108 protein-coding genes, 2 pseudogenes and 1 riboswitch (2 of these 111 only partly in view) are annotated in these 111,469 nt (G+C 72.8%); of the genes and pseudogenes, 46 read left to right on the forward strand and 64 right to left on the reverse strand.

The genetic code is table 11. From position 1 onward, the window contains the following. Positions 1-695, reverse strand: partial view of an apolipoprotein N-acyltransferase gene (lnt, locus tag BMZ82_RS02710; RefSeq protein WP_093771250.1) — the beginning only. Its footprint begins 904 nt before the window's first position; the window shows 695 of its 1,599 coding nt (coding positions 1-695); it begins with the start codon at positions 693-695; its stop codon lies beyond the left edge, outside the window. Between the two features lie 74 nt (positions 696-769). Further along, the gene (locus BMZ82_RS02715) at positions 770-1,261 is read right to left on the reverse strand and encodes a nuclear transport factor 2 family protein (RefSeq protein WP_093771826.1); all 492 of its coding nucleotides are present in this window, start codon (positions 1,259-1,261) and stop codon (positions 770-772) included. A 160-nt stretch (positions 1,262-1,421) separates the two neighbouring features. Between BMZ82_RS02715 and BMZ82_RS02720 the strand changes: the two genes are divergently transcribed. Then, positions 1,422-2,051: a DUF4291 domain-containing protein gene (locus BMZ82_RS02720; protein ID WP_093771828.1), complete on the forward strand. Its 630-nt coding sequence runs from the start codon at positions 1,422-1,424 to the stop codon at positions 2,049-2,051. A 71-nt stretch (positions 2,052-2,122) separates the two neighbouring features. Here BMZ82_RS02720 and BMZ82_RS02725 read toward each other — a convergent pair whose 3' ends face one another. Next, complete coding sequence (locus BMZ82_RS02725) at positions 2,123-2,302, reverse strand: hypothetical protein (protein WP_093771251.1); 180 nt, start codon at positions 2,300-2,302, stop codon at positions 2,123-2,125. 115 nt (positions 2,303-2,417) lie between these two features. Then, positions 2,418-3,293, reverse strand: coding sequence for an undecaprenyl-diphosphate phosphatase (locus tag BMZ82_RS02730; RefSeq protein WP_093771253.1), 876 nt, complete (start codon positions 3,291-3,293; stop codon positions 2,418-2,420). Positions 3,294-3,960: 667 nt separating this feature from the next. Between BMZ82_RS02730 and BMZ82_RS02735 the strand changes: the two genes are divergently transcribed. The 4 genes from BMZ82_RS02735 (at position 3,961) to BMZ82_RS02750 (ending at position 7,616) form a co-directional block, all read left to right on the forward strand. Beyond that, complete coding sequence (locus BMZ82_RS02735) at positions 3,961-5,181, forward strand: Gfo/Idh/MocA family protein (RefSeq protein ID WP_093771255.1); 1,221 nt, start codon at positions 3,961-3,963, stop codon at positions 5,179-5,181. Then, entirely contained in the window at positions 5,178-6,107 is a 930-nt protein-coding gene (locus BMZ82_RS02740; protein ID WP_093771256.1) for a DUF6807 domain-containing protein, read from the forward strand. Before BMZ82_RS02735 ends, BMZ82_RS02740 begins: the two co-directional genes overlap by 4 nt. Continuing rightward, positions 6,101-6,823, forward strand: a complete 723-nt coding sequence (locus BMZ82_RS02745; RefSeq protein WP_371270967.1) for a cupin domain-containing protein — start codon at positions 6,101-6,103, stop codon at positions 6,821-6,823. The genes BMZ82_RS02740 and BMZ82_RS02745 overlap by 7 nt, the downstream gene beginning before the upstream one ends. 82 nt (positions 6,824-6,905) lie before the next feature. Then, the gene (locus tag BMZ82_RS02750) at positions 6,906-7,616 is read left to right on the forward strand and encodes a hypothetical protein (protein WP_256251723.1); all 711 of its coding nucleotides are present in this window, start codon (positions 6,906-6,908) and stop codon (positions 7,614-7,616) included. Here the strand turns inward: BMZ82_RS02750 and BMZ82_RS02755 are convergent. Beyond that, positions 7,613-8,104: a winged helix-turn-helix transcriptional regulator gene (locus tag BMZ82_RS02755; protein WP_093771258.1), complete on the reverse strand. Its 492-nt coding sequence runs from the start codon at positions 8,102-8,104 to the stop codon at positions 7,613-7,615. The genes BMZ82_RS02750 and BMZ82_RS02755 overlap by 4 nt on opposite strands. A 144-nt stretch (positions 8,105-8,248) precedes the next feature. Between BMZ82_RS02755 and BMZ82_RS02760 the strand changes: the two genes are divergently transcribed. Beyond that, complete coding sequence (locus BMZ82_RS02760) at positions 8,249-9,427, forward strand: thiolase family protein (RefSeq protein WP_093771260.1); 1,179 nt, start codon at positions 8,249-8,251, stop codon at positions 9,425-9,427. 11 nt (positions 9,428-9,438) lie between these two features. Here the strand turns inward: BMZ82_RS02760 and BMZ82_RS02765 are convergent, their stop codons facing one another. Beyond that, positions 9,439-10,236, reverse strand: a complete 798-nt coding sequence (locus tag BMZ82_RS02765) for a TVP38/TMEM64 family protein (RefSeq protein WP_093771262.1) — start codon at positions 10,234-10,236, stop codon at positions 9,439-9,441. Between the two features lie 394 nt (positions 10,237-10,630). Between BMZ82_RS02765 and tuf the strand changes: the two genes are divergently transcribed. After that, positions 10,631-11,800 (forward strand): elongation factor Tu, encoded by a 1,170-nt coding sequence (gene tuf / locus BMZ82_RS02770; protein WP_093771264.1) that lies wholly within the window; start codon positions 10,631-10,633, stop codon positions 11,798-11,800. Positions 11,801-11,912: 112 nt separating this feature from the next. After that, positions 11,913-12,704, forward strand: coding sequence for a spermidine synthase (locus BMZ82_RS02775; RefSeq protein WP_093771836.1), 792 nt, complete (start codon positions 11,913-11,915; stop codon positions 12,702-12,704). Positions 12,705-12,720: 16 nt separating this feature from the next. Here BMZ82_RS02775 and BMZ82_RS02780 read toward each other — a convergent pair whose 3' ends face one another. Both BMZ82_RS02780 and BMZ82_RS02785 read right to left on the reverse strand, forming a co-directional pair. After that, positions 12,721-14,043: an MFS transporter gene (locus tag BMZ82_RS02780; RefSeq protein ID WP_093771834.1), complete on the reverse strand. Its 1,323-nt coding sequence runs from the start codon at positions 14,041-14,043 to the stop codon at positions 12,721-12,723. Positions 14,044-14,134: 91 nt separating this feature from the next. Further along, positions 14,135-15,247: a DUF8017 domain-containing protein gene (locus BMZ82_RS02785; RefSeq protein ID WP_093771266.1), complete on the reverse strand. Its 1,113-nt coding sequence runs from the start codon at positions 15,245-15,247 to the stop codon at positions 14,135-14,137. A 98-nt stretch (positions 15,248-15,345) separates the two neighbouring features. Between BMZ82_RS02785 and BMZ82_RS02790 the strand changes: the two genes are divergently transcribed. Beyond that, a complete protein-coding gene (locus tag BMZ82_RS02790; protein WP_093771267.1) occupies positions 15,346-15,783 on the forward strand; it encodes a DUF4442 domain-containing protein in 438 nt (145 codons plus the stop codon). Between the two features lie 9 nt (positions 15,784-15,792). Here BMZ82_RS02790 and galU read toward each other — a convergent pair whose 3' ends face one another. Then, positions 15,793-16,725: a UTP--glucose-1-phosphate uridylyltransferase GalU gene (gene galU / locus BMZ82_RS02795; protein WP_371270972.1), complete on the reverse strand. Its 933-nt coding sequence runs from the start codon at positions 16,723-16,725 to the stop codon at positions 15,793-15,795. Positions 16,726-17,200: 475 nt separating this feature from the next. Between galU and BMZ82_RS02800 the strand changes: the two genes are divergently transcribed. Both BMZ82_RS02800 and BMZ82_RS02805 read left to right on the forward strand, forming a co-directional pair. After that, on the forward strand, positions 17,201-19,195 hold the full coding sequence (locus tag BMZ82_RS02800; protein WP_093771838.1) for an RICIN domain-containing protein: 1,995 nt from the start codon (positions 17,201-17,203) through the stop codon (positions 19,193-19,195). A 205-nt stretch (positions 19,196-19,400) separates the two neighbouring features. Beyond that, the gene (locus BMZ82_RS02805; protein WP_093771271.1) at positions 19,401-20,051 is read left to right on the forward strand and encodes a DedA family protein; all 651 of its coding nucleotides are present in this window, start codon (positions 19,401-19,403) and stop codon (positions 20,049-20,051) included. A 48-nt stretch (positions 20,052-20,099) separates the two neighbouring features. Here the strand turns inward: BMZ82_RS02805 and BMZ82_RS02810 are convergent, their stop codons facing one another. Continuing rightward, positions 20,100-20,633, reverse strand: coding sequence for a gamma carbonic anhydrase family protein (locus tag BMZ82_RS02810; RefSeq protein ID WP_093771840.1), 534 nt, complete (start codon positions 20,631-20,633; stop codon positions 20,100-20,102). 160 nt (positions 20,634-20,793) lie between these two features. Between BMZ82_RS02810 and BMZ82_RS02815 the strand changes: the two genes are divergently transcribed. Then, a complete protein-coding gene (locus tag BMZ82_RS02815) occupies positions 20,794-21,558 on the forward strand; it encodes an acyltransferase (protein ID WP_093771272.1) in 765 nt (254 codons plus the stop codon). A gap of 10 nt (positions 21,559-21,568) precedes the next feature. On the opposite strand, the gene BMZ82_RS02820 is transcribed toward BMZ82_RS02815, so the two are convergent. Then, positions 21,569-22,426, reverse strand: coding sequence for a DMT family transporter (locus BMZ82_RS02820; RefSeq protein ID WP_093771274.1), 858 nt, complete (start codon positions 22,424-22,426; stop codon positions 21,569-21,571). A 132-nt stretch (positions 22,427-22,558) separates the two neighbouring features. Here BMZ82_RS02820 and BMZ82_RS02825 point away from each other — a divergent pair, with 132 nt between their 5' ends. Next, positions 22,559-23,134 carry an XRE family transcriptional regulator gene (locus BMZ82_RS02825; protein ID WP_093771276.1) on the forward strand — a complete coding sequence of 192 codons (576 nt, stop codon included), beginning with the start codon at positions 22,559-22,561 and terminating at the stop codon, positions 23,132-23,134. Positions 23,135-23,153: 19 nt separating this feature from the next. Here BMZ82_RS02825 and BMZ82_RS02830 read toward each other — a convergent pair whose 3' ends face one another. Continuing rightward, positions 23,154-24,287 (reverse strand): cation diffusion facilitator family transporter, encoded by a 1,134-nt coding sequence (locus tag BMZ82_RS02830; RefSeq protein ID WP_093771278.1) that lies wholly within the window; start codon positions 24,285-24,287, stop codon positions 23,154-23,156. Positions 24,288-24,348: 61 nt separating this feature from the next. On the opposite strand from BMZ82_RS02830, the gene BMZ82_RS02835 reads away from it, so the two are divergent. Beyond that, positions 24,349-24,708: an ArsR/SmtB family transcription factor gene (locus BMZ82_RS02835; protein ID WP_177244354.1), complete on the forward strand. Its 360-nt coding sequence runs from the start codon at positions 24,349-24,351 to the stop codon at positions 24,706-24,708. Between the two features lie 15 nt (positions 24,709-24,723). Here the strand turns inward: BMZ82_RS02835 and BMZ82_RS02840 are convergent, their stop codons facing one another. Both BMZ82_RS02840 and BMZ82_RS02845 read right to left on the reverse strand, forming a co-directional pair. Beyond that, positions 24,724-25,935 carry a 4-hydroxybenzoate 3-monooxygenase gene (locus BMZ82_RS02840; RefSeq protein WP_093771282.1) on the reverse strand — a complete coding sequence of 404 codons (1,212 nt, stop codon included), beginning with the start codon at positions 25,933-25,935 and terminating at the stop codon, positions 24,724-24,726. 31 nt (positions 25,936-25,966) lie between these two features. Next, positions 25,967-26,383, reverse strand: coding sequence for a CoA-binding protein (locus tag BMZ82_RS02845; protein WP_093771284.1), 417 nt, complete (start codon positions 26,381-26,383; stop codon positions 25,967-25,969). Between the two features lie 113 nt (positions 26,384-26,496). Between BMZ82_RS02845 and BMZ82_RS02850 the strand changes: the two genes are divergently transcribed. Together BMZ82_RS02850 and BMZ82_RS02855 are read left to right on the forward strand one after the other, a co-directional pair. After that, the gene (locus BMZ82_RS02850; protein ID WP_177244355.1) at positions 26,497-27,249 is read left to right on the forward strand and encodes a hypothetical protein; all 753 of its coding nucleotides are present in this window, start codon (positions 26,497-26,499) and stop codon (positions 27,247-27,249) included. Continuing rightward, the gene (locus BMZ82_RS02855) at positions 27,246-27,800 is read left to right on the forward strand and encodes a SixA phosphatase family protein (protein WP_093771286.1); all 555 of its coding nucleotides are present in this window, start codon (positions 27,246-27,248) and stop codon (positions 27,798-27,800) included. The genes BMZ82_RS02850 and BMZ82_RS02855 overlap by 4 nt, the downstream gene beginning before the upstream one ends. Here BMZ82_RS02855 and BMZ82_RS02860 read toward each other — a convergent pair. Beyond that, positions 27,797-29,749, reverse strand: a complete 1,953-nt coding sequence (locus BMZ82_RS02860) for an APC family permease (RefSeq protein WP_093771288.1) — start codon at positions 29,747-29,749, stop codon at positions 27,797-27,799. The genes BMZ82_RS02855 and BMZ82_RS02860 overlap by 4 nt on opposite strands. A gap of 54 nt (positions 29,750-29,803) precedes the next feature. Between BMZ82_RS02860 and BMZ82_RS02865 the strand changes: the two genes are divergently transcribed. The 3 genes from BMZ82_RS02865 to BMZ82_RS02875 all read left to right on the forward strand — a co-directional run bounded on the left by BMZ82_RS02865 (position 29,804) and on the right by BMZ82_RS02875 (position 34,669). Beyond that, on the forward strand, positions 29,804-30,424 hold the full coding sequence (locus BMZ82_RS02865) for a YigZ family protein (RefSeq protein WP_093771290.1): 621 nt from the start codon (positions 29,804-29,806) through the stop codon (positions 30,422-30,424). A gap of 94 nt (positions 30,425-30,518) precedes the next feature. Next, positions 30,519-31,682, forward strand: a complete 1,164-nt coding sequence (locus tag BMZ82_RS02870; protein ID WP_093771292.1) for an exonuclease SbcCD subunit D — start codon at positions 30,519-30,521, stop codon at positions 31,680-31,682. After that, on the forward strand, positions 31,679-34,669 hold the full coding sequence (locus BMZ82_RS02875; protein WP_093771294.1) for an AAA family ATPase: 2,991 nt from the start codon (positions 31,679-31,681) through the stop codon (positions 34,667-34,669). The genes BMZ82_RS02870 and BMZ82_RS02875 overlap by 4 nt, the downstream gene beginning before the upstream one ends. A 15-nt stretch (positions 34,670-34,684) precedes the next feature. On the opposite strand, the gene BMZ82_RS02880 is transcribed toward BMZ82_RS02875, so the two are convergent. Continuing rightward, positions 34,685-35,131, reverse strand: coding sequence for an Lrp/AsnC family transcriptional regulator (locus tag BMZ82_RS02880; RefSeq protein WP_093771844.1), 447 nt, complete (start codon positions 35,129-35,131; stop codon positions 34,685-34,687). Positions 35,132-35,253: 122 nt separating this feature from the next. Here BMZ82_RS02880 and BMZ82_RS02885 point away from each other — a divergent pair, with 122 nt between their 5' ends. Continuing rightward, positions 35,254-35,733, forward strand: a complete 480-nt coding sequence (locus BMZ82_RS02885; RefSeq protein WP_093771296.1) for a rhodanese-like domain-containing protein — start codon at positions 35,254-35,256, stop codon at positions 35,731-35,733. A gap of 16 nt (positions 35,734-35,749) precedes the next feature. Here BMZ82_RS02885 and BMZ82_RS02890 read toward each other — a convergent pair whose 3' ends face one another. After that, entirely contained in the window at positions 35,750-37,477 is a 1,728-nt protein-coding gene (locus BMZ82_RS02890; protein ID WP_093771298.1) for a DUF885 domain-containing protein, read from the reverse strand. Between the two features lie 33 nt (positions 37,478-37,510). Beyond that, a complete protein-coding gene (locus BMZ82_RS02895; protein ID WP_093771300.1) occupies positions 37,511-38,002 on the reverse strand; it encodes an Lrp/AsnC family transcriptional regulator in 492 nt (163 codons plus the stop codon). Between the two features lie 60 nt (positions 38,003-38,062). On the opposite strand from BMZ82_RS02895, the gene BMZ82_RS02900 reads away from it, so the two are divergent. Next, complete coding sequence (locus BMZ82_RS02900; protein WP_093771846.1) at positions 38,063-39,247, forward strand: trans-sulfuration enzyme family protein; 1,185 nt, start codon at positions 38,063-38,065, stop codon at positions 39,245-39,247. Between the two features lie 75 nt (positions 39,248-39,322). Here the strand turns inward: BMZ82_RS02900 and BMZ82_RS02905 are convergent, their stop codons facing one another. The 3 genes from BMZ82_RS02905 to BMZ82_RS02915 form a co-directional block, all read right to left on the reverse strand. Continuing rightward, positions 39,323-40,711 (reverse strand): GNAT family N-acetyltransferase, encoded by a 1,389-nt coding sequence (locus tag BMZ82_RS02905; RefSeq protein WP_093771302.1) that lies wholly within the window; start codon positions 40,709-40,711, stop codon positions 39,323-39,325. A gap of 258 nt (positions 40,712-40,969) precedes the next feature. After that, the gene (locus BMZ82_RS02910; protein ID WP_093771848.1) at positions 40,970-42,601 is read right to left on the reverse strand and encodes an alkaline phosphatase D family protein; all 1,632 of its coding nucleotides are present in this window, start codon (positions 42,599-42,601) and stop codon (positions 40,970-40,972) included. Between the two features lie 80 nt (positions 42,602-42,681). Continuing rightward, the gene (locus tag BMZ82_RS02915) at positions 42,682-44,142 is read right to left on the reverse strand and encodes a MocR-like pyridoxine biosynthesis transcription factor PdxR (protein ID WP_093771304.1); all 1,461 of its coding nucleotides are present in this window, start codon (positions 44,140-44,142) and stop codon (positions 42,682-42,684) included. Positions 44,143-44,189: 47 nt separating this feature from the next. Between BMZ82_RS02915 and BMZ82_RS02920 the strand changes: the two are divergent. Then, positions 44,190-45,026: pseudogene (locus tag BMZ82_RS02920) on the forward strand (DMT family transporter); the annotation flags it as partial. Between the two features lie 45 nt (positions 45,027-45,071). Here the strand turns inward: BMZ82_RS02920 and BMZ82_RS02925 are convergent. Further along, positions 45,072-45,920, reverse strand: a complete 849-nt coding sequence (locus BMZ82_RS02925) for an alpha/beta fold hydrolase (protein WP_093771306.1) — start codon at positions 45,918-45,920, stop codon at positions 45,072-45,074. A gap of 195 nt (positions 45,921-46,115) precedes the next feature. Then, on the reverse strand, positions 46,116-46,769 hold the full coding sequence (locus BMZ82_RS02930) for an NADPH-dependent F420 reductase (protein WP_093771850.1): 654 nt from the start codon (positions 46,767-46,769) through the stop codon (positions 46,116-46,118). Between the two features lie 284 nt (positions 46,770-47,053). On the opposite strand from BMZ82_RS02930, the gene BMZ82_RS02935 reads away from it, so the two are divergent. Then, complete coding sequence (locus BMZ82_RS02935; RefSeq protein ID WP_093771308.1) at positions 47,054-47,827, forward strand: GntR family transcriptional regulator; 774 nt, start codon at positions 47,054-47,056, stop codon at positions 47,825-47,827. A 285-nt stretch (positions 47,828-48,112) separates the two neighbouring features. Here BMZ82_RS02935 and BMZ82_RS02940 read toward each other — a convergent pair whose 3' ends face one another. The 3 genes from BMZ82_RS02940 to BMZ82_RS02950 form a co-directional block, all read right to left on the reverse strand. Further along, positions 48,113-49,270 (reverse strand): ROK family transcriptional regulator, encoded by a 1,158-nt coding sequence (locus BMZ82_RS02940; RefSeq protein ID WP_093771310.1) that lies wholly within the window; start codon positions 49,268-49,270, stop codon positions 48,113-48,115. A gap of 140 nt (positions 49,271-49,410) precedes the next feature. Next, entirely contained in the window at positions 49,411-50,073 is a 663-nt protein-coding gene (locus BMZ82_RS02945; protein WP_093771312.1) for a response regulator, read from the reverse strand. Between the two features lie 14 nt (positions 50,074-50,087). Then, positions 50,088-51,248, reverse strand: coding sequence for a sensor histidine kinase (locus BMZ82_RS02950; protein WP_093771852.1), 1,161 nt, complete (start codon positions 51,246-51,248; stop codon positions 50,088-50,090). A gap of 109 nt (positions 51,249-51,357) precedes the next feature. Here BMZ82_RS02950 and BMZ82_RS02955 point away from each other — a divergent pair, with 109 nt between their 5' ends. The 3 genes from BMZ82_RS02955 to BMZ82_RS02965 are packed head-to-tail and all read left to right on the forward strand — an operon-like array spanning position 51,358 to position 53,354. Next, positions 51,358-52,287: an ABC transporter ATP-binding protein gene (locus BMZ82_RS02955; RefSeq protein WP_093771854.1), complete on the forward strand. Its 930-nt coding sequence runs from the start codon at positions 51,358-51,360 to the stop codon at positions 52,285-52,287. Next, complete coding sequence (locus BMZ82_RS02960) at positions 52,284-53,027, forward strand: ABC transporter permease (RefSeq protein ID WP_093771314.1); 744 nt, start codon at positions 52,284-52,286, stop codon at positions 53,025-53,027. The genes BMZ82_RS02955 and BMZ82_RS02960 overlap by 4 nt, the downstream gene beginning before the upstream one ends. A 57-nt stretch (positions 53,028-53,084) precedes the next feature. After that, positions 53,085-53,354, forward strand: coding sequence for a hypothetical protein (locus BMZ82_RS02965; protein WP_177244356.1), 270 nt, complete (start codon positions 53,085-53,087; stop codon positions 53,352-53,354). Between the two features lie 41 nt (positions 53,355-53,395). On the opposite strand, the gene mug is transcribed toward BMZ82_RS02965, so the two are convergent. The 11 genes from mug to BMZ82_RS03020 all read right to left on the reverse strand — a co-directional run bounded on the left by mug (position 53,396) and on the right by BMZ82_RS03020 (position 66,184). Next, positions 53,396-53,950 carry a G/U mismatch-specific DNA glycosylase gene (mug, locus tag BMZ82_RS02970; protein WP_093771316.1) on the reverse strand — a complete coding sequence of 185 codons (555 nt, stop codon included), beginning with the start codon at positions 53,948-53,950 and terminating at the stop codon, positions 53,396-53,398. Continuing rightward, on the reverse strand, positions 53,947-55,389 hold the full coding sequence (purB, locus tag BMZ82_RS02975) for an adenylosuccinate lyase (RefSeq protein ID WP_093771856.1): 1,443 nt from the start codon (positions 55,387-55,389) through the stop codon (positions 53,947-53,949). Before purB ends, mug begins: the two co-directional genes overlap by 4 nt. 93 nt (positions 55,390-55,482) lie before the next feature. Continuing rightward, positions 55,483-56,106: a class I SAM-dependent methyltransferase gene (locus BMZ82_RS02980; protein ID WP_143098813.1), complete on the reverse strand. Its 624-nt coding sequence runs from the start codon at positions 56,104-56,106 to the stop codon at positions 55,483-55,485. 69 nt (positions 56,107-56,175) lie between these two features. Next, the gene (locus tag BMZ82_RS02985) at positions 56,176-57,192 is read right to left on the reverse strand and encodes an aminotransferase class I/II-fold pyridoxal phosphate-dependent enzyme (RefSeq protein WP_093771320.1); all 1,017 of its coding nucleotides are present in this window, start codon (positions 57,190-57,192) and stop codon (positions 56,176-56,178) included. Continuing rightward, on the reverse strand, positions 57,189-58,496 hold the full coding sequence (locus BMZ82_RS02990; protein WP_256251724.1) for a radical SAM family protein: 1,308 nt from the start codon (positions 58,494-58,496) through the stop codon (positions 57,189-57,191). The genes BMZ82_RS02985 and BMZ82_RS02990 overlap by 4 nt, the downstream gene beginning before the upstream one ends. Before the next feature lie 235 nt (positions 58,497-58,731). Continuing rightward, positions 58,732-59,568 carry an SGNH/GDSL hydrolase family protein gene (locus BMZ82_RS02995; RefSeq protein WP_093771324.1) on the reverse strand — a complete coding sequence of 279 codons (837 nt, stop codon included), beginning with the start codon at positions 59,566-59,568 and terminating at the stop codon, positions 58,732-58,734. A gap of 89 nt (positions 59,569-59,657) precedes the next feature. Further along, positions 59,658-60,671, reverse strand: coding sequence for a hemolysin family protein (locus tag BMZ82_RS03000; protein ID WP_093771326.1), 1,014 nt, complete (start codon positions 60,669-60,671; stop codon positions 59,658-59,660). Further along, a complete protein-coding gene (locus BMZ82_RS03005) occupies positions 60,668-62,014 on the reverse strand; it encodes a hemolysin family protein (RefSeq protein ID WP_093771328.1) in 1,347 nt (448 codons plus the stop codon). Before BMZ82_RS03005 ends, BMZ82_RS03000 begins: the two co-directional genes overlap by 4 nt. Before the next feature lie 213 nt (positions 62,015-62,227). Then, positions 62,228-62,653, reverse strand: coding sequence for a GNAT family N-acetyltransferase (locus tag BMZ82_RS03010; RefSeq protein ID WP_093771330.1), 426 nt, complete (start codon positions 62,651-62,653; stop codon positions 62,228-62,230). A gap of 122 nt (positions 62,654-62,775) precedes the next feature. Next, a complete protein-coding gene (locus BMZ82_RS03015) occupies positions 62,776-65,343 on the reverse strand; it encodes an ABC transporter permease (protein ID WP_093771332.1) in 2,568 nt (855 codons plus the stop codon). A gap of 4 nt (positions 65,344-65,347) precedes the next feature. Further along, a complete protein-coding gene (locus BMZ82_RS03020; protein WP_093771334.1) occupies positions 65,348-66,184 on the reverse strand; it encodes an ABC transporter ATP-binding protein in 837 nt (278 codons plus the stop codon). 145 nt (positions 66,185-66,329) lie between these two features. Between BMZ82_RS03020 and BMZ82_RS03025 the strand changes: the two are divergent. Both BMZ82_RS03025 and BMZ82_RS03030 read left to right on the forward strand, forming a co-directional pair. After that, positions 66,330-66,560: pseudogene (locus BMZ82_RS03025) on the forward strand (toxin-antitoxin system HicB family antitoxin); the annotation flags it as partial. Positions 66,561-66,651: 91 nt separating this feature from the next. Next, the gene (locus BMZ82_RS03030; protein ID WP_093771336.1) at positions 66,652-67,026 is read left to right on the forward strand and encodes a fic family toxin-antitoxin system, toxin component; all 375 of its coding nucleotides are present in this window, start codon (positions 66,652-66,654) and stop codon (positions 67,024-67,026) included. Between the two features lie 63 nt (positions 67,027-67,089). Here the strand turns inward: BMZ82_RS03030 and BMZ82_RS03035 are convergent, their stop codons facing one another. Beyond that, complete coding sequence (locus BMZ82_RS03035; protein ID WP_093771338.1) at positions 67,090-67,776, reverse strand: esterase/lipase family protein; 687 nt, start codon at positions 67,774-67,776, stop codon at positions 67,090-67,092. A gap of 114 nt (positions 67,777-67,890) precedes the next feature. Here BMZ82_RS03035 and BMZ82_RS03040 point away from each other — a divergent pair, with 114 nt between their 5' ends. Continuing rightward, complete coding sequence (locus BMZ82_RS03040; RefSeq protein ID WP_371270989.1) at positions 67,891-70,170, forward strand: LuxR C-terminal-related transcriptional regulator; 2,280 nt, start codon at positions 67,891-67,893, stop codon at positions 70,168-70,170. On the opposite strand, the gene bioD is transcribed toward BMZ82_RS03040, so the two are convergent. The 3 genes from bioD to bioB are packed head-to-tail and all read right to left on the reverse strand — an operon-like array spanning position 70,167 to position 73,397. Further along, positions 70,167-70,889, reverse strand: coding sequence for a dethiobiotin synthase (gene bioD / locus BMZ82_RS03045; protein WP_093771860.1), 723 nt, complete (start codon positions 70,887-70,889; stop codon positions 70,167-70,169). The two genes, BMZ82_RS03040 and bioD, sit on opposite strands and share 4 nt — an antisense overlap. 2 nt (positions 70,890-70,891) lie before the next feature. Continuing rightward, positions 70,892-72,187: an adenosylmethionine--8-amino-7-oxononanoate transaminase gene (locus BMZ82_RS03050; RefSeq protein ID WP_177244357.1), complete on the reverse strand. Its 1,296-nt coding sequence runs from the start codon at positions 72,185-72,187 to the stop codon at positions 70,892-70,894. Next, positions 72,180-73,397: a biotin synthase BioB gene (gene bioB / locus BMZ82_RS03055; protein ID WP_093771340.1), complete on the reverse strand. Its 1,218-nt coding sequence runs from the start codon at positions 73,395-73,397 to the stop codon at positions 72,180-72,182. Before bioB ends, BMZ82_RS03050 begins: the two co-directional genes overlap by 8 nt. Before the next feature lie 155 nt (positions 73,398-73,552). Between bioB and BMZ82_RS03060 the strand changes: the two genes are divergently transcribed. Beyond that, positions 73,553-74,680 carry an 8-amino-7-oxononanoate synthase gene (locus tag BMZ82_RS03060; protein WP_093771342.1) on the forward strand — a complete coding sequence of 376 codons (1,128 nt, stop codon included), beginning with the start codon at positions 73,553-73,555 and terminating at the stop codon, positions 74,678-74,680. A 37-nt stretch (positions 74,681-74,717) separates the two neighbouring features. Here the strand turns inward: BMZ82_RS03060 and BMZ82_RS03065 are convergent, their stop codons facing one another. After that, positions 74,718-74,951: a DUF397 domain-containing protein gene (locus BMZ82_RS03065; RefSeq protein WP_093771344.1), complete on the reverse strand. Its 234-nt coding sequence runs from the start codon at positions 74,949-74,951 to the stop codon at positions 74,718-74,720. Positions 74,952-74,960: 9 nt separating this feature from the next. Then, positions 74,961-75,821, reverse strand: coding sequence for a helix-turn-helix domain-containing protein (locus BMZ82_RS03070; RefSeq protein ID WP_093771346.1), 861 nt, complete (start codon positions 75,819-75,821; stop codon positions 74,961-74,963). Between the two features lie 248 nt (positions 75,822-76,069). Between BMZ82_RS03070 and BMZ82_RS03075 the strand changes: the two genes are divergently transcribed. Next, positions 76,070-76,591, forward strand: coding sequence for an ATP-binding protein (locus tag BMZ82_RS03075; RefSeq protein ID WP_093771348.1), 522 nt, complete (start codon positions 76,070-76,072; stop codon positions 76,589-76,591). A 45-nt stretch (positions 76,592-76,636) separates the two neighbouring features. Here BMZ82_RS03075 and BMZ82_RS03080 read toward each other — a convergent pair whose 3' ends face one another. The 3 genes from BMZ82_RS03080 to BMZ82_RS03090 all read right to left on the reverse strand — a co-directional run bounded on the left by BMZ82_RS03080 (position 76,637) and on the right by BMZ82_RS03090 (position 78,638). Further along, positions 76,637-77,110, reverse strand: coding sequence for a C40 family peptidase (locus tag BMZ82_RS03080; protein WP_093771350.1), 474 nt, complete (start codon positions 77,108-77,110; stop codon positions 76,637-76,639). Positions 77,111-77,113: 3 nt separating this feature from the next. Continuing rightward, a riboswitch (cyclic di-AMP (ydaO/yuaA leader) is annotated at positions 77,114-77,296 on the reverse strand. Between the two features lie 390 nt (positions 77,297-77,686). Then, positions 77,687-77,992 (reverse strand): hypothetical protein, encoded by a 306-nt coding sequence (locus BMZ82_RS03085; RefSeq protein ID WP_093771352.1) that lies wholly within the window; start codon positions 77,990-77,992, stop codon positions 77,687-77,689. A 7-nt stretch (positions 77,993-77,999) separates the two neighbouring features. Next, complete coding sequence (locus BMZ82_RS03090) at positions 78,000-78,638, reverse strand: ATP-dependent Clp protease proteolytic subunit (protein WP_093771354.1); 639 nt, start codon at positions 78,636-78,638, stop codon at positions 78,000-78,002. A gap of 64 nt (positions 78,639-78,702) precedes the next feature. Between BMZ82_RS03090 and BMZ82_RS03095 the strand changes: the two genes are divergently transcribed. The 8 genes from BMZ82_RS03095 (at position 78,703) to BMZ82_RS03130 (ending at position 86,488) form a co-directional block, all read left to right on the forward strand. Continuing rightward, positions 78,703-78,981, forward strand: a complete 279-nt coding sequence (locus tag BMZ82_RS03095) for a type II toxin-antitoxin system Phd/YefM family antitoxin (RefSeq protein WP_093771356.1) — start codon at positions 78,703-78,705, stop codon at positions 78,979-78,981. 1,250 nt (positions 78,982-80,231) lie between these two features. Continuing rightward, positions 80,232-80,534 (forward strand): urease subunit gamma, encoded by a 303-nt coding sequence (locus BMZ82_RS03100; protein ID WP_010988499.1) that lies wholly within the window; start codon positions 80,232-80,234, stop codon positions 80,532-80,534. A gap of 10 nt (positions 80,535-80,544) precedes the next feature. Further along, entirely contained in the window at positions 80,545-80,856 is a 312-nt protein-coding gene (locus BMZ82_RS03105) for an urease subunit beta (protein WP_093771358.1), read from the forward strand. Next, positions 80,849-82,570 carry an urease subunit alpha gene (locus tag BMZ82_RS03110; RefSeq protein WP_093771360.1) on the forward strand — a complete coding sequence of 574 codons (1,722 nt, stop codon included), beginning with the start codon at positions 80,849-80,851 and terminating at the stop codon, positions 82,568-82,570. The genes BMZ82_RS03105 and BMZ82_RS03110 overlap by 8 nt, the downstream gene beginning before the upstream one ends. After that, positions 82,570-83,244 carry an urease accessory protein UreF gene (locus BMZ82_RS03115; RefSeq protein ID WP_093771362.1) on the forward strand — a complete coding sequence of 225 codons (675 nt, stop codon included), beginning with the start codon at positions 82,570-82,572 and terminating at the stop codon, positions 83,242-83,244. Before BMZ82_RS03110 ends, BMZ82_RS03115 begins: the two co-directional genes overlap by 1 nt. Positions 83,245-83,319: 75 nt before the next feature. Then, complete coding sequence (gene ureG, locus BMZ82_RS03120) at positions 83,320-83,997, forward strand: urease accessory protein UreG (RefSeq protein ID WP_093771364.1); 678 nt, start codon at positions 83,320-83,322, stop codon at positions 83,995-83,997. A 1-nt stretch (position 83,998) separates the two neighbouring features. Next, positions 83,999-84,766 carry an urease accessory protein UreD gene (locus tag BMZ82_RS03125; RefSeq protein WP_093771366.1) on the forward strand — a complete coding sequence of 256 codons (768 nt, stop codon included), beginning with the start codon at positions 83,999-84,001 and terminating at the stop codon, positions 84,764-84,766. A gap of 120 nt (positions 84,767-84,886) precedes the next feature. Then, entirely contained in the window at positions 84,887-86,488 is a 1,602-nt protein-coding gene (locus BMZ82_RS03130) for an alpha/beta hydrolase (protein ID WP_093771368.1), read from the forward strand. A 115-nt stretch (positions 86,489-86,603) separates the two neighbouring features. Here BMZ82_RS03130 and BMZ82_RS03135 read toward each other — a convergent pair whose 3' ends face one another. The 6 genes from BMZ82_RS03135 to BMZ82_RS03160 form a co-directional block, all read right to left on the reverse strand. Beyond that, positions 86,604-87,338, reverse strand: a complete 735-nt coding sequence (locus BMZ82_RS03135; protein WP_093771370.1) for a lysophospholipid acyltransferase family protein — start codon at positions 87,336-87,338, stop codon at positions 86,604-86,606. 161 nt (positions 87,339-87,499) lie between these two features. Continuing rightward, complete coding sequence (locus BMZ82_RS03140; RefSeq protein ID WP_093771372.1) at positions 87,500-88,804, reverse strand: PP2C family protein-serine/threonine phosphatase; 1,305 nt, start codon at positions 88,802-88,804, stop codon at positions 87,500-87,502. An 81-nt stretch (positions 88,805-88,885) separates the two neighbouring features. After that, positions 88,886-91,336, reverse strand: a complete 2,451-nt coding sequence (locus BMZ82_RS03145) for a SpoIIE family protein phosphatase (RefSeq protein ID WP_093771374.1) — start codon at positions 91,334-91,336, stop codon at positions 88,886-88,888. Positions 91,337-91,422: 86 nt separating this feature from the next. Further along, the gene (rocD, locus tag BMZ82_RS03150) at positions 91,423-92,709 is read right to left on the reverse strand and encodes an ornithine--oxo-acid transaminase (protein ID WP_256251727.1); all 1,287 of its coding nucleotides are present in this window, start codon (positions 92,707-92,709) and stop codon (positions 91,423-91,425) included. Further along, complete coding sequence (gene ddaH, locus BMZ82_RS03155) at positions 92,706-93,503, reverse strand: dimethylargininase (protein ID WP_093771866.1); 798 nt, start codon at positions 93,501-93,503, stop codon at positions 92,706-92,708. The genes rocD and ddaH overlap by 4 nt, the downstream gene beginning before the upstream one ends. Positions 93,504-93,733: 230 nt before the next feature. Beyond that, positions 93,734-94,219 carry an Lrp/AsnC family transcriptional regulator gene (locus BMZ82_RS03160; protein ID WP_093771376.1) on the reverse strand — a complete coding sequence of 162 codons (486 nt, stop codon included), beginning with the start codon at positions 94,217-94,219 and terminating at the stop codon, positions 93,734-93,736. Between the two features lie 78 nt (positions 94,220-94,297). On the opposite strand from BMZ82_RS03160, the gene BMZ82_RS03165 reads away from it, so the two are divergent. From BMZ82_RS03165 to BMZ82_RS03180, 4 genes are read left to right on the forward strand one after another with little or no spacing between them, the layout of a single operon-like run. Next, positions 94,298-95,047, forward strand: coding sequence for a LytR/AlgR family response regulator transcription factor (locus tag BMZ82_RS03165; protein WP_093771378.1), 750 nt, complete (start codon positions 94,298-94,300; stop codon positions 95,045-95,047). 2 nt (positions 95,048-95,049) lie between these two features. Beyond that, on the forward strand, positions 95,050-95,409 hold the full coding sequence (locus tag BMZ82_RS03170; RefSeq protein WP_093771380.1) for a hypothetical protein: 360 nt from the start codon (positions 95,050-95,052) through the stop codon (positions 95,407-95,409). 13 nt (positions 95,410-95,422) lie between these two features. After that, positions 95,423-97,153, forward strand: coding sequence for a sodium/solute symporter (locus BMZ82_RS03175; RefSeq protein ID WP_093771382.1), 1,731 nt, complete (start codon positions 95,423-95,425; stop codon positions 97,151-97,153). Then, positions 97,150-98,355, forward strand: coding sequence for a sensor histidine kinase (locus BMZ82_RS03180; RefSeq protein WP_093771384.1), 1,206 nt, complete (start codon positions 97,150-97,152; stop codon positions 98,353-98,355). Before BMZ82_RS03175 ends, BMZ82_RS03180 begins: the two co-directional genes overlap by 4 nt. A gap of 42 nt (positions 98,356-98,397) precedes the next feature. Here the strand turns inward: BMZ82_RS03180 and BMZ82_RS39180 are convergent, their stop codons facing one another. Together BMZ82_RS39180 and BMZ82_RS03185 are read right to left on the reverse strand one after the other, a co-directional pair. Further along, entirely contained in the window at positions 98,398-98,568 is a 171-nt protein-coding gene (locus BMZ82_RS39180; RefSeq protein WP_107487630.1) for a hypothetical protein, read from the reverse strand. A gap of 61 nt (positions 98,569-98,629) precedes the next feature. Then, a complete protein-coding gene (locus BMZ82_RS03185; protein WP_093771386.1) occupies positions 98,630-99,580 on the reverse strand; it encodes a cytochrome c oxidase assembly protein in 951 nt (316 codons plus the stop codon). 182 nt (positions 99,581-99,762) lie between these two features. Here BMZ82_RS03185 and BMZ82_RS03190 point away from each other — a divergent pair, with 182 nt between their 5' ends. Next, on the forward strand, positions 99,763-100,401 hold the full coding sequence (locus BMZ82_RS03190; RefSeq protein WP_093771388.1) for an HAD family hydrolase: 639 nt from the start codon (positions 99,763-99,765) through the stop codon (positions 100,399-100,401). Between the two features lie 306 nt (positions 100,402-100,707). Here BMZ82_RS03190 and BMZ82_RS41495 read toward each other — a convergent pair whose 3' ends face one another. From BMZ82_RS41495 to BMZ82_RS03210, 5 genes are all read right to left on the reverse strand, one after another. Next, positions 100,708-100,905, reverse strand: a complete 198-nt coding sequence (locus BMZ82_RS41495; RefSeq protein WP_256251728.1) for a hypothetical protein — start codon at positions 100,903-100,905, stop codon at positions 100,708-100,710. 45 nt (positions 100,906-100,950) lie between these two features. Next, complete coding sequence (locus tag BMZ82_RS03195) at positions 100,951-102,099, reverse strand: hypothetical protein (protein ID WP_256251729.1); 1,149 nt, start codon at positions 102,097-102,099, stop codon at positions 100,951-100,953. 194 nt (positions 102,100-102,293) lie between these two features. After that, positions 102,294-103,319: a 6-phosphofructokinase gene (locus BMZ82_RS03200; protein WP_093771390.1), complete on the reverse strand. Its 1,026-nt coding sequence runs from the start codon at positions 103,317-103,319 to the stop codon at positions 102,294-102,296. Between the two features lie 214 nt (positions 103,320-103,533). Then, a complete protein-coding gene (locus tag BMZ82_RS03205) occupies positions 103,534-104,262 on the reverse strand; it encodes a type 1 glutamine amidotransferase (RefSeq protein WP_093771392.1) in 729 nt (242 codons plus the stop codon). Between the two features lie 17 nt (positions 104,263-104,279). Next, on the reverse strand, positions 104,280-105,518 hold the full coding sequence (locus BMZ82_RS03210) for a MurT ligase domain-containing protein (protein WP_093771394.1): 1,239 nt from the start codon (positions 105,516-105,518) through the stop codon (positions 104,280-104,282). 158 nt (positions 105,519-105,676) lie between these two features. Between BMZ82_RS03210 and def the strand changes: the two genes are divergently transcribed. Further along, positions 105,677-106,231, forward strand: a complete 555-nt coding sequence (gene def / locus BMZ82_RS03215) for a peptide deformylase (protein ID WP_093771396.1) — start codon at positions 105,677-105,679, stop codon at positions 106,229-106,231. A gap of 79 nt (positions 106,232-106,310) precedes the next feature. On the opposite strand, the gene BMZ82_RS03220 is transcribed toward def, so the two are convergent. Beyond that, positions 106,311-106,952: a TetR/AcrR family transcriptional regulator gene (locus BMZ82_RS03220; RefSeq protein ID WP_093771398.1), complete on the reverse strand. Its 642-nt coding sequence runs from the start codon at positions 106,950-106,952 to the stop codon at positions 106,311-106,313. A gap of 180 nt (positions 106,953-107,132) precedes the next feature. Between BMZ82_RS03220 and BMZ82_RS03225 the strand changes: the two genes are divergently transcribed. Continuing rightward, on the forward strand, positions 107,133-108,362 hold the full coding sequence (locus BMZ82_RS03225; RefSeq protein WP_093771400.1) for an acyl-CoA dehydrogenase family protein: 1,230 nt from the start codon (positions 107,133-107,135) through the stop codon (positions 108,360-108,362). A gap of 83 nt (positions 108,363-108,445) precedes the next feature. On the opposite strand, the gene BMZ82_RS03230 is transcribed toward BMZ82_RS03225, so the two are convergent. From BMZ82_RS03230 to BMZ82_RS03245, 4 genes are all read right to left on the reverse strand, one after another. Beyond that, positions 108,446-108,682 carry a DUF6213 family protein gene (locus BMZ82_RS03230; RefSeq protein ID WP_093771402.1) on the reverse strand — a complete coding sequence of 79 codons (237 nt, stop codon included), beginning with the start codon at positions 108,680-108,682 and terminating at the stop codon, positions 108,446-108,448. Between the two features lie 25 nt (positions 108,683-108,707). After that, positions 108,708-110,093: an NADP-dependent succinic semialdehyde dehydrogenase gene (locus BMZ82_RS03235; protein ID WP_093771404.1), complete on the reverse strand. Its 1,386-nt coding sequence runs from the start codon at positions 110,091-110,093 to the stop codon at positions 108,708-108,710. A 76-nt stretch (positions 110,094-110,169) separates the two neighbouring features. Next, entirely contained in the window at positions 110,170-110,643 is a 474-nt protein-coding gene (locus BMZ82_RS03240; RefSeq protein WP_093771406.1) for an NUDIX hydrolase, read from the reverse strand. Further along, on the reverse strand, positions 110,640-111,469 hold the 3' portion of the coding sequence (locus BMZ82_RS03245; protein ID WP_093771408.1) for an ATP-dependent DNA ligase. It continues 709 nt past the right edge of the window; 830 of the gene's 1,539 nt are visible here — the last part of the coding sequence; the start codon falls outside the window, past its right edge — the gene reads right to left on this strand; it ends in the stop codon at positions 110,640-110,642. Before BMZ82_RS03245 ends, BMZ82_RS03240 begins: the two co-directional genes overlap by 4 nt.

Here is a 111,469-nt window from a genome sequence, read left to right on the forward strand (position 1 = left end):
ATCCGGGCCTGCCCGTCGGCGTCGGGGCGCGGCGCCCACACCCACGCGGCCGAGGCGGTGGCCGCGGTCGCGACGAGACCGGCGACGGCCGGCACCCGCGCCTGCGGTACGGACACGACGACGGCGACCGCGACGTTCACCGCGACCACCAGGAAGCTGAGCAGCCACACACCGCCGACGGAGGCCAGCCGCAACGCGGGCTCTACCTGCCACTGACTGGCCCCGAGCATCCCCCACGGCCCGCCGAGCCCCTGCCAGGACCGGACGAGCTCCACCATCAGCCACCCCGAGGGCAGCACGAGCAGCGCGGCGAACACCCGTCCACGCGACGGAGCAATGTCTATTTGCATGTCCGTGCCCATGGCGAGGAAGCGGCGCACCAGCCAGGCCCACGGTGCCCACAGCGCGCCCAGCAGTGCGGCCAGGATGATCGTGAACACGTGCAGACTCGGCAGCAGCCAGTGGTGCATGGCCAGCATGAAGCCGAACCCGCCGCTCCAGCCGTCGTACGCCGCCCGCCGTCCCGTCGGCGCGCGGCGGACCAGCAGGATCCAGGGGACGAGCGCGACATAGGCCCACCACCACAGCGCCGGCGCCGGGAACGCGAGCACGGGCAGCGCGCCCGCGAGAGCCGCGACGGCCGAACGCCGCCAGGGGGAGGTGAGCCAGTGGCCGAGCGTCTGCCGGATCTCCATGAGGCGCCTCCCTACCCGGTCGGGTACCTCCAGTGTGCGCGCGGCCGACGATCTACGACAGGGCGTGTTTCGGCTCAACCGGGCAGCCGCCGCCACTTCTCCCGTACGACCACCTCGCGCACCCGCCAGCCGTCGCAAGTCCGCAGCAGACCGAAGGAGTACCGGCCGCCGCAGACAAAGTCGGGTGCCCCACCCGAGACCTCGTCCCTGTCTCCGTCTCTCTCGCTGTCGCCGTCGGTGGTGAACCGCATCGGATTGATGTAGTCGGCCTCTACCTGGGCCGTGTCGCCGGTGTCCTGTTCCAGCGTCCCGAAGCGCACCCGGCGGTTGACGATGAGGTGCTGCCGCATCGCGAACAGCCGCAGGCTCTCCGCGAGCCACGAGGCGACGTTCCCCGCGTCCCCCTCGATCCCGCCGGCCGAACGGTAGTCCGCCCGCCCGTCAGAGGTGAACAATTCCCGGTACGCCGTCCAGTCACCGTCGTCGACCGCCACCGCGTAGTCGGTGATCAAACCGTCGACGGCGAACCGGTCCAGCACGGCGGCGAGTTCCACACGCTGCGTCATGGCCTGAGTGTTGGGCATGAGAGCTGCTCAGCCAAGGTCTTTACGGCATCGGTCGAGGATCGATACACAAATTTCGGTGGCCCCGCAAGGCCCAGACGGCCAGGCTGCTCCTGTGAACACCCCGAACACCCCGAACAACTATTTGAACGACGTGAACGACATGGACGACGTGAACGACGTGAACGGTGGACCCGTTGATCCGGAGCCCAAATTCCGCATCCGAGCCCACTACACCGAGTCCACACTCACCGTCTACCAGGCGTACCGCCCGGAGATCGGCGATGCGGCGGCCCGCACCGGCCGTTTCCCGTCGGCGTGGAGCCGCGAACGCATGACGTGGATCAAGCCGAGCTTCCTGTGGATGATGTACCGCTGCGGCTGGGGCACGAAGGAGGGCCAGGAGACCGTCCTCGCCGTCGAGATCACCCGGGAGGGCTTCGAGTGGGCCCTGCGCAACGCATGCCTGTCGCACCACGTCCCGGACCTGCACGGCGACCAGGCCGACTGGAAACGGCAGTTGAAACGATCCCCCGCACGCGTCCAGTGGGACCCGGAACGCAACCTCCACCTCAGCCCCCTGCCCCACCGCTCCCTACAGTTGGGCCTCACAGGCGAGGCGACCGTGCGGTACGCGGACGAATGGATCGTCGGCATCGAGGACGTGACTCCGTTGGCGGGGGAGATTCACGCACGGGTGCGTGCGGGCGAACTCACCCGTGCGGCGGCGCTGTTGCCCGAGGAGCGGCCGTATGCGGTGGCGGAGGAGGCGCTGCGGCATCTGCGGGGGTGACTCGGGGATGTGGGGGCGGGGGCGAGGGTTCGACGCGGCGGCTCGGCGCGCGGGCTCGTTTTTTCGGGGGCTCAGGCCGCCGTGACCACGTCGGTGCGTATCGCCGCGGCCCACTCCACCACCAACAGCTCGTACTCCGCCCGCTCCTGGGTCGACAGCGAGCCGTTCGCGCGCAGCCAGAGCGCCCTGATCCGCTCGTTCAACTCGGCAGCGGACCGCACGGAACCAGAGATCACAGAGTTGGGGGACATGCGGCAAGCCTAGGCGGAAGCACTGACACTGCGCTACCGGACGGCTACGCGCGCCGATATGGGGTTGGTCACGGTTGATCAATCAACCGTGACCGGTTCCGGCTCCGGGGCGGGATCAGCCCGCCGACTCGGCCGCGTGTGGGCTGAGCGAGCCCGTCGCGACGAGGGCGATGATGACGATGCCGAGGACGACCCGGTAGTAGACGAACGGCATGAACGACTTGGTGCTGATGAACTTCATGAACCAGGCGATGACCGCGTATCCGGTCACGAAGGCGATGACCGTCGCGAACATCGTCGGCCCCCATGCCACGTGGCCGCCCTCGACGGCGTCCTTCAACTCGAAGACTCCGGAGGCGAGTACGGCGGGAATGGCCAGCAGGAAGGAGTAACGGGCCGCGGCCTCGCGCTTGTAGCCCATGAACAGGCCGCCGCTGATCGTGGCACCCGAGCGGGAGACGCCGGGGATGAGGGCGCAGGCCTGGCAGAGGCCGAAGATCAGGCCGTCCTTGACGCCCAGGTTCTCCAGCGTCTTGCGCTGCTTGGGCGCGCGGTGCTTCCCGCCCGATTCGTCGCGGGCCGCGAGCCGGTCGGCGATGCCGATCACGATGCCGACGACGACGAGCATGGTGGCCGTGATCCGCAGGTCGCGGAACGGCCCCTCGATCTGGTCCTTCAGCGTCACGCCCAGCACGCCGATCGGGATCGAGCCGACGATCACCAGCCAGCCCATCTGGGCGTCGTGGTCCTTGCGCATCTCCTTGTTGAACAGCGACCGGCTCCACGCCGAGATGATCCGGGCGATGTCCTTGCGGAAGTAGATCAGCACCGCCGCCTCCGTGCCGATCTGCGTGATCGCCGTGAAGGCGGCCCCGGGGTCCTTCCAGCCGGAGAACGCCGCGGTCAGCCGCAGATGCGCGCTGGAGGAGACGGGGAGGAACTCGGTCAGCCCCTGGACGAGTCCGAGGATGAGGGATTCAAACCAAGACATGAGGTTACGGAGTCCAAGTGCCGATCGGAGAGGCGACCGCGACGGCAGGCCCGCCGCGCGCGGTGATCAGGTGATCAGGTGTGTGCCGAGGGAAGCGTAGCGGTCCGGGGTGACGCCCTCGCCACAGGGGTTTGGCAGCCCGCGCACCATTCCCTCACACCGACTCCGTCATGCCCGCTGGCCCGCACCGGCTCCGTCATACCCGCTCGCTCGCACAGGCTCCCTCATGCCCGCTCCCTCACACCGGCTCCGTCACACCCGCTCCGTCACGCAGGCTCAGTCACACCCGCTCCCTCACACCGCTCCGGTTCGGGTACCAGGCAGCGGGCTACCGGGTAGCGGGTGGCCCCGGCAGCGGGCGGCCCGGGCAGGGAGTACCGCCTCCCCGCCGTTCCCGAGTGACACACCATTCCCGCCCGACCGCACCCTTCCCACTCCCGGGCCCGGCCCCTCCGGCCCGAACACCCCCAACGGACACCCGCCGCACGACTCCCGCCCCTCCCGCCGGACAGGCCCCGCACTCGCATGGTTGACCGGTCGCCCGGCCGCCGCATACGTTGCTGCCGATGAGAAAGCGCTTGCTGTGTGTACGGGGCGGGTGCTTTCCCCTCGGTTTTTGGTCCGTCCGGTCGTTCGGCCGTCCGTCGGAGGAGTGCTGATCCCGCCCATGTCCCCATCCAGTCGGCCGGCCGCTCCGCTGCGCGCTTCGCTCGCCGGGCGTCGTATCCGGGCCGCCATCGTCGGTACCGGCGCCATCGGTCGTGGCTCTCATCTGCCCGCCCTCAGGCAGCTCGCCGCCGAGGGGGAGGCCGAGGTGGTGGCGGCCGTTGACATCGATGCCTCCGCCGTCGAGAGGTTCTGCGCGGAAGGCGGTGTTCCGCACGGGTACACCGATCTGGCGCGGATGCTGGCGGAGCAGCGCCCCGACCTGGTGACCATCTGCACCCCGCCGACGCTGCACCGCGAGCAGAGCGTGGCCGCGCTGCGGGCCGGCGCCTGGGTGTGGTGCGAGAAGCCGCCGGTGCCGACCCTCGCCGACTACGACGCCGTACAGGCGGAGGAGGGGGAGGAAGGGGCGGAGAGCGGGCCGTACTCCTCGATCGTCTTTCAGCACCGTTTCGGTTCCGGGTCGCGGCATGTGCGGCGGCTGCTCGCCGAGCAGGCACTCGGGCGGCCGCTCGTCGCGCACTGCCAGACCACCTGGTACCGCGACGCCGCCTACTACGCCGTGCCCTGGCGCGGTCGCTGGCAGACCGAGGGCGGCGGCCCCGCCATGGGCCACGGGATTCACCAGATGGACCTTCTGCTGGACCTCCTCGGACCGTGGAGCGAGGTGCGGGCCATGGCCGCCCGGCTCGTGCACGACGTGGAGACGGAGGACGTCTCCACCGCCCTGGTCCGCTTCGAGAGCGGGGCCATGGCCACGGTCGTCAACAGCGTGTTGAGCCCCGACGAGGTCAGCCGTATTCGGATCGACTGCGAGCGCGCCACCGTCGAACTCACCCACCTCTACGGCCACTCCAACGCCAACTGGCGCATCACCCCCGCCCCGGACGTCCCGGGCGAGCAGGCGGCGGCCTGGCAGGACTTCGGCGCGGACGTCCCGAGCTCGCACCTGGCGCAGTTGCGCGAGCTGGTCGCGAGCATGCGGGCCGGCCGGCGGCCGCGCAGCAGCGGTGCGGACGGGCGCACCAGCCTGGAGCTGATCACCGCGCTGTACAAGTCGGCGTTCACGGACACGACCGTGCGGCGGGGCGAGGTCGGGCCCGGCGACCCGTACTACACGGCCCTGCACGGCGGAGCCCCCGGCTGGGCACCCGCCCCAGCCACCGCCATGGGTACAGCCACCGGTACGGCTACGGTGAACGTGGAGGAGGTGCCCGCATGACCGGTGACCTGCGTCTCGTCCATGCCCTTGGCGACCGCATCACGGTGACCGACCCGGTCACCGGCGTCGAGCTGCTCGCCTACGTCTACCGGCCCGAGGCGGCCTGGGAGGCGCCGAAGCCGTATCTCCACCCGCTGCGGACGCTCAAGGGCGACCTCGTCACCGACTACCGGCCCAACGACCACCGCTGGCACAAGGGGCTGTCGCTGACCGCCTCCCACCTCTCGGGCGCCAATCTGTGGGGCGGGAACTCGTACGTCCACGGCGAGGGATATCTCGAACTTCCCGAGCGGGTCGGGTCGATGGCGCACGTCGGCTTCGACGAGGTGTCCGTCGACGGCGGGCGGGTCGTCATCGCCGAGCGGCTGACCTGGCATCCGTACGGCGGTGAGCTGTGGGCGCAGGAGGCGCGCCGGATCGAGGTGCACGACGTCGACCCGGACTCCGGTTCGTGGGCGCTGACCTGGACCAGCGCCGTCACCAACCGCCGCGACGAGCCGCTGCGTTTCGGCAGTCCGACCACCGCGGGGCGCGAACTGGCCGGCTACACGGGCCTGTTCTGGCGCGGTCCGCGCGCCTTCCGGGACGGCCGGATCATCGGACCCGACGGCGAGGGCCCCGGGCTGATGGCCTCGCAGAGCGCCTGGCTCGCGCTGTCCGGCGAGCACGACGGCACCGACGGACACGCCACCGTCGTCTTCGCGCACGCCCCCGAGAACGACCACTCCGGTGCCCAAGGGGCCCACCCCGCGCACTGGTTCGTCCGCAACGAGCCCTTCGCGGGCATCGCCCCCTCCTGGGCCTTCTTCGACGAGCTCGAACTCGCTCCCGGCGACACGCTCACCCGCCGCTACCGCGTGGTCGTGGCCGACGGCGCGTGGGAGCGGGAGGAGATCGCCGGGTACCTGGAGACGCACCCGTGGTGAACGCGTCCGACGCGTACCGGGGGCTGCCCGGCGGGGTCGCCGTCTCGCGTCTGTGCGTGTACGACTGGCCGGCCGCCGACGGTCCGCACGGTGGAACTCCCCATCTGCACCTGGCCTGTTCGGAGGGGTACGTCGTCACGGGCGGGCGCGGCGCGGTGCAGACCCTGACGACGTCCGGGTACGAGGTCACGCCCCTCGCGCCCGGCACGGTCGCCTGGTTCACGCCGGGCACCATCCACCGGCTGGTCAACGAGGACGACCTGCGCATCACCGTACTGATGCAGAACAGCGGGCTGCCGGAGGCGGGCGACGCCGTACTGACCCTGCCCCCGGAGTACCTCACCGACCCCGAGACGTACGCCGCCGCGACCGCGATCCCGGCCGACGCCCCGGAGGCGGAACAGGCCAGGATCGCGCGCGCCCGGCGCGACCTCGCGCTGACGGGCTACCGGGCGCTGCGCGAGGCCCCCGAGGGGCTGGCCGCCTTCCACCGCGCCGCCGCCGCGCTCGTACGGCACCGGCTGCCCGAGTGGCGTGAGCGCTGGCTGCGCGGGGCGCGGGCGGCGGCGCAGGCCACGGGGGAGCAGCTCGACCGGCTCGCGGACGGCGACGTCTCCCACCTCGCCGAGGCCGCCGTACGGGCCGAACAGCCGTCGGAATACGGGAAGTTCGGGATGTGCGGGCGGTTGGACGTGTATGCGTGGCCGTCGGCGTAGATTCACCGATATCGCTGCGGCCTTTCCCGCCGGAATGATCCAATCGACCCGATGTCGGGAACGGTGAACGGGGAGTGTGCACGTGCGGCGGATCAAGGTGACGGCAGCGGTGTTCTGCGCGGCGGCACTGATGGCCGGATGCGGGGGCGGCGGGGGCACCGGGAGTGATGCCGATGCGAAGGCCTCCGCGGCTGCGGATACGGCGGGGTCGGCCTCGGCGGCTCCTGCCCGGCCGCTCGGCGAGGCCCAGTTGAAGTCGGCCGCGCTGACCGGCGGTGATGTGGACGGGTTCCAGATCACCGACTTCCCCGTGAAGCCCGACGGCGACTCCGTGGCCCGGCCCGCGGACTGCCAGCCGCTGGAGGACATGCGCACCGGCGCGCCCGACCCGGGCCCCAAGGCGTTCACCGGCCTGCTCGCCTACGCCGGCGCGGGCCCCACGGCCGGTTCGGCCACCACCATCGGCCTCATGGCCTACGACGGGTCGTCCGCCGCCCAGGGCGTCCTCGGCGGACTGCGCACCGCACTGAAGACGTGCACCGCCTACGAGGGCGGCGTCCCCGCCCGCACCACCGCCAAGTCCGCCACCGCGCCCGATGTCGGCGACGACGCCGTCGCCTACTCGCTACAGACCGAGCGGGACAGCCCGGACGCGTTCGTCGTCGTGCGCAGCGGTGCCACGGTCGTCCTGTTCTTCACCGCGACCGGCACCCGCACCGGCTCCGGGGCGGCGGTGCCGGAGGCGCTGGTCTCCGCGCAGATCCGGAAGCTGGAGGCTCAGGGGTCCCTCTAGGCGGCCGAGGGGCCCGCCGCCGGGCCTGTCACCGTCCACCCCGGTGCCTGCGGGTGGGCGGTCATGTCCTCGTGCCGGACCTCCTCGCCGCAGGTCGAGCAGGTGATCGCCGGGATCAGTTCGTTGCCGCAGATGTGCTCGATCACCATGGGGCGGTCGTCATCCTCACGGAGGTGGCGGTCGCCCCATGCCATGAGCGTCATCAGGACCGGTTCCAGTTCGAGCCCCGCCTGCGTGGCCCGGTACTCGAAGCGCTGCGGGCGCTCGCTGTAGGCGCGTCTGGTCAGGATCCCGGCGTCGACGAGGCGGCGCAGCCGGGTGGCCAGGATGTCGCGCGGGGCGCCGATGTTGCGCACCAACTGGTCGAAGCGGCCGTTGCCCAGACACACCTCCCGCAGGACGAGCAGGGAGTACTTCTCGCCGACGAGGGCGAGTGCGTCGGCGATCGAGCAGGGGCGCGGGTCTTTGGAGTCCTTGGTGGCGGCCATGCGAGCCAGTCTAGGGGAGCGTTGGAAAAACAAACCCAGATGAGTTGGATTTTCCAACCCTCTGGGTTAGAGTGAGTTTGAAATTCCTACTCACTTCCCAGTGCTCACTACTCGCTACTCACCAGTAGTCGCGGAGGCCCGTCCATGCGTGACGCCGTCATCGTCGAAGCCGTACGCACCCCGATCGGCAAGGGCAGGCCGAGCGGGTCGCTCGCCCATGTGCACCCCGTCGAACTCCTCGCCCACACCCTGCGCACCCTCGTCGAGCGCTCCGGTGTCGATCCCGCGCTGATCGACGACGTCATCGGCGGCACCGTCGACCAGGTCGGCGAGCAGGCCATGAACACCACCCGGTACGCGCTGCTCTCGGCGGGCTTCCCGGAGACGGTCCCCGCGACCACCGTCGACCGGCAGTGCGGCTCCTCCCAGCAGGCGGTGCACTTCGCCGCCCAGGGCGTCATGGCGGGCGCTTACGACGTCGTCGTCGCGTGCGGTGTCGAGTCGATGAGCCGGGTGCCGATGTGGTCCAACGTGCCGCCCGGCAAGGACCCCTTCGGCCCCGGCGTCGCCGCCCGCTACCCCGAGGGCCTCGTTCCGCAGGGCATCAGCTCCGAGCTGATCGCCGCCAAGTGGTCGATCACGCGGGAGCAGATGGACGCCTTCGCCGTCGCCTCGCACCGCAAGGCCGCCGCGGCCTGGGAACAGGGCCTGTTCGACGCCGAGGTGGCGCCCCTGGACGGAGTCTCGCGGGACGAGTGCGTACGGCCCGGGAGCACCCCCGAGATCCTCGCCGGTCTCCGGCCCGCCTACTACGATCCGGCCTTCGCCGAGCGCTTCCCGCAGATCGAGTGGAACGTCACCGCGGGCAACGCGAGCCCCGTCAACGACGGCGCGTCGGCCGTGCTGATCACCTCCGGTGAGACCGCCGCCCGGCTCGGGCTGCGCCCGCTGGCCCGGCTGCACAGCTTCGCCGTCACCGGCTCGGATCCGCTGCTGATGCTGACCGGTGTGATCCCGGCGACCGAGAAGGTGCTGCGCCGGGCCGGGCTGCGGCTCGACGACATCGACCTCTTCGAGGTCAACGAGGCCTTCGCGAGCGTCGTCCTGGCCTGGCGGCAGGAGACCGGGGCCGATCCCGCCAAGGTCAACGTGCACGGCGGCGCGATCGCGCTCGGGCATCCGCTGGGCGCGAGCGGCACCCGGCTGACGACGACGCTCGTCCACGCGATGCGCGAACGGGGTGCCCGGTACGCCCTCCAGACCATGTGCGAGGCGGGCGGGCTGGCCAACGCGATGGTGTTGGAGACCCTGGAGGCCGGGTGACGCCGTCGGCCTCAGGCGCGGCGCAGGTGGTGGCGCTTGCGCCAGGCCACCGCCGCGCCGCCGACCGCCGGCAGGGCGATGCAGGCCATGGCGATCAGGAAGGCCGGCGAGGTCGGGGAGGAGGCACGGGCCCCGGCGACGACGTACGCGGCGGTGTTCGGGATCGAGCCCAGCGCGGTCGCGACCAGGAAGGACACCCAGCCCATGCGGGAGACGGCGGCGCAGTAGTTCGCGGCCCAGAACGGCACCCCCGGGAACAGCCGGGCGGCCAGCATCGAGCGCATGCCGTGCCGGCTCAACTGGCCGTCCGCCGCCTTGAGCAGCCGGCCGCGCAGCAGGGGTCGTAGCGCGTCCTGCCCGAGGAGGCGGCCGAGGCCGAAGGCGATCCCGGCCCCCAGCACCGTGCCAGCCAGCGACGCGGTGGTGCCCCACTGGGTGCCGAACAGCGCGCCCGCGGCCAGGTTCAGCAGCGGTCTCGGCACGAACGCCACGGTGCACAGGCCGTACGCCACCGCGAAGACCGCGGCCGCCGAGACGCCGCCCAACTGCGGTGGCCAGCCGTCCGCGAGGAGCTTCTGCGGCTCGAAGAGCAGCACGCTCGACGCGGCCGCCGCGAGCAGCACGACCAGCAGCGCGAACCGGGACCAGGGCGACAGGAGCACGCTCGTGCAGCGCGCGGCGAGGCCGCCGGGTGCGGCGACGGACGTGGTGACCGGCACCGGAGCGAGTGCGGGGACGGCGAGCTCCGTGGCGGTGGCCCGGGGTGAGGCCGTGGCGGTGCCCCCAGAGTGGGTGGTGGCATCGAGCATGCCCGCGACAGTAACGGACGGACACGTGTGATCGCCGTATGGTCTGCACAGGACCGCCACAGGCGCGGCCACGATCGGCCCGCCGGACACCCCTCCCCGATCCCCTCCCCGATCCGCTCCTCGATCCGGTCCTCGACGGGGCGAAAACCATTCGACGCCGGACGAACCGTCGGAGATGATCGGCCCATGTTCCGGTACGCCTTCCCGCACGCAGCGTCCGCAGTCGCGGATGCGCCGAAGGCTGCCGTCCCGCTCCTCGTGGCCGCCGTCGGCGGCGCCCGAAGCTGACCCTCTCCGGATCGTCCGGCGGACCCCGCAGGGGGAGGGTCGGCCGGCTTCTCGGGGTCCCCGCTTCCTGACGGAACTCCCTCCGGACACGCTTCGAGGTACAGCCATGCCCAAGACCGCTTACGTGCGGACCAAGCCGCACCTGAACATCGGCACCATGGGTCACGTGGACCACGGCAAGACCACCCTGACCGCCGCCATCACCAAGGTCCTCGCCGACCGCGGCACCGGCACGTTCGTGCCGTTCGACCGGATCGACCGCGCCCCCGAGGAGGCCGCGCGCGGCATCACCATCAACATCGCGCACGTCGAGTACGAGACCGACACCCGGCACTACGCGCACGTCGACATGCCGGGCCACGCCGACTTCATCAAGAACATGGTCACTGGCGCATCGCAGCTCGACGGGGCGATCCTCGTCGTCTCCGCGCTCGACGGGATCATGCCGCAGACCGCCGAACACGTCCTGCTCGCCCGGCAGGTGGGGGTCGACCACATCGTCGTCGCCCTCAACAAGGCCGACGCGGGTGACGAGGAGCTGCTCGACCTCGTCGAGCTGGAGGTCCGCGACCTGCTCACCGAGCACGGCTACGGCGGCGACTCCGCGCCCGTCGTACGGGTCTCCGGGCTGAAGGCCCTGGCCGGCGAGGAGCGGTGGACGGCGTCGATCGACGCGCTGCTCGACGCGGTCGACACGTACGTGCCGATGCCCGAGCGGTATGTGGACGCGCCGTTCCTGCTGTCCGTCGAGAACGTGCTCACCATCACCGGGCGGGGGACCGTCGTCACCGGCGCGGTGGAGCGGGGCACGGTCCGCGTCGGCGAGCGGGTCGACGTGCTCGGCGCGGGCGTGGAGAGCGTCGTGACCGGCCTGGAGACGTTCGGCAGGCCCATGGCGGAGGCCCAGGCCGGGGACAGCGTCGCGCTGCTGCTGCGCGGTGTGCCGCGTGACGCGGTGCGGCGGGGGCACGTGGTGGTGGCGCCGGGGAGCGTGGTGCCCCGGCGGCGGTTCTCGGCGCAGGTGTATGTGCTGTCGGCGCGGGAGGGCGGCCGTACGACGCCGGTCTCGACCGGGTACCGGCCGCAGTTCTACATCCGTACCGCGGACGTCGTCGGGGACGTGGACCTCGGCGAGGTCGCCGTGGCGCGGCCAGGGGAGCGGGTCGTCATGACCGTCGAGCTGGGGCGCGAGGTGCCGTTGGAGCCCGGTCTCGGGTTCGCGATTCGTGAGGGCGGGCGGACCGTGGGGGCGGGGACCGTGACCGCCGTGCTGTGACGGCGGGGCCGTCCGCGTCCCCGGCGCCCTTTCGCGATGCGAAAATGGGCCGGTGAACGACGACGAGCCCATACCTGTCACCCGAGACGTCGACCACGGCACCGCCAAGCTGATGCCCGACGTCGACCGGGCCCGGGCCTGGCTGCTGACCGTCGACGGGGCGCCGCAGTCGTACGTCGACCTGGACGACCCGACGTACCTGGAGTTCGAGTACACGCGGCGTCTCGGGCACGTCCTGGACACCGTCGCCGAGCCGGGCCGTCCGCTGGACGTGCTGCATCTCGGCGGCGGTGCCCTCACCCTGCCCCGGTACCTGGCGGCGACCCGGCCGGACTCCCGGCAGGACGTCGTCGAGTTCGACCGAGGTCTGCTGGACCTGGTCGCCGAGCACCTGCCCGTGCCGGCCGCGGCGGGCGTCGCGCTGCACGCCGCCGACGCGCGGGCCTGGCTGGAGGCGGCCCCGGACGGCTCCGCCGACGCGCTCGTCGCCGACGTCTTCGGCGGCTCCCGCGTCCCCGCCCACCTCACGTCCCTCACCTACGCTCAGCAGGCCGGACGGGTCCTGCGCGGCGACGGCGTCTATCTGGCGAACCTCGCCGACGGGGCGCCCTTCGGCTTCCTGCGGTCCCAACTCGCCAACCTGGCCGAGGTGTTCGAGGAACTGGTGCTCATCGCCGAACCGGCGGTCCTGCGCGGCCGCCGGTTCGGCAACGCCGTGCTCGTCGCCGCGCACCACCCGCTCGACGTGACCGCCCTGGCCCGCCGCACCGCCGCCGACGCGTTCCCGGCCCGCGTGGAGTACGGCTCCGGCCTGCGCCGTTTCATCGGCGACGCGCGCCCGGTACGGGACGAGGACGCCGTACCGTCGCCCGTACCACCCGAGGGCGCGTTCGGCATCGGCTGAACGGTGGAACGGGCCGTCAGGTCGCGTACGTCTGCTCCTGATCCGCGTCCCCCGTCGGCGTGCCGCGCGGCACCGGCTGCGTACGCCGGGTCAGGTTCCGTACCTCCGGTACGCACAGGACCGCCGCCGTCACCGCCACGACGAGCCCGGCGCAGCCCCACAGGGACGGCGCGCGGCCGAAGACGCCCTCCGCCGGGCCCGCCAGCGCCGTCGCCAGTGGCACCAGGGCGACCGAGCCGAACCAGTCGTAGGCGGAGACCCGCGACAGCTTGTCCTCGCTGATCTCCTGATGCAGCGTGGTCATCCAGGACACGCCGAACACCTCCACGGTGACGCCGGTCAGGAACATCACCGCGCACAGCACGCCGAGCGGCACCGGCAGCGCCAGTGCGGCGGAGGGGAGGGCCAGCGGGAAGACGCAGAGGGTGCCGGCGAGGAGCGGGCGGCGTGGTTTCCAACGGGTCATCAGGAGCGCCCCGGCCACCGTGCCCGCGCCGAAGAGGCCCAGGGCGAGGCCCCAGGGGGCCGCCCCGCCGAGGTGGTCCCGGGCGACCAGTGGCCCGTAGACCGCCTGGGCGGCGCCGACGACCGCGTTGGCGATTGAGAACTGCAGCACGATGCCCCACAGCCACGGCCGGCTGCTGAACTCCCGCCAGCCCTCCCGGAGATCGGCCAGCAGACCGCCGCCCGGCTCGCGCCGCGGAATGTGCCGTACGTCGAGGAACGCGCGCAGCGAGCCGGCGACCGCGAACGCGACGGCGTCCGCGGCGAGCACCCAGCCCGGGCCGATCACCGCGACCATCGCGCCGCCGAGGGCCGCGCCGCCGAGGCCCGCCCCCTGTATCGCCATCCGGAACACCGCGAACGCCCGCCCGGCCTGCTCGCCCCGCACCGAGGACAGCAGCATGCCCTCGGCCGCGGGGGAGAAGAACGCCTGGCCGGTGCCGCCGAGCGCGGTGAGCAGCATCATCTGCCACAGCCGCGGCTCGCCCAGCAGGACGAGAGCGGCGAACGCGCCCTGCGACAGGAAGTTGAGGGCGTTGGCCGCGACCATCACCCGGTGCCGCGGCAGCCGGTCGGCCACCGCCCCGCCGATCAGCAGGAACAGCACCAGCGGCAGCGTGCGCGCCGCCGCCACCAGACCCACGTCGCCGCCGTCGCCGCCCGACTCCAGGACGGCGAACGCGGCGGCGATGAGCGCACCATGACTGCCGAGGCTCGTCACGAACGCGGCGGCGGTCAGCAGGCTGTAGTTGCGGCCCGCCCAGGCAGGTCTGCGCGGACGGCGACGACGACGGCGACGGGGACCGACCGCCGTCTCGGCGGGTGCGGCTGTTATTTCGGCTTTGCTGGGCTCGGTGGGTGGGGTCACCGGCCGACTATCCCCGCCGCGCCTCCGACGTGCCAAACGGATTAGCCGTCGTCCGCGGCTAGTTCTCCGTCGGCGTCCCGTTCAGCCGTACGGTGCTGAGGATCTGCATGATCGTGGCCTTCGGGACCTCGTCCTTCACGCCCTTCGCGCCGTACCAGTTCCACGACACGTAGTCGCCGTTGGAGTTCTTGAAGCCGAACGTGATCGCTTTGCCGTCGCTGTCGCACTTGCCCTTCTGGGGCGTGTTCGTCGACTGCGCCCAGGCGTAACTGCCCTGGATGCCGGAGGCGGTGGTGAAGGCGGTGGCCTTCTTGTCGAAGGTGATGCTCTTCTTGTCCGGCTCGGTGTAGCCGCCGAAGACCCACCAGGCGGGCGTGTTGATCGCGATCTCGTCGGTGGTCTTGGCCCCGTCGGCGCCCTTGGTGCCGACCTTGGCCAGCGCCGTGTCGTCGGTCTTGCCGTCCTTGTCGGAGTCGGTGGAGCACCACTTCGACTTGAAGTCGGCCGTGCCCGACTGAAGGATCCGGTCGTAGCCGTCGGGCTTCGTCTTGTCCTCCCACTCGAAGCCCTGGCTGAGCCCCGGCGACTGGACCTCCCAGTCGGCCGGCACGTCGAAGGCGATGCCCCACTTGGGGTTGACGACGACCTTCCAGCCGGCGACGGTCGGCTTCTGGGTCTCGGTGCCGCGCGGGTTGTCGTCCGTGCCGGACGAGGAGGAGCCGGAGGCCGACGAGTCGGAAGCCGAAGGGGAGGCGGACGTGGAGGCCTTGGGGCTCGCGCTGGCCTTGCTCACGTCGGACGGGCCGTCATCGTCGCCGCTCAGCACCAGGAACCCGGTGACACCGGCGGTCACCACGACGGCCGAGGCCGCGACGATCGCGACCAGTTTCGTCCGGTTGCCGCCGCCACCGCCCCCGTTGCCGCCGCCGGGCGGAGGCGTGGGCCCGCCCACGGGCGACGGGGCGCCCCACTGCGGGGGCTGCCCCGGTGGCTGCGCGGGCGGCTGGGCATAGGGGTTGGGCTGCTGCTGGTAGCCGGGCTGCTGATACGGATTCGGCTGTTGCTGTCCCGGCTGTTGGTACCCCGGCTGCTGGTATCCGGGCTGCTGGTACGGATTGTTCTGCGCCTGCGGGTTCTGCTCTCCCCCGGGCGGCTGCTGTCCTGGCCACATGGCCAGAAACCCTAATGCCGTCGGGGACACGGTCACCACACCGGTCTGGCCAGCCGAAGCTACTCACGGGTAACATCGTGGTCGTGAGCGCAGACCAGATGTCCATCGGCGAGCTGCTCGCCGCCACCGTGCCCATGGCCCGGACCCTGCACCTCGAGTTCCTCGAGGCCGGTCCGGAGCGGGCCGTGGTCGCCCTGCCGGACCAGGGCGAGTTCCACAACCACGTCGGCGGGCCGCACGCCGGCGCGATGTTCACGCTCGGCGAGTCCGCCAGCGGCGCGATCGTCCTCGCCGCGTTCGGCGACCAGCTTTCCCGCGCCGTGCCGCTCGCCGTCGGCGCCGAGATCGCCTACCGCAAGCTGGCCATGGGCGCGGTCACGGCCACCGCGACGCTGGGCCGCCCGGCCGCCGAGGTCGTCGCCCAACTCGACGCGGGGGAGCGCCCCGAGTTCCCGGTCGCGATCGAGATCCGCCGCGCCGACGGCGCCGTCACCGGCGAGATGACCGTGATCTGGACCCTGCGCCCCAACGGCTGAACGACGCGGTCAGGCCGCCAGTCGCTCCCGCTGTGCGTCGTCGCCGTTCTCCAGGCTCGCCACGAACTCCTTGAGCCAGGACACGAACTCCGGGCCCAGGTCGGCGCGTTCGCAGGCCAGGCGGACGACCGTGCGCAGGTAGTCGGCCTTGTCGCCGGTGTCGTAGCGGCGGCCGGAGAAGACGACGCCGTGGACCGTGCCGCCCGCGGCGAGTTCCTGGAGGGCGTCGGTGAGCTGGATCTCGCCGCCGCGACCCGGCGCGGTGCGCTCCAGGACGTCGAAGACGGCCGGGTCGAGGACATAGCGCCCGATGACCGCGTACCGGCTCGGCGCGTCCTCGCGCGCGGGCTTCTCCACCAGCCCGGTGACGCGCACGACCCCGTCCTCGCCGGACGGCTTAACGGCCGCGCAGCCGTAGAGGTGGACCTGCTCCGGCGGGACCTCCATCAGCGCGACCACGCTGCCGTCGTACCGGTCGCGGACGTCGAGCATCTGGCTCAGCAGCGTCTCGCGCGGGTCGATGAGGTCGTCGCCGAGGAGCACGGCGAACGGCTGGTCGCCGACGTGGTGGCGGGCGCACAGCACCGCGTGCCCGAGGCCGAGCGGGTCGCCCTGCCGGATGTGGTGGATGTCGGCGAGCCGGGCCGGGTCGCGCACCGCGTCCAGCCGCACGGTGTCGCCCTTGGCGGCGAGCGCCTGCTCCAGCTCGAAGGCGTGGTCGAAGTGGTCCTCGATGGCCCGCTTGTGCCGACCGGTGACCATCAGGACGTCGTCCAGACCGGCGGCGGCCGCCTCTTCCACGACGTACTGGATGGCCGGCTTGTCGACGACCGGCAGCATCTCCTTCGGGGTCGCCTTGGTGGCCGGCAGGAAGCGGGTGCCGAGGCCGGCGGCCGGGACGACTGCTTTGCGGACGGTGCGTGCGGAGTGGGAGGCGCTCATGCGGATCATGCTGGCCCACCGGGATGGGAGTACGCCGGGAGTCACCTCTGAGATTCCTGTGGGGGCCGTTCCGGCGCGGCAGGGCGCTGCGTGACACGGTACCCGCGCGGCAGCGCACGGCACCGCGCAGTACACCGCGCAGTACCTCGCGGTGGGGAGTGTCGGGGCCGGAAATTGGAGATTTCGTGTGCCATCCGGCTTTTCTTGCACACAAGTTGAATCCTGCCTTCCGCTGCCTTTCGAATGCGGGTGCGGATACCGTCCGGTAACTCGCGTCAAATCTCTGTGTCTTGAATTTGATTCACTCGAACTCCTTGTTTCCTATGAGTCACGTGTGCGAAGGTGAGCCTCCCCTTACAAATGGGCTGGATCAGGTCAACATGCCTGGTCAGGCCCAAGGTACGCACCAATCAGGCACCTGCTTTCCGACGACGTGCTTTCCGTGCCGTTCGTCGACTTGGAAGGAAAGGGTTCCGTGCATTCCCCCAACCCCCCACGCCCGCCCTACCCCCCTCGCCCCGGATGGACCCCCGGGGATTCCGACCCCCAACTCGCCGCCCGGCTGGCCGACTCCGACGAACGGTCCCGCGCGGTCGCCCTGCTCTTCGCCCGCCACTGGCAGGCGGCCCACGACTACGCGACGGTCTGCCTGGCCGGCACCGAGGACACGGGGCGGCTCGTGGCCGCCGCCGCGTTCCACGAAGTGCTCGGCCGACTGGCGGACGGGCGCACCGGCGGCGGCGCCCTGCGCCCCCAACTCCTCGTCGCCGTACGGGAGACGGTCCGGAAATGGGCCGGTGCTGACGGAGTTTCAGCCGTGCTGCCGGAGCTGCGGAAAACCACCGGCGGCCGCGGCCTGCGCGCGGCGCGGCCGGTGACGCCCGAAAGGCGGCAACTCGCCGAGCGCGCTTTCCAGTTGCTCCCGACCGCCTCCCAATGCCTCTTGTGGCACACGGAGGTGGAGGCGGAACTCATATCCGTACCGGCTGGTCTGTCAGGTGTGGACGGCGTCACCGCGACGGCGGTCCTGGAACAGGCGCGGGAACAATTCCGGGCGGGCGTTGTACGCGCCCACCGGGAACTCGCGCCGACGAGCGAATGCCGTTTCCACTCCCGTCTCCTCGACGTTCCGCTGCGCCGCGGCGGAACCCTGCTGCCCGATGTCCGGGAGCATCTCGCGCACTGCCGGTTCTGCCGGCACGCCGCCGAACAGCTCAGCCACTTCGACGGCGGACTGGACGTGCTGCTCGCCGAGACCGTGCTCGGCTGGGGCGCCCGCCGCTACCTCGAGTCGCGCCCCGGACGCCTGGCAGCCGCCGACGCACCGGCCCGGCCCGACGCGGCACGTCAGCCCGGTGGGGCGCGTCAGTCCGTGGGGGTCGGCCGGCATCGCACCGCCGTCGCGGGCGTGCTCGACCTGCCGGTCAGACGGCCCAAGGCCGTGCTCGTGGGCGTGGGCCTGACCTCCCTCGCGCTGGTCGCGACCGTCTTCGTGGCCACGGGCTGGTCCGACGGCGGCGGTGCCCCCGCACCCGGCGCCACCTGGGGCGCGCCGGTCGGCGGGCCCAACACCCCCGGCGTCGACGGACGCGGCGTCCCGGGCGGCTCCGCCGACACCCCGCCCGCCGGTTTCCCGACGTCCGCCTCCGCCTCCGGGCCCGCTTCGAGGGCCGGCTCCGGGGCCGATTCCGGTTCCGGTTCCGCCGGTGTCGCCCAGGGCAGCCTGCGCAGCCCGGACACCGGGTACTGCCTCGACGCCGCCGGCGGGCGGACCGAGGCCGGAGTGGGCATCGTCCTGGCGGCGTGCTCGTCGGCCGCGTCCCAGCAGTGGTCGTACCAGGAGGACGGGGAGCTGCACAGCGCCGCCGCCCCGACGCTCTGCCTGACCGCCGACCCCGGCCGCCGTACGACCGCCCTGGCCTCGTGCCTGGTGCACGCCGGTGAGACGTTCTTCGACCTGACCGTCCGCGGTGAACTCCTGCTGCGCCAGGACGGCGACCTGGTCGTCGCACGCCGAGCGGACGGATCGAGGACGGTCGTCGTCGCCACGCGGGACGGGTCCGCAGAGCAGCGGTGGGTGTTCGACAGGGCCGCGGCGACGGCCGGGCCACCCGGCCCGGAGGTACGACAGGCCCCCCAGCCGCCCGCCCCGGGCGCTCAGGGAAACCCGCCCGCCCCGGGTGTCCCGGGAAGCGCGGACCGCCCGGCGCCCCCGGCAGCGCCCGGCGCGCCGCCCCGCGCCCGCGACGCGGCCCCGGCGCCGGGCGAACCCGCCCCGTCCGCACCGGAGTTCAGGACGCGGTCCGCCCAGGTGGACTGCTGCGACTCCGCGCCCGCCTCGCCCGCCCCGGCCGGACCGGCGGTCTCCGCCGTCCTCCAGGACGCCGTCAAGGCCTCGGCCGAGGTGCCGCGCGTAGTCGGCGCACTCGGTGAGACCGTCGCGAACGCGACCAAGCCCCTCGGCACCTGAGCCGCCAACTGAAGGACCGCACGACCGCACGACCGAAGGAGGGGCCGCCCGAGGGGAGCGGCCCCTCCTTCTCGTTCCGTCGCCCCTTGCCGTTCGTCCCCTCGTTGTCTCGTTCTGATCCGGGTCGGGTTCGGCCGACCCGGTAGGCTTCCCCGATACGCAGGGCTGCCAAGGGACGGCAGACGTCAAACGGGAGGAACCCGCGGTGCACGTGCAGGAGTGGCTCGACACGGTGCCCGCGGCCGCCGTCTACGCCGTGGTCGGCCTGGTCATCGGGCTCGAGAGCCTCGGCATCCCGCTGCCGGGCGAGATCATCCTGGTCTCGGCCGCGCTGCTGTCCTCCCAGCACGGCGGCATCAACCCCGTCGTCCTCGGCGCGTGCGCCACCGCGGGCGCGGTGATCGGCGACTCCATCGGCTACGCCATCGGCCGCAGGGGCGGACGCCCGCTGCTGGCCTGGCTCGGCGCGAAGTTCCCCAGGCACTTCAGCGAGGGGCACATCGCCACCGCCGAGCGGTCCTTCGAGAAGTGGGGCATGTGGGCCGTCTTCTTCGGCCGCTTCGTCGCCCTGCTGCGCATCTTCGCCGGCCCGCTCGCGGGCGTCCTGCACATGCCGTACTGGAAGTTCCTCACCGCCAACATCCTCGGCGGCATCGTGTGGGCGGGCGGCACGACGGCCGTCATCTACTACGTGGGCGTCGTCGCGGAGGCCTGGCTGAAGCGTTTCTCGTGGCTGGGCCTGGTCCTCGCGGTGCTGATCGGCGTGGCGTCGATGCTGATCATCAAGCGCAAGGCCAAGCAGGCGCAGGGTGCTTCACGGGAGGCCGAGGCGGAGACGGTGGCGGCTGCCGAGTAGTTCCCCGGGCCCCGCCCGTGCCCTCCCCGCGCCCTGGGGGTGTCGCACTCACCCCTGGTCGTGGATCTCCCGGTGGGCCTTCGCCAGATCCGTGTACAACGTCCCGTTCAGCGTGAGCCCTTGGCGCTCCTCCTCCGTCAACTCCCGCCGCACCTTCGCCGGTACCCCCGCCACCAGCGACCCCGGCGGCACCTCCATCCCCTGGGGGACGAGCGCCTGCGCGGCGACCAGTGAACCCGCCCCGATCACCGCCCCGTTGAGCACGGTCGCGCCCATCCCGATGAGGCAGTCGTCCCCGACCGTCGCCCCGTGCACGACGGCGTTGTGGCCGACGGACACCCGCTCGCCGATGGTGACGGGGAACCCGGGGTCGGCATGCAGCGTCACGTTGTCCTGCACGTTGGCGTCGCGCCGGACGGTGATCCGCTCGACGTCACCGCGCACGACCGCGCCGTACCAGACGCTCGCGCCCGCCTCCAGCGTCACGTCCCCGATCACCGACGCCGTCGGCGCCACGAACGCCTCCGGGGCGACCTTGGGTTCCCTGCCGCCGATGCCCACGATCAGCGCTTTGTGCGTCATCACCGTCTCCTCGTGTCCGTCCCGACCGACCGACCGTCCGTCCCGACCGTCCGTCCCGACCGTCCGGCCGGCCTTCTCCGGCACCGTACCGCCACCCGGTAGGGCGAAGATCACAGGGCCGCGGGCGCTGGCCGTCTCGCGTGCTGAGTACGGTGAGCGGGTGCCGAAGCGCAAGAACACGTTCTCATCCTGGCGGCGTCGCCTGGGGCAGCGGGCCGTCCATGCGGCCTGGGCCTGGGTGCAGCGCACCGGCTCCGTCACCGCCGAGCACCCGGGACGCCTCCGGTTCGGCTCGATCGGCACCGGCACCCGGCTCGCCTTCCCGCTCGGCACGGTCTTCGGGGAGCCGTGGATCCATCTCGGCGCGCACTGCATCGTCGGCGAGCAGGTCACCCTGACCGCCGGACTGATGCCCGACCTCGACCTCGGCCCCGACCCGATCCTGCGCCTCGGCGACGGCGTGGTCCTCGGCCGGGGCAGCCATGTCATCGCCGACACGACGGTCACCATCGGCAGCGACTGCTACTTCGGCCCGTACGTCTACGTGACGTCCACGAACCACTCCTACGACGATCCGCACGAGCCCATCGGCAAGCAGTGGCCCCGCATGGAGCCCGTGGAGATCGGCCCGGGGTGCTGGATCGGCACCGGGGCCGTGATCCTGCCGGGGGCGCGGATCGGGCGGAACGTCGTGGTCGCGGCCGGGGCCGTGGTGCGCGGCGTGGTGCCCGACCACGCCGTCGTCGCGGGCGCGCCCGCCAAGGTCGTACGACGCTGGACGCCCGCCGACGGCTGGCAGCCGCCGCTGCGCACGCCCGCGCCGGTGCCGATACCGGACGGGGTCACCTCGGACCAGTTGGTCGCGATGTCGGGGCTGGACGAGGAGACGGTCGAGCGGCTGGCCCGGCTGGAGCCGGAGGGCTGAGCGCGGGGGATCAGCCCGTCGCCAGCAGCAGTGTGCCCACCAGCGCCAGTCCCGCGCCCGCCGCCTGGACGCCGCGCAGCCGCTCCCGCAGGAAACCGCGCGCCGCGAGCGCCGTCACCACCGGGTAGAGCGAGGCGAGGACGGCGGCCACCGTGACCGGGCCGTGCTGGGCGGCGACGGCGTAGGTGCCGTTCGCGGCGACGTCGGCCAACCCGACGAACCCGAACGCCGGCAGCGCGGCCCATGTCAGCCCGCCCCCGGGGAGCGCGGGCGTCCCGCGCCGGACGGCGACGCACAGCGCCGCGCCGGCCGTGGCCACGCTGGCGACCCGCTGCACGAACAGGGCGAGGAACAGGCCCGTGACGGTCGTGGACGCCTCGCTGATCAGCACGAACACCGTGCCGAAGCCGAGCGCCGCGACCAGCGTGAGCAGCACCGCCCGCCGCTGCACGGCGGCGCCCCGCATCTGCGGACCGCCCGCCAGGACGACCCCGACGATCGCGACCGCGATGCCCACGACCTGCATGAGCCCCGGACGTTCGCCGAGGACCAGCCCGACGGAGACCGGCACGGCCACGCTCAGTGTCGCCAGCGGGGAGACGACGCCCATCGGGCCGAGCGCCAGCGCCTTGTAGAAGGAGAGCAGGGCGACCGGGCCGGCCAGCCCGGCGGCGACCGCGAACCACAGCCGGGGACCGGCCTCGCTCCAGCCGCCGGTGGCGACCACGATCGCGCCGAGGACGGCCGCCGCGATCGACTGTGAGACCACGACCACCGTGAGCGCCGGCGTCCGCCGGGTCAGCAGCCCGCCGCCGAAGTCGGCCAGGCCCCACAGAAGGCTGGTGGCCAGGGCGAAGAGAGCGGTCACGGGGTCCTCGCAGTCCAGGTTCTTCGCAGTCCAGGTTCGGTACAGTTCGGTGCACGATCAGGTGCACTCCACCGTAGTACAGGAGAGTGGATCCTGACATCCAAAATATTGAACTCGCGAAGTGGACGGAACGTGTCGGACCTCGAACTTCTGACCCAGTCCCTGGCGCGCAACGTCAAGCACTGGCGTGCGGTGCGCGGCTTCACGCTGGACGTGCTCGCCGCCCGGGCGGGCGTCAGCCGCGGGATGCTCATCCAGATCGAGCAGGCCCGCACCAACCCGAGCATCGGCACGGTCGTCAAGATCGGTGACGCGCTCGGCGTCAGCGTCACTACCCTCCTCGACTACGAGCAGGGCCCGAAGGTCCGCATCGTCCCCGCCGAGCAGGCGGTACGGCTGTGGCACACCGACAAGGGCAGCTACAGCCGGCTCCTCGCGGGCACGGAGGCGCCGGGCCCGCTGGAGATGTGGGACTGGTGCCTGATGCCCGGCGAGGGCAGCGGCTCGGACCCGCACCCGGCGGGCACGGTCGAGATCGCGCACATCACCGCCGGTGAACTCACCCTCACCGTCGACGGCGCCGAGTACCGCGTCCCGGCCGGCGCGAGCGTCACGTTCGAGGCCAACGCCGCGCACCGGTACGCGAATCGGGGCGAGGTCCCGCTGCGGATGGTGCTGACCGCGTCGGTACCGCCGCCCGCCCGCTGAGCCACCGCCACCCCGCCGCCTAGGCCGCCGTGTGATGGGCCAGCGGCAGATGCGGGTCGCTCTCGCCCGGTGCCGGCGCCGGGTCCGCGTGGACCAGGGCGGCCGTCAGGCGGGGTACGGCGTGCAGCAGGGCGTGTTCGGCGTCCACGGTGATCCCGTGCGCCTGACGCACCGTCACCTCGCCGTCCACGACGACCGCCACCTCGGCCCGCAGCCGGTGCCCGATCCAGCGCAGCCGCAACTCGCCCACCCCGCGCACCCCTTCGACCTCCCGCAGCGCCCGCTCGGCCCGGTCGACCAGGGCCGGGTCGACGGCGTCCAGCACCCGCCGGAACACCTCCCGCGCCGCGTCCCGCAGCACCAGCACGATCGCCGCCGTGATCGCCAACCCGACGACCGGGTCCGCGAGTTGCCACCCCAGCGCCGAGCCGCCCGCGCCCAGCAGCACCGCCAGCGAGGTGAACCCGTCCGTGCGCGCGTGCAGCCCGTCCGCGACCAGCGCCGCCGAGCCGATCGAACGGCCGACCCGGATCCGGTACCGCGCGACCCACTCGTTGCCCGCGAAACCCGCCAGCGCGGCCACCGCGACCGCGCCGAGGTGTTCGACGGGGCGCGGGTCGAGCAGCCGCTCGACGGCCGTCCACCCCGCGAAGAGCGCCGACGCGGCGATCGTCAGCACGATCGCGATGCCCGCCAGGTCCTCCGCCCGCCCGTAGCCGTAGGTGAAGCGGCGCGTGGCCGCCCGGCGGCCCAGCGCGAACGCGATCCCCAGAGGTACGGCCGTCAGCGCGTCCGCCGCGTTGTGCACCGTGTCGCCGAGCAGCGCCACCGACCCGGACAGCACGACCACGACCGCCTGCGCGACGGCCGTCACGCCCAGCACCGCCAGCGAGACCCACAGCGCGCGCATGCCCCGGGCCGAGGACTCCAGCGCCGAATCCAGCTTGTCGGCGGTCTCGTGCGAGTGCGGGGTGAGGAGATGGGAGAGGCGGTGCCGCAGCTTCCCGGGGGTGCGCGCCTGGGCGTGGGCATGGGCGTGGGGCTGCGCATGGGTGTGGGCATGGGTGTGGGCGTGAGCGTGGGGATGCGGGTGCTCGCGGCCGTGGTCGTGCGGGTCGCCGTGCTGGTGGCCGTGCTCGTGCTGCTCGCTCACATCGGTCCCTTCCGGTGCGCCGGGGTGGACGCGGGTCCGTCCACAGAGCCATTATGTGCGTATGAGCGCACGCATGCACCTGTCACCTGCACACCATGCGCATCCGCGCACACCCGGCGAGGAGCAGTTCGCCCTCGCCGCCGAGCTTCTCGCCCTGCTCGGCGACCGCACCCGGCTCGCCCTGCTGCACGCGCTCGCCGCCGGCGAGGCCGATGTGACGACGCTGACGGAAGCCTGCGGGGCGGCCCGGCCGGCGGTCAGCCAGCATCTGGCGCGGCTGCGGCTGGCCGGGCTCGTGCACACCCGCAAGGAGGGCCGCCGGGTGGTCTACTCGCTCGCCGACGGTCATCTGCGCCGCCTGGTGGACGAGGCGCTGAACGTGGCCGACCACCGGCTCGGGGACGAGCCGCCGCACGACTAGCCGGGGTGGGCCGGGTCAGTAGTGCTCGGCCATGCCGAGGTACTGCTCGGCGAAGGAGGCCGCTGCCGTGGGCGAGGTGAACAGGCGGCGCAGTCGGGCGAAGGTCGTGCCCCCGCGGAACGGGTCCCCGGCGGCCGTGCCGTGGTAGACGTCCGACAGCCACTGCGAGAACTCCTGGTAGTCCCACACCCGGCGCAGACACGCCTCCGAGTAGCCGTCGAGGCCGGCGCCGTCACCGCCGTCCAGGTAGTCGACCAGCGCGTCGCCCAGCAGGAACGCGTCGTGCAGGGCGAGGTTCATGCCCTTCGCCGCGATGGGCGCGACGAGGTGGGCCGAGTCCCCGGCCAGGAAGAGCCGCCCGTACGTCATCGGCTCGACCACGTAGTCGTGCATGTCCAGGACGCGCTTCTCGATCAGCGGCCCCTCGGTGAGCGGCGGGGCGTCCGCGCCGCCCGCGAGGCGTTCGTGCAGCTCGGCCCAGATCCGGTCGTCGGGCCAGTTCTCCGGGTCGTCGCCGGGCGGGCACTGGAGGTAGTACCGGGTGACCTCGGGGCTGCGGGCCATGTGCCCGGCGAAGCCGTTCGGGTGGACGCCGAACAGGACGCAGTCGGAGGACGGCGGGGCCTCGGCGAGCAGCGCCAGCCAGCCGATGCCGTAGTCGTGCCGCGCGATGCGCGCCCGCTCCGGCGCCAGCGCGGCCCGGCTGACCCCGCGCGCGCCGTCCGCCCCGACGACGAAGTCGCAGGTGAGCACCTGCCGTTCGGCCGTCTCCGGGTCGGTGTACGACACCGAAGGCAGCGCCGTGTCGAGGTCGTGCAGCTCGACGTCGCGCACCGAGAAACGGGCGTCGCCGCCGCGTACGTCCACGTACTCGCGCACCAAGTCCGTCACCAGCAACGGCTGTGGGTACACCCAGTGGTGATGGCCCGTCAGGTCGGTGTAGGAGAAGCGGTACCGCTCGCCCGCGAAGCGGAACTCGCAGGCCGAATGCCGCTCGGCGCGCTCCAACAGGCCGTCCGCCAGGCCCCGTTGCCGCAGTCCGCGGACGGCCCACTCCTCGATGACGCCGGCGCGTGGCCGCCGCTCGATGAACTCACGGCTCTCCGTCTCCAGGACGACGCAGTCGACGGACGCGGCCCGCAGGATGTTGCCGACCGTGAGGCCCGCGGGACCCGCGCCCACGACGACGACCGGGACGTGCGGGCGGGAAGGTGAGTTGGTGGTCACCCGAACAGTATGAGCGGCCCCGTGACCCGCCTCAGGAGTTCCGGCCCAGCCGGGGGATCTCGATCGCCGGGCAACGGTCCATGACCATCTCCAGGCCCGCGGCGCGCGTACGGTCGTAGGCCGCCTCGTCGACGACGTCCAACTGGAACCACACCGCCTTCGCACCCTTGGCGACCGCCTCGTCGGCGACCGCGCCCGCGAGGTCGCTGTTCACGAAGACGTCGACGACGTCCACCTCGAAGGGGATGTCGGCGAGAGAGGCGTACCCCTGCTCCCCGTGCACGGGCTCCGCCTTCGGGTGGACGGGGACGACCCGCTTGCCGAACCGCCGCAGCACCTCCGCGACGCCGTACGCCGCGCGCCCGCGGTTCGTCGACAGGCCCACCACGGCCCAGGTGTCACCGAGTCCGGTGAGGATCTTGCGGATCGTTGCCTCGTCGCCGTACACCGGCGGCCTCCTTGACGTGGGACAGGACTGTCCTCCAGTGCAACAGAGCGCGTCGGACGGTGATTCCGGGCGGCTTGCCTGCGCATCGCGCGTCGGCCGCCTACGCTCGGCTCGTGCTGCGCATCATCGACGCCCGAACCGGCGAACCCGTCGTCGCCGCCCCCGTCCGGCGGGGCCTGACCCGTGTCGAGGTACATGCCTCGGGATACGGTCCCGGCTCGCTCCGGGTCCTGCTCGTCGCCGACCTCCTCTTCCGCGCGCTGGAACTCGGCGGCACGCCCGTCTGGGCCGTGCTCACCGGCGAACGAGAACAGGCGGAACTGCGGGCGGCCGCCACCGCCCTCGGCATGCACCCCTTCGAGGACGGCCGCGACCTCGGCTCCGGCGCCGGACTGGGCGAGGCGCAGATCCTGCACGTGGTGGGCGAGGACGGCCCGGCCCCCGACGGGGTACGGGTCGCCGTCGCACCGGCGCGGGGGGCCGTGCCCGGGGGAGCGCCGGGCGCGGACGCCGTGCCGGCCGTCGACCCCGCCGTCCTGCGCCTCGCCCTCCTCGCCACGCCCCGCACCGAGCCCGTCCGGCTCGACGCGGCCGTCCTGGGCGAGGCCCACGACACGCTCGCCCGCTGGCGGCGGGCCGTCGCCGACTGGGCGCGGTCGCCCTCGCGGCCGGTGCCCGAAGAGCTGCGCGGGCGGCTGCGCGCCGCCTGGGAGGACGACCTGGACATGCCGGCGGTGCTCGGGGTCCTGCGGTCGGTGGCCGACGCCGGGCCCGAGCTGCCGGACGGCGCCCGCTTCGAGACCTACGCCTACGCCGACCGCCTCCTCGGCCTGGAACTCACCCGCGACCTGGGAGCCCCGGCGTGACCGGGCCCGGCGGCGGGGGAGCGCCGCGCCGGCTGGTGGTGCTGCGGCACGCCAAGTCGGCCTGGCCGGACGGCGTCCCCGACCACGACCGGCCGCTCGCCCCGCGCGGCCACCGGGACGCCCCGGCCGCCGGCCGCGCCCTCGCCGCGGCCGACTGCCTCCCCGACCTCGCCCTGTGCTCCACGGCAGTCCGAGCCCGCAGCACTTTGGAACTGGCCGCCGCCCAGTGGGCAGGCCCGCCGCCGGTGCGCTTCGACCGGCGGCTCTACGGGGCCGACGTACCCGAGCTGCTGGAGGTCGTCCACGAGACGCCCGCCGAGGTCGGGACACTGCTGCTGGTCGGGCACAACCCCGGCCTGGAGGAACTGGTCCTCGACCTGGCGGGAGACGGCCTCGACGACACCCTGGACGAGGTGCGGCTGAAGTTCCCGACCTCGGCGATCGCCGTCCTGACCTGGCAGGGCCCCGACTGGCGCACACTGACCCCGGGCACGGCCCTGCTGACGTCGATGACCGTACCGAGAGGCGCGAAACCGCCCGCCGGCGGCTAGCCGACGTGCACGCGCGGGCGCTGCGCCGGGTCCGGTTCCGCGCGGCGCAGTACCTCGCGGGTGACCGGGGCGACCTCGCCGTCGCCGAAGACGAGGAAGCGGGCGAGCTGGCTCACGGGGCTGCCCTCGGTCCAACTGAAGTAGGCGTGCGGGACCTGTCCGGTGCGGTCGCGCAGTGCCAGCAGGACGGCGGCGATGCTGTTTGGGACGGTCGGACCCGAGATGCGCAGCCGCCGCACCCCGTGCTTCTTGTCGCCGCGCACGGCGATGTCCGCCGTGAAGTCGGAGGAGTCCCGCAGGAACACCTCCAGGAAGAGCACCGGGCCGCCGCCGGGGATCGGGGTGTGCTCGCGCTGCTCCCCCTCCTTGGCGCGGTACGCGCGCGTGGTGTGTTCCTGCGGCTCGTTCGCGATGAGCTGGAGGGGGCCGCGGCGCGCGGCCTCGTCGACGAACCGGGCCGCCGTGTCGTCGAACGTCACCTCCGCCGCGCGCAGCTCGAAGGCCCGGTGCACCCGTGAACCGAACGACGTGACCAGGATGGCGAAGATGAAGATCCCCGCGATCCTGATGCCGTCCGGCCGCTCGATGACGTTCGCGACGAGCGTGTAGGCGAACACGGCCGTGATCGCGCCGAAGCCGAGCGTGGCCCGGCGGTGCCGGCGCCGGTGCACGGCGACCGTGGACGCGAACGCCGCCGACAGCATCAGCACCAGCACCCCGGTCGCGTAGGCCCCGCTCTGGGCGTCGACGTTCGCGTGGAACCACAGGGTGATGAGGACGGCCGTCGTCATGAACACCAGGACGAGCGGACGCACCGCGCGGGCCCACTCCGGGGCCATGCCGTAGCGGGGCAGATAGCGCGGGACGAGGTTCAGCAGCCCGGCGAGCGCGGAGGCTCCCGCGAACCAGAGGATAGCGATCGTCGAGGCGTCGTAGACCGTGCCGAAGACCTGCCCCAGGTGCTCGTGCGCCAGATACGCGAGCGCCCGGCCGTTCGCCGGGCCGCCGCTGTCGAAGTCCTTCTGAGGGATGAGGATCGTCGTCGCCAGGCTGGACAGCAGCAGGAAGCAGCTCATGATCAGCGCGGCCGTGGTGAGCAGCCTGCGGGTGTCCCTGATCCGCCCGCGCGGCTCCGCGTACGTGTCCCCGGCATCGCCCTTGACCTGCGGCATCACCGCCACGCCCGTCTCGAAGCCGGACATGCCGAGCGCCAGCTTCGGGAACACCACCAGGGCCACGCCGACCATGACCCACGGCGAGGAGTGCTCGGCGCGCAGCGCGGTCGTCCAGTCGGTGATCCGCACGGGGTGGCTCAGGATCTCCTCGGCGGACACGGCGAGCACGACGAGGTTGAGCGCCAGATAGACCGCCACCAGGGGCACCGCGATGCCGATGGCCTCCCGGAAGCCCTTCAGGAACACCGCGCCGAGCGCGCCGACCAGCACCAGGGTGATCCACTCGTTGCCGCCGTGCATCCACTCCGGGGCGAACGGGTTCTCCACCACGTGCGCGGCGGCGTCCGCGGCCGACAGCGTGATCGTGATCATGAAGTCGGTGGCCGCGAACCCCAGCAGCACCAGCACCAGGATCTTCCCCGACCACCACGACAGCAGCCGCTCCAGCATGGCGATCGACCCCTCGCCGTGCGGGCTCTCGTGCGCCACCCGCCGGTACACCGGCAGCGCGCCCAGCAGCGTCAGGGCGATCAGCACGAGCGTGGCGAGCGGCGACAGCAGCCCGGCCGCGAGCGCGGCGATGCCCGGCTGGTAGCCGAGCGTCGAGAAGTAGTCCACGCCGGTCAGGCACATCACCCGCCACCACCGGTGGCCCTCCTGCGCCGGGGCCGGGGCGGCGTGCGGGCCGGGATGCCGGGCGGTCTGCTCGCTCAGCCCCTCCAGCAGCCAGGCCCGCCACCGCCCCGACCGCGCACCCGCGCTCTGCTCCGTCATCGGAGCTTGACTACCCCCTGCGGCGGCCCTCGCACCACCGCATAGGCTGACCGGATGCAGGACGAGTACCGCACGGTCGCCCACGCGCGCGTGCACGAGACCGAGGTCAACCGCTCCCGCTTCCTGTGCGCCCTCGCCCCGGCGGCCACCGAGCGGGAGGCCCAGGACTTCATCGCGGCCGTCCGCAAGGAGCACGCCGACGCCTCCCACCACTGCTGGGCGTACGTCATCGGCGCCGACGCCTCCGTCCAGAAGGCGAGCGACGACGGCGAACCCGGCGGCACCGCGGGCGTCCCGATGCTCCAGATGCTGCTGCGCCGCGACATGCGGTACGTCGTCGCCGTCGTCACCCGCTACTACGGCGGCGTCAAACTCGGCGCAGGCGGCCTCATCCGGGCGTACGGCGGCGCGGTCGGCGAGGCCCTCGACACCGCCGGCACCCTCACCCGCCGCCGCTTCCGGCTGGCCACGCTCACCGTGGACCACCAGCGCGCGGGCAAGGTGCAGAACGACCTGCACTCGACCGGCCGCGAGGTACGGGACGTCCACTACGGCGACGCGGTCACCATCGAGATCGCCCTCCCGGACGCCGACGTCGACGCCTTCCGCGCCTGGCTCGCGGACGCCACGGCCGGCACGGCGGGCTTCGAACCGGGCGGCGAGGCGTACGGGTGAAATGTCGGCAACATCCGTTTACGGTGGTCGTCGTGACGGTGCGATACGGGCGTAACCGCCCGGGCTGTCGGACCCGGCCGTTAGTCTCGGGATCATGAGGCTTCTGCACACTTCCGACTGGCATCTCGGCCGGGCGTTCCACCGGGTGAACATGCTCGGCGCCCAGGCCGAGTACATCGGTCACCTCGTCACGGCCGTGCGCGAGCACGAGGTCGACGCGGTGCTCGTGTCGGGAGACGTGTACGACCGCGCGGTGCCCCCGCTCGCCGCGGTGGAGCTCTTCGACGACGCCCTGCACCGGCTCGCCGACCTCGGCGTGCCCACGGTGATGATCTCCGGCAACCACGACTCGGCCCGCCGCCTCGGCGTCGGCGCGGGCCTCATCGGGCGCGCCGGCATCCACCTGCGGACGGACCCGGCGGCGGCCGGCACACCGGTGCTCCTCCAGGACGCCTACGGCGATGTCGCCTTCTACGGCCTGCCCTATCTCGAACCCGCCCTGGTGAAGGACGAGTTCGGCGTCGCGCGGGCCGGACACGAAGCGGTCCTCGCCGCCGCCATGGACCGCGTCCGCGCCGACCTCGCCACCCGCGCGCGGGGCACGCGTTCCGTCGTCCTCGCGCATGCCTTCGTCACCGGCGGCGAACCCAGCGACAGCGAGCGGGACATCACCGTCGGCGGCGTCGCCTCGGTGCCCGCCGGGGTCTTCGACGGCGTCGACTACACGGCGCTCGGGCACCTGCACGGCTGCCAGACGATCACCGAGCGGGTCCGCTACTCCGGCTCCCCGCTGCCGTACTCCTTCTCGGAGAGCGCGCACCGCAAGACCATGTGGCTCGTCGACCTCGGCCCCGGCGGCGAGGTCACCGCCGAGCGGATCGACTGCCCGGTGCCGCGCGCGCTGGCCCGGGTCCGGGGCACCCTGGCGGAGCTGCTCGCCGACCCCGCGCTCGCCCGGCACGAGGAGGCGTGGGTCGAGGCGACGCTCACCGACGCCGTCCGCCCGGCCGACCCGATGGCCCGGCTCACCGAGCGCTTCCCGCACACCCTCAGCCTCGTCTTCGCCCCCGAGCGCGCCCCCGACGACCCGGACGTGTCGTACGCCCGGCGGCTCGCCGACCGCAGCGACCAGGAGATCGCCGAGGACTTCGTGGCCCATGTGCGCGGGGCGGGGCCCGACACCCGCGAGCAGGGCGTGCTGCGCGACGCCTTCGACGCGGTCCGCGCGGACGACGTCGTGCGGGAGGTCGCGCGGTGAGGCTGCACCGGCTCGACGTGACGGCCTTCGGCCCCTTCGGCGGCGCGCAGAGCGTCGACTTCGACGAGCTGTCCGCCGCCGGGCTCTTCCTGCTGCACGGGCCGACCGGTGCCGGCAAGACCTCGATCCTGGACGCCGTCTGCTACGCGCTGTACGGCTCCGTGCCCGGCGCCCGGCAGAGCGGCCAGGGCCTGACCCTGCGCAGCGACCACGCCGCGCCCGGCACCCGCACCGAGGTCACCCTCGAACTCACCGTCGCAGGCCGCCGGTTGGAGATCACCCGGCAGCCGCCCTGGCAGCGGCCCAAGAAGGGCAACAGGCCCGGCACCACGGTCGACAAGGCGCAGAGCTGGCTGCGCGAGTACGACGCGGTGGCCGCCGGCTGGCGGGATCTCAGCCGCTCCCACCAGGAGATCGGCGAGGAGATCACCCAACTGCTCGGCATGAGCCGCGAGCAGTTCTGCCAGGTCGTGCTGTTGCCCCAGGGCGACTTCGCGCGCTTCCTGCGCGCCGACGCCGAAGCGCGCGGCCGGCTGCTGGGCCGGCTGTTCGACACCCAGCGGTTCGCCGACGTCGAGAAGCGGCTCGCCGAGCGCCGCCGCACCACCGAGGCACGCGTGCGTGAGGGCGACGCGGCGCTGCTCGCCGACGCGCACCGGATGCAGCAGGTCGCCGGGGACGCCATGGCGCTGCCCGAGCTCGCCCCGGGCGAACCGGGCCTCGCCGAGGCGGTGCTGACCGCCGCCGCCGTCGCCCGCAGTACCGCCCGCGAGCTGCTGACGACCGCCCACTGCGGCCGCCGCGCCGCCGAGTCCGCCCAGGCCGCCGCCGAACGTGCTCTGGAAGATGTACGGGAACGGGCCCGGTTGCAGCGCCGGTTCACCGAGGCGCGGGAGCGGGCCGCACTGCTTCAGGAGCGGGCCGGCGCCCATCGGGAGGCGCAGGCGCGGATGGAGCGGGCGCGGAAGGCGGAGGCGGTGGCGCCGGCACTGGAGCTGCGCGAGGCCGCCGACGCCGAGCACTCCAGGGCGTCCGCCCGCGCGGCACACGCGCGTGCCCTGCTCCCGGAGCGGTTCGCGGACGCCGGGGCCGCCGGGCTCGCCGCCGCCGCCCGCAAGGCCGCCGAGGAGCTGGGCGGGCTGGAGTCGGCCCGCCGGGGCGAGCGGCGGCTCGCCGACCTCGTCGCCGAGCGGGCGGACCTGGACCGGCAGGAGCGGGACGACGAGGACGTCCTGACCGAGACCGAGACCTGGCTCGCGGGCTGGGACACCGTCCGCGCGGGCCTCCACGCCCGCATCGAGTCCGCCCAGGAGGCCGCCACCCGCGCCGAACAGGCCGACGGCCGACGCGAACCCGCGCAACGCCGCCTGACGGCAGCCCGGCGGCGCGACGAGCTGGCCCGCGACCTCGCGGCGGCCCAGCGCACCGCCCTCACCTCCGCCGAGCAGGCACAGACGGCCCGCACCCACTGGCTCGACCTCAAGGAACAGCGCCTGAACGGCATCGCAGCCGAACTGGCCGCCACCCTCGCCGCGGGTGAGCCCTGCGCCGTCTGCGGCGCCACCGAGCACCCCGCGCCCGCCCGCAAGGTCGCCGGGCACGTCGACCGCGAGGCCGAGGAGCAGGCCCTCACCGCCTACCAGCGCGCCGAGGAACGCCACACCGGGGACGAGCGCAAGCTCGGCCAGGTCCGGGAGACCCTTGCCGCCGCCACCGCCGAGGCGGGCGACACCCCCACCGAGCGGCTCGCCGCCGACGCCCAGGAGCTGGAGCAGGCCTACGCCCGGCACCGGCGGGACGCCTCCGCGCTGCACCCCGCGCGCGAGGAGCTGCGCCAGGCCGAGCAGGAGCACGAACGCCGTACGGCCGCGCAGCGCGAGACCGCGGTGCGGGCCGCTTCCCGGGTCGGCCACCGCGAGCGTTTGGAGCGCGAACGGACCGTACTGGAGGAGGAGTTGACGCAGGCCCGAGGGACGGCCGAGAGCGTCGCCGCGCGGGCCGCGCAACTGGAGCGGCAGGCGGCACGGCTCACCGACGCGGCCGACACCGCGCGCGCCGCAGAGGAGAGCGCCGAGCGCCTCAAAGCGGCCGACGGACGCCTCGACGAGGCCGCGTTCCGGGCCGGCTTCGACACCCCGAGGGCCGCCGCCGACGCCCTCCTCGACGACACCGCCCACCGCGAACTGCAACGGCGGCTGGACGCCTGGCAGTCCGAGGAGGCCGCCGTACGGTCCGTCCTCGCCGAACCCGACACGGCCGCCTCCGCCCAGCAGCCGCCCGCCGACCTCACCGCCGCGGAACGGTGGGCGGCCGACGCGGCCGAACGCCTGCGCGCCGCCGCCTCCGCCCAGGACGCCGCCGCCCGCCGCTGCACGGAACTCGACCAGCTCTCCGCGCGCGCGGCCGATGGTGTACGACGGCTCGCCCCGCTGCGCGAGGAGTACGACCGGGTGGCCCGCCTGGCCGGTCTCACCGCGGGCACCTCCGCCGACAACGAGCGCAAGATGCGCCTGGAGGCGTACGTCCTGGCGGCCCGTCTCGAACAGGTGGCCGCCGCCGCGACCGTCCGGCTGCAACGGATGTCGTCCGGCCGCTACACCCTCGTCCACTCCGACGACCGGGCCGGTCGCGGGCGCAGCGGGCTCGGGCTGCACGTCGTCGACGCCTGGACCGGGCGCGAGCGGGACACGGCCACGCTGTCCGGCGGCGAGACCTTCTTCGCCTCGCTCGCCCTCGCCCTCGGCCTCGCGGACGTCGTCACCGACGAGGCGGGCGGGGTCCGGCTCGACACCCTCTTCATCGACGAGGGGTTCGGCAGCCTCGACGACCAGACCCTCGACGAGGTCCTCGACGTCCTCGACTCCCTGCGGGAACGCGACCGCAGCGTCGGCATCGTCAGCCACGTCGCCGACCTGCGACGGCGCATCCACGCGCAGTTGGAGGTCGTGAAGGGCCGGTCGGGCTCGACCGTGCGCCAGCGGGCCTGAGAAGACCTGTCGGGCCTAGCGGCCCAGTGGGCGCCGGGGCAGGGGTGAGGAGTACACGACGCTCGTGGTGACCGAGCCCAGCGTGCCGATCTTGCCCGACACCTCCTCCAGATGGCGCATCGAACGGGCGGCGACCTTGATCACGAAGCAGTCGTCGCCCGTCACGTGGTGCGCCTCCAGGATCTCGGGCGTGACGGCCACCAGGTCGTGGAACGGCTTGTAGTTGCCGTGGGGATAGCGCAGCCGCACGAACGCCAGGATCGGCAGCCCCAGCCGGTCGGGGTCCACCACGGCGGCGTACCCCTGGATGACGCCCGCCTCCTCCAGCCGGCGCACCCGCTCGGTCACGGCGCTCGCCGACATCGACACGGCCCGCGCCAGATCGGCGAAGCTGGCCCGGCCCTCGCGCTGGAGGACCTCGAGGATGCGCCAGTCGGTGGCGTCCGGGGAATACACGGTCATGACCGAGGAATAGCAGGGGAATCCCCGGCAGGGCAAGGTCCGGGCCGTGGAACGTCCCTTCAAGAAGATGATCAACGGCCGTAGATTTCCTGGTGTCGGACACCACCGGAGAAAGGCCCCCGATGAACGCCACGACCAGCGTGAACCCCGTCCTGCGCGTCGCCCCCGCCGCCCCCGCCGAGGCCGCCGCCTACTTCCGCGCGAGCCTCGTCCTCCACGCCGACGTCTCCGACGTGGCCTCGGTGCTCGCCGCCGGCGGCGACCCGGGCTTCGTCGTCCTGGACTCCCGCTCCACCGCCTCCTGGGACCAGGGCCACATCCCCGGCGCCGTCCACCTGCCCACCGCGTTCATCGCCGAGCAGGCCGAGCAGTTCCTCGACAAGGACGTGCCGGTGGTGACGTACTGCTGGGGCCCCGGCTGCAACGGCGCTGCCCGCGCCGCCCTCGCGCTCGCCGAACTCGGCTACCGGGTCAAGGAGATGCTCGGCGGCTTCGAGTACTGGGTGCGCGAGGGCTTCGCGTTCGAGACCTGGGAGGGCGGCGAGCGGCGCGCCGCCGACCCGCTGACCGCGCCCGTGGACGCGGCCAACTGCGGCTGCTGACGCGCCGCCCGCGGGATCAGAGCCGTGCCAGCTCGTCCACCAGGTCGTCCAGGCCCAGCGAACCCTGCGAAAGGGCCGCCATGTGCCAGGACTTGAGGTCGAAGGCGTCGCCGTGGCGCTCGCGGGCCTTCTCCCGGCCCAGCAGCCAGGCCCGTTCGCCGAGCTTGTAGCCGATCGCCTGGCCGGGAATGCTCAGGTAACGGGTCAGCTCGCTCTCGACGTAGTCCGCCGGGCGGCTGCTGTGCGCGCCGAAGAACTCCTGGGCCAGCTCCGGGGTCCAGCGCTCGCCCGGGTGGAACGGGGAGTGCGCCGGGATCTCCAGCTCCACGTGCATGCCGATGTCGACGATGACCCGGACCGCCCGCATCATCTGCGCGTCCAGGTAGCCGAGCCGCTGCTCCGCGTCCGTGAGGAAGCCGAGCTCGTCCATCAGCCGCTCCGCGTACAGCGCCCAGCCCTCGACGTTGGCGCTGACCGTGCCGACGGAGGCCTGGTAGCGGGAGAGGCTCGCCGCGACGTGCGCCCACTGCGCGAGCTGGAGGTGATGGCCGGGCACACCCTCGTGGTACCAGGTGGAGACCAGGTCGTAGACCGGGAAGCGGGTCTGCCCCATCGTCGGCAGCCAGGTGCGGCCCGGCCGCGAGAAGTCCTCCGACGGGGCCGTGTAGTACGGGGCGGCGGCGCTGCCGGGCGGGGCGATCCGCGACTCCACCTTCCGTACCCGCTCGGCGAGTTCGAAGTGGGTGCCGTCGAGCGCGTCGATCGCCTGGTCCATCAGGCCCTGGAGCCAGTCGCGGATCTCGTCGACGCCGTCGATGTGCCGGCCGTGCTCGTCGAGGTGGGCCAGCGCCACCCAGGGGGTGTCCGCGCCCGGCAGGATCTTCTCGGCCTCCTCCGTCATCTCGGCGAGCAGCCGGTGGTACTCCGCCCAGCCGTACGCGTACGCCTCGTCGAGGTCGAGATCGGTGCCGTTGTAGTAGCGCGTCCAGCGGGCGTACCGCTCCCGGCCGACCGTGTCCGGTGCGCCCTCGGCCGTCGGCGCGTACACGTCGCGCATCCAGTCCCGCAGCTCCACGACCGCCGCGGTCGCCGCGCGGGCCGCCGCGTCCAGCTCGGCGCGCAGTGACTCGGGCAGGGCCTCGGACAGCTCGGCGGGCAGCGACTCGGTTCCGGTGGCCACGAAGTCCTCGAACCAGCCGCGGCCCGTGCCGTCCGGGTCCGACCACTCGGTGAGCTGGGCGACGAACGTGGCGGTCGGGCGCGGCCCGGCGTACAGCTTGCGCTCCAGGCCCAGCGTGAGGGACTCCCGGTAGCCCGCGAGGGCCGCGGGCACCGCGCGCAGCCGCGCGGCGACCGCCGTCCAGTCCTCGGCGGTCCGCGTGGGCGTCAGGGTGAACGCCTCGCGGATGTGGTGCGCGGCCGTGCCCATGTTGCCGACCGAGCGCAGACCCTCGTCGGCCTCGTGCACGGCGAGTTCAGCGGTCAGGCGCTCGCGCAGCAGGCGTGCGCACCGGCGCTCGATGTCACTGTCCGCGCCGGTCCTTCGCTCCGCCTCGTCGAGCTTGGCCAGGGTGTCCCGCGCGAGCCGCGCGAGCGCCTCCTGTCCCTTGGGCGAGAGGTCGGGCAGACGGCTCGAACTCTCCCGCACACCGAGGTAGGTGCCGGTCAGCGGGTCGAGGGCGATGAGATCGTCGACGTACGCGTCGGCGACCTCGCGGGGCAGCGGGCTGTTGGTCTGTGACATGCGCCCCATCCTCGTACGCCGCGCCGCCGCACGTCACGAGGGTTGTCCCGAAACCGCCGTCGGCAGCAGCGGTCCGCACTCCCACTGCTGGAAGATCAGCCGCGTCTCGACGCGGGCCACCTCCCGATGCGCCGTGAACTCGTCGAGCACCAGCCGTTGCAGATCCGCCATGTCCGCGACGGCGACATGGACGAGATAGTCGTCGGGCCCGGTGAGGTGAAAGACCGTCAGCGCCTCCGGCAGCGCCCGTATCCGTTCCACGAACGGCCCCACCAACTCCCGCCGATGCGGCCTGACCTGCACGGACAGCAGCGCCTGCAAGCCCCGCCCCAGCTTGGCCGGATCGAGCCGCAGCCGCTGCCCGAGGATCACGCCCGAGCGGCGCAGCCGCGTCACCCGGTCCAGGCACGTCGACGGCGCGACGCCGATCTGCGCCGCGAGGTCCCGGTAGGTGGTCCGGGCGTCGTTCTGCAGCAGCCGCAGCAACTGGAGATCGACCGCGTCCAGTACGACTGATTCGGCCATACGCCGAACGTAACACGGTGTTCGAATAATCTGAGCCGTTCGATGTTCACCCTGCGGTCCATGGACTCAACCGCTGCGAGCACACACGCGTACGACGATGTACGTACCTCCGGAGCGCCCCGCGCACTGGCCACCGAGGCCGTGCACGCCGGCCGGGACGACCTGGCCCGGCAGGGCCTGCACGCCCCGCCGATCGACCTGTCGACCACCTACCCCTCGTACGACAGCCGCGCCGAGGCCGCCCGCATCGACGCCTTCGCCGCGACCGGCGCGGAGCCGGACGGCCCGCCCGTCTACGGCCGGCTGGGCAACCCGACGGTCGCCCGCTTCGAGACGGCCCTCGCCCGCCTGGAGGGCACCGAGAGCGCCGTCGCCTTCGCCAGCGGCATGGCGGCGCTGAGCGCGGTGCTGCTCGCCCGCGCCTCGATCGGACTGCGGCACGTCGTCGCCGTACGCCCCCTCTACGGCTGTAGCGACCATCTGCTGACGGCCGGGCTGCTCGGCTCGGAGGTCACCTGGACCGACCCGGCAGGCATCGCCGACGCGCTGCGCCCCGACACCGGGCTGGTGATGGTCGAGTCGCCGGCCAACCCCACCCTCGCCGAGGTCGACCTGCGGGCCGTCGCCCATGCCTGCGGCTCGGTGCCGCTGCTCGCCGACAACACCTTCGCCACGCCCGTGCTCCAGCGCCCCGCCGAGCAGGGCGCGCGGCTCGTCCTGCACAGCGCCACCAAGTACCTGGGCGGGCACGGGGACGTTCTGGCGGGCGTGGTCGGCTGCGACGAGGAGTTCGCCGGGCGGCTGCGGCAGATACGGTTCGCCACCGGCGGCGTACTGCATCCGCTGGCCGGCTATCTGCTGCTGCGCGGCCTGTCGACGCTTCCGGTGCGGGTACGGGCCGCCTCGACGACCGCCGCCGAACTCGCCAGGCGACTGGCCGCCGACCCGCGCGTCACCCGCGTCCACTACCCGCGCATCGGCGGCGCGATGATCGCCTTCGAGGTGGCCGGCGACCCGCACGAGGTGATCGCGGGCGTCCGCCTGATCACCCCGGCGGTGAGCCTCGGCAGCGTCGACACGCTCATCCAGCACCCGGCGTCCATCAGTCACCGCATCGTGGACGAGCGGGAGCGCAGGGGCGCGGGCGTGAGCGACCGGCTGCTGCGCCTGTCGGTGGGGCTGGAGGACGTCGAGGATCTGTGGGGGGATCTGGCGGGGGCGTTGGGGGCGTCCGTCAGCGTGTGAGGCGTAAAGGAAGGGCCCGACGGTTGGCCGCCGGGCCCTTCACGCGTTCTGCATGCGTTCCGCATCCGTTGTGCGTCAGTCGCGCGTGACGCGCTCCACGTACCGCTGGGACGGCTCGCGCGTCGCGCTCTTCTCCAGGCGGGCGGTGATCACGAGCGTCCCCTCCTCGATCTGGTAGTCGAGGGGCAGGCCGAGGCCGCGCATGGCGGCGACCATGCCGGTGTTGGAGGACTGCGTCACGGCGTACACGCTGTCGCAGCCCGCGTCGACGGCCATCGCGACCAGCCGGCCGAGGAGTTCGGTGCCGACGCCGCGGCGCTGCCACTGGTCCTCGATCAGCAGCGCGACCTCCGTCTCGTCGCCGTCCCACAGCAGGTGGCCGAGGCCGACGACGCGGCCGGACGGCGTCTGCACGGCCAGGGTGCGGCCGAAGCGGGGGCTGAGCAGGTGGCCGAGGTAGCGGTCGGCGTCGGCGACGGGCCCGTGGTAGCGGATCCCGAGCGTGCGCGCCGAGCACCGCTCGTGCATCGCCTTCGCCGCCTCCAGGTCACCGGTGTCGGCCCGGCGCACGGTGATGTCGTCGCCCTCGGGCAGCGTCAGCACGTCCTGGCCGCGCGGCACCCGCGGCCCGAGCCGGGCGTCGAGCTCCACCAGGGCACGCGCGCGTGCGAACTCGGTCGGGGTGAACGGCAGATACGGCCGCTCCACCGTGATCACTCCGCCCGCCACGGCCCGCAGCCGCAGCACGGTGTCCTCCAGCACGCCCTCCACGGGCACGCCCTCCGGCCCCCGGCCGCTGCCGCCGGCCGTGGCGGGCAGCGAGCGGATCGTGCACCGGCCGAGCAACTGCCGCAGTGCGAGGGGGAGTTCAGCCGCGTCGAGGGCGGTGCGGGTGGCCAGGCCCAGGACCCGGGTCGGCGCGTCCACCAGATCGTGGGCGTCGGCCCGCTCGATCCAGGTGCCCGAGCCGCCCGCCAGCGCGAGGGCACGGGTGATCTCGGCCGCCGCGAGGGATCCGGGGGCGCGCAGCAGGAACTCGTCCACCGTGTCCTCGCCCAGCGGGTGCGTCTGGAGGCTCAGGATGTCCACCCGGTGGCCGGCGAGCGCCACGCACAGCGCGGCCAGCGACCCCGGGGCGTCCTTCACCGTCGTCCGCATCCGCCACAGGGTGGACTCCTCGGCGACCTCGGAGGGGAACTCGGACGGCCCGGCCTGCGACTCCTCGGAGCGCGGCCGGGCGTCCGTATCGGTATCGGTGTCGGTGTCGCCGGTCGGCGGCGCGTGACCGTGGCGGCGTGCCCACCATGTGTGGAACCCGGCCGTGGCGACGAGTACGGCGGCGGAGACGCTCAGCAGCGCGGGACCGCCGGGGCCGTGCCCCACGAGGTTCGCCACGCCGTCGGCCACCGTGACGGCCGTGAAGAGCGCGGCGAGTTCCACCACGTCCCGCCGCCAGTGGTGCACAGGGCGCCCGCGCTTCGCGCGCATCACATCAGACGTGTCTCGAGTCATACGGCCACTGTGAAGGAACGGTGTTGCGTGATCACGAACGCACTGTGACCGACGGGTAAAGGTTCCTAATGCCCGTTTTGTTAATTCTTGTACGACCACACGGTGCGCAGGGCTGTCACGACCGCACCGCGCACCGGGGGATGACGCCGGTACGCGGCACGTATGTCGAGGGTACGGGACGCCGGACGGCCGTCTGGATCCGCCGGCCGGCTACTGCCCGACCCGGCCCGGCTGCAACACCTGTGTGAACAGCACGGTGCCGTCCTGCTCGCGCAACCGGACCGTCAACTCGCCGCTGTCGCCGTCGATGTCGACCTCGCCGAAGAACTGGTAGCCCTCCGCGGGCGACACGTTCGCGGCGGTCGGCGCCTTCACGAACACCCGCTCGGGACCGAAGGTGTTGTCGAGCGCGCTGGCCGGGAACGCGCCCGCGTTGAGCGGACCGGAGACGAACTCCCAGAACGGCTCGAAGTCGGTGAACGCGGCCCGCGCGGGCTGGTAGTGCTGCGCCGAGGTGTGGTGCACGTCGGCCGTCAGCCACACCGTGCCGGTGATCCGCCGGTGCTTGATGTACCGCAGCAGCTCGGCGATCTGCAGCTCACGGCCGAGCGGCGCGCCCGGGTCGCCCTGCGCCACGGCCTCGATGTTCGCCCTCCCCTCGGTGGCGTCCGGCACGACGAGCCCGAGCGGCATGTCGGCGGCGAGCACCTTCCACACCGCACGCGAGCGCGACAACTCCCGCTTGAGCCACTCCAGTTGCTCGGCGCCGAGGATGCCCTGCGGGTCCACGGTCTGGTCGTCGGGCGAGTTGGCGTCGCGGTACGTCCGCATGTCCAGGACGAACACGTCGAGCAGCGGACCGTGCCGTACGACCCGGTGGACGCGGCCCTCCCTGGCCCCCGGACGCAGGCTGGAGACCGGGAAGTACTCGCTGAACGCCCGCCGGGCGCGCCCCGCGAGCACATCCACGCTCTTCTCCGTGTCACGGGCGTCGGAGTCGGCGATCACCTCGCCCGGGTACCAGTTGTTGCGGACCTCGTGGTCGTCCCACTGGATGATCGACGGCACCTGCGCGTTGAACCGGCGCAGATTCTGATCCAGCAGGTTGTAGCGGAAGTTGCCGCGGAACTCGGCGAGGGTCTCGGCGACCTTCGCCTTCTCCTCGGTGGTGACGTTCCGGTAGAGGCTGCCGTCGGGCAGCGCCTGGGTCGCCGCCACGGGGCCGTCGGCGTAGATGTTGTCGCCGCTGCACAGGAAGAAGTCGGGGTCGAGCTTCGCCATCGCGTCGTAGATGCGGTAGCCGCCGAGGTCCGGGTTGATGCCCCAGCCCTGGCCCGCGAGATCCCCGGACCACAGGAAACGCACCCCGCGCCGACGCCCGAGGGGCACGGTGCGGAAGGTGCCGGTCACCGGCTCGCCGGTGCGGCGCGGGTCGTCCGGGTCGGCGAGCAGCACCCGGTAGTGGATCTGCTCACCGGCGGGCAGCCCGTGCAGCCGGGTCGTGCCGGTGAAGTCCGTACCGGCGCCGAGCAGCGGACCGTGCCAGCGGTGTGCGCCGCGGAACGACTCGGTCGCCGCGGTCTCGACGACCATCCGCGCCGGCCGGTCGGACCGCACCCACACCAGCCCGGAGTCGGAGGCCACGTCCCCGGCCTGCACCCCCCACCCCGCCCGGGGCCGCCCGGACAGCGCGAAGGCGGGCGGCGCGCCGACCGCGGCGGGCAGGGCCAGGGCCGCGGACGCGGCGAGCGAGCCGCGCAGGACGCCGCGGCGCCCGGGAAGGGGACGGAGTGGAGTGACATGAGGGGGCCTCCAGGGACGGGAACCGGCCGGTGTGCACAGCCACACCTACTGGTCCGCCGCAGCGCTCACGGAAACCACAAGTGAACAACTGCCCGCACCCACACGGGCTCCGACCCGCCTCACCGCCCGGCAGCCTCCCTCATCAGCCGCACCCCGTCCCGAATCCGCACGGGCGACACCTGCGCATACCCGAGCACGAGACACACGCCCTCCACGCGGTTCCCATCGCCTCCGGCACACGCGTGTGCATACGCGGCGAGCGCACACACCTCGATTCCGGCGGCGGCCATCCGTTCCAGAAACCGCCCCTGAGGCCCGTACCGCCGCGGCAGTTCGGCGATGACGTGCAGCCCGGCCGCGATCCCCGACACCCGCGCGCCGGGGAAGTGCTCCTGGAGCGCGTCCACGAGGGCGTCGCGGCGCTCCCGGTAGGCGCGCTGGCAGCGGCGCAGTTGGCGGTCGTGGTCGCCGCGCTCCACGAACCGGGCGAACAGTGCCTGATCGAGGGTGGGATGGCCGAGGTCCATCGTCCGTTTGCGCTCGACGACCTCCTCGGCCAGCGCCTCGGGGACGAGTAGCCAGCCCAGCCGCAGTCCCGGCGCGAGGGACTTGCTGACCGACCCGGTGTAGGCGACGCGCTCCGGGTCGAGGCCCTGGAGCGCGCCCACGGGGGCACGGTCGTAGCGGAAGTCGCCGTCGTAGTCGTCCTCCAGGATGAAGCCGTCCACCGCCCGCGCCCAGTCGAGCAGCTCGGCACGCCGCCGCGCGGAGTACACGATCCCGGTGGGGAACTGGTGGGCCGGCGTCGTCGCCAGGGCCCGTACACCGGACGCCCGGAGCGCTCCCATGGCCGGCCCCTCGTCGTCGAGCGGGAGCGGTACGGCGGTGACGCCCGCCGCCGCGTACAGGGAGCTGTGCTGCGGGCTGCCGGGGTCCTCGACGCCGACGGCGGCCATCCCGCGCGCGTGCAGCGCGAGGCCGAGCAGCGCCGTGGCCTGGGCCACGCCGGAGACGACCAGCAGGCGCTCCGGGTCGGCGACCACGCCCCGGCGACGGGCCAGGAGTCCGGCGAGCGCGGTGCGCAGCCGGGGCAGCCCGCGCGGGTCGGGATAGCCGAGCTCGTGGTGGGGCAGCTCGGCGAGCACACCCCGCTGCGCGGCCGCCCAGGCCGCGCGCGGGAACAGCGACAGGTCCGGTGTTCCCGGCACGAAGTCGGCCCGCGCGCCCGGGAAGCGCGGAGCGAGGTCACGCGCGCGTGGCAGGGCCGCCCGGACGGCGCCGCCCACCCAGGTACCGGCACCCCGGCCGCTGCGCAGATAGCCCTCGGCCGTCAACTGCTCGTACGCCTCCGTGACCAGCCCGCGCGACACCCCGAGGTCGGCGGCGAGGTCCCGGCTCGACGGCAGCCGGGTGCCCTGCGCGAGCCGCCCCGAGCGCACCGCGTCCCGCAGCGCCGCCTGAAGCGCACGGCCACGCGCGCGTGCCGGGGCGGCAGCGGCCGACAGGAGCACCTCCCAGGCCGCCGAGGGGTCGGACGGCCCGTCAGGACCGGTACCCCGATTGGTCCCCGATGACGTCATGGAAGTGGACCTTAGACCGGGCCGCCGTCGTTCCTAGGGTCACGTCCATGAACACCGCCACCGCGCGCGGGTGCCTGCTCGCCGCGCTCGCCTGCGTCCTCGTCGGAGCGTCCTTCACCGCCAACAGCGTCCTCGGCGCCTACCCCCACGCGGGCGGCCAGGCCCTGCGCTACGGCCTCGCCTTCCTGCTCCTCGTACCCCTGACCGGCGCGGATGCCCGGGTCCGGCTGCGCGCGCTCACCGCCCGCCATTGGGTGCGCCTCGCGCTGCTCGCGGCCGTCGGGATGGTCGGCTTCAACCTGGCCGTGCTGGCCGCGGAGCGCTCCGCGGAACCCGCCGTCCCCGGTGTCTTCGTCGGCTGCGCGCCCGTCGTCGTGGCCGTCGTCCTTCCGCTCCTGGCGGGACGGCGGCCCCGGCTCCCGGTCCTGTGCGGGGCGTCGCTGGTCGCGATCGGCGCGTTCGCGGTGCAGGGGTGGGGGCGTACGGACGGCGCGGGCATCGCCTGCTCGGTCGGCGCGCTGGCCGGGGAGGTCGGCTTCGCGGTGCTGGCCGGGCCCGTCCTGCGGCCGCTGGGCCCGCGGCTGCTGTCGGCCACCGTGTGCGGGCTCGCCGCGGTCGAATCGGCCGCGCTCGGCCTGTGGGCCGACGGCGGCGGGTGGCTGCGGCGGCCGGACGGCGGGGAGGCCGCCGCGCTGCTGTGGCAGGCGACGGTCGTCACCGTCGTCGGCTTCGTGTGCTGGTACATGGCCATGCAGCGGATCGGAGCGGAGCGCGTCGCGCTCTTCTCCGGCCTCATCCCCGTCGCCGCGGCCTGCACCGCCCCGCTCGTCGGAACGGGCTCCTACGGCCCCGCCCAGGCCGTCGGCAGCGCCCTTGTCGGGGCCGGGGTCGTCCTGGGGGCGGGGGTGTCGAGCCGTGCCGTCAGGGGCTCAGTGGCTGCCGTCGAGGATCACGCGGGCGACGAGCGCCGGGTCGTCGTTCATCGGGCAGTGGCCGCAGCCGGGCAGCCGTACCAGGCGCGCGGCCGGGATGGCCTGCTTGGCGCGCAGGCCCTGGCGGCGCACGAGCAGCCAGTCGCGGGTGCCCCAGGCGACCGTGACCGGGATGCCGGGGAGGTCGTCGGTGAACCGGACGGTGGTGCCGGCCCGCAGGGTCTGGTCGAACCCGGTGGCCTGGGCCAGGGCCAGCGTCTCGGCGACCACGGCCTCGGGTGAACGGCGGCTCGGACGGGCGTAGATGGTGCTGGTGAGGGCCGTACGGCCGGCCGCCGTGCTCGCCATCCGCTCGACGAGAGGCAGCGGCAGCCGGCGGGAGACCTGCCGCATCGTCATCAGGACGCCGAACGCGTAGCGCCGTTCGGCCTCCGACCAGAACCCGGCCGGGGACAGCGCGGTGACGGTCCGTACGAGCTTCTCCCGGCCGAGTTCCAGGGCGAGCAGACCGCCGAGGGAGTTGCCGGCCACGTGCGGGCGGTCCAGGCCCAGCGCCTCGCAGAAGGCGCCGAACACGCCGGCCGTCGTGGGCAGGTCGTAGGCGAGCCCGTCCGGCAGGGCCGGGGAGACGCCGAAGCCGGGCAGGTCCACGGCGATCACGTCGCGCTCGGCGGCCAGGATGTCCAGCACCGGGTCCCAGGCCTGCCGGTGGTGACCGATGCCGTGCAGCAGGAGCAGCGGCTCGCCCGCGCCCACGCGCGCGTAGGAGACGGTGACGGGCAGCGGGCCACTGGGGGAGGGGACCGTGAAGGAGGCGGTGGCGGTTGCGGTGGCTGTGGCGGACATGGGCAGCTCCTCGTCTGGACTGGCCGGGGACGTCCTGGACGCGACGTGTGAGACGCGGCGCTGAGGCGTGACGACGGGGGTGGGACGACTGGGGCGTGACGACTGGGGTGGGATGACTGGGGTGGGACGGGCGTCTCGGGCGACGCGACGCCTTAGACAGCTTGTCAGCAATTGCTACTGGCGGGTAGTCCCAAGTCAACGCGTCCTGCGCAGCTCCAGGTTGAAGTCCGCGTGGCCGAAGGCGCGCATGAGGTCGAGCCACAGCGGCAGCCACATCTCCACGCCGCGCGCCGCCCGGATGCCGCCCAGGTCGAGCACCCGGTCCGCCGGCCAGCCGAAGTCGCCTAGCAGCGCCGTGACGTGCTCCTTGGCGTCCGCGTCGTCCCCGCACACGAACACCTGGTGCCCGCCCGGCACGCGCGCGGGATCCACCATCACCTGGCAGTTGACGGTGTTGAGGGACTTCACCACGCGCGCGTGCGGAAACGCCCGCTGGATCTGCTCGCCCACGCTGTCCGACTCCACGGGCGACAGCCGCGCCTCCCCGCCCTCGAACGCCAGCGGGTTGGAGACGTCCAGGACGACCTTCCCGTCCAGGCGGGACGCCCCGGCGGCCTCCAGCGCGGCCAGCGAGGCCCGCCCGGCCACCGCGTTCACGACCACCTCGGCGACCTCGGCCGCCTCCGCGAACGTACCGGCGCTCGCCGCCGCGCCCGCGCCCCGCGCCCATTCCAGCGCCGCCGGATTGTCCTTCGTGCGCGAACCCAGGACCACCGTGTGCCCCAACTCCACCAGCTTTCCGCCCAGTGTGCGACCGACCTCGCCCGTACCCAGCACCGCGTACCGCACTGCGACCTCCCGTTCGTCGGACCAGACCATCCGTCACGTTAATTCCCGACCGCCCCGGGAGCCCGCCTTTCACGACGGGGACATTGCCGGAGTGTCACGAAAACCCGCCGGTGCGAACGCCCCGTAAACGCTTTCCCTCCGGAATGCCCTCGCCCCCGGCAGGGTTCGACAATTGGTCTTGACCAGGGGTGGGGGCCGCCTTATGGTCGCAGAGAAGTGCAACAACCTTTAATAAACAAGGGCGCGAAAAACGCCGCCGGACCACGGCGATTGCGGAGGACAGGGTGGGGACCACGCAACTGGAATCGGTACCGGAACCGAAGTACTGGCATCTCAAGACCGTGCTCAGTGAGGCACTCGACTCCGAATTCACGGTGGGCGAGATCCTGCCCAACGAGCGTGACCTGGCGGCCCGTTTCGGCGTCGCCCGCGCGACGCTCCGGCAGGCACTGGAGCAGCTCGAACTGGAAGGCCGGCTGAACCGCCGCCGGGGTGTCGGCACGACCGTCGCTCCGCCGCGGATGGGCGTCGCCGTCGGCACCGGGCAGCAGGTCTGGCCGGGCACCGGGGACGACACCTGGCAGGCGGTGGACTGCACGCTCGCGGCACCGCCCGCGGCCGTCGCCACCGCCCTGGAGACCCCACGCGACCACGCCGTGCACATCGTGCGCCGCTCGCGGGTCTCGCACGGCCAGCCCGTCGCCGCCGAACTGCTCTACGTCCCCCGGACGTCGGTGCCCGACCTGCCCGCGCTCGACACCCCGTCCGGAGCGGCCTCCGAAGCGGCACGCGCGCGTGCGGTGCTGCGCGAACTGCAGCGCCTGGAACTCCAGGGCCAGGACCGCGCCGTGGAGCTGGGCTCGGCCCGCGCGGCCGACGCCAGGGAACTCGACCGGCTCCCCGGCGCGCCCGTCCTCGTCCTCACCACCCGGTTCTTCGCCGAGGGCCGCACCGCGGCGCTCTCCGTCGCGACCTACCGCGCGGACACCTGCCGGCTGACGTTCGGCGCGTCCGGCGGCGTGGAGATCCACCACGGCCCGGCACAGCAGGCGTCCTGACCGCCCCGCCCGAGCGAGGACATGTCCCGTGCCCCGGAACTCCTCCGGGGCGCGGCGCGTTCCACCGGTGACTGCCGGTCACCGCCCGGCAGTCACCACCGCCGTAGCCACCGCCGCCGTAGTCGCCCCACACCCGTCAGGCTCCTGAACGGCCCGCACCCCGCCCGAGCGAGGACACATCCCGTGCCCCGGAACTCCACCGGGGTGCGGCACGTTCCACTGGTGGCTGCGGGTCACCGCCCCGCAGTCACCACCGCCGTACCCACCCGTCCCACCGTCCCGCAGTCACCGCCGGGCCGTCACCGTCCCGTCCACCGCGAACAACTGCTCCTCCACATGGTCGAGGGCGAGTCGCAGCGCCCCCGTCGCCACCGCCGCCTCGCCGAGCAGCGACAGGGCCACCTTCGGTGGCCGCAGACAGTAGCGCGCCAACTCCTGCCGCAGCGGCTCCAGCACACCGTCGAGACCGACCGCCCAGCCGCCGACCACGACCAGCTCCGGGTCGAGCGCCAGGACCAGCGCGGCCACGTCGTGCACCAGCCGCTGGATGAAGCGGTCCACGGCCGCCCGCGCCCGCTGGTCGCCCTCGCGCGCCCGCGTGAACACCTTCGCGACGGCCTGCTCGTCCAGCGCATGCAGCGGCTCGTCCGTCGTGGACAGCAGCGTCTCCGGGGTCACCTGCCGGCCCAGCAGATGCAGCGCGCCGATCTCCCCAGCCGCCCCGCCGTACCCCCGGTGCAGCCGCCCCCCGATCAGCGAGCCGGCGCCCGGACTGAGCCCGGCCAGCACGAACACGACGTCGTCGGACTCGGTGGCCGACCCCTTCCAGTGCTCGGCCACGGCCGCCGCGTTGGCGTCGTTCTCCACCAGCACCGGACACTTGAAGGAACGGCTCAGCCGCTCGCCCAGCCGCAGCCCCGTCCACTCGGGCAGCGCCGTGCCCAGCCGTATCGTCCCGTCCGCCTCGACGATCCCGGGGGTGGCGACCCCCACCGCCCGCAGCGAGCTGCGCGGCACCCCGGCCCGGCGCAGCAGCTCGGCGACCGCCGTGCGCAGCCGCTCCAGCCGCTCGTCCGCCGGGGCCCGCTCGTCGACGTCCTTGGCCTGCGCGCCCAGCAGCCGGCCGTCCAGGTCGGACAGCAGCGCGGCCACCCGGTGCGACCCGATCTCCAGACCCAGCAGATGCCCGGCCTCCGCCCGGAACCGGTACCGCCGCGCGGGCCGCCCCTGCCGCCGCGCGGCGCCCTCCTCGGCCGCCTGCTCGACGACCAGCCCCGCCGCCGTGAGGTCCTCGACGACCCCCTCGACGGTCGGCCGGGACAGCCCCGTCACCCGGGTGATCTCCGTCAGCGTCGCGCGGTCCGCGGCACGCAGCGCGTGCAGCACCACCGCCGAATTGATCCTTCGCAACAGCGAGGGATCCCCGCCGGTCAGTTGCCCCAACCGTCCGTCCTCCCAGCTCGTGCGCGTGTGGGCGGATCGTACTCGGCGGGAGGGACCCCGGCGAGTGAAGAATCCGTACCGATGCAGTCACGCACCACCCGCCCCACACGACTCGCCCCGCACCGCTCACGCCGCACCGCTCACCCCGGCGCGACGAACCCCGACTCGTAAGCCGTGATCACCGCCTGCGTGCGGTCCCGCGCTCCGAGCTTCGCCAGTACCGCGCTGACATGCGACTTGACCGTCTCCGTGCCGACGACGAGCCGCACGGCGATCTCCGCGTTCGACAGCCCGCGCGCCATCAGCCGCAGCACGTCGGCCTCCCGCTCGGTCAGCCGGGCCCGCTCCATGGTGTTCCGGGCAGCCCGGTTGCCGCCCCCTTCGCCGTACGCGGCGGTCAGCCGCCGCACCGACGCCGGGAACAGCAGCGACTCGCCCTCGGCGACCAGCCGCACCGCGTGCACGATGTCGGAGGGCCGGGCCCGCTTCAGCAGAAACCCGTCAGCACCCGCGCGCAGCGCCTCGTACACGTACTCGTCGTTCTCGAAGGTCGTCACGACCAGGATCTTCGGCGGCGCGTCCACTGTCCGCAGCACCGCGCGCGTGGCCTCGATGCCGTCCATCAGCGGCATCCGTACGTCCATGGCGACGACGTCCGGCCGCAGTTGCCGCACAAGCGGAATCACCGCCGCCCCGTCCGCCGCCTCCCCGACGACCTCGATGTCCGACTGCGCCTCCAGGATGGCCCGCAGGCCCGCGCGGACGAGAGGTTCGTCATCGACGAGAAGAACGGTGACCGGCATCCACTCACCCTAGGTCAGCGCAGCGGAAGTTCCGCCCGTACCTGCCAGTCGCCCTCGTCCGGCCCCGTCACCGCCCGCCCGCCGAGCAGCGCCGCCCGCTCGCGTATGCCGCGCAGCCCGCTGCCGTGCCCGGGGTCGGGGTCGGGTATGCGGGTGGTCAGCGGATTGCGTACCTCCAGGTGCAGCAGGTCGTCCGCGACGCCCACGCGGACCCGCACCGGAACAACTCCCGCGTGCCGCAGCACGTTCGTCAGCGCCTCCTGGAGGATGCGGTAGCCCTCCCGCGACACCGGCCCCGGCACCGTTTCCAGGCGCCCGGTCAGCTCGGCGTCGACCTTCGCGCCCGACGCCCGCGCCGACTCCAGCAGACGGTCGGCCTCGGTCAGCGTCGGCCTGTCGCTCACCGGCCGCCCCGACTCCCGCAGCACGCCGAGGACCCGCTCCAGGTCCGCGAGAGCCGACCGGCCGCTGTCCTCGATCGCCGCCAGCGCCCGGTCGGTGAAGTCCGGGTCGCCCGCCGCCCGCGCCGCGCCCGCCTGCACGACTGCCACCGTCAGCGCGTGCCCGATCGAGTCGTGCAGCTCCCGGGCGATTCGGTTGCGCTCCAGCAACTGCTGGCTGCGCTCCTCCAGGGCGGCGAGCCGCTCGGCCGCCGACGGGCCGAGCAGCCCGCGCGCGACGGCGGTGACCAACTCGCCCAGTCCGACGACGACGCCGTACAGGACGAGCAGCGGGACGGGGATCAGCAGCGTCAGCCACCAGCCGGGCGCCGCGTCGCCGAGGAGAGGCAGGTCGTCCGGCACCTGCCCGCCCGCGCCGACCACCAGGTCGTAGACCAGGGAGGGCAGCCACACACACGCGAACAGCGCCACCGCGCCGAGGGCCATCCTGGCCTCCAGCCACAGCACCGTACGCAGCCGGTCCCGCCAGGTCGCCGACGGCGCCACGGAGAGGCCGGGGTCGGAGTCGCCGGGCAGGAGCAGCAGCCGCGCCTGCACCCCCTCGCCGGTGCGCACGCCAGGGAGCAGACCGAGCGGGACGAGCACCAGGGCGGGCACCCACGGCCGCGAGGGGTCGATGAACATCCAGACGCTCACGACCAGCATCGGCACCCACAGGTGCAGCAGTCGTGTGTACGTCGTCCCCCGCAGCAGCGGGCGCAGGCATCGGCCCATGCCGGCCATCGTGACAGGCCCCACTGACAACGGCCCTCCCCCGAGCGAGGGAGCGGACCCCCCGGACGGGGGAAGCCCGGCACCCCTGCCGGCGGTCAGAGTCGTGGTCATGACCAGCATCGACGTCCACGACCTCACCAAGGCGTACGGCCCCTGGCGGGCCGTGGACCGCCTCACCTTCACCGTGCGGGCCGGCCGTGTCACCGGTTTCCTCGGCCCCAACGGCGCGGGCAAGTCCACCACCCTGCGCCTCGTCCTCGGCCTTGACCGGCCCACCTCGGGCACCGCCGGCATCGGCGGACAGGCCTACGCCACCCTCCGCGAACCCCTGCGGCACGTCGGCGCGCTGCTCGACGCGCAGGCCGCGCACGGCTCCCGGACCGGCCGCGACCACCTCCGCGCCCTGGCGGCGAGCAACCGCATCCCCGTCGGCCGGGTCGACGAGGTGCTGGCGGAGACCGGGCTCGCCCCGGCCGCGCGCCGCCGGGTGAAGACCTACTCCCTGGGCATGCGCCAACGCCTCGGCATCGCCGCCGCCCTGCTCGGCGACCCCGCGGTGGTGCTCCTGGACGAGCCGTCCAACGGGCTCGACCCCGAAGGCATCGTCTGGCTGCGCGGGTTGCTCACGCGGCTGGCCGCGGAAGGACGCACCGTGTTCGTCTCCAGCCACCTCATGAACGAGACCGCGTCCTTCGCCGACCACCTCGTCGTCCTCGGCCGGGGCCGCCTGCTGGCCGACACCCCGATGCGGGACTTCATCGACGCACGCGTGCAGCCACGCGTACGCATCCGTACGACCGACCCGACCGCGCTGCGGAGCGCCCTCGCCCGGCACGGCCACCATGCCGCGGAACACCCCGACGGGCACTGGAGCGTGCACCACGCGCGCGTGGACGACATCGGCCGCCTCCTTTCCGACGCCGCAGTCCCCCTGCTCGAACTGACCACGCAGGAAGGCACGCTGGAGCAGGCGTACCTCGACCTGACCGCCGCAGACGCCGAGTTCGCCGCCCAGCGGCACCAGGAGGCCTCACCATGACGACAACCAACGGAACCACGGCGTTCGCGCCCGCACTCCACGCTGAGTGGATCAAGATCCGTACGCTGCGCGCACAGCTCGCAGGCCTCGGCGCGGTGCTGGGCGCGACGGTCGCGTTCTCCGCGCTGGCCGGCGTCGGCACCGGAGGCACCGACGCCGACCCCCTGTTCTCCGTCTTCTTCGGCGTGAGCTTCGGCCAGATTGCGGCGGTCGCCTTCGGTACGTCGGCCGTCGCCGCCGAGTTCCAGGGCGGCACTCTGCGCCTGTCGCTGGCCGCGGTGCCCCACCGGGGGCGCTGGTTCGCCGCCAAGCTGACGGCGATCTCCCTGCCGGTGCTGGCCGTCGGCCTGGTCACAGGCCTGCTGACGCTGGCCGTGGGCAGCGCGGTGCTGGGGGAGAGGGCGGTGGGCCTCGGTACGGCGGAAGGCGTGCGCGGGGTGATCGGCTGCGCCGTGTATCTGACGCTGATGGCCCTGCTGGCCGCAGGCCTGACGACGGTCCTGCGCAGCGGAGTGGGGGCGCTGAGCATCCTCGTCCCGTTCCTCCTCATCGTGTCCTTCGTGCTCGGCGACCTGTCCGGCAACGCCGCCGACCTGCTGCCCGACCGGGCCGGCCAAGTGGTGCTCCACAGCAGATGGGACGGCCTCCTGGGCCCGTGGACCGGCCTGGCGGTGGCCGCCCTCTGGACGGCGACGGCCGTCGCGGCAGGGGCGTGGCGAGTGCGGCGCAGGGACGCCTGAGCCCGGAGGGGACTGACGACCCGCCCATTGTCAGTGGCGGCGGGTCTACTGGATCCGATGGACATCGACAGCTACCCAGCCGAGGTCGAGCGGTTCCACGAGGAGAAGGAGGTGCTGGCCGGGAGGCCGGCGGAGCGACGGGGAAAGCCGCACCACGTCGGCCTGCAGACGGTCCGGCCGCGCAGCGGCACCGAGGAGATACCCGAGCCCTGGGCCGAGCTGAGCCTGCGGGTGGCCCTGGGCGTGGCCGGCCTCGAACTGGACGGCGAGGACCCGGACGACGAGAGACAGCTCCTCGTAGGCGTCACGGAGACCGACCCACAGTGATCACCGACCCGTCCTCACGGTCGGCCACCCCCGATCGTCGGTCAGTCCTCCGGGTCGGTCGCCGCCGCCCGTAGCCGTGCGAACTCCTCCGCCATCGTCGTCGCCGTCCAATGCGCGTTCAGCCCACTGGGGTTGGGGAGCACCCATACGCGTGTGTTCCCGATGACCCGCTCCTGTGGACCCACGGTCGCCTTGCGGTCGTCGTAGGCCGCCCGGTAGGCGGTGACGCCCACGACCGCCAGCCAGCGTGGCTTCAGCAGCGTCACCTTCTGCGCCAGCAGCCGTCCGCCCTCCCGGTACTCCTCGGTGCTCAGCTCGTCGGCTCGCGCGGTCGCGCGGGCCACCACGTTCGTGATGCCGAGCCTGTGGGACAGCAGTTCCCGCTGTTCCATGGGCTTCAGCAGCCTCGGTGTGAATCCGGAGAGGAGCAGGACCGGCCAGAACCGGTTGCCGGGGCGGGCGAAGTGGTGGCCGGTGGCCGCCGTCATCAGGCCCGGGTTGATGCCGCAGAAGAGCACGCGGAGGCCGCCCGCGACGACGTCCGGTACGAGACGGTCGCGGGCGGCCTCCAACTCCGCCTGGGTGAAGCGCGTCAGAGGATCGCCCCGGGGGTGTAGCCGGCCGCCTGCGGACGCTGCTTCACGATCTCCTCGACCCGGCCGACGACCGTGGCCACCTGCGCGGAGGCGGCGCCCGTGAAGGACAGCTTGTCGGCCATCAGGGCGTCCAACTGGGCCCGGTCGAGCGGGAGGCGCTCGTCGGCGGCCAGCTTGTCGAGCAGCTCGTTGCGCTCGGCGCCCTGCTCGCGCATGGCCAGGGCGCTGGCGACGGCGTTCTCCTTGATCGCCTCGTGCGCGACCTCCCGGCCCACGCCCGCGCGCACCGCGCCCATCAGCACCTTGGTGGTGGCGAGGAACGGCAGGTAGCGGTCCAGCTCACGGGCGACGACCGCCGGGAACGCGCCGAACTCGTCGAGCACCGTCAGGAACGTCTCCAGCAGACCGTCCAGCGCGAAGAACGCGTCCGGCAGTGCGACCCGGCGCACCACCGAGCAGGACACGTCGCCCTCGTTCCACTGGTCGCCCGCCAGCTCGCCGGTCATCGACGCGTAGCCGCGCAGGATGACCATGAGCCCGTTGACGCGCTCGCACGACCGCGTGTTCATCTTGTGCGGCATGGCGGACGAACCGACCTGCCCCGGCTTGAAGCCCTCGGTCACCAGCTCGTGCCCGGCCATCAGCCGGATCGTCTTCGCCAGCGAGGAGGGGGCCGCCGCGAGCTGCACCAGCGCGGTGACGACCTCGTAGTCCAGCGAGCGCGGGTAGACCTGCCCGACGGACGTGAACGCCTGCGAGAAGCCCAGGTGACCGGCGATCCGGTCCTCCAGCTCGGCCAGCTTCGCGGCGTCGCCGCCCAGCAGGTCCAGCATGTCCTGCGCCGTGCCGACCGGGCCCTTGATGCCGCGCAGCGGGTAGCGGCCGAGCAGCTCCTCGACCCGGCCGTACGCCACGAGCAGCTCGTCGGCGGCGGTCGCGAACCGCTTGCCGAGGGTGGTGGCCTGCGCGGCCACATTGTGCGAGCGGCCCGCCATGACCAGCTCGCCGTACTCGCCGGCCAGCTTGCCCAGGCGCGCCAGGACGGCCACCGTGCGGTCGCGCACGAGCTCCAGCGAGAGCCGGATCTGCAACTGCTCGACGTTCTCCGTCAGGTCGCGGGACGTCATGCCCTTGTGGACCTGCTCGTGCCCGGCGAGGTCGTTGAACTCCTCGATCCGGGCCTTCACGTCATGCCGCGTGACCTTCTCGCGCTCGGCGACGGAAGCCAGGTCGACGGTGTCCAGGACGCGCTCGTAGTCGGCGATCGCCGCGTCCGGCACCTCGATCCCGAGGTCCTTCTGGGCCTTCAGCACGGCGAGCCAGAGCTGACGCTCCAGCTTCACCTTCTGCTCCGGCGACCAGAGCGTGGCGAGCTCGGCGGAGGCATAGCGTCCGGCGAGAACGTTGGGGATGCGGGGCTTGGCGGGAGCAGAAGTCACGTGCACGGATTCTACTGGCGATTCGTGCAGGCCAGCGCCACAGCCCGGTTCGGCGGAACCTACGAGACGGGCGTCACCTCGCGGAGTCCGGCGTCACCCCGCGGAGTCCGGTGTCACCCCCGCCGGGTCGGGCCGGACTCGTACGGCAGCAGTTCGGGGCGTTTCGGCGGCAGGCCGTCGCCGGACGGTGCACCCATGGGGTCGACTCGTCCGGAATGCGGTGCTGGACCAGCTCAGGAGCTGCTTCGGCGAGGTGCTCGTGAACAGGGATTGATCGTAGTCCCCGTAGCGCTGCGCGATGTCGAGACCGGCCAGCCGGCAGAGCGCCCGGAGTTCCTCGGGAAAGAAGCAGCGCATGCTGATTTTCTTGGTGCGTACGCACACGCCGTCGCGTAGGTAGTCCAGCGTGAAGCGCAGCACTTGGGCGGCGGCGTCGTAGCTGGTCGTCGCTCGCACGTCGAGCCTCGCCCCGTCCCGGTCCGCGACCGACTTGTGGTGGTAGGGCGACTCGGGGAGCCGGCACATCTTGGCCATGTCGGGGTTGAACACGTCCAGGATCAGGGTCCCACCTGGTCGCAGCACGTTTCGCGCCGAGGCGGGGAACGCGAACACGGAATCCAGGTCGTGCAGGTGCTGCATCGCATTGGTTGCCGAGAACACCAGGACAGGACCGCCCGCCCGCCCGGACCGCTTGGCCGAGGAAGAACGGGATGTCATGGGGGCGCGCGGTGAACTCCTGATCGTAGAAGTCCGCATCGTCGTATACGGCCAGGTTCTCCAGTGGCTTCATCGCGCCACCGTCGGCGTCGGGGCGAAAGCGTCAGCAAGGCTGGTCAGGATGGAGCCGGACCAACTGCTCTCCCCGAACACGCTGACCGGCATGGCGAGCACGCCGTACTCACGCTGGAGCGTCTCCGCCGGGATGTCGACCGGGAAGAAGTAGTTGCCGGGACACGTCCGGCTCGCCGTGGGAATCGCCCCGAGCACTTCGTCCGGCAGCCGTTCGAACAGCCGCTCAGCCCGTGCGGCCAGTTCGTCGACGACCTGCCGGGGCACGTCGCTGTGCTCGGTCAGTAGACGGTCGGCGAGCCTCAGATGAGCCAGCGTCGGCGGATCCGCCCGGAACGCGTCGGCCAAGTCGGCGTGCGTCGGACCCAGCAGGACCACGCCGAACGTACGTGGCCACAGCCATCCCTTGGTGACCGAATGCAGGAGGACCGCGCGACCGGTGTCCAGCAATCGCCGTGTGCCGGCAGCGAACGGGGCTCCCAGGTCGTAGACGCTGTCGATCAGCAGGCGGCGGCGTGGTGATTCCCGCAACCACGACATCACCGCGGCGCACTCGGCGTCGGACAGGTATCGGCCGAGCGGCTTGCTGGGGTTGGCGAGCAGCAGGTATTCGGGCCGGTCGTCCGCCGGCGACCTCGGCAGGGCCGGCGCCGGTAGCGTCGGGTAGGACGCGGGCGCCAGGCCTGCGGCGCGGGCCAGCTCGAAGTAGACCGGGTACACGTCGCTGGGCAGCCACAACCGCGCCCGCACAGCGCGCAGCCAGTGGAACACCACACCGAGCCCGTGCCGGACCCCTCGACAGACCATGGCGTGGCCCGACCACTCTTCCGGCAGCTCGAAGCGTCGCAGCCAGGCACGGGCGAGATCGCACCGGTGCACCGTACTCATGTCGGTCGGCGGTTCCGGTCGCATCGGAGCAAGCGCCCGGTACACGTTGGTCTCGGCGGCGTCCAGAAGCGACGAGGAAGCACTGAGGTGCCGCTGCCGGAATTCCTGGAACTCCTCGAACCTCATGCAGGTGCGCCTTCCGGCACGATCTCGCTCGCCCGGTCTTCCAGGGAGGCGTAGCAGCGTCCGTCGGCCATGACGTTCCAACTGCGGGCGATCCCGCTGGTGCGTTCCCAGAGCAGGCTGGGCTCGGTGTAAGCGGCGATTCGCATCGGCCGCCCGTCCCAACTGCCGTGGTAGACCGGCGCGCCCCAGGGCAGGCGGCTCGCCAGTTCGAAGCCGTGCTGCTCGGCGAACCGGGTGACGACGGACAGCGACACCTGGTGCTCTCGGCTCCAGATGTTGGCGGTGCGGTCGAAGTAGAGCGACTCGGTGCTGGTGGATACGTAGAGCTCTTTGAAGCAGACTTCCTCGACACCGAGAGCCGCGGCCCACGAAAGGTAGTCGGCGACCCCGGCCGCGTCGGCGACGCCGCCGTGCTGGAGCACGCAGATCAGCCTCATCCGCAGCCCCGGCCAGCGGTCACGTTCCACGCGCCAGGTGTCGATCACGGAACTCACCGGCGTGCGCAGCATCATCAGCCGCTCGCTGACGGCGTCGTCGTGATGGTGCCGGGAGACCGCCAGCACGCTCAGGCCCGCGGCGCTCAGGGCTGCGAGGCGGTCGGCCCGGTCGGCGTGCCGGCCTTTCGCCAGGGTGTGCGCGTTGGTGATCAGGACGACCTTCGGGAAGGCCGCCGAGCAGGCGGACACCAGTCGTAGCTGTTGTTCGAACGGTATGAGCGTGGGCTCCCCGCCGCCGGTGATCACCGCACGCTCGGCACCCGCCGCACGGGCGCGCTCCAGCCACTGGGCGACCGCGTCCCACGGGACCCGTGCCGGCGCCTGGTCGCTGGAGATCGACGCCGCGGAGAAGCAGAACGAACATCGGGCCTGGCAGGCGGAGGCGACCGGCAGAACCGAAACCGAGCGCGGTCGCGTGTCGGCGTAGCGACGCTGTGCCGATCCGTGCAGGTGCAGGGAGGCCGCCATCGCATCCTCGACGGTCGTCGGGCGCAGATTGAACTCGTCGCCCGCTTGGTCGAGTTCGTGGACCGCTGACAACCGGATGCGAGCCTCGTGCAGCTCCATGCCGAGGCCGGTCGACAGGTTGGGCACCAACTTGTCGGGGTCCACCATGGTTTCCAGCACCAGCAGCCGGTCGCCCGGAATGGCCAGACGGTCCAGCAGGCGTCGCGCCTTGCCGATGCCGATTCCCAACTCCGCACGGGTCAGCAGGTGGAACCGGTCGGAATAGGTACTCTCCGGAATCCCCGCCTTACCGTAAGCGAACGCGTACTTGTCGAAGCCCTTCGCGAAGTTCGACAGCACGATGACGTGGAAGCGCTGGTCGCCATGGTTCATCCCGTCATCATGCACGAGCGGGCCCAGGCGACATGGGCCGAACTGCTAGGGCGGAACGCGGGGTCCCGATCCGATCGAACGTCGACGAAAACGATGCTCCCGACAGCGTTGGCGTCCCGCAACAACGGCCGCAGGCCATGTGCAGGGAGGGAGGCGGCGCCCCGCGTTCAATCGGTGCATGGCAGCCGGGCGAGGCTCCGGGTCAGGGCGCCTGTCGCCAGTCCGTCACAGGGCCGGGGTTTGTGTGGTCGGCAGGGGTGACCCAGAAGGCTTTGCCCAGCTCGGCGCTGAAGTGGGCGCCTGTCCGGCCGTCGCCCGACGAGCGGCCGGTCAGGCGGCGGGCGATCCACGGGAGCAGGTACTGGCGGGCGAAGCGGGCGTCCGCGATGCGGCGGGCGGGCCAGTCCGGGGGTGGGGTCGCCGGTATCGGTATGTGCCACTCGGTGTCCTCGGGGGCGTGGCCGAGGGTCTGCCAGACGGCCTCGGCGACGCGGCGGTGCCCCTCCGCCGACAGGTGCAGCCGGTCGACGTCCCACAGGCGCGGGTCGGCGAGCGACGGGGCGCCGTACAGGTCGACGACGAGTGCGCCGTGCCGCTCCGCCAGTTCCTCCACGCACGCGAACAGTTCCTCCATGCGCGGCCGGAACCGTTCGAGCACCGGCCCCTGGCGGCCCGGGCTGCGCATCAGCACCAGGTGCTTGCAGGACGGGGCCAGGCGCTCCACGGCCTCCGTGAGCAGGCCCTTCACCCGGCCCATGTCGCACTTGGGGCGCAGGGTGTCGTTGAGACCGCCGACCAGGGTGATGACGTCGGCGCCCATCGCCGCCGCCACCGGCACCTGCTCGTCGACGATCTGGCCGATCAGCTTGCCGCGCACGGCGAGGTTGGCGTACCGGAAGCCGGGTGTGCGCGCGGCCATCCGTGCGGCCAGGAGGTCGGCCCAGCCCCGGTAGGAGCCGTCGGGCAGCACGTCCGACATGCCCTCGGTGAAGGAGTCGCCGATCGCGACCAGGCTGGTGTGTGTGGGGTTCGTCTGCATGGCGACATAGATGGTAGCCCGAGTCTCATACCCAGCGGTCGGTCACAGCCTGAGCGCCCGCTGCCGCCTCCCCGGTCTCCCGCCCGCTCTCACGCCCGTTGCCCGAACAGCTCCCGCAGTACGTCCTCCATGGTCACCAGGCCGGCCAGCCGGCCGTCCGAGCCGAGCGCCGCCGCCAGATGCGTACGGCTGCCGCGCATCGCGGTCAGGACGTCGTCCAGCGGGGTCGCCTCCCGTACCCGTGCGATGGGCCGCAGGTCGCGCAGCCGGAACGGCTCGTCGCGCGGGGAGGCGTCGAGGGCGTCCTTCACATGCAGGTAGCCGACGATCCGGCGGCCCTCGTCCACCACCGGGAAGCGGGAGAACCCGGACTCGGCGGCCAGCTCCTCCAGCTCCTCCGGGGTGATGCCTACGCGCGCGTAGACGACCCGTTCCAGCGGCAGGACGACGTCCCGCACCGGGCGGCGGCCCAGCTCCAGGGCGTCGTGCAGCCGCTCCTGGGCACGATCGTCGATGAGGCCCGCCTCGCCGGCGTCCCGCACGATCTGGGCCAGTTGGGCGTCCGAGAAGGCCGCGTCGACCTCGTCCTTCGTCTCGATCCGCAGCAGCTTCAGCAGGCCGTTCGCGAACGCGTTGACCGTGAAGATCACCGGGCGCAGCGCCCGGGCCAGGGTGACCAGCGGCGGGCCCAGCAGCAGGGCGCTGCGCACCGGCTCGGCGAGCGCGATGTTCTTCGGCACCATCTCGCCCAGCAGCATGTGCAGGTAGGTGGCGACGGCGAGCGCGATCACGAAGGACACCGCGTGCCCGGCGCCCTCCGGCACGCCCACCGCGTGGAACACCGGCTCCAGCAGGTGCGCGATGGCCGGTTCGGCGACGACGCCGAGGACCAGCGTGCACAGCGTGATGCCGAGCTGAGCGGCCGCCATCAGCGCGGACACGTGCTGGAGCCCCCACAGCACGCTCTTGCCGCGCCGGTCGCCCTGCTCGGCGTACGGCTCGATCTGGGAGCGGCGGACGGAGATCAGCGCGAACTCGGCGCCGACGAAGAACGCGTTGACGACGAGGGTCGCCAGTGCGATGAGCAACTGGACGGCGGTCACTTCCCGGCCTCCTGTTCCCGGCCCCCGGACGGGGCGGCGGCGAGCGGCGCGTGCAGCAGCACGCGCGCGGCCCGGCGCCCCGCGGCGTCGACGACGTCCATGCGCCAGCCGACGACCTCGACGGTGTCGCCCTCGGCCGGTATCCGGCCCAGCTCGGTGGCGACGAGACCGGCGAGCGTCTCGTACGGCCCGTCGGGGGCGTGCAGGCCCACCCGGGCGAGCTGGTCGGTGCGGGCGGCGCCGTCGGCCGAGTACAGGGCGCGGCCGTCGTCGTCCCTGCCCGCGGGCGCCAGGTCGGGCGTCTCGTGCGGGTCGTGCTCGTCGCGGACCTCGCCGACGACCTCCTCGACGATGTCCTCCAGCGTCGCCACGCCCGCCGTGCCGCCGTACTCGTCGATGACCACGGCCATCGTCCGCCTGCCGGACAGCCGGTCCAGCAGCCGGTCCACGGTCAGCGACTCGGGTACGAGGAGGGGTTCGCGCATGACCTCCGAGACGGGCACGCGCGCGCGGCGCTCCGCAGGGATCGCCAGCGTGTCCTTGATGTGCGCGGTGCCGACCACCGAGTCGAGGTTGCCGCGGTACACCGGGAAGCGGGACAGGCCCGTCGCCCGGGTCGCGTTCGCCACGTCCTCGCAGGTCGCCGCCGCGTCCAGGGCGAAGACCTGGACGCGCGGGGTCATCACGTTCTCCGCGGTCAGGTCGGCCAGGTTCAGCGTGCGCACGAACAGCTCGGCGGTGTCCGCCTCCAGCGCGCCCTGCTTGGCGGAGTGCCGGGCCAGCGCGGCGAGTTCCTGGGGGCCGCGCGCGGCGGCGAGTTCCTCGGTGGGCTCCACGCCGAAGCGCCGCACGATGCGGTTCGCGGTGTTGTTGAGGTGGCTGATGAACGGCCGGAACGCGGCACTGAACCAGCGCTGCGCGTTGCCCACCTTCTTGGCGACCGGCAGCGGGGTGGAGATCGCCCAGTTCTTGGGCACGAGTTCGCCGACGACCATCAGGAACAGGGTCGACAAAGCCGTACCCAGCACCAGGGCGACCGAACTCGACGTGGAGCTCGACAGACCGAGCGACTCCAGCGGCCCGGCGATCAGCTTGGCGATCGACGGCTCGGACAGCATGCCGACGACCAGGTTGGTGACGGTGATGCCGAGCTGGGCACCGGAGAGCTGGAAGGTGAGGTTCCGTACGGCCTTCAGCGCCCCGGCCGCGCCGCGCTCGCCGCGCTCCACCGCCCGTTCCAGTTCGCTGCGCTCGACGGTCGTCAACGAGAACTCGGCCGCGACGAAGGCACCGCACGCGAACGACAGCAGGATCGCCACCAGGAGCAGCAGCACTTCGTTCATCGGGTCGTCACCTCCGTCCCATGATCAGGCAGGGCGGGAGGGAGCGCGCGACGTCGCGTACGGGGACTGGGAGGCTCGCCCATGGGCGGACGCTCACACCTTTCATGTCATGAAGCCGGCGGTGGCGGGGGACTGCGCGGGTGGGTGATCCACACAATCCACACAGCCCCCCAATGGTAAAGGATCAGCAAAGCGGGGTCTGGTGGGCTCCGGTCAGTCCGTGAGCGGCTTCACCCAGCGCCGCCACTTCTCCTCCGGCGCGTACCCCGCCGCACGCCACGCATGATGCGCCGTGTCGTTGCGGGTGAGCACCATCGCGTCCCCGCGCCGCCCGCCCAGCGCCACGAACCGCTCCTCGGCGGCCGTCAGCAGCGCCGATCCGATGCCCTGACGCCGCCGCTGTGGGTGCACCGCCAGCCGGTACAGATGGCACCGCCACCCGTCGAACCCGGCGATCACCGTCCCGACCAGCTCACCGCCCTGCTCGGCGAGGAGCAACGCCTCGGGGTCCCGGGCGACGAGCCGCTCCACCCCGCTCCGGTCGTCGCTGATGCTCGTCCCCTCGGCGGCGGTCTTCCAGAAGGCGAGGACGGTGTCGAGGTCGTCGGGCGTCGCGGCCCGTATCCGCAGATCAGACATACGACGATCACAACACGGGCGCCGATCCCCGACCCGGAATTCCAGAATCCGGACGGACGGCCGTCACCTACCCGGTACCCGGACGGCCGCCAACAGGGAAGCCCATTCGTACTCACTCGTACTCACTCGTGCGCGATCGCCGCCAGTACGTTCATCCGGGAGGCGCGCAGCGCCGGCAGCAGTGCCGCCACGACGCCGACGACCGCCGAGCCCACGACGACCGCGACGAGCGTGGTCCACGGGACGGCGAACGCCTTCATGCCCTGCAACTGCAGCACCTGCTGGATGCACACGCCCCACACCAGGCCGAGCGCCAGCCCCAGCACCGCGCCGAACACCGCGATCACCACCGACTCCAGCCGGATCATCCGGCGCAACTGCCGCCGGGCCAGCCCGATGGCCCGCAGCAGCCCGATTTCCCGGGTCCGCTCCACCACCGACAGCGCCAGCGTGTTGACCACGCCGAGCACCGCGATGACGATCGCGAGCCCGAGCAGCGCGTACACGAGGTACAGCAGGACGGCGATCTGGTCGTGCACCAGCTTCTTGTAGTCGGCCTGGTCGCGGGGCTGCACCTGCGGATACGCGGCGAGCGTCTTGTCCAGTCGGGGGCGCAGTTGGTCGGCCGTGGTGCCGGAGGCCGCGTTCACGTACAGCGCGGAGTCCTGCCCGCCGGGCACGTACTTCTCGACGGTCGCGATCCCGAGGAACAGGCCGCCCTGCGTCCCGAACCCCTTGGCGGCGTCCTGGTCGGTGAGCGCGGCGACCTTCAGCGACGTCGTCCGGTCGCCGGGGAACTCCACCGGCAGCACGCTGCCGACCCGCACGCCGTGGTCCTTCGCGAAGTCGACGTCCATGCCCATGGCGCCGTCGGCCAGCGCCGTCGCCGAGTCCCCTTGCGCGTACGTGATGTGCGCGACGTCGTCGACCCGGTCGCCGTAACCGGTGGCGGTCGTCTCGACCCGCTTGCCGTCGGGCAGCCGTACGGCGATCGGCGTGAACCGCTGCCGTACGACGAGACCGACGCCCTCGGTGCCCCGCACCGCGTCCGTGACCTCCTTGGAGAACGGGGTGAAGCCGGCGTTCTGGATCACGAAGTCGGCGCCCAGCGTTTTGTCGATCTGTTCGTCGAACGACTTCGACATGGAGGCGCTCGCCACCGACATCCCGCCCACCAGGGCGAGCCCCACCATCAGCGCCGCCGCCGTGGCGCCCGTACGGCGCGGGTTGCGCAGGGCGTTGCGCTGGCTCATCCGGCCGACGGAACCGAACAGCGCGGGGAACGCGCCGCCCAGGACCCGGATCACCGGGCGGACCAGGAGCGGGCCCGCGACGACGGTGGCGATGAGGGTGAGGACCACGCCCAGGCCCAGCAGCGAGGCCGCCGACGCCGTCTTCGAGGAGTTCACGCAGCCGACGAGCGCGGCCACGCCGAGCGCTCCGACGACCGCGCCCACCACCCCGCGCACCTTCAGCGGCCGGCCCACCCCGGCGATGTCCGCGTCCGCCAGGGCCGCCATCGGCGACACGGTTCCGGCGCGCCGGGCCGGGAGGTAGGCCGCCACGAAGGTGACGCCGACGCCGACGACGTACGCCGCCACCGGGGTCGGCCAGCCGACGACCATCTCCGCGGTCTTCAGGTTCATGCCGAACGCGCTCATCAGCTTGATCAGCCCGGCCGCGAGCCCGATGCCGGCGGCGAGCCCGAGGGTCGACCCGACCACGCCGAGCAGCACCGCCTCGGTGAGCACCGAGCGCCGCACCTGACGGCGGTCCGCACCCAGGGCGCGCAACAGGCCCAGTTCGCGGGTGCGTTGGGCGATCAGCATCGAGAACGTGTTGACGATCAGGAACACGCCGACCAGGACGGCGATCCCGGCGAAGCCGAGCATCACGTACTTGATGACGTCGAGGAACCCGCCCAGGGACGCCGCCGACGACTTCGCCTGCTCGTCGGCGGTCTTCACGTCGTACGGCCCGCCGCCGAGCGCGGCGGCCACGCGCTGCTTGAGGACGGCGTCGCTCACGCCGTCGGCCGCGTCGACGGAGATGCTCGTGGCCCGGTCCGCCGAGCCCAGGAGCTTCGCGGCGGCCGTCGCGGGGTCGAGGAAGACCAGGGCCGCGCCGGGGTTGGTGGTGGTGAAGGTGGCGATGCCGACGATCTTCACCTTGAACGTGCCCGGTTGGGCCATCACGGTGAGGGTGTCGCCGATCCGCACGTGCTTCTTGTCGGCGGTGTCGGCGTCGAGCATGGCCTGTCCGGCGCCGTGCGGGGCGTGCCCGGAGGTCAGTTTCACGGGGCTGCGGTGGGTGAGGTACCAGTCGGTGGCGATGGTGGGCGCGCCCGTGGTCGGTCCGACCGACTTGTTCGCGCTGTCGACGATCGTGATGTTCTGCACGCCGACGTCCGGGTGGGTCGCCGCGACCCCGGCCACGCGGGCCAGCCGCCCGGCGAGGGCGGCGGGCACGGTCTGCACGGCGCCGCTCGGCACGTTGGAGCTGAGGTCGTCCCTCGGCTCGACGGTGACGTCCGCCGCCGTGGAGGCGAAGAGCCGGTCGAAGGTGCGGGTCACCGTGTCGGAGAAGATCAGGCTGCCCGCGACGAACGCCACCGACAGGACGACGGCGAGCGCCGACAGCAGCAGTCGGCCCTTGTGCGCGAAGAAGCTTCGCAGTGTCGCCTTCAGCACCGGTTCAGTCTCCCTGGGTGGTGCCGTCGAGGAGGGCCCGGGCGGCGTCAGCGCCGGTGGGCTGGGGGTTTCCCCCGGAGAAGAGGCGCATGCGCTCGAGGACCGCCTCGGCCGTGGGCCGCTCCATCTCGTCCACGATGCGCCCGTCCGCGAGGAAGAGCACCAGGTCGGAGTGGGCGGCGGCGCCCGGGTCGTGGGTGACCATGACGACGGTCTGGCCCAGCTCGTCCACGGCCTGGCGCAGGAAGGAGAGCACCTCAAGGCCCGCCCGCGAGTCCAGGTTGCCGGTCGGCTCGTCGGCGAAGATCAGCTCGGGCCGGGAGGCGAGCGCCCGTGCGCAGGCCACGCGCTGCTGCTGGCCGCCGGACAACTGCGACGGCCGGTGCTTGAGCCGGTCCCGCAGACCCAGCGTGTCGATCACCTGGTCCAGCCACCTCTGGTCGGGCTTCTGGCCCGCGATGTCCATGGGCAGGGTGATGTTCTCGGCCGCGTTCAGCGTCGGGATCAGGTTGAACGACTGGAACATGAACCCGATCCGGTCCCGCCTGAGCCGGGTCAGCTCCCGGTCCTTCAGCCCGGTGATCTCGGTGTCGCCGAGCCACACCTGACCGGCCGAGACGGTGTCGAGGCCGGCCAGACAGTGCATCAGGGTTGACTTCCCGGACCCGGACGGCCCCATCACGGCGGTGAAACGGCCGCGCCCGATGTTCACGTCCACCGCGTCCAGGGCGAGCACCGTGGTCTCGCCCGAGCCGTACGCCTTGGTCAGACCGCGGGCGCGGGCCGCGCTCCCGTCGGCCGAGGCCAGGCCGGGAGCGTGCTCCGCAGCAGGTGTGGACAAGGCTGCCTCCTCGCTCGGACGGGCCGCCTGGGTACGGGTGGCCCTGCCCGGCCGAGCGTAGTGTGACCCGGCGCACACCGCGCATCCCTTTTTCACTTCCGGTCCGCCCTTGCCGCTGCTAGCATCCCGGCGCTAGCGTCGAGGTATGGCGAAGACCCAGCTCAACGTACGCGTCGACGAGGGCACGGCCCGGGCGGCCCGCGAGCGCGCCACGGCCCGTGGCATGAGTGTCAACCGCTACATAGAAGAGCTGGTCAGACAGGACGCCGGGGAGATCGGCCAGACGTTCGTCGAGGCCGCCAGCGACTTCATGAAGCAGTACGAGGCCGTCTTCGTGGAGGAGTTCGGCGCGGAACGCGAGGGCGGCACTCCTGGGGTCGGCACTCGCGAGGCCGGTACCGCTGCGGCCGGTACCGCTGTGGCCGGTACTTCCGGGGCCGGTACGAGCGAAGGTCGCCGCTGATCCCTTGAGCGACCTCCGCATCGACCTCGCCTGGCTGCTCATGCTCGCCGAACAGAAGACTCCGGGGGACCCCCAGGTCACCGACTGGGGGGCGCTGGTCGCGGCCGTGGCGCGCCACCAGGCCGAGATATTCGACGTGCCCGTCTACGACGACGCCCCGGCCCGCGCCGCCGCCCTGCTCCAACTCCTCATCCACGTCCCCGCGTTGGAGCGCTCCAACGCCCTGTTCGCCTGTGCCGTCGCGTACGCCTACCTCGTCGCCAGCGGCCTGAAGGTGGCCACCTCGCCCGAACAGGTCCGCGACCTGGCCCGGTTGGTGAAGAACGGCGAGGCGTCGGTGTCCGAGATCGCGCGCGAACTGCGCCAGTGGAGCCGGTGACCGAGCACACGCGAACAGCGGGCGGCGGCCGGGCCCGCTGTTCCCGTCGTGCGGGTCGGCGGGCTACTGGATGAAGTCGCGCACCTGCTCGTACACGCCGTGGTCGTTGTTCATCGCGTCGTGCGAGATACAGCCGACGCCGACGTTGGTGGCCCCGCTCAGCAGCGCCGAGGAGTCGGGGTCGATGGCGGCGTCGCAGTTCGACCAGTAGGCGGCGTAGTTCACGCTGCCCGGGGTCTCGTCACCGGCGTTCAGCGCGGTGACGAACGAACTGCCGGTGACCATCTCGGCGCAGGAGGTGTACAGCCAACTGCACAACGAGGCGATCCCCGTACCGTGGTTGGTGCCCGCGACGGAGACCCAGTCGTCGACGTACGCCGTCCCGCCGAGGTTCTTGAGGTAGTAGCGGGAGCTGAGCGCGCCCATGGAGTGCACGACGACGTCGACCTTGCTGGCGCCGGTTCTCGCCAGCACCTTCTGGATCTCGGTGGCCAGTTGGGCGGCGGTCGTCACGTTCGACTGGGTCCAGGTGTACGTCCACGCGTCGAGCTCGGCGGCCGTGTAGCCGTCGGCCTCGAAGTCGGCCACCCAGTCGTCCCAACTGCTCGACGAACTGTTGATGCCGTGCACGAAGACGATCGGGTCGTGGGTCGCCGCGTGGGCCGCGGGGGCGGCGAGGGACAGTGACAGCAGGAGCGAAGAGACCGCGGCCGAGAGGGTCGCGGCGATGCGACGCTTGTGGCGCTGCATGATGCCTCCTGAAACGTGTGGGGTTGCCAGGAGTGTCCGACGGGTCTACGCGCGCCGCATCGGTGATATCGCCGGTCTTTACGATTCAAGTAACCCGCCAGTAACGTCAGTTGCGTGGTGACACCGGTGAACCCCCCACTTTTTGACCGCACTTCGCCACCGACGCCCCCGGACCCATGTCCGCGCCCGGCCTCGGCGCTGCCCGAAGGCGTCCGCGTGCGCGCGCTGCGACTCGTATACGGCGATCCGCGCGCCGCCGCCGAACTCGCGGCGCGGCTGACCGTACGGCAGGCGGCCGGCCTCGACCCGCTGCCGACCGAGCCCGCCGACCTCGCCCCCGCCGTGCTGCGCGGCTGCCGCGCGGAGCTCCGCGCGCTGCCGGAGGACACCCGGCTGCTGCTCCTGCTGGCCGCCGCCGACCAGTACCCGGTGGCCACCCACGCGTTCCTGCGCGCCGTGGCCGCCGCCCGCCTCGACACCCGGCCGCTGGACGCGGCCGAGGCGGCGGGCCTCGCGTACGCGACGGCCGGCGGGGTCGGCTTCCGGGACGCGTGGACCCGGATCGCCGCGTACGAGACGGCCGCCCCGGCCGACCGGCGTGACGTCCACCGGCTCCTCGCCCGCGTCCTGCACGGCCCGGCGGAGACGCCCCGGCGGTCCTGGCACCGGGGCGCGGGCGCGCTCGGCCCCAGCGGGCGGCTCGCCGCGGAACTCGCGGCGGCGGCCGGCCAGGCGCGCGCCGCCGGTGACCCGGCCCTCGCGGGCGCCCTCGCCGAACGCGCCGCCGCGCTCTGCACCGACCCGCGCGAACAGTCCCGGCTCCTCGCCCACGCGGCGACCGACGCCTGGCACTGCGGCGACGGCGACCGCTCCCGCACCCTCGCCGCCCGCACGGACACCGATGCCCTCACCGGCATCCTCGCCCTGCGCACGGGCGACGCGACGGAAGCCTTCGACGCCTTGCTGGCAGGCGCGGCACGAAGCCCCGACGAACCGGGGGTCACGCCGGGCACCCCGGCACGGGCGCGGGCGCAGGACGGCGGCGTCGACACCGTGACCGTTCGTGTCCCGGCCATGGCAACCGCCTCCACCCCCGCCACCCATCTCCTGGCCCGCGCCGCAGAAGCCGCCGTCTACACCGGTGACCTGCGGCGGTGCCGTGAAGTGCGGTGGGTCGCACGGGGGTTGGGGGTCGATCCGCCGGGGGTGTCGGGCGGGATCGTCGCGGCCGTCGAGGGGCGGTACGAGGACGCGCGGGACCTGTTGGAGGCGACCGCCGGTCGGTGCGGGCCGGGCGGTGATCCCACCCTGCTCGTGCACGCGGGCATCGCCGCCCTGCTGCTCGGCGACCACCATCGCGCCGCGACCGCCACCGTCCGCGCGGCCGCCGCCGCCCGCGCCCGGGGACACGTCGCCGTCGTGTCCCAGGCCATGGAGTTCCACGCCTACACCGACTTCTGGACCGGCCGCCCGCGCTCCGCCGAGGCCGCCGCGCTGGACGCCCAGCGCCAGGCGTACGCCACCGGCCAGGACAACGGCGCCTGCCATCTGGAGGCAGCCCTCGCGATGTTCGCCGCGCTCACCGGCGACGCCGACCTGTGCCGGGAGCGGGCCGCCGCCGCCCGCTCGTACGCCCTCGCCCACGGACTGGGCCTGCCCGCCGCCCTCGCGCAGTGGGCCCTCGCCTTCCTCGACCTCGGCCACGGCCGCTACGCCGCCGCCGCGACCCGGCTGCGCGCCCTCGCCGCCTCCGGTCCCGGCCACGGCCACCGGGCCATCCGCCACCTCGCCACCCCGCACTACGTCGAGGCGGCAGCCCGCACCGGCGACACCCGGATCGCCCGCGCCGCGCACGCCGACTACGACCGCTGGGCCCGCGCCGTGCGCAGCCCCGACGACCTCGCCCTCAGCGCCCGCTGCCGGGCCCTGCTCACCCCGGGCGCCGACGCCCTCGACCACTACCGCACGGCCCTCGACCTGCACGCCGAAGGCACCCGCGCCGTCGAACGCGCCCGCACCGAGCTGCTGTTCGGCAGCGCCCTGCGCAGACTGCGGCTGCGCACCGAGGCCCGTGACCGGCTGCACAGCGCCCTGGAGGCGTTCGACTCCTTCGGCGCCCCGCACTGCGCCGAGGCCGCCCGCGCCGAACTCCGCGCGCTCGGCGCCCCCGCCGCCCCGGCCCACGCGGGCCGCCGCCCGACGACCGAGCTGACCGCCCAGCAACTCCTGGTCGCCCGCATGGCCGCCGACGGCGCCACCAACCGCGAGATCGCCGCCCGCCTCGCCCTCAGCCCCCGCACCATCGACCACCACCTACGCGGCGTCTTCACCCGCCTCGGCATCCGCTCCCGCATCGAACTCGTCCGCCTGCTCGCGGACGCCGAAGACGGTTAGCCGCCCACCCCGGCCCGCTCCCGGAACGCCTCCGCCTGCCAGGTGCCGTCCAGCCGCGGGGCCAGCCAACCGGGCGCCGCCGTACGGAAGTCGGCGGGCGCGAGCGTGCCGGCGCCCGCGGGTAGGGCGCCCAGCAGGGGTGCCCCGGAGACCTCCGGCAGGTCCGCCACATTGCAACGGGACGCCAGGTCGGGGGAGTTCGGCCAGCTTCCGATGACGACCCCGAGCAACTCGACGCTGCGGGACCGCAGTTCACGGGCCGTCAGATCTGTCGTGTTAAGGGTGCCGAGGCCCGCCGACGCCACGAGCAGCACCGGCGCCCGCAGCGACTGCGCCACGTCGGCCAGCGTGCCGCCCGCCTCGTCGAACCGTACGAGCAGACCGCCCGCGCCCTCGACGAGCACCAGGTCGTGGTCCGTCGCCAGTTTCCGGGCCGCGTCGACCACCTCGTACGGCCGCACCGGCGGACGGCCCGCCCGGCGGGCCGCCGTCGCCGGGGCCAACGGCTCCGGGTAGCGGGCGAGTTCGGCCGTGGTCAGCGGGCCCGCGAGGCGGGCCACCTCGGCGGCGTCGCCGGGCTCGGCCGGCCCCACGCCGGTCTGCGCGGGCTTCAGGACGGCCACCGAGCGGCCCGCCGCCAGCGCCGACGCCGCGACCGCGGCCGTCGTGACGGTCTTGCCGACCTCCGTGCCCGTCCCCGTGATCACCAGGATCGGCATGCTCATCCCTCCCGCGCCGCCGCGCACACCGCGCGCGCGATCCGTGCCACGTCCGCGTCACCGGTGACGTACGGCGGCATCGTGTACACCAGATCGCGGAACGGCCGCAGCCAGACGCCCTCCCGTACGGCCGCCCCGGTCGCCGCCCGCATGTCTACGGCGTGGTCGAGCTGCACGACCCCGATGGCGCCCAGGACGCGGACGTCCTTGACGCCCGGGATCTCGCGAGCGGCGGCCAGTCCGTCCCGCAGACCCACCTCGATCCGCTTGACCTCCGCCAGCCAGTCCTGCCCGAGCAGCAGCTCGATCGAGGCACACGCGACGGCGGCGGCGAGCGGGTTGCCCATGAACGTCGGCCCGTGGGCCAGCACCGGCACCTCGCCCCGCGAGATCCCCTCGGCCACCCGGGAGGTGCACAGCGCCGCCGCCATCGTGAGATAGCCGCCGGTCAGCGCCTTGCCGACGCACATCACATCCGGCGTCACCGCCGCGTGCTCCGCCGCGAACAGCGCGCCCGTACGCCCGAACCCGGTGGCGATCTCGTCGAACACCAGCAGCACGCCGTGCGCGTCGCACGCCTCGCGCAGCACCCGCAGATACGCGGGGGAGTGGAACCGCATCCCGCCCGCGCCCTGCACCACCGGCTCCACGATCACCGCGGCCAGTTCGTCCGCGTGCCGCTCGATCGCCGCCCGCAACCCGTCGGCGTACGCCTCCTCGTACTCGGCCGGCGGCGGGTCCACGAAGACCTGCCGGGGCAGCACGCCGGTCCACAGGTCGTGCATCCCGCCCTCGGGGTCGCACACGGACATCGGCTGCCAGGTGTCCCCGTGGTAGCCGCCGCGCCAGGTCAGCAGCCGCTGCTTGGCCGGCCGGCCCAGCGAACGCCAGTACTGAAGGCACATCTTCACCGCGACCTCGACCGACACCGAACCCGAGTCGGCGAGGAACACATGCTCCAGACCGTCGGGCGACATGTCGACAAGGAGCTTCGCCAGGCGTACGGCGGGCTCGTGCGTGAGCCCGCCGAACATGACGTGGCTCATCCGGCCGAGCTGCTCCCGCGCGGCCTCGTTCAGCACCGGGTGGTTGTAGCCGTGGATCGCCGACCACCAGGACGCCATCCCGTCGACCAGCTCGCCCGAGCCGTCCGCGAGCCGCAGCCGCACCCCGCTCGCCGACTCCACGACGAGCGGGTCCACCTGCCCGGGCATCGGCCCGTACGGATGCCACACATGCCGCCGGTCCAGCTCCAGCAACCGGGAGACGGGCAGCCTCGGTTCGGGCAGCTCAGGCATTGGGCGCGAGATCGGTGCCGGCGCCACGGCGGCGCACGGCGACCAGGTCGGTCCGGGCCTCGTTGACCCCCGAAGCGGCAGCCGGAACGGCCGCCGCCGGGGCGGAACCGCACACCCCGCCGCCCTCGTGCGACCCGCACCCGGAGTCCGCGTGCGACCCGCACCCGCCCCCGGCCGCGTGGGACCCGCAGCCCCCGCCCGCCGTCACCCGGTGCTCCGGCAGGGTGATCTCACCCGCGCCCTCCACCTCGAACCCGGCGTCCGCGATCATCTCCAGGTCGGCCTTGCCCGCCTGGCCCTCGGTCGTGAGGTAGTCGCCGAGGAAGATCGAGTTGGCCAGGTTCAGGGCGAGCGGCTGCATGCTGCGCAGATGGACCTCACGGCCGCCCGCGATGCGCACCTCGACGTCCGGGCAGACGAACCGGACCATCGCCAGGATCCGCAGACAGCGCTGCGGGGTGAGGTTCCACTCCTTGGCCAGCGGGGTGCCCTCGACCGGGATGAGGAAGTTGACCGGCACCGAGTCGGGGTCCAGGTCGCGCAGCGAGAAGACCACGTCCACGAGGTCCTCGTCCGTCTCGCCCATGCCGGCGATCAGCCCCGAGCACGCCGACAGCCCCGCCGCGTGCGCCTTCTGCACCGTGTCCACCCGGTCGGCGTACGTGTGCGTGGTCGTGATCTCGCCGTACGTCGACTCGGACGTGTTCAGGTTGTGGTTGTAGGCGTCCGCGCCCGCCTCGCGCAGCCGCTCGGCCTGGCCGTCGGAGAGCAGGCCCAGACAGGCGCAGACCTCGACGCCCTCGTTCTGCTCCTTGATCGCCTTGATGGTGCCCGCGACCCGGTCCACGTCCCGGTCCGTCGGACCGCGCCCGGAGGCCACCAGGCAGACCCGCTTGGCCCCGCCCGCGAGCCCCGCCGCGGCGGCCTGGGAGGCCTCGTCGGGCTTGAGCCAGGTGTACTTGAGGATCCCCGCGGTGGAGCCGAGCCGCTGGGAGCAGTACGAGCAGTCCTCGGGGCACAGCCCCGACTTGAGGTTGACGAGATAGTTGAGTTTCACCCGTCGGCCGAACCAGTGGCGGCGCACCTTCCCGGCCGCGGCCACCACGTCCAGCACGTCGTCGTCGGAAGTGGCCAGGACGGCCAGAGCTTCCTCGCGGGTCGGCAGCTCGCGCCGAAGCCCCTTGTCCACCAGCGTGTTCAGCAGGTCCATGAGAGCCGATCCTGTCCTAAACACCCGCTCCGGGCCAAGGTAGGGATCGCACAACACACCCGCTTCGACGTGTGGGTATCGCCACACAGTGGGCGGCGGGCCGGGCCGCTAGTGTCTGTCCGCTACCTACAAAAGCCAAAAGCCCCGGAGGACCCATGGCGTTCGGCTGGATCGACGAGCAGGCCCAGGCGCGCCGCCGGGCCGGACTCGTACGGACGCTGCGGCCCCGCCCGGCCGACTCGCCGCTCCTCGACCTCGCGAGCAACGACTACCTGGGCCTGGCCCGGCATCCCGAGGTCGTCTCGGGCGCCGCCGCGGCGGCCCGGACCTGGGGCGGGGGCGCGACCGGCTCCCGGCTCGTCACCGGCACCACCGAGCTGCACGCCGAGCTGGAGCGGGAACTCGCGGAGCACTGCGGGTTCGAGGCGGCCCTCGTCTTCTCCTCCGGGTACGCGGCCAACCTCGCCGCGGTCACCACGCTGGCCCCGCACGGCTCGCTCATCGTCTCCGACGCGGGCAACCACGCCTCGCTCATCGACGGCTGCCGACTGGCCCGCGGCACCACCCAGGTCGTCGGGCACGCCGACCCGGACGCCGTGCGCAAGGCGCTCGGCACGCACGAGGGCCCGGCCGTGGCCGTCTCCGACACGGTCTTCTCGGTCGACGGCGACGCCGCCCCGCTGGCCGCCCTCGCCGCCGCCTGCCGGGCGTACGGCGCGGGACTGGTCGTCGACGACGCCCACGGCCTCGGCGTGCTCGGGGACGGCGGACAGGGCGCGCCGTACGCGGCGGGTCTCGCGGGCGCGGACGACGTCGTCGTCACGGTCACGCTGTCGAAGTCCCTCGGCAGCCAGGGCGGCGCGGTGCTGGGTCCCGCGCGCGTGATCGACCACCTGGTCAACGCGGCCCGGACGTTCATCTTCGACACCGGTCTGGCCCCGGCGGCGGCGGGCGCGGCGCTGGCCGCCCTCCGGCTGCTGCGCGCGGAGCCGCAGCGCGCTCAGCGCGCGCGTGCGGTGGCGGGCGAGCTGTACGCGCGGTTGACGGCCGTGGGTCTGGAAGCGGTGCGTCCGGACGCCGCGGTCGTCTCCGTGCGGGCGCCGTCCCCGGAGACGGCCGTGCGGTGGGCGGCGGACTGCCGGTCGGCAGGCCTGGCCGTGGGCTGCTTCCGTCCTCCCTCCGTGCCCGACGGCATCTCACGCCTGAGGCTGACCGCCCGCGCGGACCTCTCCGGGGCCGAGCTGGAACGCGCTGTACGGGTGATCGACGAGACCCGACCCTGAGCCGGTGCAGTCGGCGTGGTCGGCGTGGTCGGTGGGCTCAGTGGAACGTGGCCGTGAAGCCCGTCCAGCTCTCGGGGGAGAAGAGCAGGGCGGGTCCGGCCGGGTCCTTGGAGTCGCGTACGGCGAGCAGACCGGCCCAGGGGCCGTGGGCCGGCCGGGCGGTCTCGACGCAGTTGTTCGCTCCCGTGCTGTAGCTGCTGCGCAGCCACCGCATCGGCGGGAGAGCGTCGGGACCGGTAGGGGAAGGTACGTTCCGCGGTGCTGCGGACATGGTGCCTCCTTACGCGCCGCCTGCCAGCGCGGCGATGTATTCCGATGAGTCCCCGGGCGAAAGGGCTTGCGCCCGAAGGGCGTTGAAGGCCTCGGTGTAGGCCTGGAGGTCTTCTTTCCGCTCGAGATGGAGGCTACTCATCAAGTGGTCAAGAACAACCACGTCCAGATCGGAATCGCGCGAAAACGAGAAGATAACGAAAGGGCCGGTCATCCCGATATGCGCTCCGGCGGCGAACGGCAGCACCTGGAGCCGTACTTGGGGCAGCCGGGCGGCCTCCACGAGCCGGTCGAGCTGCCGCGCCATCACCTCGGGCCCGCCCACCTCGCGCCGCAGCACCGCCTCGTCCAGCACCGCGCACAGCTCCAGCGGCGGCCGGCCGCGCAGCACGTCCTGGCGGGCCATCCGCACCGCCACCAGGGTGTCGAGCTGCGCCTCGTCGATGCCCTCCACCGCGGCCCTGGTCACCGCGCGCGCGTACTCGGGCGTCTGCAGCAGGCCCGGGACCACGGTCGTCTCCAGGGTGCGCAGCGCGCTCGCCTGCGACTCCAGGCTGATGAAGTCCCGGTAGGCGGGCGGCAGCACCCCGCGGTAGGCGTGCCACCAGTGGTCGCGGCCACCGCTGCCCTCGGCGCTCGCCAGCGCCAGCATCAGCTCCCGCAGATGCGGATCGGCCACTCCGTAGGCGTCGAGAAGTAATCGCACATCGGCCGGTTTCGATCCACTGGTGCCGGTCTCGATGCGGCTCACCTTGGACTGGTGCCAGCCCACCAGCCGGGCCGCCTCACCACTGGTGAGTCCCGCCCGGGTGCGCAGCGTGCGCAGTTCGGCGCCCAGCTTGCGGCGACGTACCGCGGGACCGTGTTGCACAGGCTCCTCCTTCTTACTCCTTACGGGCCGCACTCCTCACGGGCCGTAATCCCTACGAGCCGCCCGAATACGCTCTGCCGTCGCAGAGTTCACCGCATCGAGCGACAGATATATGCATATCTTGGTGGATCGCCACCCGTGACCGGTGCGGTGATGGCAGTCTGGCGAAGAAGCAGCCAGTCCGGGACCGTACTCGAACCACACGCACCGTGTCGGCCTCGGTCCCGTGGGAAAGGGACGACGTCGCCATGGCAGATCACCTGGAAGCATCCGTCACTCTGCCGAGCGATCCCGCCTCGGTCTCCACGGCCCGCGGCTTCGTGGCCGGCACCCTCGGGGAATGGGGTCTGCCGGCGGACACGGAGGCGGCCGACACCGTCCGGCTGATCGTCTCGGAACTCGCCACCAACGCCGTACAGCACACTTTCGGGCAGTCGCCCACCTTCACGGTGGACCTCGTCCTCGAGCGGGACGAACATCTGCGCATCGGCGTCACCGACAGCCACCCGCGCTTCCCCCAACGACTGCCGGCCGCCGTCCAGCAGGACAACGGCCGAGGCATGGTGATCATTCGCTGGCTCACCGCGGAGTGCGGCGGCAAGCTGAGAGTGCGGCCCACGAGGGAGGGCGGCAAGACGGTCATCGTGGAACTGCCGTGGACGGTCCCGACGGCGGTTCCCACGGCGGTTCCCATCGCGGAGCCGGTGGCGGGAGCCGGAGCCCTGACTGCTCCGGCCGCCCCGGCGGAGGGCGACACCCCGGGGCGGTGACGGCGCGTCAGGGACGCCGGCACCATCCCGGGAGATTCGGCGGACCTAGCGGACCCGGCCGTACCAGACGCTCTTGGTCCAGATCTTCTGCAGCTTCACCACGTCTCCGGTCTTCGGCGAGTGCCAGATCTTGCCGCCGCCCGCGTAGATCCCGACGTGGTACACGTTCGAACCGGAGTGGAAGAACACCAGGTCGCCCGCCTTACGGCCGGACGCCGAGATGTGCTTCGTCTTGTTGTACTGCTGGGCCGCCGTCCGAGGCAGGCTCTTGCCCGCCTTCTTGTACGAGTACAGGGTGAGCCCCGAGCAGTCGAACCTCTTCGGCCCGGTGGCCCCGTACTTGTACAGAGCACCCTTCTTAGATGCCGCGACCTGGAGCGCCTTCGTCGCCGGTGTGGCGGCCGCGGCGTCGGTGGCGAGCCCCGGTACCACGACCGAGCCGCCCACGGCGGCGATGGCGAAGGCCGAGGCCGTACCGGCCCGGACCATGAGCGACGGGACACGATTGAGCGCAGTCATGCGCAACCCTTCGTCAGCCGCCTGTGAAGGATGACCTGTCGGATTCGGGCTGGCGAAGTTGCCCGGCCGCTCACGCGGCTTCACCCCAAGGGCTGCTCGGCCCGGTCATGGCGTGACCGTTCCGGCGACCCGTCGTGCTTGGGTCCTCCACTCCTGCCGATGCACTTCTGTCGACCGGTCATCCGAGCGGCGGCAGGACTCGGCGTCCGCCCGGACCGCCCCGCCTCTTGTGGCGGGGGCTTGTCGTCAGTCAGGGATCTTGACTCACCGATGTCCGAAAATCCCAATGGAACCGGGGATTTGTGGGGTTACTCACCACTCACCCGTTCGGGTGGACACCCTGATGGCCGATCAGGTGTCAAGGTCGCCAAAGGTCGCCAAAGGCCCCCGGACCAGGGGCGGAGCCCCTAATTCCGCCCGAATCGTTCTCTTTTCCGCAACCTCTACCGGCCTGCGGAGGCAGCGCACGCTACGCCGAACAGGGGTACCTCCACTGGTTCGTTTCAACTCCGGGCCGGACGGCGCGGCCGGACGACCCGCTCGGGGCGCGGCCGTCCGGCCCGGAGCCGGGCCGCGTCAACTGTCGGAGAGCGGAGGGACCGTGACGCGCGCCGTACGACGCTCCCCGTCGAGGACGCGCAGCGCCCGCGCGAGCGTCGGCGCGTGCAGTTCGTTCTCGCCGCGCTGGTGCATCAGCGTCAGCGCGTCGCGCAGCGCGGTCGCCTTCCCCACCAGCGCCTGGGCGGCGCGCAGTCCGCGATACGTGTCCCCGTGGTGGGCGGGGTTGATCCGGCCCAGCAGGTCGACGACGTCGAGGTAGCCGTCGATCAGCTCGGCCTCGGCGCGGGTCAGCGCGGGCAGCGGCGGCAGTTCGGGCACCATCGGCGGCTCACCTCCCGTCCGGCGTGCCGGTCGACGTCTTGCGGCTGGTGATGATCTCGTCCACCAGGCCGTACTCCACGGCCTCCTGGGCGGTGAGGAACCTGTCCCGCTCGATGTCCGCGGTCACCTGCTCCGGGGTGCGGCCGGTGTGCCGGACGAGCATCTCCTCCAGGGTGGCCCGGGTGCGCGCCAGTTCGGCCGCCTCGATGGCGAGGTCGCTGGCCTGCCCCTCGATGGGCTCCGGCAGCGAGGGCTGGCGGATCGTCAGCCGCGCGCCCGGCAGCGCGAACCGCTTGCCCGGCGTGCCCGCCGCCAGCAGCACCGCGGCGGACGAGTCCGCCCGGCCCAGGCAGGTCGTCGCCACGTCACAGGTGACGTACCGGATCGTGTCGTACAGGGCCGTCATCGCGCTGAACGAGCCGCCCGGGGAGTTGATGTACAGCGCGATGTCCCGGTCCGGGTCCTTGTGCTCCAGATACATGAACTGGGCCATCACGTTGTTCGCCGCGGTGTCGTCGACCGGCGTCCCCAGAAAGACGATCCGCTCCTCCAGCAGCTTCGAGTACGGATCCATCGTGCGATGCCCGAAGCTCGTGCGTTCGGTGAACTCGGGCAGGACATAACGGGCGGACGGCGGTCGATTCATGGAAGCCCCTCCTTCGTGTGTCTGTAAAAAATGTACAGGATGTACGTGACGTTAGAATGGGGGTATGGCCTACGAGATTCCGGTGACGCAAGCCAGGGCTGAGCTCGCCGACCTGATCAACCGCGTGGTGTACGGCGGTGAGCGCGTCGTCGTGACCCGGCACGGCAAGCCCCTTGTCGCCCTCGTCTCCGCCGCCGACCTGGAGCGACTCGACGAACTGGACCGGCCCGCGGAACAGCCGGTGATCAGCACGGTCACCGCCGTACGCGAGGTCGCGTCCGCTCCCCGCGAACCCCACCGGTTCGGCATCACGGCAGAACACCGGGGGGCGAGCCCGTCGTAGACACGGCGGCGACACGGCCCGGGGCCTCCGTGACGGATGGCGCCGGCGCCGGTCCCTCGGCGGCGGCCGGCCTGGGCGCGCCGGTCCGGCGCGTTTTGAGCGTGGCTGCGCGGAGGGCGGTCGTGCGCGGAGGGCTGGCCGCCGAGACGCGCTCGAAGCAGGGTCGCGCCGCTGCCCGGCGGCAGCGCCGGGCGGATCACCGCATTCACCGCGTCCGGGTCACCGCGTCCGGGTCACCGCGTCTGGGTCGCCCCGTCCGGGTCACCGCGTCTGGGTCGCCCCGTCTGGGTCGCCCCGTCCGGGTCACCGCGTCTGGGTCGCCCCGTCTGGGTCGCCCCGTCCGGGTCACCGCGTCTGGGTCGCCCCGTCTGGGTCGCCCCGTCCGGGTCACCGCGTCTGGGTCGCCCCGTCTGGGTCGCCGCGTCTGGGTCGCCGCGTCTGGGTCGCCGCGTCCGGGTCGCCGCGTCTGGGTCGCCCCGTCCGGGTCACCGCGTCTGGGTCGCCGCGTCTGGGTCGCCGCGTCCGGGTCGCCGCGTCCGGGTCGCCCCGTCCGGGGCGCACCCGGACCGGGTCCTGTGGCGTCGGTTGTGTCGAGGCCCGGGTGCCTGGCGGGCCGCCGCGTTCCTCGCCGCCGAGCCGGCCGCGATCCCGGGGAGGGTCGCGGTCGGCTCGGCGGCGGGCGGGACGTCCACCGTGTTCGCCGGGGTGTCGCCGCCTGCCGCGCGCCGGAACGGCCGGGGAGCGACCGGACTCGTGGCCGGGGCGGCCGGCGGCTCGGCCCACCGGCCGGGGCGAGAACCGCGCCGTATACGGTCCGGTCCTCGGCGGGGTCACCGGTGCCGCTTCGTCGGCGTGGTGAGGGCGGCCGAAGGCTTCGCCGTCTTCCGTGGCCGCGTCCCGTGCCCAGTTGGTGGCGGGGGTCGGCAGGGCGTGTCCCGGGCTCACCTCGACACCGGTCGCCCCCGGATCGTCGTCGGCTCGGTGCCTGCCGGGGTGTTGGGGCGACGCCGTCCGACGTGCCCGAGGCCGGGCGGCGCGCAGGGTGGTCGCCGTCGTGCCGGGCTTCGGCGGCGCGCCGTCGGTCTTGCGGCCGGGGCGGGCCGGTGTCGTGGGAGCGAATCGATCACAGCTCGGTTAACTTGCCTGAAATGCGGTCCAACTAGCCTGCCGGTCCATGCCACCAGGGGCTTTTCCTCGTGGCCGCGGCAACCGGGCCCCGCACGGCCTGGAGCGAGGATGTGAGGTGGGACGTGCAACTGACCCCGCACGAGCAGGAGAGGCTGCTGATCCACGTGGCGGCCGACGTCGCCGAGAAGCGTCGGGCCCGTGGGCTCAAGCTCAACCACCCCGAGGCCGTGGCCCTCATCACGTCGCACATCCTCGAAGGCGCGCGTGACGGCCGTACCGTCGCCGAGCTGATGTCGTCCGGCCGCAAGCTGCTCACCCGCGACGACGTCATGGAGGGCATCCCCGAGATGATCCACGACGTCCAGGTCGAGGCCACCTTCCCGGACGGCACCAAGCTCGTCACCGTCCACGACCCGATCGTCTGAGGAGGCCTCGATGATTCCCGGCGAGATCCTGTTCGCGGACGAGCCCGTCGTCTACAACGAGGGCCGTGACGTCACCCGGCTCACCGTCCTCAACGCCGCCGACCGGCCCGTCCAGGTCGGCTCCCACTACCACTTCGCCGAGGCCAACCCGGGCCTGGACTTCGACCGCGCCGCCGCGCGCGGCAAGCGGCTGAACGTTTCCGCCGGCACCGCCGTGCGGTTCGAGCCCGGGATCCCCGTCGACGTCGAACTCGTCCCCCTCGCCGGCGCCCGCGTCGTGCCCGGTCTGCGCGGGGAGACCGGAGGTGCCCTCGATGCCTGAGATCTCGCGTGCCGCCTACGCCGACCTGTTCGGCCCGACGACCGGCGACCGCATCCGGCTCGCCGACACCGACCTGCTGATCGAGATCGAGGAGGACCGCTGCGGTGGCCCCGGACTCGCCGGCGAGGAAGCCGTCTTCGGCGGCGGCAAGGTCATCCGTGAGTCCATGGGGCAGTCGCGCGCTACGCGCGCAGACGGCACCCCCGACACCGTCATCACCGGCGCGGTCATCGTCGACCACTGGGGTGTGGTCAAGGCCGACGTCGGCATCCGCGACGGGCGGATCACCGGCATCGGCAAGGCCGGCAACCCCGACACGATGGACGGCGTTCACCCGGACCTCGTCATCGGCCCGGAGACCGAGATCATCGCCGGCAACGGGCGGATCCTGACGGCCGGCGCGGTCGACGCGCACGTCCACTTCATCTGCCCGCAGATCGCCGACGAGGCGCTGTCCTCGGGCGTCACGACGCTGGTCGGCGGCGGCACCGGGCCGGCCGAGGGCTCGAAGGCGACCACCGTGACGCCCGGCCCCTGGCACCTCGCGCGCATGCTGGAGGCGATGGAGCAGTACCCGCTCAACATCGGCTTCCTCGGCAAGGGCAACACCGTCTCGCAGGACGCGATGCTGTCGCAGATCCGCGGCGGCGCGCTGGGCCTGAAGCTGCACGAGGACTGGGGCTCGACCCCGGCCGTCATCGACGCCTCGCTGACCGTCGCCGACCGGACGGGCATCCAGGTCGCCATCCACACGGACACGCTGAACGAGGCCGGATTCGTGGGCGACACGCTCGCCGCGATCGCGGGCCGCGGGATCCACGCGTACCACACCGAGGGTGCGGGTGGCGGGCACGCGCCGGACATCATGACCGTCGTCTCGGAGCCGCACGTGCTGCCGAGTTCGACGAACCCGACGCGGCCGTACACCGTGAACACCGCCGAGGAACACCTCGACATGCTGATGGTGTGCCACCACCTCAACGCGGCGGTCCCGGAGGACCTGGCGTTCGCCGAGTCCCGGATCAGGCCGTCGACGATCGGGGCCGAGGACGTCCTGCACGACCTCGGCGCGATCTCGATCATCTCCTCCGACGCGCAGGCCATGGGCCGGGTCGGCGAGGTCATCATGCGGACCTGGCAGACGGCGCACGTGATGAAGCGGCGCAGGGGCGCGCTGCCCGGCGACGGCCGGGCGGACAACCACCGCGTACGCCGGTACATCGCCAAGTACACGATCAACCCGGCGCTCGCGCAGGGCCTGGCCCGTGAGATCGGCTCGGTCGAGAGCGGCAAGCTCGCCGACCTGGTGCTGTGGGAGCCGGCGTTCTTCGGCGTCAAGCCGCACCTCGTCGTCAAGGGCGGGCAGATCGCGTACGCGCAGATGGGCGACGCCAACGCCTCGATCCCGACCCCGCAGCCGATCCTGCCGCGCCCGATGTTCGGCGCGATCGGCCGGGCGCCCGCCGCGAACTCGTTCAACTTCGTGGCGCCCCTCGCGATCGAGGACGGGCTGCCGGAGCGGCTCCAGTTGGGGAAGAAGTTCGTCGCCATCGAGTCCACGCGGGGCGTGACCAAGGCGGACATGCGGGAGAACGACGCCCGGCCGCGCGTCCAGGTCGACCCCGACAGCTTCGCCGTGCACATCGACGGGGAGCTCGTCGAGGCGACTCCGGCCGCCGAACTGCCCATGGCCCAGCGCTACTTCCTCTTCTGATGGGCAGGGCAGCGCTGCTGGTCCTGGCCGACGGCCGGTTCCCCGCCGGCGGGCACGCGCACTCCGGCGGGGCGGAGGAGGCCGTCAAGGCCGGCCGGATCACCGGTGCGGCGAGCCTGGAGGCCTTCTGCCGGGGCCGGCTGCACACGGCGGGACTGGTCTCCGCGGCGCTGGCCGCGGCGGCGGCCGCCGGGGCCCACCCGGCGGAACTGGACGCGGCGGCGGACGCCCGTACGCCGTCCCCGGCGCTGCGGACGGCCGCCCGCAAGCTGGGCCGACAACTGATGCGGGCCGCCCGGTCGACCTGGCCGAGCCCCGAACTGGGCGCCCTGGCACGGGAGTTTCCCAAGGGCGCCCACCAGCCGGTGGTGCTCGGCCTGACCGCGCGGGCGGCCGGGCTCGGCGCGGCGGACGCGGCGTACTGCGCGGTCTACGAGAGCGTCAGCGGACCGGCGACCGCCGTGGTGCGGTTGCTGAGCCTGGACCCGTTCGAGGCGACGGCGGTACTGGCCCGGCTGGCACCGGAGTTGGACCAGGTGGTCGACCGGGCGGTGACGGCGGGGACGGCCGTCCCGACGGCCGGGACCGACGTACTGCCGGCGGCGTCCGCGCCGCTGCTGGAGATCGGGGCGGAGGTGCATGCGGCATGGCCGGTACGCCTGTTCGCCTCCTAGGCCCTGCCCCCGCCCCTCGGCACCCCCTGCTGCCGGGAACCCTTCTGCGAGACACGTTGGAACAGGAGCCGCACCATGCATCTTGACCACTCCCACGACGGCCCGGCCGCGGTCGGCGCCGACGCCCGGCGCGCCGACGGTTCACGGCGGGCGATGCGGATCGGGCTCGGCGGGCCCGTCGGGTCCGGGAAGACCGCCACCGTGGCCGCGCTCTGCCGCGAGCTGCGGGACGCGCTGTCGCTGGCCGTCGTCACGAACGACATCTACACGCGCGAGGACGCCGAGTTCCTGCTGCGGGAGGCCGTGCTGCCGCCCGAGCGGATCACGGCCGTCGAGACGGGCGCCTGCCCGCACACCGCGATCCGCGACGACATCTCCGCCAACCTCGAAGCCGTCGAGGACCTGGAGGACGCCGTCGGACCGCTCGATCTCATCCTGGTCGAGTCCGGCGGCGACAACCTGACCGCGACCTTCTCCAAGGGGCTCGTCGACGCGCAGATCTTCGTGATCGACGTGGCCGGCGGGGACGACATCCCGCGCAAGGGCGGGCCCGGCGTCACCACCGCCGACCTGCTCGTCGTCAACAAGACCGACCTCGCGCCGTACGTCGGCTCCGACCTCGCCAGGATGGCCGCCGACGCCAAGGCCCAGCGCGCCGAACTCCCCGTCGTCTTCCAGTCGTTGCGCGGCGACAGCGGTGTGACCGACGTCGCCGCGTGGGTGCGGGCGCAGCTCGCCGCCTGGACGGCGTGACATGGGCGGTGTGCACGCCACCGCGCGGATCCGGGCGCGCGCGGACGGCCGCGGGGGCACCGCCCTGCCCGTGCTGGAGAGCGACGGGCCGCTCGCGCTGCGGCGCACCCGGGCGCACGGCGGCGAGGCGCGTGTCGTGCTCGTGGGGGCGATGAGCGGCCCCCTCGGCGGCGACCGCTTCGCCGTCGAGGCGGCCGTCGGACCCGGTGCCCGGCTGCACGTCGGGTCGGCCGCCGCCACCATCGCGCTGCCCGGACAGGTGAAGGACGAGGCCCACTACGACGTACGCCTCACCGTCGAGGGCGACGGTGAACTGCACTGGCTGCCCGAGCAGTTGATCTCGGCGAAGGGCAGCGACCTGTTCGTCGCCACCCGGGTCGACCTGGCCGCCGAGGCCCGGCTCGTGCTGCGCGAGGAGCAGGTGCTCGGGCGGGTCGGGGAGGAACCGGGCCGGCTCACCAGCCGGCTGGCCGTGCGGGTCGCGGGGCGGGTCGTCCTCGACCAGGAACTGGCCTGCGGGCCCGGCGCGCCCGGCGGCTGGGACGGGCCCGCCGTCCTCGCGGGACACCGCGCCGTCGGTCAACTGGTCGTCGTGCGGCCGCAGTTCGCGGAGCAGCGGGTGGCGGCCCGGATGGTCGGGGAGCACGCCTGCGTCATGCCGCTGGCCGGGCCCGCCGCCCTCGTCACCGCCGTCGCGCCCGACGGGCTGCGGCTGCGCCGGGCGCTGGACGAGGCGCTCGCCGCGCTCGCCGTGCTCGGCGACCGGTGAGCGGTAGCTTCCTCTCCGGTTATCGGATTGGCAAAGAAGGTCAACCACACCTGTTCTCAGGCACCGCACAGCCGCGAGGATCCCCCTACTGACCATTAACAACGCAGGGGGAGTGCCCACTTGAGGGACATTCGACCGAACAAGCGGACCGCCGCGCTCGGCTCGGCCGGCGTGCTCGTCGCCGCGACACTGCTCGCCGGCGCCGTCGCGGCGCCCACCGCGAGTGCGGCCGGCGGCCGTTCGGGGCAGGACCGCGAGGCGCGCGGCGCCGCGCTCGCCGCGGAGCGGGCCGGCAAGGCCGGCATCAACTGGCAGGACTGCCCCGCCGACTGGGGCCTCGAGAAGCCGATCCAGTGCGGCTGGGTCACCGTGCCGCTCGACTACGCCAAGCCCAACGGCAAGAAGATCAAGATAGCCGTCGACCGCATCGGCAACACGGGCACGGCCAAGGAGCGTCAGGGCGCGCTCGTCTACAACCCCGGCGGCCCGGGCGGCTCCGGCATGCGCTTCCCGCGTCGTGTGACCACCAAGGCCCCGCTGTGGACCAACGTGGCCAAGGCCTACGACTTCGTGGGCTTCGACCCGCGCGGCGTCGGCCACTCCGCGCCCATCTCCTGCGCCGACCCGCAGGAGTACGTCAAGGCACCCAAGGCTGACCCGGTCCCCGGCAGCGAGGCCGACAAGCTCGCGCAGCGCAAGCTCGCCCGCGCCTACGCGCAAGGCTGCGCCGCGCGCAGCGGCAAGGCCGTCCTCGCGCAGATGACCACCCCGAACACCGTCCGCGACCTGGACGTCGTCCGCGCCGCCCTCGGCGAGAAGAAGCTCAACTACCTGGGCGTCTCCTACGGCACCTACCTCGGCGCGGTCTACGGCACGATGTTCCCGGGCCACCTGCGCCGCATGATCGTCGACAGCGTGGTCAACCCGTCCCGCGAGAAGATCTGGTACGAGGCCAACCTCGACCAGGACGTCGCCTTCGAGGGCCGCTGGCAGAACTGGCAGGACTGGGTCGCCGCCAACGACGCGACCTACCACCTCGGCACGACCCGCGCCGCCGTCCAGGCCAAGTGGGTCACCCTGCGCGCCGCCGCGAAGAAGAAGCCCCTCGGCGGGGTCGTCGGCCCGGCCGAGCTGATCTCCTTCTTCCAGAGCGCCCCGTACTACGACTCCTCGTGGGTCCCGGTCGCCACCGCGTTCAGCAAGTACTTCGCCGGGGACACCAAGGCCCTCGTCGACGCCGCCGCCCCCGACCTGACGGACAAGGCCGGCAACATCGCCTCGGAGAACGGCAACGCCGTCTACACGGCCGTCGAGTGCACCGACGCCAAGTGGCCCACCAGTTGGGCGAAGTGGGACCGGGACAACACGGCGCTCCACAAGAGCCACCCGTTCATGACCTGGGCCAACGCCTGGATGAACCTGCCGTGCGCCACCTGGCCGGTCAAGCAGCAGACCCCGGTGGAGGTCAGGACCCACCAGGGCCTGCCGCCGGTGATGATCGTGCAGTCCACGAATGACGCGGCCACCCCGTACGACGGCGCCGTCGAACTGCACAAGCGCTTCAAGGGCTCGCGCCTGATCACCGAGAAGGGCGCCGGCTCCCACGGCGTCACCGGCCTGGTCAACACCTGCATCAACACCCGGGTGGACGCCTACCTCCTCACCGGCAAGCTGGACACCGCCGACGTGACCTGCGCGCCGCACGCGATACCCAAGCCGTAACCGCCGCCCCGAGGGGCGACAGCAGCGAGGGGCGACCGGATCAACCCGGCCGCCCCTCAAGCTTTCTGACGGACTGTCAACTGACGGACCGGCGATGGAAGTTGCCGGCGGACTGTCAACGCAGCGGTAAGCGGGGGAACTTGCGTTCCTTCTCCGCCTTCGCCGCCCTGGCCGCGGCCTCCTCCGCCTTGGCGACGGCCGCGTACTGGTCCACGTACTCCTGCTCGGACAGCATCAGGATCGCGTACATGATCTCGTCGGTGATCGCGCGCAGTACCGCCTTCTCGTTCTCCATGCCGAGGTAGCGTGAGAAGTCGAGGGGCTCGCCGAAGCGGATCTTCACCGGGTGCAGGGTCGGGATCACCTTGCCGGGCGGCTGCGCCTCGAAGGTGCCGATCATCGCGCACGGAATCACCGGCACCCGGCCCCGCAGCGCCATCACCGCGACGCCGACCTTGCCCTTGTAGAGGCGGCCGTCGTGCGAGCGGGTGCCCTCCGGGTAGATGCCGAGCAACTCGTCCTTGCCGAGCACCCCGAGACCCTCGCGGATCGCGGCCTGTCCCGCGTCCTTGCCGGAGCGGTCGACCGGGATCTGCCCCGCGCTGCGGAAGAAGGTCGCCGTCAGCCGGCCCTTGACGCCGGGGCCGGTGAAGTACTCGGCCTTCGCGAGGAAGGTGATGCGGCGCTTGAGGATCGCCGGCATCAGGAAGTGGTCGGAGAACGACAGGTGGTTGCCCGCGATGATGGCGGCTCCCGAGTCCGGCACATGCTCCAGGCCTTCGATACGCGGGCGGAAGAGCAGTCGCAGCAACGGCCCCAACACCACGTATTTCAGGAGGTAGTAGAACAAAGGAGTCGCTCCTCGTGTCCGGCGGATCGGCTCGCCGCCGTGTTCCAGCAGGTCAACCGGCATGGTGTGGGCTGTCAGTGTAGGGGCACCCACCCACACCCGGAACAGCGCCGACCGGCCCCCGCGCAGACCCCCGCGCCGGCCCCGCGCCACGCCCGTCCTCACAGCCGTACGACGACCAGGGCCGTGTCGTCGGTCGCGCCGCCGGGGGGCAGCAGTTCCAGCAGGACGGCGTCGGCGAGGGTCTCGGGGTCGGCCTCGCGGTGGCGGGCGAGGGCCTCGGCGAGGCGGTTGACGCCGGTGTCGATGTCCTCGTGGCGGCGCTCCACCAGCCCGTCGGTGTAGAGGGCGAGGGTGGCGCCGTCGGCGTAGGTGGTGCGGGCCTCGGGGCGGGGCACCGGGGTGGGGCGGGCGTCGAGCGGGGGGTCGGTGGCGCGGTCGAGGAACTCCACGCGGCCGTCGGCGTGGACGAGCACCGGCGGCGGATGCCCGGCGCTGCTGTACGTGATGGTGTGGTGGTCGAAGTCGATGAACGTGGTGACCGCGGTGGCCGACTCGGCGCCGTCCACGACGTTCGCGTACCGCCCGAGGACGTTCAGCGCCTCGGCCGGGCCCTCGGCGACCCGGGAGGCCGCGCTCAGCGCGCTGCGCAACTGGCCCATCACTCCCGCCGCCTCCAGACCGTGCCCGACGACGTCGCCCACCGAGACGCCCATCCGGTTGCCGCCGACGAGGTCGACCAGGTCGTACCAGTCCCCGCACACGTTGAGCGCGCCGACCGCCGGCCGGTAGCGCACCGCCGCCCGGTGGTGTCCGGCCTGCCGGCGGGCCGGCAGCATCGCCTCCTGGAGGGCGAGCGCCACCTCGCGCTCCCGGGCGTGCGCCAGCCGCAGCCGCTCGTTCAGCTCCTGTAGCTCCCGCGCGCGGGTGTACAGCTCGGCCTCCAGCACGCGCCCCCGGCTGCCGCCCCGCTCGCCGCCCCCGCTCCGGTTCCCGTTCCCGTCCGATCCCCCTCGGCCTCCGCCTCCGCTGCCGCCCGGCCCGCGTCGGCCGCGGGCCCGGATCAGCTCGGTGACCTCCTCCACCCGGTGCACCAGCAGCACCACCGACCCGTCCGGGCCGTGCACCGGCGCGTTCACCGGGCTCCAGTAGCGCTCGTCCCACTCGCCGGGGCGCTCGGCGGACTCGACGTCGTAGCGCTGGAGCGCCATGGTGTCCCGCTCGCCGGTGGCCAGCACCCGGCGCAGCGAGGCCTCCAGGTTGCGCATGCCACTGGCCGTCTGGTCGTTGGGGTTGTCGGGGAAGACGTCGAAGAGATGCCGGCCGATCATCTGCTCGCGCTTGCGGCCCGTCACGCGCAGGAACTCCTCGTTGGCGTCCGCGTACACCAGCTCGGGCGTCAGGAGCGCCACCATGCCCGGCAGGGCCTGGAACACCCCCGCGTAGTCGATCGCCGTGTCGTTCATGGCTCGCGCCCCATCCGCCGGTCTTGCGCCATTTTCTCATGTGATGCGATGAATGGGGTGACCGTACGGGGACCGCCCCGGTCAGACGCCGGGGTCGGTGAGCGACTGCTCGGCCCAGATGATCTTTCCGTCGGGGAGGAAGCGGGTGCCCCAGCGTCGGCTGACCTGGGAGACCAGCAGCAGTCCGCGGCCGCCCTCGTCGGTGGTGCGCGGATGGCGCGGGTGGGGTGCGGTGGCGCCGCCGTCGAAGACCTCGCAGACGAGGGTGCGCTCACGGATCAGCCGCAGCCGGATCGGCCCGGTGGCGTACCGGATGGCGTTGGTGACCAGCTCGCTCACGATCAGCTCGGTGGTGAACGCCAGGTCGCCCAGCCCCCACTCCGCCAGCCGGCGGCTCGCCGTCTTGCGGGCCTCGGCGACCGCCGCCGGGTCGGCGGGCAGCTCCCAGTCGGCGACCCGGTCGGCGGGCAGCCGGCGGGTGCGGGCCATCAGCAGGGCCACGTCGTCGTGCGGCCGGGCCGGCACGAGCGCGTCGATCACGGCCCGGCAGCGCAGGTCGAGGCTGTCCGACGGCCGCTCCAGGGCCAGCCGCAGCCGCTCCCGGTCGGTGTTCAGCGCCCAGTCCTCGCCCTGGGCCAGCAGCCCGTCCGTGTGCAGCGCGAGCGTGCTGCCCTCCGCCAGGGTCACCTCGGCCGCCTCGAACAGCGGCCCGCCCGCGCCGAGCGGCGGCCCCTGGGGCAGCTCGACGAACGAGACCGTGCCGTCGGGCAGGACGACGGCCGGGGCGGGGTGCCCGGCGGCGGCCATCGCGCACCGGCCGTCCACGGGGTCGTAGACGACGTACACGCACGCCGACCCCACGGCCCGCGTCCCGCCGCCGGGCCCGGCCTCCGCCGCTGTCTCCGGCGGCGCTGCCATGCCCTCCTCGTGGTCCATGCGGGTCACCAGGTCGTCGAGGTGCGCGAGGATCTCGGCGGGCGGCAGGTCCAGGGCGGCGAGGGTGCGCACCGCGGTCCGCACCCGCCCCATGGCCGCGGCGGCGTCGATGCCGTGCCCGGGGACCTCGCCGACGACCAGCGCCACCCGGGCCCCCGACAGCGGGATCAGGTCGTACCAGTCCCCGCCGAGGCCTGTCAGCTCGTCGGCCGGCCGGTAGCAGGCGGCCACCTCGACCGCGTCCTGTTCGGGCAGCCGGCGGGGGAGCAGGCTGCGCTGGAGAACGAGGGCCGCGTCGCGCTCGCGGGTGTAGCGGCGGGCGTTGTCCACGCAGACGGCGGCCCGCGAGACGAGGTCCTCGGCGAGCGCCAGGTCGTCCTCGTCGAAGGGGTCGCGCCGGTGGCACCGCAGGAACGTGGTGACCCCGAGGATGGCGCCCCGCGCCCGCACCGGCACCACCAGGACGCTGGGCGGCTCCGGCTCGGCGGCCGGCAGCGGGCCCCACTCCTCGGTGTGCCGCTCGGCCCGCCAGGGCCGCCCGCCGGCCAGACAGCGCGCCGGCGGCGAGTCGGCCCGGTACACGACCTCGGGGGCGGCGGCGACCGCCTCGGCACCGTCGGCGTCGGCCGCCCGGCGGCCCGCCCGGCGCAGGGTGACAATGTCCCCGGGGCCCTGCGCCGCCCGCCCCGGCGTGGGCTCGGCGCCCCGCAGCACCGGCTCCAGCAGGTCCACGGTGACGACGTCGGCGAACCCCGGCACGGCCACGTCGGCCAGTTCCTGCGCGGTCCGGCCGATGTCCAGGCTGCGGCCGATGGTGCGGCCGGCCCGGTCCAGCAGCGCGAGCCGCTGCCGGGCGCGGTGCCGGTCGGTCATGTCCACGACGGTGTAGTAGACGCCGATCGGTCGGCCGTGGTCGTCGTCGAGCCGGGTGAACGACATCATGTGCGCCGTCTCCCGGTACGGCGAGGTCCGCAGATGCCCGACGTGCTCGTACCCGACGACGGGTTCCCCGCTCGCCAGCACCCGGCGCATCTGCGCCTCGATCGCCTCGGCGTCCAGGCCCGGCTGGACGTCCGCGAGGCGCAGACCCAGCCGCTGCTCCGGCGGGCCGCCGCCGAACCGGGCGAGCGCCTCGTTCGACCACACGAAGCGCAGGCCCAGGTCCACGACGGCGATGCCGATCGGCGAGCCGCTCACCATCTTCTCCAGCACCGGGCGGCTCATGCTCCAGCCGGGGGCGTCGCCCAGCTCGTTCAGCAGCACCAGCCAGCGGGCCGGACCGCCGGGCTCGTCGGCCGCGGTGATCCGGGCCATGACCGGGATCGGGCGGCCGTCGGCGCGGCGGGCCGACAGCAGTCCGGCCCAGCCGCCGTCCCGACGGCACCGCTCCAGGATCTCCGGCATCCGCCCGGCGTCCGCCCGGGTCAGCAGCGCGGCCAGCCCGGTGCCCACCGCCTGCCCGGTCGGACACCCCAGCAGCCGGGCGGCGTCCCGGGTCCAGCCCCTGACCACGCCGCCCGCGTCGAGCAGCAGGGGGGCGGCATCGGCCACGTCGAACCGCCGGCGGGCAACGTCGTCCTCGTCGTGTGGGACCACGGTCGACCTCTCTGTCGCTGAGAGTGGTCTACCACCTCCCGACACAATCTTCACCCTGCCTGCACGACAGCGCCCGAGCCGCCGCCTCAGGCCGCCCGGGCCCCCCGGGTCAGGACCCGCTCCAACGTGGCCAGGGCCGACGTCAGTTCCTCGGCGGTGATCGTCAGCGGCGGGGCCAGCCGGATGGTCGAGCCGTGGGTGTCCTTGACCAGGACACCTTCCCGCATGAGGCGCTCGCTCACCTCGCGGCCGGTGCCGAGCGCCGGGTCGACGTCCACGCCCGCCCACAGCCCGCGCGCCCGGAAACCGACGACGCCCTTGCCGACCAGCCCGGTCAGCCCGTCCCGCAGGACCACGCCCAGCTCGGCCGCCCGGCGCTGGAACTCGCCCGTCTCCAGCAGCTCCACCACCGCCGTGCCGACCGCCGCGGACAGCGGATTGCCGCCGAACGTCGACCCGTGCTCGCCCGGCCGCAGCACCGACAGCACCTCGCGCCGTGCCACCACCGCCGAGACGGGCACGATCCCGCCGCCGAGCGCCTTGCCCAGCAGCAGCACGTCGGGGACGACGCCCTCGTGCTGCACGGCCAGCGTCCGCCCGGTCCGCCCCAGCCCGGACTGGATCTCGTCCGCGATGAACAGGCAGTTGCGGCGCCGGGTCAGCTCGCGCACCCCGGTCAGATAGCCGTCGTCGGGGATGACGACGCCGGCCTCGCCCTGGATGGGCTCGATCAGCACCGCCGCCGTCGTCTCGTCGACGGCCGCCTCCAGCGCGGCCAGGTCGTTGTACGGGACGATCCGGAACCCCGGGGTGAACGGGCCGAAGCCCGCCCGGGCGCTCTCGTCCGTGGAGAAGCTCACGATCGTCGTCGTACGGCCGTGGAAGTTCTCGGCGGCGACCACGATCGTCGCCCGGTCGGCCGGGACGCCCTTCACGTCGTACGCCCACTTGCGGGCCACCTTGATGCCCGTCTCGACCGCCTCCGCGCCCGTGTTCATCGGCAGGACCATGTCCAGGCCGGTCAACTCCGCGAGCCGCTCGGCGAATTCGGCCAGCCGGTCGTTGTGGAAGGCGCGGGAGGTGAGGGTGAGGCGGTCGAGCTGGCGGTGGGCGGCCGCCACCAACAGAGGGTGCCGGTGGCCGAAGTTGAGGGCCGAGTAGCCGGCCAGCAGGTCGAGGTAGCGGCGGCCCTCGACGTCCTCCACCCAGGTGCCCTCGGCACGCGCGACGACCACGGGCAGCGGGTGGTAGTTGTGCGCGAGGACGGGCTCCTCGGCTCGGATCAGGTCGGCGGAGGACCGGGTGAGGGCGGGGACGGCGGACGGCGCCGGAGCGGGAGCGGCGGACGGAGCGGGGACGACGGGTGCGGTCATGAGCGGATCTCCTGCGTGCAGCACTTGATGCCACCACCGGCCTTCAGGAACTCGGAGAGGTCGACGGGGACGGGGACATAACCGCGCTCGGCGAGTCGCGAGGCGAGCGCCTCGGCCTGGGGAGCGATGAAGACGTGACGGCCGTCGGAGACGGAGTTCAGGCCCAGCGCCATCGCGTCGTCGCGGGTGGCGAGCACCGCGTCCGGATACAGCCGGGCCAGCACCTCCCGGCTGCCGGCCGAGAACGCCTCCGGGTAGTAGGAGATGTTGTCGTCGTCCAGCACGAACAGCGCCGTGTCCAGGTGGTAGAAGTGCGGGTCCACCAGCGTCAGGCTGATCACCGGGTGCCCGAAGAACTCCTGCACCTCCCGGTGCGCCTCCCGGGTCGTGCGGAAACCGGTGCCGGCCAGCACGTACCGGCCCGTCCACACCAGGTCGCCCTCGCCCTCGCAGACCGACTCGGGCCGGTGGACGTCGTAGCCTGCCGCCTTGAACCAGGTGTCGTAGTGGACGGACTCGGGCCGCCGCTGGGGCGCGTGGTAGAGCGAACCGAAGACCCGGCCCGCCACGACGACCGCCGAGTTCGCGGCGAACACCATGTCGGGCAGACCGGGGGCCGCCTCCACGACGTCCACGGTGTGGCCGTGGGCCCGGTAGGCGCTGATCAGGGTCTGCCACTGGGCCTGGGCGAGGTCGACGTCCACGGGGGTGTCGGGGCGCATCCAGGGGTTGATCGCGTACTGCACGGCGAAGTGTCTGGGTTCGCAGACCAGGAAGCGCCGCGGGCGCCGCACCCGGCCGCCGGCCGCGCTCGCGGGCGCGGCGAGGACGTCGGGGACGTCGAGCACATCGGTCACACTCTCGGGCACAGAGGGTTCCTCCGCTTTTCCTACGGTGTCGACTGAGGGTTGACACCAAGGTAGGAAATGACCCCTACGCACGACAAGGAAAGTGCATTGCGTGTCTGCGCAGGAATGCTGCGTGTTGTCCCTGGACAACGCAGGTTTGCTGCGTCTTCGCGCGTTTATTCGGGAGCGTGCTGGGTCGCGCCCGCCTCCGGGCTCTCCGGCAGCAGATGCGACAGCACCATCACGCTGATCGTCTTCCGGATGAACGGCTCGGCCCGGATCCGCTCCAGCACGTTCTCGAAGTGCTCCACGTCCCGCGCCCGCACATGCAGCAGCGCGTCCGCCCCGCCCGTCACCGTCATCGCCGCGGTGATCTCCGGATGGTTGCGCACCACCTCCGTGAGCCGCCGGGGCGGCGCGGCCCCCTCGCAGTACACCTCCACGTACGCCTCCGTCCGCCAGCCCAGCGCCGACGGCTGCACGGTCGCCGTGAACCCGGTGATCACCCCGGTGTCCCGCAGCCGGTCCACCCGCCGCTTCACCGCCGTCGACGACAGGCCGACGGCCGTGCCGATCTCGGCGAAGCTCGTCCGGGCGTTCGCCATCAGAGCCGTGATGATCTTCCGGTCGAGATCGTCGAAAGAGGCGGGCGCGCTGTTCATGCGGGCACTGTATCCAGCGCTCACGGCCACACCCCGGTACATGTCCAGTGGCGCGGATCGCCCCTACACTCCACCTTCATGCTGCGCGCCCTCGCCGTCGACGACGAACGCCCCTCGCTGGAGGAGCTGCTCTACCTGCTCACCGCGGATCCCCGGATCGGCAGCGCGGAGGGCGCCGGCGACGCGACCGAGGCACTGCGCCGCATCAACCGCGCCCTGGAGTCCGGCCCGCACGGCCCCGAGGCCATCGACGTCGTCTTCCTCGACATCCAGATGCCCGGCCTCGACGGCCTCGACCTGGCCCGCCTCCTCACCGGCTTCGCCCGTCCGCCGCTGGTCGTCTTCGTCACCGCCCACGAGGACTTCGCCGTCCAGGCGTTCGACCTCAAGGCCGTCGACTACGTCCTCAAACCCGTCCGCAAGGAACGCCTCGCCGAGGCCGTCCGCCGGGCCGCCGAACTGCGCGCCAGCGCCCCGCGCGTCCCCGTGCACGAACCCGACCCGGACCACCTGCCCGTCGAACTCGGCGGCGTGACCCGCTTCGTCGCCGTCGACGCCATCACCCACGTCGAGGCCCGGGGCGACTACGCCCGACTGCACACCGACCGCGGCAGCCACCTCGTACGGATACCGCTGTCCACCCTGGAGGAGCGCTGGCGCGCCCGCGGCTTCGTCCGCATCCACCGCCGCCACCTCGTCGCCCTGCGCCACATAGGCGAACTCCGCCTGGACGCGGGCACGGTGAGCGTCCTGGTCGGCGGCGAGGAGCTCCAGGTCAGCCGCCGCCACGCCCGCGTACTGCGGGACCTGCTGATGAGGAGGCCGTAGCCGTGCCGCAGGACCCCGCCGAGCGCCGCGTCGTCGTCACCGGCCCCGCCCGCCGCACCCGACGCCCCTCCGGCTACTACCGCCCGCGCACCGAGATCGACGAGCAGACCACCCTCGGCCACACCTACGTCCGCTCCCTCATGCGCTCCCAACTGCGCGCCGCTCTCACGGTGTTCGCCGTCCTCATGCTCCTCGTCGGCCCGCTGCCGCTGCTCTTCGCCGCGCTCCCCGACGCCCGCCGCCTCGAATGGGCGGTCCTCGGCTTCTGCCTCTACGCCCCGCTGGTCCTGCTCGCCCGCTGGTACGTGCGCCGCGCCGAACGCAACGAACGCGACTTCATACGCCTGGTCGAGGACCGATGACGGCCACGTCCCGATGAACTCGACCTTCGCCGTCCCGGCCGTCGCCCTCGTCGTCGTCGCCACCGTCCTGGTCGGCGCGTTCGGCCTGCGCATCTCCCGCACCACCTCCGACTTCTACGTCGCCTCCCGCACCGTCGGCCCCCGCCTCAACGCGGCCGCCATCAGCGGCGAGTACCTCTCCGCCGCCTCCTTCCTCGGCGTCGCGGGACTGGTCCTCGTGCAGGGCCCGGACATGCTCTGGTACCCGGTCGGCTACACCGCCGGCTACCTGGTCCTGCTGCTCTTCGTGGCCGCCCCGCTGCGCCGTTCCGGCGCGTACACGCTGCCCGACTTCGCCGAGGCCCGGCTCGCCTCGCAGGCGGTCAGACGGCTCGCGGGCGCTTTCGTCGTCGGCGTGGGCTGGCTCTACCTGCTGCCCCAACTCCAGGGCGCGGGACTGACGTTGACGGTCCTGACCGGCGCCCCCGACTCGCTCGGCGGGCTGATCGTCGCCGTCGTCGTCACCGCGACCGTCGCCGCCGGCGGCATGCGCAGCATCACCTTCGTACAGGCCTTCCAGTACTGGCTGAAGCTCACCGCCCTCCTCGTCCCCGCCCTCTTCCTGGTCCTCGCCTGGCAGGGCGACGGCGCACCCCGCAGCGCCTTCGACGAACCGGCCACCTTCCGCGAGCAGCGGGCCGTCCGCGTCGACGACACCCTCTACCTCAGGCTGGAGCGCCCGCTGACCGTGACGGTCCACGGCACCGTCGACGGCCACCCGTACGAGGACGCCGTCCTGCGCCTGCCCGCCGGCACCCACCACATCGAGCGCGGCACCCGCCTCGCCTTCGCCGCCGGCACCGCCGTCCCCACCGCCGACCGCGGCAGCAACGGCGGCATGTCCACCTCGCTGGCCGCCGGCCGCGAGGAACGCCCCCTGTACGCGACCTACGGCCTGATCCTCGCCACCTTCCTCGGCACCATGGGCCTGCCGCACGTCGTCGTCCGCTTCTACACCAGCCCGCACGGAGTCGCCGCCCGCCGCACCACCATCGCCGTCCTCGCCCTGGTCGGCGCCTTCTACCTGCTGCCGCCCGTCTACGGCGCGCTGGGCCGCCTCTACGCCCCCGAACTCGCCCTCAGCGGCGACGCCGACGCGGCCGTCCTGCTGCTGCCCGACCGGGTGATCGGCGGCCTCGGCGGCGACCTGCTGGGCGCTCTGGTCGCCGGGGGAGCCTTCGCCGCGTTCCTGTCCACGGCGTCCGGGCTGACGATGGCCGTGGCGGGCGTGCTCACCCAGGACGTCCTGCCGACGCGCGGCGTACGGCACTTCCGGCTGGGCACCGGGCTCGCCATGGCCGTGCCGTTCGCCGCGAGCCTGCTGGTGGGCGGGCTGCCGGTGGCCGACGCGGTCGGGCTCGCCTTCGCGGTGTCGGCGTCCTCCTTCTGCCCGCTGCTCGTCCTCGGCATCTGGTGGCGGCGGCTGACCCCGCCCGGCGCGGCCGCCGGGATGCTGGTGGGCGGCGGCTCGGCGTTCGCCGCCGTCGCCGCCACCATGGCCGGCTTCCCCGGCAACGGCGGTCTGCACGCGCTGCTCGCCTGGCCCGCGCTGTGGTCCGTACCGCTCGGCTTCCTCACCATGATCCTGGTGTCCCTGGCCACCCCGGGCCGGGTCCCGGCCGGCACCGCGGCCATCCTGGCCCGCTTCCATCTGCCGGAGGAGCTGTCGGCGCACGAGCTGCGGGCGGCGGAGGCGACGGCGTGAGCGGCTTCCTCGCGGGCGTCTGCATCGCGATCCTCCCCTTCCTCGCCGCCGGTTTCTGGCTGGGCCGGCGCACCGCCCGCCCCGAGAGCCTCGGCGGCCTCGGCACCCCCGTCGAGCACGCCACCTTCCAGACCCTGCACACCGCTTCCCTCGCCGCACCCCCGCTGCGGGCCGGCCTCACGGAGGAGACGGCCCGCAGGTCGGCGGGCCGGCTGCGCACCCTGCTCGGCACGGACGCCCTGTGCCTGACCGACGAGAAGGAGGTGCTGGCCTGGGCCGGAGTGGGCGCACACCACCGCGCCGAGATCGTGCGGCGGCTGGCCGGCCCCCTGGAGAGCGGCCGGGGCGAGGCGTTCGCCCTGACTTGCGAGCACACCGACTGCCCGGTCCGCTGGGCCGTCCTCGCCCCGCTCACCGTCGACGACCGCGTGCACGGCGTCCTGGTGGCCTGCGCGCCCCGCGAGTCCGCGGTCCTGGTCCGGGCGGCCGGCGAGGTGGCCCGCTGGGTCAGCGTCCAACTGGAGCTGGCGGACCTCGACCAGTCCCGGACGAAACTCATCGAGGCCGAGATCAGGGCCCTGCGCGCGCAGATCTCCCCGCACTTCATCTTCAACTCGCTCGCGGTGATCGCGTCGTTCGTCCGCACCGACCCCGAGCGGGCCCGCGAACTGCTCCTGGAATTCGCCGACTTCACCCGCTACTCGTTCCGCAGGCACGGCGACTTCACCACCCTCGCCGACGAACTCCACGCCATCGACCACTATCTGGCCCTGGTGCGGGCCCGGTTCGGCGACCGGCTCGCCGTCACGCTCCAGATAGCCCCCGAGGTCCTCCCCGTCGCCCTGCCCTTCCTGTGCCTCCAGCCGCTCGTGGAGAACGCCGTCAAGCACGGACTGGAGGGCAAGGCCGGCACCTGCCACATCCAGATCACCGCCCGGGACGCCGGCGCCGAGGCCCTGGTCGTCATCGAGGACGACGGCGCGGGCATGGACCCGGAGGTGCTGCGCCGCATCCTGGCCGGCGAGGCGAGCCCGTCCGGCGGCATCGGCCTGTCCAACGTCGACGACCGGCTCCGCCAGGTCTACGGCGACGGCCACGGCCTGGTCATCGAGACCGCCCCCGGAGCCGGCATGAAGATCACCGCCCGGCTGCCGAAGTACCAGCCGGGCGTCCACTCGGCGGCCCGCCCCACCCCCGGATGATCAGCCGGTCCTCGTCACCAGGTCTCCGTCACGAGGTCTCCGTCACGAGGTCTTCGTCACGATCAGCGCCAGTGTGATCAGCCCGAGCACGACCCAGCCGAACCACAGCCAGCCGTTGCTGCCGAGCGCCACCGTGTAGGCGGTCACCACGACGAGTCCGCCGACGGTGAGCACCCCCATGGTCTTCGTGGAACCGTCCGTCGTACCGGGCATCGCGACACCCTCCTCCGGGCCGCCCCGGGCAGGGCGGGTCCCCCTCCATGGTGCCCCGGGATCAGCGCCCGCGTGCGTCGAGCGACGCAAGATAGGCGTTGTACGCCGCCAGCTCCTGGTCCCCGTCGCGGTCGGCGGCCCGGTCCTTGCGCTTGGCCTGCCGCTGCTCGGAGCCGTACCACTGGAACAGCAGCGCGATCAGCACCAGCACGGACGGGATCTCGCTGAACGCCCACGCGATGCCGCCGGCCGCGCTCTGGTCGGAGAGCGCGTCGATGCCGAGCGAGGCGGGCGGGTTCTCGAACGTCTTCACCATCGGCTGCGACGCCATCATCAACGCGATGCCGAAGAACGCGTGGAACGGCATGCCCGCGAACAGCTCCAGCATCCGCATCAGATAGCCGGGCCGGTTCGGACCAGGGTCGACACCGATGATCGGCCAGAAGAACAGCATGCCGACGGCGAGGAAGTGCACCATCATCGCGAGGTGCCCGGCCTTGGAGCCCATCAGGAAGTCGAAGATCGGCGTGAAGTACAGCGCGTACAGGCTCGCGATGAACAGCGGAATGGTGAACCCGGCATGCGTGACGATCCGCATGTAGCGGCTGTGCAGCAGCATCAGCAGCAGCTCACGCGGCCCCTTGCGACCCCGTCCGGCGGCCGGCAGCGCGCGCAGCGCGAGCGTCATCGGGGCCCCGAGCAGGATCAGGATCGGCGACAGCATGCTGATCACCATGTGCTGCACCATGTGCACGCTGAACATGACCATCCCGTAGTCGTTCAGCGCGGTGCACATCACCAGCATGATGGTCAGCACACCGACCACGAACGACACGGTCCGCCCGGCCGACCAGGAGTCCCCGCGCCGCCGCAGCCGCACGACCCCCCAGGCGTACAGCCCGATCCCCGCCACACAGGCGACCAGGAAGAACGGGTCCGCCGACCACTGAAGACCCCGCCCCAGCGTGAACGGCGGCAGATCCATGGTCATGCCGTGCCCGCTGTGCTCCATGACGCCGGCTCCTGATTCGTGGGGGGTTGTACGCTTCCTGCCGCCCCAAGAGTAGAGAAGCCCCGGGCGGCCTCCGGCACCGGGGGCCGCCCGGATGGCTTCCGGCCCGGCCCGCTTCCTTTCGCCCGGGTTCACTCGGGCGGTCCCGACTCGGAAGCGTTCACCGCGGGCAGGCATGCGGCATGTCTGTCATCTTCTTCGACATCGGCGCGACCCTGGCGGATCCCCACCCGGAATCCGACGGCTCGCTGACGCTGCGGCCCCTGCCGCGCGTCCTCAGCACGCTCGACTCCCTGAGCGGGGTACGCATGGGCGTCATCTCCAACCCCGGGTCGATCGAGGCGGCCGTGGCACGGGCGCTGGCGGAGGCCTTTCCCGGCCGTTTCACGGACGCGTCCCTGGTGAACTGGGGCGTGAAGGACAGCCGCGGGATCTTCGACCGGGCGGTCGCCGGCACCGGGGGAACGGCGGCCGGCGACTGTGTCTTCGTGGGGGAGGACGCCCAGGAGCGCGGCTTCGCACGGGAGGCGGGGATGCGTACCGCGGCCCACCCGGTGTTCGCCCTCGCGGCGACGGAGAACCGTTCCGTGCTCCGGGCGCGGATCGAGTTGCGGGACGGCCAGGACCCGGGCTCGTTGACCGAGGCCATGGACGAGACCGAGGCCGTTCCCGTCGAGGTCGTCTCCGAGCGGCTCGTGCTCGCCGCGGTGACCGCGCGGGGCGTCGAAGCGCTGGAGCACGCCGGCTTCTCGGTGGACGTGCGGGGACCGGCGGAGGACACGGTGGCCTCCGCGGCCCGGCGTGCCGCGTCGGCGGAATGACGTGCACCCCATGGGCGCATCAGACGACGAGGCTCGGAAGAACACCGGCGAAGGTGAACAGAGCGCAGAGCGCGGTGCCGGAGAGCGCGATGCCGGGGAGCGCGATGCCGGGGAGCGTGACGACGCCGAGCGCCGGGCGACCGAGAAGTTCATCAGCGACCTGCTGGCGCGCGGTGAGGCGGTCTTCGAGGGCGAGGAGCCGACCCCCCCGGACGACCCATGTGATCGAGCGCGCGGACGACGGACGGCTCTCCGTCCGTCGCCTGCGCTTTCTGTAGAACCGCTGCCGTTCGGGTCACCGGCTCGTCAGTCGAAGCACCGCCGGACCAGGGCAAGGCCCTCGCCGGTCGTGCTCTGCGAGAACTCGTGGGTCTTGAGCCGGGAGGAGCGGTGGTCGACGAACGACGTGGCGGAGCGGTGCTCTTCGGGCACCTCGACCCGACCGCGGCGGAAGAGGTCCTCGAGGAACGACGTGGCGACCCGCTCGGGGTCGGCGGGCCGCACCGAGCCGCCGGCGGGGTCGGAGCCCGCGATGCCGAAGCGCCGCTCCTACGACGGGGCGGAGAGGGTGAGCGGCTGGGTGATGCCGTACGTCGCCCCCTGGATCGTCACGGCCGTCAGACCCTGAGCGTCGTCACCGCCGGGCGCCATGTCGGCGATCGCGGCGCTCCGGCGTGTCATCTCCTGCTCGGTGAGGGACGTGGCGGCCTCCAGGGAGAGGATGCCGTGCCGGATGAACGCCGAGCGCAGGGACGGACCGTACGTGCCGCCGTTGCGGCGCTGGTCCGCGGTGATCATGTGGCCCGCGACCTGCGCGTAGTAGGCGGACACCACGGGCGCCGCCACGACCGTGTCCACCAGGAGCTGTCCCGCCATCTCGGCCGCGAACGCCAGACCCGCCTGGTCCTGGAGGTCCTGCTGCCGGAAGATCCCGGCGACGATCTTCAGGAACGCGCCGCTGAACACCCGGGAGAACGAGTGCGGCTCGCTGCTGAGCATGCTCGCGGGTCCGCCGGGATCCAGCAGCACCGGGTCGCGGTAGAAGAAGCTGTTGGACATGTTGCGCAGACAGTCCGGGTCGACCATGTTCGGGTGGCTCTGGCGGATCGCCCAGCCCAACTGCTCGGCCATGCGCGAGATCCGCGAGGACCGTTCGAGGTCGCCCTGGGTCTCGGCCAGTACGGCGGTCCGCAGCGACTCGAGCTGGAGCGAGCTGAGCAGGGCGCTGATGTCGCCGAACGCCTCGTGCAGGTCGGCCGCCTCCGCGCTCGCCGTGTCGAAGAGCTGAGGGCGCAGGGCGTCGAGGATCGCGTGCCCCGTCTCGTGCTCGACGATCTCGTTGCTCTCGCACGTGGCGACGGTGACGCCCGCCACCGTGTGGCGGAAGAACCACACGCCTCTACGGTCGTAGAAGGCGTTGAGGTCGTCTCCCGCGTTGAGGTGCGCGGTCAGGGCGCGTCCGACCTGCGGATGCCACTGCGTCCCGGTCGGGACCAGCGGCCCCCAGGTCTGACCGGCCCTGCTGAGTGAGTCGGCCGCCACCCAGTAGCGGAAGGCCTCGGTGCCGGGCCCGGCGCTGTCCGGCTGCGGCGCGTTTCCCGCGATGGCCGTCGGGAAGGGGTGTGTGTCGAGGTGCGGCACGGGATGCGGTACGGGCATGTTGACCTGCGGGGGGAATCCGGGGTCGTCCTCGTACACCAGGACCGTGGGGAGGGGGATGGGGGGGGAAGTCCTTCCTGTTCAGTACGAGGCCCCATGAGGCGGGTGTTAATTCGGACGAAAATGGACCGAAGTGGGCGGGAACGCCCGAGGTGGCCCGTGCCCAGTGGACACGGGCCACCGCAGCGGTGCCGGTCGACGGCCGGCCAGGTGACGCCGAGCGGGCCGGACGGCTACAGCACGCACTCCGCTTCCGCGTACCGGTCGTCCGGGACGGTCTTCAGGGTCTCGACGGCCTCGCCGAGCGGCACCATCACGATGTCCGTCCCGCGCAGCGCGGTCATCTTCCCGAACTCCCCGCGATGCACGGCCTCCACCGCGTGCCACCCGAACCGGGTCGCGAGCACCCGGTCGTACGCGGTCGGCGTGCCGCCCCGCTGCACATGCCCGAGGATCACCGGCCGCGCCTCCTTGCCGAGCCGCGACTCCAGCTCGATGGAGAGCTGCCGGGCGATGCCCGCGAACCGCTCGTGCCCGTAGATGTCCTTGGCGCCCTCGTCGAAGGCCATGGAGCCGGCCTTCGGCTTGGCGCCCTCCGCGGCGACGACGATCGCGAACCGCTTGCCCGCCTCGAACCGTTCGCCGACCCGGCGGGCCAACTCCTCGATGTCGAAGGGCCGTTCCGGTACGACGATGGCGTGGGCGCCGGCGGCCATGCCGGAGTGCAGCGCTATCCAGCCGGTGTGCCGCCCCATGACCTCGACGACGAGCACCCGCTGATGGGACTCGGCGGTGGTCTTCAGCCGGTCGAGGGCCTCGGTCGCCACGCCGACGGCCGTGTCGAACCCGAAGGTGACGTCGGTGACGGCGATGTCGTTGTCGATGGTCTTCGGCACGCCCACGATGGGCAGCCCGCTGTCCGACATCAGCCGGGCCGCCTTGAGCGTGCCCTCACCCCCGATCGGGATGATCGCGTCGAGACCGAGCTCCGCGACATGGCCCCGGGCCCGCGCCACACCGTCCCGCAGGTGGGCGGGCTGGACCCGGGAGGAGCCGAGGATCGTGCCGCCGCGGGCGAGGATGCCGCCCACCGCGTCCAGGTCGAGCTTGAGGTAGTCGCACTCCAGGAGGCCCTTCCAGCCGTCCCGGAAGCCGATGACCTCGTCGCCGTGGTCGGCCACGGCACGGTGCACGACGGACCGGATGACGGCGTTCAGGCCGGGACAGTCGCCGCCGGACGTGAGGACACCAATGCGCATAGCCCGAAACAACCTTCTCCACGTGGGCCGGTCCGGACCGCACTGTCCGGCTCGAGTCCCCGCCACCCTAGCGGCACGAGGGGGCGGGGCCACAGCACGCGTCCGCCTGCTGGACGTGCCTGCTCACCTGTGCGGACGCACCGTCAGACGGGCCGTTGACGGCCCGCCGACCATCAGGTGAACAGCCGGGTGAGCAGGCGGCGGGACGGTCAGGTCAGGCGGGCTGCTGGGCGGACGCGATGCGCTCGTTGCGCAGCGCCTCGTACCAGCGGTCGTCGATCGGCGGGAGCGCGTTCACGTCGAGGGCCAGCTTCAGCAGCAGGTCCGCGATCAGCGGGTTGCGGGCCAGCACCGGGCCGTGCATGTACGTACCGAACACGGTGTCGTTGTACGCGCCCTCGGTGCCGTCCCCGGTGCCGTTGCCCCGGCCGAGCTGTACGCGGGCCAGGGGGCGGGCGGTGGGGCCGAGGTGGGTGATGCCCTGGTGGTTCTCGAAGCCCGTCAGTTGCGGCAGGCCGAGCCGCGGGTCGATGTCCGCGAGGACGTCACCGACGCACCGCTCGCCCTCGCCGCGCGTCGTCGTCACGTCCAGCAGGCCCAGACCGGGCTCGCGCTGCCCGAGGTCGTTGACGAACTCGTGGCCCAGGATCTGGTAGCCGGCGCAGACCGCGAACACGATCGCGCCGTTGTTCACCGCCTGGTACAGATGCGCGTCACGGCGCAGCCGCTCCGCCGCGAGCCGCTGTGGCCGGTCCTCGCCGCCGCCGATCAGGTAGATGTCGCCGGAGGTCGGGATCGGCTGGTCGCTGCGCACGTCGAGCCGCGCCACGTCGAGGCCGCGCTGCCGCGCCCGGCGCTCGACGACGAGCGCGTTGCCCTGGTCGCCGTACGTGCTCAGCAGGTCCGGGTAGATCCACACCAGCCGCAGTTGGTTGTCGCTCATGGAAACGCCCTTCGTGGTCAGTTGCCGACGCGGCGGCGCAGGTCCTGGAACGCGGTGTAGTTCGCGATGACCTCGATCCGGCCCGGCGGCGCCGACTGCACGGCCTGGTCGAGGTTCTCGCACACCTGGAAGTGCTGGTTGGCGACTTCCAGACGCACCGCGAGGTCCAGCTTGCGGTCACCGACGACGAAGATCGGGTGGCCGGTCAGGCGCGTGTAGTCGACGTCCCACAGCCAGGAGGTGTCGGTGCCGTCGGCGCCGCGCGCGTTCACCGAGAGGATGACCGGGGTCGGCGGCGGATCGATCAGGCTGAACGTCTCGAGCCAGCCCGCCGGGTTCTTCGCCAGCAGCAGCCGCAGGTCACGGCCCATGAACTGGACGACGTCGTAGCGCCCGGCGACCGCCTGCACCGCGTACATCCGCTCCAGCGCGACCTGCGGCGGCACCCCGAACACGGCGGCCACGGCGGCCGAGGAGGCGGCGTTGGCCTTGTTGGCGCGGCCCGGCAACTGGAGGTGGATCGGCCACGCGGAGCCGTGCGGATCGATGACGTGGTCCCCGGACAGCGCCCAGCTCGGCGTGGGCCGGCGGAACCCGCACTCGCCGCAGAACCAGTCGTCGCCCGGCCGCTGCATGACACCGCCGCAGGACGGGCACGACCAGGCGTCGTCCTTCCACATCTGGCCGGCGGCGACCCAGATCACGTTGGGGGAGGACGACGCCGCCCACACCACCAGCGGGTCGTCGGCGTTCGCGATGACGACGGCCTTGGAACCGGCGAGCCCCTCACGCCAGTTCTCCGCGAGCATGCGGGTCTCGGCGGCGCGGTCCAGTTGGTCGCGGGAGAGGTTGAGCAGCGCGATGCACTTGGGGGCGGTGTCCCGGGCGACGCCCGCGAGGTACTTCTCGTCGACCTCGATCACGCCGTAGCGCGCGTCGGAGCCGCCCGCCAGGGCCGAGGTGATGCCGGCCGGCATGTTCGCGCCGAGCGCGTTGGACACGACCGGCCCGGCGGCGCGCAGCGCCTCGGCGATCAGCCGTGTGGTGGTGGTCTTGCCGTTGGTCGCCGAGACGAGGATGACGTCCAGGTTCTGGGCGAGCCGGGCGAGGAGGTCGGGGTCGAGTTTGAGCGCCACGCGGCCGCCGATCACCGAACCGCTGCCGCGCCCCGCGGCGCGCGAAGCCGCCGCGACCGCCTTGCCCGCGGTCACGGCGATCTTGGCCCGCGGCGTGAGCGGGTCCGAGTTGCCTGCCATCAGTTCTCGATCCTCCTTGCGTACGCGCCGCGCCTCTGCCGTACGGCAACGTGGTAGGTGGTCAGCCTATCGAGATCCATTCGCACTCCCGAATCCCGGGACCGCCTCACGCCTGTGGACGGCATGCGCGTGTCAGAAAGGACCGTACCCTTGCCGCCATGCGACACGGCTCCATCCCGGGCGCCCACGGGCGCGTCCGGCCCCTCACCCTGCTCGGCGACCCCGTCCTGCACACCCGCTGCGAGGACGTCACCGACTTCGGCCCCGAACTCGCCCGCCTCGTCGAGGACATGTTCGCCACGATGTACGCGGCCCCCGGCGTGGGCCTCGCCGCGAACCAGGTCGGCGTGCCGCTGCGCGTCTTCGTCTACGACTGCCCCGACGACGAGGAAGTGCGCCACCTCGGCCACATCGTGAACCCGCGCCTGGTCGAGACGGACGGCATCGTCCTGCGCGGCCCGGAGGGCTGCCTGTCCCTGCCGGGCCTGGAAGCGGGCACGGAACGCCACGACCACGCAATCGTCGAGGGCTTCACGACGACAGGCGAACCGATCACCGTCCACGGCACGGGTTTCTTCGCCAGATGCCTGCAACACGAGTACGACCACCTGGAGGGAACGGTCTATTCGGACCGGGTAAGTGGCTGGCGCAAGCGGAAGCTGATGCGCCAAGCAACCCGAGCTTCGTGGCACCGGGGGCGCGTAGGCATTTAGGGGCGTGGGACTCTATCGATGTGCGGCTCCGCCGCGTGGGCGCGACCAGCCCCCACCGGCCGCACCCGACACACAACCCTCAAAACCCCGGCCCCCCGACCTTGTCCCCCGCCGCAGCGAGCCGCCCCCACAACAAATCAGCCAGACTCCGCACCAACTCGGCCCGGGAACAGGGCCGTTCACCCAGCCACCAATCCCCGGCCGCGTGCATCATCCCGACGATCCCATGCCCCCACACCCGGGCGAGCTGCTGACTCCCCGGCCCGAGATCCAACCGCTCCTCGATGACCTGGGCCAACTCCTCGCCCATCCGCCGAAGCAGCGGAGCCGAATGCTTGCCGACGTCGAACCCCTGCTCGCTGGGTGCCCCGTCGGACGGATGCATCAGGAACCGGTACACCTGAGGCCGGGCCTCGATCGCCGCGAGGTAGGTGTCGAGGGTCGCCTCGACCCGCTCCCGGCGCTCGGCGGGAGCGTCCAGCGCCGCCCGCAGCGAGTTCAGCAGCGCGTCCGTGTGCCGCTTGGCGAGGGCGGCGTACAGCCCGCCCTTGTCGCCGAAGTGGCGATAGAGGATCGGCTTCGTGATGCCCGCCTCGGCCGCGATGGCGTTCATCGAGGCGCGCGGCCCGTCGCGCAGCACCACCCGGTCGGCGGCCTCCAGCAGCTCACGCCTTCGGCGGTCGGCGGACCGTTGTTGCTCGGTCCGCTGCGTGGTGTCCATGTGCTCTCCCCACCCGTGCTGATTCCGTGACGCCTGCGCAAACTAACACCTGGACATAAGCCTGACATCGAACGGGCGGACGGGCTCCGGGCCCGTCATGCGGGAGTTGACTTTTCCTACCAACCGGTAACAGACTCCCGTTACCGCTAGTAACACTTACTTTCCGCCGCTGGAGGGGTCATGGCCGAGTTCACCATGGAGCTCAACGACGAACAGAAGGAGGTCCGGGACTGGCTGCACGGCTTCGCGGCCGACGTCATACGCCCCGCGGCCGCCGAATGGGACGAGCGTGAGGAGACTCCCTGGCCGGTCATCCAGGAGGCCGCGAAGGTCGGCATCTACTCCCTCGACTTCTACGCCCAGCAGTACTTCGACCCCACCGGCCTCGGCATCCCGACGGCCATGGAGGAGCTGTTCTGGGGCGACGCGGGCATCGCCCTGTCGATCGTGGGCACCGGCCTCGCCGCCGTGGGCGTCCTCGCCAACGGCACCGAGGAGCAGATCGGCACCTGGATCCCGCAGATGTACGGCGACGCGAACGACGTGAAGGTCGCCGCGTTCTGCTCCTCCGAGCCCGACGCCGGCTCGGACGTCGCCTCCATGCGCACTCGTGCCGTGTACGACGAGGCCAAGGACGAGTGGGTGATCAACGGCACGAAGACCTGGGCGACCAACGGCGGCATCGCCAACGTGCACGTGGTCGTCGCCGTCGTGGACGCCGAGCTGGGCTCCAAGGGGCACGCCTCCTTCATCGTCCCGGCGGGCACCCCCGGGCTCGCCCAGGGCCAGAAGTTCAAGAAGCACGGCATCCGCGCCTCGCACACCGCCGAGGTGATCCTCGACAACGTGCGCGTCCCCGGCTCCTGTCTGCTCGGTGGCAAGGAGAAGCTGGACGAGCGGCTGGCCCGCGCCCGTGAGCGCGCCAGGGCGGGCGGCGGCGAGCGCGTGAAGAACGCCGCGATGGCCACGTTCGAGGCGTCCCGCCCGGCGGTCGGCGCGATGGCCGTCGGCACGGCCCGCGCCGCGTACGAGGTGGCCCTCGACTACGCGAAGACGCGTGAGCAGTTCGGCCGCCCGATCATCGACAACCAGGGCGTCGCCTTCCAGCTCGCGGACATGCGCACGCAGATCGACGCCGCACGGCTGCTGGTCTGGCGCGCGTCCTGGATGGCCGTCAACGGGAAGCCGTTCACCGCCGCCGAGGGCTCGATGTCGAAGCTGTACGCCAGCGAGACCGCGAAGAAGGTCACCGGGCAGGCGATCCAGATCCTCGGCGGCAACGGCTACACCCGGGAGTACCCGGTGGAGCGGATGCACCGGGACGCGGCCATCTACACGATCTTCGAGGGCACCAGCGAGATCCAGCGTCTGGTGATCGCCCGCACGCTGTCGGGGATGCCGATCCGCTAGGAGGGCGAGGCCGTCCTCGCGGGCAGTGTGAAGTAGGCACCGGGCGAAGTGACGCGCCGGGGCGTGCCGGAGTGCGGCTTCGCCTACGGTGCGCCCCCGCTGCTGTGCGCGATGCACGCCACGTCGATACGGTCGGCGAGCTTCGCGAGCTCGATGGTCAGCGCGGCGACCGTGTCCTCGTCGAGCCCGTCGGCCCCGGCCTCCACAAGGTGCAGCCACCGACCACCCAGCGTGCGGAGCAGCTTGCTCACGTCGGCCGCGGACACCTGCAAGGCCCCGCGGTCGTCGACGATCAGAGGCAGAGTCACTTCGCGGTTCACACCGGGGATCGTAGCCGCGCGGCGCTCACGCACCGTGCCAAACCGTGGTGATGTTGCAGAACTCCCGGATTCCGTGCCCGGACAGCTCACGGCCGTACCCGGACCGCTTCACCCCGCCGAACGGCAGCCCCGGATGAGACGCGGTCATCCCGTTCACGAACACCCCGCCGGCCTCCAGATCCCGTACGAAACGGTCTACCTCGGCCTCGTCGCGCGTCCACACGTTGGAACTCAGGCCGAACGGCGAGTCGTTGGCGATGAGGACCGCCTCGTCGACGTCGGCCGCCCGGTACAGCGTCGCGACCGGCCCGAACGCCTCCTCGCGGTGGATGCGCAGGTCGCGGGTGATCCCGGCCAGGACGGTCGGCGGGTAATACCAGCCGGGACCGTCCGGCCGCTCGCCCCCGCACAGCACGGTGGCCCCGCCGCGCCGCGCGTCGACCACCAGTTCCTCCAGGTCCGCGCGCCCCTGTTCGGTGGCCAGCGGACCGACGTCGGTGTCCTCCGCCAGCGGGTCGCCGACCCGCAGCGCGGCCATGCCCGCCACGAACCGTTCGGCGAACGCGTCGTACACGTCCGTGTGAACGATGAACCGCTTGGCGGCGATGCACGACTGCCCGTTGTTCTGCACGCGCGCGGTCACCGCGACCCGCGCGGCCCGGTCGATGTCCGCCGACGGCATGACGACGTACGGGTCGCTGCCGCCCAGCTCCAGCACCGTCTTCTTGACCATCTCCCCGGCGGTCGAGGCGACCGCGCGCCCGGCCGGCTCGCTGCCGGTCAGGGTCGCCGCCTTGACCCGCTCGTCGCGCAGGATCTCGTCCACCGCGCCGGACCCGACGAGCAGCGTCTGGAAGCAGCCCTCGGGGAAGCCCGCCCGGTGGAACAGGTCCTCCAGGTACAGGGCGGTCTGCGGGACGTTCGACGCGTGCTTGAGCAGGCCCACGTTGCCCGCCATCAGCGCCGGCGCGGCGAACCGGATCACCTGCCACAGCGGGAAGTTCCACGGCATCACCGCGAGGACCGGACCCAGCGGCCGGTAGCGGACCAGGGCGCGCGACGCGCCGGAGTCCTTGACGTCGGCGGCGGCCGGCTCCTCGTCGGCGAGGAGTTCCTCGGCGCGCTCGGCGTACCAGCGCATCGCCCTGGCGCACTTCGCGGCCTCCGCGCGCGCCTGTTTCAGCGGCTTGCCCATCTCGGTCGTCATGGTCCGGGCGATGTCCTGCTGGTCCTCGTCCAGGAGCCGCGCGGCCTGGTTCATGAGGCGCGCCCGGTCGGCGAAGGGCGACGTCCGGTACGTGCGGAAGGTGGCCTCCGCGAGGAGGAGCCTGCGCTCCAGTTCCTCGCCGTCCATGGCCTCGTACGTCCGAAGCGTCTCGCCGTTCGCCGGGTTCACCGTCGCGATGGGCATGACCGACCTCCTGGAGAGCTGGCTGTGCTTCGACCTTCCCGCGCGGCGGTAGGTACCGCAACGCGTGCGCGTCCGCTCAGGACGAGTGCTCGGTGAGGCGGTCGAGAAACGTGGCCTGTGCCGTGACGATCACCTCGCGGGCCCGGGCGAGGCCGAACCAGGCGACCCGGTCCAGCTCCGGGAACTCCTGGACGCGTCCCGATCTCGGCGGCCACTCCATCGTGAACGTTCCGGGGTCGATCGCCGCCGGGTCGAGGTCCGCCTCGATCGCCCACGCGGTGACGATCTTGCCGTTCGTCTGGCGGACCTCGCCGAGCGGGATGGCCACGCCGTCCGGCGGCGGCAGTCCGAGCTCCTCGCGGAACTCGCGGCGGGCCGCCTCCCAGGCCGTCTCGCCGGGCTCGTACTCGCCCTTCGGGACGGTCCACGCCCCGGCGTCCTTCTTCGCGAAGTACGGGCCGCCCATATGGCCGAGTAGCACCTCCGGGCCGTCGTCGCCGGGCCGGAACAGCAGCAGGCCGGCGCTGCGCCTCGGCGTCGCGGGTGTCACGGGCGCACCTCCGGGTGGGCGGCGAGCAGGGTCTGAACGGTGTCCGCGTCCTGCGGGCGCTTGTCCTCGCGGTAGCCGAGCACGCGGGCGAAGCGGAGGGTGACGCCGGCCGGGTAGCGGGTGGAGCGCTGGAGGCCGTCGTAGGCGATCTCGACGACGAGTTCGGGGCGTACGGTCACCACGTGGCCGTCGTCCTCGACGGCCAGGCCGGTCAGGCGTTCCGTCTGCCAGGTCAGCAGGGCGTCGGTCAGGCCCTTGAAGGTCTTGCCGAGCATCGCGAAGCCGCCGTCGGCGGTGCGCGCGCCGAGGTGCAGGTTGGAGAGCTTGCCGGTGCGCCGTCCGTGGCCCCACTCGGCGGCCAGGACCACCAGGTCGAGCGTGTGCACGGGCTTCACCTTCAGCCAGGACGCGCCGCGCCGGCCCGCGCTGTAGGGCGCGTCGAGGGCCTTGACGACGACTCCCTCGTGGCCTCGCAGCAGCGTCTGCCGTGAGAACTCCTCGGCCGCCTCGGCGTCCTCGGGGCCTGACACGACCGTCCGGCGCACCCGCATCGGCTCGGGCACCAGCCGGGCCAGCTCCGCGTGCCGCTGCGCGAACGGCAGGTCGAGCAGGTCACGGCCGTCGACGGACAGCGCGTCGAAGAAGACGGGGGAGACGGGGACCGCCTCGGCGGCCGTCGCCACGTCCACCCGGGAGCCGACCCGGCCGGCCGTCTCCTGGAAGGAACGGGGCCGCCCGCTCGCGTCGAGGGCCAGGACCTCGCCGTCCAGGATGAACCGTGCCCCCGCCAACTCCCTTGCCGCGGCCGTCACTTCGGGCAGGCGGT

It is taken from the genome of Streptomyces sp. yr375, from assembly GCF_900110755.1.
In the GTDB taxonomy this organism is placed as follows: Bacteria; Actinomycetota; Actinomycetes; order Streptomycetales; family Streptomycetaceae; genus Streptomyces.

Excerpts from the sequence above, each read along its gene's own strand:
- BMZ82_RS03175 (WP_093771382.1), top strand. The coding sequence starts at position 95,423 with ATGAACTCGACCTTCGCCGTCCCGGCCGTCGCCCTCGTCGTCGTCGCC.
- bioB (WP_093771340.1), bottom strand. The coding sequence starts at position 73,397 with ATGGACCTGCTGAACACGCTGGTGGACAAGGGGCTTCGGCGCGAGCTG.
- BMZ82_RS02835 (WP_177244354.1), top strand. The coding sequence starts at position 24,349 with ATGAGCGCACGCATGCACCTGTCACCTGCACACCATGCGCATCCGCGC.
- BMZ82_RS03200 (WP_093771390.1), bottom strand. The coding sequence starts at position 103,319 with ATGCGCATTGGTGTCCTCACGTCCGGCGGCGACTGTCCCGGCCTGAAC.
- BMZ82_RS02880 (WP_093771844.1), bottom strand. The coding sequence starts at position 35,131 with ATGACCGTGTATTCCCCGGACGCCACCGACTGGCGCATCCTCGAGGTC.
- BMZ82_RS02740 (WP_093771256.1), top strand. The coding sequence starts at position 5,178 with ATGACCGGTGACCTGCGTCTCGTCCATGCCCTTGGCGACCGCATCACG.
- ureG (WP_093771364.1), top strand. The coding sequence starts at position 83,320 with ATGCATCTTGACCACTCCCACGACGGCCCGGCCGCGGTCGGCGCCGAC.
- BMZ82_RS03125 (WP_093771366.1), top strand. The coding sequence starts at position 83,999 with ATGGGCGGTGTGCACGCCACCGCGCGGATCCGGGCGCGCGCGGACGGC.
- BMZ82_RS03165 (WP_093771378.1), top strand. The coding sequence starts at position 94,298 with ATGCTGCGCGCCCTCGCCGTCGACGACGAACGCCCCTCGCTGGAGGAG.
- BMZ82_RS02965 (WP_177244356.1), top strand. The coding sequence starts at position 53,085 with ATGGACATCGACAGCTACCCAGCCGAGGTCGAGCGGTTCCACGAGGAG.
- BMZ82_RS02900 (WP_093771846.1), top strand. The coding sequence starts at position 38,063 with ATGGACTCAACCGCTGCGAGCACACACGCGTACGACGATGTACGTACC.
- BMZ82_RS03190 (WP_093771388.1), top strand. The coding sequence starts at position 99,763 with ATGTCTGTCATCTTCTTCGACATCGGCGCGACCCTGGCGGATCCCCAC.
- BMZ82_RS02895 (WP_093771300.1), bottom strand. The coding sequence starts at position 38,002 with ATGGCCGAATCAGTCGTACTGGACGCGGTCGATCTCCAGTTGCTGCGG.
- BMZ82_RS03225 (WP_093771400.1), top strand. The coding sequence starts at position 107,133 with ATGGCCGAGTTCACCATGGAGCTCAACGACGAACAGAAGGAGGTCCGG.
- BMZ82_RS02945 (WP_093771312.1), bottom strand. The coding sequence starts at position 50,073 with ATGCCGGTCACCGTTCTTCTCGTCGATGACGAACCTCTCGTCCGCGCG.
- BMZ82_RS03050 (WP_177244357.1), bottom strand. The coding sequence starts at position 72,187 with ATGCCTGAGCTGCCCGAACCGAGGCTGCCCGTCTCCCGGTTGCTGGAG.
- BMZ82_RS02785 (WP_093771266.1), bottom strand. The coding sequence starts at position 15,247 with ATGTGGCCAGGACAGCAGCCGCCCGGGGGAGAGCAGAACCCGCAGGCG.
- BMZ82_RS02735 (WP_093771255.1), top strand. The coding sequence starts at position 3,961 with ATGTCCCCATCCAGTCGGCCGGCCGCTCCGCTGCGCGCTTCGCTCGCC.
- BMZ82_RS02810 (WP_093771840.1), bottom strand. The coding sequence starts at position 20,633 with ATGACGCACAAAGCGCTGATCGTGGGCATCGGCGGCAGGGAACCCAAG.
- BMZ82_RS03105 (WP_093771358.1), top strand. The coding sequence starts at position 80,545 with ATGATTCCCGGCGAGATCCTGTTCGCGGACGAGCCCGTCGTCTACAAC.
- BMZ82_RS02760 (WP_093771260.1), top strand. The coding sequence starts at position 8,249 with ATGCGTGACGCCGTCATCGTCGAAGCCGTACGCACCCCGATCGGCAAG.
- BMZ82_RS02790 (WP_093771267.1), top strand. The coding sequence starts at position 15,346 with ATGTCCATCGGCGAGCTGCTCGCCGCCACCGTGCCCATGGCCCGGACC.
- BMZ82_RS02725 (WP_093771251.1), bottom strand. The coding sequence starts at position 2,302 with ATGTCCCCCAACTCTGTGATCTCTGGTTCCGTGCGGTCCGCTGCCGAG.
- BMZ82_RS02865 (WP_093771290.1), top strand. The coding sequence starts at position 29,804 with ATGCAGGACGAGTACCGCACGGTCGCCCACGCGCGCGTGCACGAGACC.
- BMZ82_RS03065 (WP_093771344.1), bottom strand. The coding sequence starts at position 74,951 with ATGTCCGCAGCACCGCGGAACGTACCTTCCCCTACCGGTCCCGACGCT.
- BMZ82_RS02980 (WP_143098813.1), bottom strand. The coding sequence starts at position 56,106 with ATGACATCCCGTTCTTCCTCGGCCAAGCGGTCCGGGCGGGCGGGCGGT.
- BMZ82_RS03090 (WP_093771354.1), bottom strand. The coding sequence starts at position 78,638 with ATGAATCGACCGCCGTCCGCCCGTTATGTCCTGCCCGAGTTCACCGAA.
- BMZ82_RS03095 (WP_093771356.1), top strand. The coding sequence starts at position 78,703 with ATGGCCTACGAGATTCCGGTGACGCAAGCCAGGGCTGAGCTCGCCGAC.
- BMZ82_RS02775 (WP_093771836.1), top strand. The coding sequence starts at position 11,913 with ATGCCCGACGTCGACCGGGCCCGGGCCTGGCTGCTGACCGTCGACGGG.
- BMZ82_RS03115 (WP_093771362.1), top strand. The coding sequence starts at position 82,570 with ATGGGCAGGGCAGCGCTGCTGGTCCTGGCCGACGGCCGGTTCCCCGCC.
- bioD (WP_093771860.1), bottom strand. The coding sequence starts at position 70,889 with ATGCCGATCCTGGTGATCACGGGGACGGGCACGGAGGTCGGCAAGACC.
- BMZ82_RS39180 (WP_107487630.1), bottom strand. The coding sequence starts at position 98,568 with ATGCCCGGTACGACGGACGGTTCCACGAAGACCATGGGGGTGCTCACC.
- BMZ82_RS02960 (WP_093771314.1), top strand. The coding sequence starts at position 52,284 with ATGACGACAACCAACGGAACCACGGCGTTCGCGCCCGCACTCCACGCT.
- BMZ82_RS03235 (WP_093771404.1), bottom strand. The coding sequence starts at position 110,093 with ATGCCCATCGCGACGGTGAACCCGGCGAACGGCGAGACGCTTCGGACG.
- BMZ82_RS02730 (WP_093771253.1), bottom strand. The coding sequence starts at position 3,293 with ATGTCTTGGTTTGAATCCCTCATCCTCGGACTCGTCCAGGGGCTGACC.
- BMZ82_RS03160 (WP_093771376.1), bottom strand. The coding sequence starts at position 94,219 with ATGAACAGCGCGCCCGCCTCTTTCGACGATCTCGACCGGAAGATCATC.
- BMZ82_RS03035 (WP_093771338.1), bottom strand. The coding sequence starts at position 67,776 with ATGCAGCGCCACAAGCGTCGCATCGCCGCGACCCTCTCGGCCGCGGTC.
- BMZ82_RS02950 (WP_093771852.1), bottom strand. The coding sequence starts at position 51,248 with ATGGGCCGATGCCTGCGCCCGCTGCTGCGGGGGACGACGTACACACGA.
- BMZ82_RS02715 (WP_093771826.1), bottom strand. The coding sequence starts at position 1,261 with ATGACGCAGCGTGTGGAACTCGCCGCCGTGCTGGACCGGTTCGCCGTC.
- BMZ82_RS02870 (WP_093771292.1), top strand. The coding sequence starts at position 30,519 with ATGAGGCTTCTGCACACTTCCGACTGGCATCTCGGCCGGGCGTTCCAC.
- BMZ82_RS02885 (WP_093771296.1), top strand. The coding sequence starts at position 35,254 with ATGAACGCCACGACCAGCGTGAACCCCGTCCTGCGCGTCGCCCCCGCC.
- BMZ82_RS03080 (WP_093771350.1), bottom strand. The coding sequence starts at position 77,110 with ATGACTGCGCTCAATCGTGTCCCGTCGCTCATGGTCCGGGCCGGTACG.
- BMZ82_RS02860 (WP_093771288.1), bottom strand. The coding sequence starts at position 29,749 with ATGACGGAGCAGAGCGCGGGTGCGCGGTCGGGGCGGTGGCGGGCCTGG.
- tuf (WP_093771264.1), top strand. The coding sequence starts at position 10,631 with ATGCCCAAGACCGCTTACGTGCGGACCAAGCCGCACCTGAACATCGGC.
- BMZ82_RS02915 (WP_093771304.1), bottom strand. The coding sequence starts at position 44,142 with ATGACGTCATCGGGGACCAATCGGGGTACCGGTCCTGACGGGCCGTCC.
- BMZ82_RS03110 (WP_093771360.1), top strand. The coding sequence starts at position 80,849 with ATGCCTGAGATCTCGCGTGCCGCCTACGCCGACCTGTTCGGCCCGACG.
- BMZ82_RS03075 (WP_093771348.1), top strand. The coding sequence starts at position 76,070 with ATGGCAGATCACCTGGAAGCATCCGTCACTCTGCCGAGCGATCCCGCC.
- BMZ82_RS02755 (WP_093771258.1), bottom strand. The coding sequence starts at position 8,104 with ATGGCCGCCACCAAGGACTCCAAAGACCCGCGCCCCTGCTCGATCGCC.
- BMZ82_RS02955 (WP_093771854.1), top strand. The coding sequence starts at position 51,358 with ATGACCAGCATCGACGTCCACGACCTCACCAAGGCGTACGGCCCCTGG.
- BMZ82_RS03010 (WP_093771330.1), bottom strand. The coding sequence starts at position 62,653 with ATGTCTGATCTGCGGATACGGGCCGCGACGCCCGACGACCTCGACACC.
- BMZ82_RS03140 (WP_093771372.1), bottom strand. The coding sequence starts at position 88,804 with ATGAACGACACGGCGATCGACTACGCGGGGGTGTTCCAGGCCCTGCCG.
- BMZ82_RS03220 (WP_093771398.1), bottom strand. The coding sequence starts at position 106,952 with ATGGACACCACGCAGCGGACCGAGCAACAACGGTCCGCCGACCGCCGA.
- BMZ82_RS03205 (WP_093771392.1), bottom strand. The coding sequence starts at position 104,262 with ATGAGCGACAACCAACTGCGGCTGGTGTGGATCTACCCGGACCTGCTG.
- BMZ82_RS03060 (WP_093771342.1), top strand. The coding sequence starts at position 73,553 with ATGGCGTTCGGCTGGATCGACGAGCAGGCCCAGGCGCGCCGCCGGGCC.
- BMZ82_RS02765 (WP_093771262.1), bottom strand. The coding sequence starts at position 10,236 with ATGCTCGATGCCACCACCCACTCTGGGGGCACCGCCACGGCCTCACCC.
- rocD (WP_256251727.1), bottom strand. The coding sequence starts at position 92,709 with ATGACCGCACCCGTCGTCCCCGCTCCGTCCGCCGCTCCCGCTCCGGCG.
- galU (WP_371270972.1), bottom strand. The coding sequence starts at position 16,725 with ATGAGCGCCTCCCACTCCGCACGCACCGTCCGCAAAGCAGTCGTCCCG.
- BMZ82_RS03185 (WP_093771386.1), bottom strand. The coding sequence starts at position 99,580 with ATGGAGCACAGCGGGCACGGCATGACCATGGATCTGCCGCCGTTCACG.
- BMZ82_RS02985 (WP_093771320.1), bottom strand. The coding sequence starts at position 57,192 with ATGAGGTTCGAGGAGTTCCAGGAATTCCGGCAGCGGCACCTCAGTGCT.
- BMZ82_RS03005 (WP_093771328.1), bottom strand. The coding sequence starts at position 62,014 with ATGAACGAAGTGCTGCTGCTCCTGGTGGCGATCCTGCTGTCGTTCGCG.
- BMZ82_RS02890 (WP_093771298.1), bottom strand. The coding sequence starts at position 37,477 with ATGTCACAGACCAACAGCCCGCTGCCCCGCGAGGTCGCCGACGCGTAC.
- def (WP_093771396.1), top strand. The coding sequence starts at position 105,677 with ATGCGACACGGCTCCATCCCGGGCGCCCACGGGCGCGTCCGGCCCCTC.
- BMZ82_RS02720 (WP_093771828.1), top strand. The coding sequence starts at position 1,422 with ATGGACGACGTGAACGACGTGAACGGTGGACCCGTTGATCCGGAGCCC.
- BMZ82_RS03210 (WP_093771394.1), bottom strand. The coding sequence starts at position 105,518 with ATGGCAGGCAACTCGGACCCGCTCACGCCGCGGGCCAAGATCGCCGTG.
- BMZ82_RS02925 (WP_093771306.1), bottom strand. The coding sequence starts at position 45,920 with ATGTCCGCCACAGCCACCGCAACCGCCACCGCCTCCTTCACGGTCCCC.
- BMZ82_RS03085 (WP_093771352.1), bottom strand. The coding sequence starts at position 77,992 with ATGGTGCCCGAACTGCCGCCGCTGCCCGCGCTGACCCGCGCCGAGGCC.
- BMZ82_RS02995 (WP_093771324.1), bottom strand. The coding sequence starts at position 59,568 with ATGCAGACGAACCCCACACACACCAGCCTGGTCGCGATCGGCGACTCC.